Source organism: Bacillus sp. NSP9.1 (assembly GCF_000465465.2).
Classification (GTDB): Bacteria; Bacillota; Bacilli; order Bacillales; family Bacillaceae; genus Bacillus; species Bacillus sonorensis_A.
In genome coordinates, this window is sequence record NZ_CP048273.1 from 230,687 (window position 1) to 346,029 (window position 115,343).

Genomic DNA, 115,343 nt, shown 5'->3' on the forward strand with positions numbered 1-115,343 from the left:
AATCATAAAGCGGCTCATGGCCTTCGCTACATTGTCAATCCGCCTGACGCGAAAGTAACGGTTCACCAGCATTTAGATATTGGTCAAGGCGAGGTCGATTTTGATACGATCTTCAGAAAGCTGAGAGAGATGAAGTTCGACGGAATTGCGACGAACGCCGTTTTTGCTTGGGTCGACGAAAGAGCGGATGAATCAAGCAGATTCATGCTTGAAAAATTGAAACAGGAACTATTAGGATAAGCCCCTGAGTTCGGCGCCAGGCCGAACTCTCTCTTCACAAGAATATCAGATAAGGAGAATCTAATATGAAGCTATGCTTTAATGAAGCAACGACGTTGGAAAATTCAAACCTTGCAAAGGATCTCGAATACTGTGAGAAGCATGGATACGATTATATCGAAATCCGGACGATGGATAAGCTGCCTGAGTATTTAAAAGACCATTCTCTATCAGAATTGGCCGAGTATTTTCAAACACATCATATTAAACCGCTTGCATTAAATGCCTTAGTTTTCTTCAATAACCGTGATGAAGAGGGGTACAAGAGCATCATCACCGAATTCAAAGGCATGATGGAAACGTGCAAGGCGCTTGGCGTGAAATACGTAGTCGCCGTTCCGCTCGTTACAGAAGAGAAAATATTGAAAGAAGACATCAAAAAAAGCTCTGTCAGCGTCTTGACTGAGCTGTCCGATATCGCCGAGCCGTACGGCGTGAAGATTGCTGTTGAATTTGTCGGGCATCCGGAATGTACCGTCAATACGTTCTCACAGGCTTACGATATCTTAAACACGGTCAACCGCGATAATGTCGGGCTTGTGTTTGACAGCTTCCACTTCCATGCTATGGGCTCAAATCTTGAAGACTTGAAGCAGGCGGATGGAAAGAAAATTTTTATTTATCACATTGATGATACGGAAGATTTCCCGATCGGCATTTTAAGAGATGAAGACCGTGTATGGCCGGGACAGGGAGCGATTGACTTGGATGCTCACCTATCCACTTTAAAGGAAATCGGTTTTTCAGACGTTGTGTCTGTTGAATTGTTCAGACCTGAATATTATAAGCTCAGTGCGGAAGAAACGATTAAAAAGGCAAAAGAAACAACGGTTGACGTTGTGTCAAAATACTTCAAGATGTAACACGAGATAGGAGGGGTGAACGTGGCTTTCGTTTCCATGAAGAATCTTCTTCGAGAAGCAAAGAAACAGCATTACGCAATCGGCCAGTTTAATATAAACGGCCTTCAATGGACAAAGGCGATTTTACAAGCGGCGGAAGAAGAGCGGTCACCTGTCATTGCGGCTGCCTCTGACCGGCTCATTGATTATTTGGGCGGATTTAAAACGGTTGCCGCCATGGTGGATGCACTGGTCAAAGAAATGTCAATCACCGTTCCGGTTGTCTTGCACCTCGACCACGGAAGAAGCCCTGAGCGCTGTAAAAAAGCGATTGACGCAGGCTTTAGTTCAGTGATGATTGACGGTTCCCACTCCCCGATTGACGACAATATCGCCATGACAAAAGAGGTCGTAGCTTATGCCCGGGCACACAATGTGTCTGTTGAAGCAGAGGTGGGCACAGTAGGCGGTATGGAAGACGGGCTCGTCGGCGGCGTGAAATACGCCGATATCGAGGAATGTGAACGCCTTGTCAAAGAAGCCGATATTGATGCGCTGGCTGCAGCTCTCGGCTCTGTCCATGGTAAATATCAAGGTGAGCCTAATTTAGGATTTAAAGAAATGGAAGAAATTTCACGGGTGACAGATATTCCGCTTGTTCTTCATGGGGCTTCGGGAATCCCGACTGACCAAATCGAAAGGGCGATCCGGCTCGGTCATGCAAAAATCAACATTAATACCGAATGCATGGTGGCCTGGACTGAGAAAACCCGCAGCATGTTTAAAGAAAATCCGGATCTGTATGAACCGCGCGCCTATATGACGCCTGGGATCGAAGCCGTCAAGGAAACGGTCAAGCTGAAAATGAGAGAGTTTGGGTCCTCCGGAAAAGCCGCATACACCCAAGAAATCAAAGTCTGATTGAGATATAAAAACCTGCCGGCACTCACTTTCGATAGTGAGTGTTTTTTTATTGTAAAGGAATACTAAAAGTTCCAAATTTATATTGACTGTAATTGATATAATAGTTATAATTTCCTTCATAATCCATTTGGGTCAGAAAAGAGTATATTTTCTGACGAATCTGCACAGCAAGACGATAACAAAATAAGGTGAAGTGAATATGCTAGCAAACGTTTTGAAGTTTCGGGTTCACATTTTATTTGGCGTTTTATGTTTAATCGGCGGAACGACCTGGGCTTTTCAAAAGGTCGGGCTGAGCGACAGCCTTCCGTTTTGGTCCGCAGGCATGAGATTTATGATCGCAAGCGTCATCATTGCCATCGTTCTTTTCATGCGCCGACAATTTGTGTTTTCAAAAGAATTGCTTGTGCTCTCGGTTTTCAACGGCATCATGTATTTTTCCATCCCTTTTGGTTCGGTTTACTGGGCTTCTCTTTATTTGCCAAGCGGTTTGGTTTCCATCTTGGCAGCCAGCATCTCCGTTTTTGCCCTGATCATCAATCGTTTAGTCAAAGGAACGCCGGCAACCAAATTGCAAAAATGGGGGATATGCCTCGCTTTGCTCGGCATCACGGTTGTTTTTGGCAATCAGCTGTTGATTCAAGTCGATTTGATTGAAATCATTGCCATGGTCGTGATTTTGTGTGCGATGTTCGGCTCGGCTTTTATTCAAATTAAAGTGCAGCAGAAAATCCAGTCACTGCCGATTTTGAGCTTTAACTCTCTGTCGATGTTAAGCGGCGGAGTCATTTTACTCCTTAGCAGTTTAGTGCTGGAAAGCGGCACAAGGACGTTTTCCGGTGTCAGCCTGATTGCCTTGTTGTATTTGGCGGTTGTCGGTTCGATATTGGGATTTTGGATCAATATTTATTTACTGAAAAAGTGGCACATTTCAAAAGCGACTTCCCACCTGTTTATTTCCCCTGTCATCGCTCTCTATATCGGATTTTTATTTTTGGATGAAAAATTGAATGCCAATATTTATTTAGGGACATTGCTTGTTATATTCGGCGTGATGTTCATTAATCTAAAAAAAGAAGAGAGGATCGCGAAAATTGACGAAACGAAACAAACACTTGGCCATCATCTGTCAAAATAAGCACTTGCCTTTTATTTTTGAAGAAGCGGAAAGCTTAGGTGTCAAGATTACGTTTTTTTACAATGCCGCCGAAGACCATCCGGGAGCTCTTCCGGCTGTTGATCGCTGCATCGCCATTCCGCTGTTTGAAGACGAGCCGGCGGCCATGAGAATCGTTCGGCAGACATATATCGAATCTCCGTTTGACGGTGTGATGACATTGTTTGAGCCGGCATTGCCTTTCACGGCGAAAGCCGCGGCGGCCTTGAATCTGCCGGGCCTCCCATTAGAAGCGGTTGAAAACTGCCGCAACAAAAACCGAACGCGCAGCATCCTGAAGGAGAACGGGCTGAATACGCCGCTCTTCTATGAAGTGGATCAGCTTGACGACCTGGAAGGTGAAAAGCTCTCATACCCTTTAGTCGTCAAACCGATCAACGGCTTTTCCAGCCAGGGCGTCGTCCGGGTCGATGACTGGGAACAGCTCAATGCAGCTGTTCAGAAGGTCGAAGCGATTAACCGGGGGGATCTCAGCAAATTTGTTCGGGAACACAGCGGCATCGTCGTGGAGCAATTTATCGACGGCCCCGAATTCGTTGTGGAAACATTGTCGATTCAAGGAAAGGTGCATGTTTTGTCGATCGGCTATAAAGGGGACGGCAAAGGCCCGTTTTTTGAAGAAGGCGTCTATATCGCCCCGGCCAGACTGGATGAAGAGCAGCGGCTATCGATTATCAAGGAAGTCACGGGCGCCGTATTGGCGCTTGGCATTCACCAAGGTCCGGCCCATACGGAGTTGAGACTGAACGAGGACGGCAAGCCTTATGTCATTGAGGTGGGCGCAAGAATCGGCGGCTCTGGCGTTTCCCATTTTATTGTCAAGGAAAGCACAGGAATCAACTTTATGCAGTTGGTCATACAAAATGCTTTTCAACCGTTAGAACAATTAAAGGACGACATTCACCCGAAAAGGACAGCGGGCAATTACATCATTCCTGTTCAAGGATCGGGCGCTTTTGAGAAAATTGACGGACTTGAAGAGGTGAAAGAAAAACCGGAAGTCAAACGGGTCTTTCAATTTTTCGAATCCGGCGCCGAGGTTCTCCCATATCCGCATTTCTCCGGTTATCCGGGGTTTATTTTAACAAGCCATGACACCTACGGGGACTGTGAGGCATTTTATCGGGAGCTGGATGATGAACTGACCATCATATATCAACCTAATCCAACAGGTACAATAGGAGGCTAAGATGATTCCGAATCAAGTGCAGGAAGAGCAGGCAGTCATGATCGTCCACACACTGGGACCGCAGGGCACGAATTGCGAAAAAGCCGGTCTGCTGTGGCTGAAGAACCAGGGGCTCCGCGGAGAAGTCAGACTGTATGAAACGCTGGAAGAGGCTTTGCTTCAAGTGAAAATGACGGAAAATTCAGTCCTTTTGGGCTGTGCCGTTTATCCGTATTTGCATAACATCGTATTCGAGAATCTAGTGGATTTAAAAATTATCGACAGCTTTGTCATGCCTACATACAACATGGTTTTTGCCGCAAAACAGGGCGCGGAAAAATCGAAGATTCAAACAGTCGCTTCCCATCCTGCGCCGGCTCATCTTGCAAAGCTCTTCAGCGACGATGTCCAATTGGTCACCAGCAACGCCAAAGCCGCGCTGGCCTGTGCCTTAAATGAGGCTGACGGCTGTATCACGACGATAAAAGCAGCTGATGAACACAACTTGCAAGTCATGAAAGATTTCGGCGAAGTGCCGATGTGTTTTACCATACACGGACTTAAAGGAGGAAGCTAATGCTGACTTTGACGCGCGACATTGTAAACCTGGTGAACGAACAAATCGTACCGCAGATTCATGAATTGCAAACATACCAAAATGATAAAGGACAGGTTGTGGAACAGCAAAATAGAGCGGAAGAGCTGCTTTTGCACTTGATGAAGGATGTGAGGGTGATATATGAGGCGGTTCATTTACAAGAAGCCGCGGCCGCTTTTGAACAGGATGTTTTGGACTGGCTCAGCCGCGGATTGGCAGAGACGCCGTATTTTGACCGGTTATTGACGGCTTACCGTGCGCCGGAAAACGGGGATGTCACCTTTTTTGCCGCTCCGATCGTGACACCGAACGGCCCGCATGCCAAAGGCTGTTTTTTTGAAGCCTTTTTAGCTGTTCGAGAAGAGCCGTCTATGATGAAGCCGATCGAAGCAGAGATGCCGCACCCGGAAAACGGCTGCCAATCGCTGAAGCTGCTCGCCGGAACAAAAGGGTTTACAGAAGAGAAGTGCATCGTCTTTTTTCCGGAAAATGTGAAAACGAAAGAAAAAGTCACAACCCAGACATTTGCGATTTTCTACTTTAATAAGTTTTATCAAATCTATCATGAGGACACGCTGAAGAGAGCGCAGGCGATTTTTGAAAACGTTCCTTTTAAGTCTCGCCATCTGCACCCGGATCGGACATATGAGGCGAGGGTCCTTTGGGGTTATTTGCACGACTATTACCACCATTGCGGGAAAAAGCCGTTCCATGAGCACATTCAAGCGAAAATGAATTTTTTTGCGGGCATTCTCGAGGAAGTAAAAGTCGATTGCCAATCGATCCTGGCTCTTGCGGAAAGACAGTACGACTATTGGGAAGAAATTATCGAGTTCGTGCTGTTTGAGCGGCTTTTACGGTATCCGAGCCAGCACAATGCCACACAAAACTTTGATTCGGGAACCGGGTTTTTCCTGTTTAGCTGGATCATTGAAAACGGCCGTTCCCTGCAAAGGGGAAGCGAGAAGCCTGTAGCGCTTGATCTTGCATTGTGCATGGAAGATTTGAAAAAGCTTGTTGCCGAAATCGAAAAACTGGAAGAGATAGAAGACGATTTGGCTTATAAAAAAGCGGCTGAGCATTATGTGAGGCGGTATTTGCCGCCCGGAAGCGAAGGTGAGCGCTTCAGCGTACCTGTTCAATATTTTATTCATGATCTCAACAACGGTATTGAAACATCCTATTTGCGATTTCAACACGATGAGGAGCTGAAACATTGAATCCGAAGCTAAGCAGCATTGGAGAGAAAATGAGTGAGAAGACAGGGGTTAGAGCGGTGATGGGGGACATTCAGGAAGTGCTGGCCGGGGGAAAGCGGCAATACATCAATTTAAGCGCGGGCAATCCTTTGATTCTTCCGGAAGCGGCTGCCATGTGGAAATCCGCTTTAGCAGGCTTATTAGAGGACGAGCGTTTTCCTTCAATCATCAGCCAATACGGGTCAAGCTACGGAACGGACGAACTGATTGAAAGTGTAGTCCGTTTCTTTTCCGAGAGGTATCATTTTGACATTCAAAAAGAAAATGTGCTGATTACGGCGGGAAGCCAGCAGTTATTTTTTCTGGCCGTCAATTCGTTTTGCGGAACCGGAAGCGATTCCGCCAAGAAGAAGGTCTTGATTCCCATGCTTCCGGACTATTCGGGATACAGCGGTGTCGCGCTTGAGAAAGACATCGTCCAAGGGATTCCTCCGATCGTTTCAATATTAGATGAACACACCTTCCGATACGAACTTGACCGGGAGCGATTTTTGCAAAGAATGGAGGCTGATCCGCACATCGGCGCTGTCATCCTCTCGCGCCCAAACAACCCTTGCGGAAATATTCTGTCTGCCGAGAATGTATTATTGATCTCAGACGCCTGCCGCAAAGCCAATGTGCCGCTGCTCATTGATTCCGCCTATGCTCCGCCGTTTCCGGCGATCAACTTCATCGACATGGAGCCTGTTTTCAATGACCAAATCATCCATTGCATGAGCCTTTCAAAAGCCGGGCTGCCCGGTGAAAGAATTGGCATCGCCATCGGCCCGTCCCGCTATATACAGGCAATGGAGGCGTTTCAGTCAAATGCGGCGATCCATTCTTCAAGGCTGGGGCAGTATATGGCGGCATCTGTTTTAAATAGCGGGCGTCTCGTTTCCATATCGGAAACGTGTGTGAGGCCATACTATAAGAGAAAATTTTCACTGTTGAACAGACTCCTTCACGAAAATATGGCGGATGGAATCAAGTGGTATATCCATAAAGGAGAGGGGTCGCTTTTTGGGTGGCTTTGGCTTGAAGACTTCCCGGCGGCCGATCAAGAGCTGTATGAACATTTGAAAGCGAACGGTGTCATCATCGTTCCCGGTTCATCCTTCTTTCACCATGACATACGGCATATGCCTCATGCGCACCAATGTATTCGGATCAGCCTTACGGCAGCGGATGAAGATCTAACAAGGGGAGTCGCTGTTTTGGCCAGCGTTGTGAAAGAATTGTGTCAGCAGAAAGTTCACTAAAAAAAGACAGGGGCTTAAATAACCCCTGTCTTATTCTTCAGCTCTTTCGGCGTCCGTTTTTCTCTTTCTGCGCCTTACCGTTATTAAAATCAGAATGACAGCTGCTGCGATGATCAAGACGAGAATTCCGAGATACAGCGTATTCTGCTGGCTGCTTTTCTTCGTCTCACTTGTTTCTGTTCCGCTCGTTTTGGATGCGAGCTGCTGGTGATTGGTGAACAGCTGCTGACTGTCCGTTTCATTGATCACGGTCGCTGTGTTGTCATTGCTCTCCAAAAAGCTGATCATTTCTTTTGTGACTGCAGTGCCTTTTCCATGAAGCGGAGTGAAAACCGCCATCGAGTAATTTTCATCCCACAGCGATGTCTGGGTAAAAGCGACTCGTTTGCTTGTTTCATTCAGCATTTGAAAAGAAGATACGTCCAGCGAGCTTTTCGTCACCGGTACTTCCAGTTCCGCTGCTTTCTCCTGCAGAAGTGCAAACTGACCTATGCCTCCGATAAAAATGATGTTCCGGCCTTTTGCGTCTTTTGCATTCACTTCAGATGCTTTTCTTACTGTGAATGACTGACCTGCTTCACCGCCGAGGGAATTCGTCACAAGCGACAGTTCTTGAAGCTTCGCCTGATCTGCGCTGTCGGGAAGGATGATCAGTGTTGCTTTGTCCTGGTTTCCCGCGTATGGAAGCGGCCAATCTTGAAAATCGGCAGCGGCTGACGCGCTTCTGACAGGATAAGACAGTGTGCTGCTTTTATCAATAAAAATCCATTTGTCTTCGTCCGTCGCATAGCATGGATTGTTTTCCTTCAAGCCTGATGCGGTAAATTGAATATCGATGTAGCGGTTTTTTTGCAAAAGCTTCGGATCGACTTTTAGTGTGACATGATAAAAGCCGTTTTTGTCTTCTTTTTCTAAAGCATCAACCGTGACAGAATGAGGCTGTCCATTGATCATGATCTTCAGCTCTGCCTTTTTGGCAGACATATCGCTTTGATCGGCGGATTTTTCAATTGTTTTTGATTTTTTCAATACAAGCGACAGCTTTGCAGATTGAGTCTTGTCCAAAATCGCCGGAGCAGGATAATAATAATGCTCTGAAGAGGTTTGATCAGAGCCGATCGTCAAATCCCCCGCCCCGAAATCCTCAAGTGACAGCTTATGGCGATCGCGATTTTGCCGCTGTTGAAGCTTGCCGATGGCCAGTGTTTCACCGCTCAGCTGGCCGGTGTACGTTTTATCGGTGATCACGCTGATTTTCTCTGACAGGATGTCATCCGATTTGGCGGTGACAAACAGTACAGGCTGCTCTCTGTCCTTTGCTTTAAGGACCCGTTCCGCAAGCAATAGCTGATCTTCTTGCGCTTCAAGGTTATCCTGTTTCAAAAGCTTTTTCACCTTGCCGCTCCAATGGTGCTGAACCCCGATCAAAATCGTCGGCTTGTCGATCTGCTTTACGTCGGATTCGTTCAAGTATGAAACGGTTATGCTGTTATCAACCGTCTTAAGATAGCTTTCCGTTTTGACCGCTGCTTCGATTTCCGCAGAACTCGGGTTATCCGGAATAACGATTGCGGTTTCTTCCGAGGTGTTTCCTGCTTGTGCGAAAGGATAAGGGTAATGTTCAAGTGCGGCCCCTTTTGCCAAGCTTTTGCTTCCCAATGTCAGACGGCTGTCCGGATAAATTTTGATCCAGTTGCCGGATGAGTCCTGTCTGACGCAGACGCCTTCTTTCACCACGCCGTAAAACTTCAAAGACAAGCTGTGGAAGCCTTGAGATGACTGGCTTTTGTTCAGCGAAAGCTTCAATTTCTTCCGTTTGGCATCCCCTTCAAGCTTTACCGTTTTAACCGGTTCACCATCAATCTCAACCGTCAGAGAGGAGGGGGCGATTAAAAGGTCTGACGCCTCATATTCAAGCAAAAGCTGCTGAAGGGAAGAAGCGCCTGCAGGGATTTGATATGTCAGCTCTGATGAGTCTTTTGCGCCGTACATTGTGATGAGATCGTTCGTGAGCATTTGCTCTTTGGATTGTTTGCCGCTGTTTTCCCCCAGAATCGAGCCGTCTACTTCGATGTCCTTAGCCAAGGCCGCTTGTCCGGTCATCGCCGCCAGCATGAAACTTAAGAGACATATAAATGCATGTTTCAAAAAAGTCACCCGCTTTTCTTTTGATTATATCGCTCTGTTTTGTACCATTTCACTTCTTGCTTGAACAGACGGTGCTTGATTTCTACGAATAAAGAATAAATCACAAGGACGATCCACGCCTGCGAGTATGTAAAGTACATCAGAAAAACGATGAAAACGTTTTGCTTGTTCATTTCTGTTTTTTCAATGCTCAGTGTAATCATGACTTCTGTCATGAAGAGGAAGAAAGCCAAAATCCACAGGATCATTGACAAAAAACCAACCGAGAGATGCAGATCATAAAATAAATTGATAACAAAAATCGCATTTGACATGATCACGCCGAAGAAAAACAAAAAATACGTAAAGAAGAAATAAAACAGGTCAAAGATAATCCGCTTCCGTTTCAGCTTGAAAAACTGGGCTAAAAACTTCAGGACGACATATTGATTGCCGCGCGCCCATCTTGTCCGCTGGCGCCACCACACCTTCCACGTTTCCGGCTCCTGTTCCCATGTAACGGCGGCCGGAAAGAAACGGATGTGGTAGCCGAGGTTGTATACGCGGATCGTCAGCTCGGTATCTTCGGCCAGCGCATTATCATCCCATCCGCCGAGCTGTTCGATAATGCTCCGGCGGATGGCAAAGTTGGTGCCGGGGATCGTGGCGATTTTGAACCACTTCCATCTTCCGCCCTGCGCCATCCATTGAAAGCAAATGGTCTCAATGTTAATAAACTTTGTCAGCAATGTTTTCGCCGCATTGATGACGCGGAATTTTCCCACCACGGCACCCGCTTTCCGGTCGTTCATCAGACCGAGAACAAGGTAGTAAACAGCCATTTTCTCCGGTGTGTTGTCAGCATCATATACACAAATGACATCCCCGTTCGATTCGGCAAACCCGGAATTGAGCGCGGAGGATTTGCCTTTTCCCGCATACGGCGGTTTGGTGACCACCATTTTAATGAAATCGTATTGTCTGGAAAACTCACCCACGATGTCACCCGTCCGGTCGGTCGAATTGTCGTTGATGACGATGATCTCCAGCCGGTCCTTCGGGTAATAGAGGTTGACCATCGCTTTCAGCGTCTGCCGAATCACGACTTCTTCATTGTGGGCTGGAATCAGAACGCTGACCTTCGGAAGGTCTTTCAAGTTCTCTTTCCACTTCGGGATGTTCAGCTCGTAGGTCATGTAGTGGCGAAATCCGCCCTGCATCAGAAACATGTGGTACAGCAGCATCACCCATATTAAGCTTAATGAGATAAAGAACAGAACATTACCCACGGCTTTTTCTCTCCTTAAAGATGCGTTTTTTTAATGTGGCTCTCAAGTAAAGGGTGTAGCTGAAAAACATGACGACAAATAAGAGCACGACGCTTGAGAGAATCCAAAGCGCCTTTTCCAGCGGGCTTTGCTGATGATGGTCGAAAAACTCTTCCATGGCATTCACCTTGCTATTGACGTGAATGGTGCCGTCTTCGCTCGTGCGAATGGTCACTTTGTCTGTTTGAACCGTTTGCTTTGTTTTCTTTAAATCAAGCCATTCGCTGTTCGGAATGTGTTCCATTTGATCAACCAGCTCGGGCAAATATTCCATGCCGAGATAGGGGTGGTAAAATGCTCCGGCTACTCCGCCTTCAAAATCGATCATTTGCGAGATATGGTCTTCGATATTGCCGAGCGGATTCGCATCTGACGCATCGACATAGCCCAGAGTTTCAGGATACAGCGTCATTCCATGCAGCATGGCTGGCTTCGTCACAAACGGTCCCGTACCGGAGGTTTTCCATGTTTCATCACTAAGCTGGACCTGGCCGATGATGCTTGAGAAATACTGTGAAGTGATCTGGTAACCATGCTCTGACATCGTGTAATGCGGCGCTTCAAATGCCAGCGGGTACAGCCCTTCCGCGGTTAAATCCTCAATAGCGTGCGTCAGCTTTTGTCGCGTATAGGTCTCTTCATTTTCTCTGAACGGCTTCAAATAACGGTTATAAGCCGCTTCATTCGGAAAATCCGCTTCTTTTTTTAAGAGGGACGGGTCATCCTCCGCATTTTGCGATGTGATCGGCTGATCAGCCTTGGCATCCCAAAATTCGAAGCCTTCCCCAGTTTCATCGTAGCGGTAGGCATGGGTATATCCATGAACAACCACACTGCCTCCCATGCTTTGCAGCTTCCGCAAAGATTTGACCAGCTTCGGCTTGTCAGACAGATAGACCTTTTCGCCTGTTTTCGGGTTCAAATAAACCGGAATAACAGCCAAGATAAAAGGGATGTTTCTCTCATACAGATAAGAACCCGCCTGCAGCAGCAATTTTTCATCTGACATCGGGCTGATGTCTTCCAGCCGCAAATATAAGAGTGTGTTCCCCGCCGCTATCCCGAATGCTTGTCTGAGCTGTTTGGCCAAGAGCAGGTTGTTGTTTAACAGGTTGGTTAAGCCGATATACACATTTGTCTTATCGGTTTCCCATACAAAAGGGTGTGCCTTCCCATCATCTGATGTGTATGTATACAATGCTTTCCCCTTCAAACCTGATACGCCGAGGACATTGAGCCCGCTTTTCAATGAGGCCGCACTGTTTTCACTCGTGCTGCGGACTTGGAAGACATTTTCTTCGTTTGTTAAAGAAAGGCCGGAAAATTGGCTGAATTGCCCGGCGTTAAAACCGATCGCAATCACGGGCGTTTCGCAGGCATTGATCTGTGACACAAGCTGCTTATTCAGCTTTCTTTTGGTTTGGCCGTAATAGATAATATGCTTTTTCTCTGCGAGATCCGTTTGCTTTACATCAGCATCTTTTTTGACAGTGACACGGGACGAGAAATGACCTGCGATCAGATCGAGCATTTTCACTTCTGACGATTCTTTTCCATCCAAGGTCGAATAGATGATGAGAATTCCGCCATTCTCCTGCGTCGCTGCCGCCGCGTCCGGGCGATAAAAAACGGCTGAGAGTATGAGTACAGCTGCGTATAGAAGAAAGCTTCGCTTACAGTTCATTCATCATCATCTCATTCTCCAGTTCTTCTAAAAATTGATCCGCCGTCTGCAAATCTTTGCGATATGTTAAGTAACATACGTGAAAGGTTAAGGTGATATATTTGCCATTTTGCAGCTGGTACGTGTCCAGTTGTTTTTTCAGCTTTGCCAGGACAGCGGGCATATGTTCAGCCGGCGTGTGGGTCAGAACAATCCCGAATCGTTCTTCAGAAGGACGGAATTTTTTGTCCGTTTCCCGTACACAGGATCTGATTTGGCTGCTGACAAATTGAAAGAGCCGATCGGTTTCTTTTTCTCCATACAAGGATTTAAACTCTTTGAAATAATGCATCTGCAGCAGCAAGAAAACAAATGAATTACCGTACCGCTCCGCGCGCTTCATTTCTTCTGACAGCTCCAGCTTCATTCTCTCTTTATTATCAAAGCCCGTCACTCTGTCAATCGCGACAAAGCTTTTGATTTCAGACTGAAGTCGTTTGACTGAATGCTGAAGTTCAACTGCAATATCGTGAATTCTTCCTGAGAAAAAGGAAAAGAGCAAGAGGGCCATTCCCCAGACGACGAGCATTTTCATGCCTTCTTCAGGCGGAAAAACCGCGGCCTGGCTCGCTTGCAAAACCATCATTAAGGTTCCGAGAACAAATAAAACGACGATGGTTCCCGCCAGCGCGTAAATCGGTCCAAGCCATATTCCCGCTCCGATGACGGCAAATGAAATACAAATGATCAAAACGGCTTCGGACTGCTCGGCTGAGACATAATAAATAAACAGAGAAAGAGCCGCTGCAAGCCCAGTCATGTAGGCAAACATTTTCTGTAAATCAGTGAATGATATTTTCATCAAAAAGCTTCCTTTCCGCCAGTAAAGGCAGCAGGTTGTCAAAAGAGTGCGTATTATCGCCGCTCATATATCCGCCATAATACGCTTCAGACGAATCAAGAATTTCAAACTCGATCATCTTTTCATAAAGCGCTTTGACCACGGCTTTGTCTTCATCTTGATTTATGAAAAACAAAATGGTCAAAGCGTAAACGGATGGCGACTCGTATTGAACGGCCGGTTTTTTCGTATCCGCCCAATACCGTCCATACAGCTTTCCATTCGCTTGAAACTCCTGTTTGATCCAATCCGCCAAAACAGCGGCTTTTTGATCCCCCTGCTGCAAATGCCATGCCGCATACAGCTGATCGATGAGGTTAATCTCGTTGTCATAGCTGTATTCCTTTGTCTCTGTGTTGTACAATTTCGGCAAAAAACCGTTTTTCAAAGGAGCGGTATAAAGAATATTGACATTCCGCTCTACGGTCTCTTCATCGATGGTTCCATTCTTTTTCAATACGGCTAACGCATCAGGCATAATATACGAAAGGGTGATATCCTTTGACGCCGCTTTGGAAGAAGAGTCATAGAAATCGGTAAAAATCCCGTTGTTCATGTTGTATGTTTTTAAAGCAGCGCCGATTTGTCGTGCCGTTTTCTTATACTTCCGGTTTCCCCACAGATCGGCTGCCTGATCCAGGGTCAGCATGATTCTGAGATCATCTATCAGGGCGTTCGCCCCGCTCGCTTGTCCATTTTCAATTTTCCATGTCACCAGGCCGCTGTTCATGAGAAACGATTCGGTCAAGTGCTGATATTGCTCTTGAAAATGAGTTCCGTCCTTTTTGTCAACTAAAAATTCCATCCACAAGCCGAGTGATTCGGATAAGTAAACAGGCTGATCCGAGAGACTTGTTTTCATAAGCCCCTCATCACTTATTAAATGATGAAAAATGAAATGCTCGGCAGGCTGCCGCGATTCATTGTCCTGCTCCGCGCTATGCTTGTTTCCGGCTTGGATAAAGCCGATGGAAAGACCAATGGTTAAAGCGCATAAGATGAAACCGATCAATACATACCTCACGGGGCGCCCCCCTCCTTTACATCACCTGAATGTCCAGCTTGCTGGGAAAAACCATGACATATTTCATTAATTATAAATGAAAAAATGGAGATTGCTAGGGGTTTTTTAATCTTTTTGAACTATTTTTATAAAGGGCTAAAGACTGCCGTTCGATTTTTTTAGCTATAGATATCATCTCATCATTTCTCTTTCATTTGGGAATGTAAAAATAACCAATTGGAGCGCCAGGGGTGAGGGAAGGAGGGCATCTTCTTTGAAAGACTTTCGAAAAATTAAGGAGATCATCACGAGAGGCAAAAGGAAGGGGGGGTCCCTTTATTTTCCTTGAGTGCATATTATATTTAATTTTTTACAAATATCATAATTTTTATAACAGCCTATTAATCATCTTGATGTTTAATAGGAAAAAAATGAAAAAAAGAAGTGTTTGAGTATGGGGAAATTAAAAAAGTCAGTGGGAACGGTTGCTGTTACGGCGGCAATTCTCTTCTCAGCGCTGCCTGCAAGCGCAGCTGAGTACGTGTGGGTCAGGGATGCATATCCAAACATGTACGATTATGTTTATGACTCAGTACACAAAAGAGTCCAAATTTGGAGAGACTCTAAAAACTACTTTTATGTGGATTGTGATTTAGTTGAATATGGAAAATGTTTTGTGAAAAGATAGTCAAATGTGGCAGAGAAAGTTGGGTGGCCGCCAACTTTCTCTGGTTTTTAACAGTTTGGTGCAATTCGTGGATTAACCGAACCAGCAGTTTTCAGTTGTTTTGAATTCACCTGCTGCAAATTCGGCATCGCCATGCGGAGCAAATTGGAGAGCGCCAGTGATGACAACGCCTGCAATCGCCAGGCCTAAAAGCCATTTCTTCATGGGGCAAGTTCCTCCTTTCTTGTTTGAATGTGGTCGAAGGCAATAATGCCTTCGTCAAAGTACTTTGCCGCTTGATTAAGACAATTCTTGCTTTTGAAGTATCTGGCCGCATTGATGGCCAGGTCTGCCGCGTCTGACCAAAGATTCTTGCTTCTAAGCATATCCAAGCCTTTGTCGAGCAGTGCTTCGTCTTGCTCTTTATAAATGGAATTAATCACCAGAAGCTTGGCTTTATATGTTTTTTCATCCAACTCTGCTGCAAGGCCGGCCGCTTTTTTGTACCATCCTGTTGCTTCTTCGATCAGACCTTTTTTGAATAAAACTCTTGCCAACATGTAGGAAGTTCTGAGTGTGGAGAGTTTGGAGTGAAGCTGTTCTAAGATGCCGAAGGCTGATGCGAACGCTTTTAGGGCCGGATCAAGCTTTTCCTGTCTTTCATAGCAGATTCCAAGGTTATGATATCCAAGGGCCTCTGCATACAGCTGCTTGGTGTCCGCCGCCATGTTGATCGCTTTTTGAAACAGCGCTTCAGCCGATTCATACTTGAATAGATCCAGCTTGTTCGCCGCGATGATCATTTGGGTGGAGGCGGCCCTGTGCTCGTAATGTTCAATCGCCAAAAAGCTTTCCAGCGCTTTTTCCGCGTGATTGATCGAGAAGAAGTTTTGTCTGATTTCATAGTAAGCAATGGACAGTTGATAGTGAAATTCGGCTATTTCGATTTCATCAGGGATTTTGTGGAGCGACTGCTCGGCGATTTTGTAAAAGTTAATGGCAGTGGTGAAATTTTTTTGATAAAACTCGTACATACCGCCGAAAAAGTAGAAATAGTATTGGAGCATATTGTCCGTTCCGATTTCTTCCGGTGTTTTTCTCATGTTTTGCAAAAGCGTCCCGGATTCCTCGTATCGTTCAGTCAACAGCTTAAATCGCGAATCAATGAGATTGAAGTACAAAAGCACATCCTGATTTTCTTCCATCGTTTCCAGCGTTCTTTTGATTTCTTCCCTCATCGCGGCCGCTTCGGCAATATGATTCTGCCTGATCAGCCCATACCATTGATTTAAGCTGTTTCCCACTGCTTCGAATGCAATTTTTGCCGCCACTCTAATACCCTCCGTTCACCAATATCATCCCCGTCCTACAATATCCATTTTATCATAATATTGGTATGTTGATAGTTATAAAGAGTACAAGTTTACTGTAGTCAACAAGTTACAGAAATAAGTTTGCTGGGAAATTATGATCATTCAACTTAAATTTATAATATAATAAAGAATACCAATGAAAGGGAAAGATGGAGGGTTTTATGGAGATATCCACAACAATAATTAAAGACCATCAAGATTGGACAGATCGAATATCAGATTGGAAATTGGTTATACATCAAGAGAATAATGAACTCTACATTAAAGTGACTTTAAAAACAGGAGGATATCAGTACTGGAGTTTAGAAAGGTGCAGAATCAAACCTGTCCGTAAAATAACAATCGGAGAAAACGAACAGGTTTTTTTAAAGCAAGAGATCAAACAGGGAATTGAAAGTATAGTAGTTTACGGTGAAAAGTATGCGATTGTGACTTTTAAAAATAGTAAACGATCTTATAATTATTATTTAAAAGATGTTACAAAGGTTAAAACTGGTAATGAACGATTTAAGAGCTATATAGATTATTTTAGATATGTGGCTGAAGAAAAAGATAAAACGCCAAATGATATTCCTCCTCTAAAACGTCAATTTGAAGCGTTAAATATCAGATTAGATAGCGCTCTTTATGCGTATTTTGAAAAAAAGAGCAAGGTTCTTGGAGAAACTCATAACATTATTTTTCCATTCGGTCTGAATTTAAGTCAAATTCAAGCAATAGAGTCTGCTTTTTCTTCGCAGATTAGTGTCATAGAAGGGCCGCCCGGAACAGGTAAAACACAAACGATCTTAAACCTTATTGCTAACATCATGATGAAAGGTCAAACAGCAGCCGTTGTTTCAAACAATAATGCAGCTGTTTCTAATGTGAAGGAAAAGTTGGAGAAAGCAGGTTTCAGTTTTCTTATGGCTTCCTTAGGAAACAAAGAAAATCAGAAACAATTCTTCAATCAGTTATCTCAAGTCCCCGAGGATATTAATGATTGGTCAATTGAACCAGAAAAGGAAGCTGAGCTATTACATAATATTATTGAAGATACAGCACTTATTAAAGATCTTTTTCATCTTCAAAACCGACAAGCTATTTTAAAACAACAGATAAAAGATCTTAAAACGGAAAGAGTGTACTACAAAGAACACATGAGAACACAAGAACGTTTAGACCCTAAACTGCTCCCGTTCTATAGCTTTGATAATTCAAAGATCTTAAATTTTATGGTGGATGAGGTGATGAATAGTGAGAAGAGAATGACATTTTTTAAAAAGATGAAATATCTACTTTATTATGGTTTATATGATTTCAAACTGATGGGAGATAGTTTGCAAAAGCAGAAAGTACTCACAGAACTACAGTATAAATTCTATAATCAAAAATTAATAGAACTTGAAAGTGAACTTGAGCAAGTGAATAAAACATTGGGGACAAAAAACTTTAAAGAAATCAATAAGCGAATTCAGGATCATTCTGTTTTATATTTTAAGGGTAAAATCCACCAAGCTCAAAAAAGAGATTTTTTGCTTCATTTTGATCAAAAAAATTATAAACGTTCATCAAATTTTAATATCTTCAAAAAGAGGTTTCCAATTGTATTAAGTACTGCTTTTTCTTTAATGGATTCAATTCCAAGAGGTTTTTTATTTGATTATTTAATCATTGACGAAGCATCCCAGTTAGAGCTGGTTCCAGGTATTCTTGCATTAAGCTGTGCTAAAAATGTGATCATTGTCGGAGATACAAAACAGCTCCCACATATTCCAGATCAAAAAATCTCTTCCGGAACGATGGGAATTGAACCTTGCTTTGACTATGCAAAACATAGTATGCTTCACTCGGTTTTAGAAGTATTTAAAAAAAACATTCCTGTTACTTTGTTGAAAGAGCATTATCGATGTCATCCGATGATTATTAAGTTTTGTAACGAGCGGTATTATAATGGTGAGCTGATACCATTAACTAAAACTGATGATAAAAGTGAGCCATCAATTGTTCTTATTAAGACCGCTAAGGGGAATCATATGCGTTTTTATGGGAACGGAGGACGTTATAATGTACGTGAAATAGAGTCATTACAAGAAGAGGCAATAAGAGATTTGACTTTTTCAAACGATTATCAAGACATTGGTTTTATTGCGCCATACAATGGGCAAATCAATGCTGCAAATGAATATATGAAGAAAAAAATTATAAAAAACACCGTACATAAGTTTCAGGGGCGGGAATGTGACGGAATCATCTTTTCAACTGTTCTTGATAAAAAAGCCAGTAAAAAAGATATTGAATTTGTGGACGATGCTGCCTTAATCAATGTAGCTGTTTCTAGAGCAAAAAAGAGATTTGTTTTAGTTTCTAATGTTGATATTTTCAAAAGGAGCAATAAAGAAATTTCTGAGTTAATACGCTATATGGAATATTATACTGAGTTCAGTCTTTATCATGAGAGTCAAGTTATTTCAGTTTTTGATTTATTATACAAAGAGTTTTCTGAAGTCCTTCTTGATAGGGAAAGAAAGCTAAAGGACAGTGATTCTAAATTTAAATCTGAACGGATTATTGCCAGTCTGTTAAGGGACATATTTGACGAGGAAGATAAGTATAAAAAATTTAGTTTTAAAAGAGAGTATCGCTTGAAGGATTTGATCAGGAAGACATCCCATTTAAGTTCGGAAGAGCAAAAGTTTATACAAACTTCGGCACGCTGTGATTTCCTCATTCATTATAAAATGGGGAATGAACCTGCAGGAGTGATTGAAGTAGACGGTTCGGCATATCACAATAGATCGAATAAGGAGCAACTTAGACGAGATTCATTGAAGGATTCAATTCTTAGAAAATCAGATATACCCCTCCTTAGATTAAAAACAATTGAGAGTGACGAAAATAATAAAATTAAAGAGTTTTTAAATTCAATTTTAACAAATGGCTAAAAAACAACTGTTAGTATTCGCGAGTTTTTTGAATTTTAGGCTACAGCAGTTTGGAAAAAGGGGAAGCTTTATTTAAAGTTCATCTGGATGAAAAAGGCCCTCAGCCTATATAATATGGATTAAAACGGTTCTCTAAAGGGGAGGCACGTGATGGACAAGGAAAAACAGCAATTGAGCATTGAAGCGGCCAGGCTTTACTATCAGTCGGATTATAGCCAGCAGCAAATCGCCGAGCAGCTTGAGATTTCAAGGCCGACTGTATCGAGGCTGCTTCAGTATGCAAAGGAAAAGGGGTATGTCCAGATTCGCGTCATGGATCCGTTTGAGGACATGAATGCGCTCGGTGCGATGCTTGAAGAAAAATACGGGCTGCTTGAAGCGCACGTCGTCTTTTCGCCGACCTCCGACTATACGACCATCACGCATTATCTGAGCCGCTTCGGCGCCGAATACATGCATGGAGCCGTCAAGGACGGCGACATCGTCGGCGTCAGCTGGGGAACGACGATGTATCAGATCGCGCAAAATCTCCACGCCAAGCAGGTGAAAGGCGTCGAAGTCGTTCAGCTGAAAGGCGGTATCAGCCACTCGAATGTCAATACCTATTCGTCTGAAACGATTCAGCTGTTTGCCGAGGCCTTTCAGACAATGCCGAGATACCTTCCGCTGCCGGTTGTGTTTGACAACGCCGAGGTCAAGCAGATGGTTGAGCAGGACAGGCATATCAAACGGATCATGGAAATGGGCAGGCAGGCGAACATCGCCATTTTTACGGTCGGGACGGTTCGGGATGAAGCCCTTTTGTTCAGGCTCGGCTACTTTAATGATCAGGAAAAAGAGCTCTTGAAATCATGCGGAGTCGGCGATATTTGCTCGCGCTTTTTTGATGCGGACGGAAAGATCTGCAGCGATGCGATCAATTCCCGGACAATCGGTGTCGAACTTGCTGATCTCAGGCAGAAAGAACGGTCGATTCTTGTTGCCGGCGGCATCCGCAAAACGGCCGCCATCCACGGCGCGCTCAATGGGAAATATGCCAATGTCCTGATTATCGATCAGCATACGGCAAAAGAACTGTTAAAAGATTGAATTGTCCAAGGTGAACAGCCTGGATTTTACTTTATTTTCTAGTGAACAAAAGTTCACATCATAATTTACATTTGTTCAGAAATCGGTTATGCTGAAACTATCTTAAAACAAAGGAAGTGCTTGTATATGGAGATTGCAAAAATCATTGATCATACAGCATTGAAACCGCATACACAAAAAGGAGAAATCAAAAAGCTGATCGAAGAAGCGAAAGCGTACCAATTCGCTTCCGTCTGCGTCAATCCAACATGGGTCGAGTTCGCCGCGAAAGAGCTTGCGGGAACGGAAATTGACGTTTGCACTGTCATCGGTTTCCCGCTTGGCGCCAATACGACGGAAACAAAAGCGTTCGAGACAAAAGACGCGATTGCAAAAGGAGCGACAGAGGTTGACATGGTGATCAACATTGCCGCGTTAAAAGACGGCGACGATGATTTTGTACAAGCCGATATCCGCGGAGTGGTGGAAGCGGCCGAAGGAAAAGCGCTTGTCAAAGTGATTATTGAAACATGTCTGCTCACAGATGAAGAAAAAGAACGCGCATGCCGCTTGGCTGTCGCGGCCGGAGCCGATTTTGTGAAAACCTCAACGGGATTCTCCACAGGCGGTGCGACAGCGGAAGACATTGCTTTAATGCGGAAAACCGTCGGACCTGATATTGGGGTGAAAGCATCCGGAGGTATTCGCACTAAAGAGGATGTAGAAAACATGATCTCAGCCGGAGCAAGCCGAATCGGGGCGAGCGCAGGAGTTTCCATCGTCAGCGGAGCGGAAGGAAAAAGCGGAGACAACTATTAAGTTCGGGATAAGCGGGAAGCTTTAGCTTCCCGTATATTGACGCAAAGATTGTAAGCGAATTCATCCTCGGGAGGATCAACATATGAAGTATCTCATCGGGATCATAGGATTAATTGTTATTTTAGGTATGGCATGGCTGTTCAGCAACGGGAAAAAAGGAGTCAAGTATCGTCCGGTTATCGTCATGATCGTACTGCAATTTGTACTAGGATATATCTTGTTGAACACAGGCGTCGGAAACTACCTTGTCGGCGGATTTGCGAAAGGGTTCAGCTATTTGCTTGAATACGCAGCTGAAGGTGTGAACTTTGTGTTCGGCGGGCTTGTGAATGTGAATGAGTCCACATTCTTCATGAGCGTGCTGCTGCCTATTGTATTTATTTCTGCTTTAATTGGAATTCTGCAATATTGGAGAATCCTTCCGTTTATAATAAAATATATTGGTCTGGCGCTCAGCAAAGTCAACGGGATGGGAAAACTTGAATCCTACAATGCCGTGGCATCGGCGATTTTAGGCCAATCAGAAGTATTCATCTCATTAAAAAAACAATTGGGCATGCTGCCTAAGCACAGACTTTATACACTGTGCGCTTCAGCGATGTCCACCGTATCGATGTCTATCGTCGGCTCCTACATGACGATGCTGAAACCGGAGTATGTCGTCACAGCACTCGTTTTAAACTTGTTCGGCGGGTTTATCATCGCCTCGATCATAAATCCTTATGAGGTGGATCAAGAACATGATATGGTAGAAGTGCAGGAAGAGGAAAAGCAATCCTTTTTCGAGATGCTCGGCGAATATATTATGGACGGCTTTAAAGTTGCGGTTGTCGTGGCGGCCATGTTGATCGGCTTTGTGGCGATCATCGCAATGATCAACGGTATTTTCAATGCCGTACTGGGGATATCTTTCCAAGAACTGCTCGGATATGTGTTTGCGCCGTTTGCTTTCTTGATGGGTATTCCATGGAATGAAGCCGTGAATGCCGGAAGCATCATGGCGACGAAAATGGTATCGAACGAGTTTGTCGCCATGCAGACGCTCGCACAAGGCGGACTCCATTTCAGCGGCCGCACGGAAGCGATTGTTTCCGTATTCCTCGTCTCTTTTGCCAACTTCTCATCCATCGGCATCATTGCCGGCGCTGTGAAAGGGCTGAATGAGAAACAAGGAAATGTCGTTGCCCGCTTCGGGTTGAAGCTTTTGTACGGGGCCACACTCGTCAGTTTCTTAACAGCTACTGTTGTAGGTTTGATCTATTAAACATTGACGTAAAGGAATGGTGATCACAATGAGAATGGTCGATATCATCACTAAAAAACAAAACGGCAAAGAATTGACGACAGAAGAAATTCAATTCTTCGTCAAAGGCTATACAGATGGAAGCATTCCTGACTATCAAGCAAGCGCGCTTGCCATGGCCATTTATTTTCAAGACATGACAGACAGAGAGCGCGCCGATTTAACGATGGCGATGGTCAATTCCGGGGAGACGATCGACCTCTCCGCCATTGAAGGCATCAAGGTCGATAAGCACTCAACAGGAGGCGTCGGCGACACGACAACGCTTGTGCTCGCACCGCTTGTCGCCGCTCTCGGCGTACCGGTAGCCAAAATGTCAGGACGCGGCCTCGGGCATACAGGCGGGACAATTGACAAGCTGGAAGCGGTAGAAGGGTTTCACGTGGAACTTTCAAAAGACGAGTTCATTGATCTTGTCAACCGCGACAAGGTCGCCGTCATCGGACAAAGCGGGAACTTGACGCCTGCGGATAAAAAACTGTATGCTCTCCGCGATGTGACAGGGACGGTCAATTCAATTCCGCTGATCGCAAGCTCGATCATGAGCAAGAAAATTGCCGCCGGGGCAGACGCCATCGTCCTTGACGTCAAAACAGGCGCCGGCGCATTCATGAAGACGGACGAAGACGCCGTCAACCTTGCAAAAGCGATGGTCCGCATCGGAAACAATGTCGGCCGCCAAACGATGGCTGTCATCTCCGATATGTCTCAGCCGCTTGGATTTGCCATCGGAAACGCACTTGAAGTAAAAGAAGCGATCGACACATTAAAGGGAGAAGGACCGGACGACTTAACCGAGCTTGTCTTAACGTTGGGCAGCCAGATGGTCGTTCTCGCCAAAAAAGCCGAAACACTAGACGAAGCCAGAGAGCAGTTGCTGGAAGTGATGAAAAACGGCAAAGCCCTGCAAAAATTTAAAGACTTCCTGCAAAACCAAGGCGGTGACAGCTCGGTTGCAGATGACCCGGCGAAGCTTCCGCAAGCCGCCTACAAAATCGACGTTCCTGCCAAAGAAGCGGGTGTCGTTTCTGAAATCGTCGCCGACCAAATCGGAGTCGCAGCCATGCTCTTAGGAGCGGGACGCGCTACAAAAGAAGACCAAATCGACCTTGCCGTCGGCATCATGCTCCGCAAAAAAGTCGGTGACACGGTCGAAAAAGGAGAACCTTTGGTCACACTTTACGCCAACCGCGAAAATGTTGATGACGTCATCGCCAAGGTGTATGAAAACATTAATATCGCAGCAAAAGCCGAAGCGCCGAAGCTGGTGCATACGGTGATTACCGAATAGAAGAACATGAGGACAGCACAGGCCTTAAGGGGATGTGCTGTTTTTTTATCTATTCAGCCCCCCGCTCTAAAAAATGGATGCAAGATCAACCATTCAAGACAAGCCTTATTTCCTATTTATCTGTTTTGGTACATATTGTATTATGAAAAAGGTCTCGATTTATAGATTGTGCAAGATCGGAATGTAGGGGAAATTTCACGAAAAAGTGGTCTTTCAACCTGAATGTTAAAAATTATGAACGACTTATGGCGGAGGAACAATTTTATGTTAACGGCGGCTTTTGCAAGTTTGATGATATTTATTCTTACAGGTGTCACATCCTTTTTTTTATATGCACTTCTCTCTTATTTTTTGCTCATGTTGTTGGCAACTGGTGATCCTGCAAGAGATGCCGGGCTGGGATTTGGTTATTTAGGCTTGTTGGCGATATCTTTCTTTTTAGCCGTTATGACGGGATTTGTTTTCGCAGTTGTTTATTTTTGCAAACAGGATTTTAAACAATAGTTTAATTCATGAGGAAATCTTCATACCGGGGTGAATGATATGTCCAACCATGCTGCTAAAATCTCCTCTTTAGAAAGCGATATCTCTTCTCTATTTAGGAAAAGAAAAGGATAACGGATTTATGTTTTCCATGAAAAAAAGCTGTATTTTTTTGTTGAGAAGCAATGCTGTACTCCTGTTGTTAGTGGCACTTTTACTGATAAATATTCCATATTGGAATCAAGATGACAGCGGTATTTCGTTATTTTTATTTATATTTATTGCAGAATGTTTTTTGATTTTACTTTCTTTTGTTTATGGTTTTAAAACAAAAAAAATATATATTAGTCCGAGGACAAATATATTTAAAAAATCAAATCTAATAGTAGGCATTACTACATTCATTGTTTTAAGTTTATTTTTAAGTTTTGTTTTAAGAGAACATATTCCATATCCAAGCGCTTTATTGTATGTGTCGTTGACTATCAATTTTATCATGGCAATATTTTCATTGCTATTTCCTACATGGGTAATAAAACAGTATGAAGTTAATATATATGAAGAACCGGGTGGGTGGATAAACGATTTTTTACGATATTTCTTATTTTTTGCTTGGACAATAAATTACGAAGTTCAGGTTGTTTTAGCCCGTCTTCCTTTTCTTTTGCAGCGTTTAATGGGAATTATTTTCATCATAGCATTAATCTTTTCAATAGCTTCAATAGCCTCTATTTTTTAAACAATTATTTTATAGAAATACTTAAAGTTGTCGTCTCTATCGATTAATTTATTTCATGTTTAATTATCTGAAGTAGTTTGTTTAAGTTTGGACTCCACATTGTTGTAGAGCTTATGTTATTGCATTTTTAGGGGTTGTTTTTATCCAGCCTCTTTTTTAATGCCTTTTAAAATCAAGGAGCCTTAGCGTATAATCACATTCATATACATACGCCATCATTCACTGGAAAACATATGACCAAAAGGAGTCCATTTATGAGCAAAACCAGTTTTAAAAGCTTTAGGTTAAGCGGAGATATCGTGAAAGCCCTCGATCATCTAAGGTATAAGCATCCGACCGCGGTGCAGAGCGAAGTGATCCCCGCGGTGCTTAAAAGTCGGGATGTGATCGTGAAAGCACAGACGGGGAGCGGGAAGACGGCTGCGTTTGGAATTCCGGTTTGCGAGTTGTCGGACTGGGGAGAAAACAAGCCTCAAGCCCTGGTTTTGACACCGACGCGCGAGCTGGCCGCTCAGGTAAAAGAGGATTTGATCAACATCGGCCGCTATAAAAGAATAAAAGTAGCAGCTGTTTACGGAAAATCGTCCTTTGAGCGGCAAAAAACGGAGCTGAAACAAAAATGCCATGTGGTTGTCGGGACTCCGGGCCGTTTATTAGAGCACATTGAAAAAGGAACGCTTCCGCTGGAAAAACTGCAATACCTGATCATCGATGAAGCTGATGAAATGCTGAATATGGGATTTATCGACCAGGTTGAAGCGATCATCCGTCATCTGCCTGATGAACGGCTGACCATGCTGTTTTCAGCGACCTTTCCGGAGGATGTGGAGCACCTTGCCGATCAATATATGAAAAACCCTTTGAAAATCGAGATCAAAGCAAGCGGTATGACAACCGCGGACATTGATCATGCACTGATCATTGTAAACGAACATGACAAATTTTCACTTTTGCGGGATGTTTTAATTACTGAGAACCCGGACAGCTGCATCATGTTTTGCCGCACACAGGAACATGTGAACGAATTGCACCGGCGATTGGCCGGTTTAGGTTATCCCTGCATGAAAATCCATGGCGGAATGTCTCAAGAAGAACGTTTTGCCGTGATGAACCGCTTTAGGCGCGGAGCATTCCGCTATTTGATAGCCACCGATGTGGCGGCAAGGGGTATCGACATTGAGAACATGACACATGTGATCAACTATGACCTTCCATTAGATAAAGAAAGCTATGTGCACCGTACCGGAAGAACGGGACGAGCCGGCAGCCGGGGAAAAGCGGTCACCTTTGCCACACCGTCTGAAAAGAACATCGTGGCGGAAATTGAAGACTATATCGGTTTAGCCATTCCTGTCATCGAGGCTCCGTCAAAAAAAGAAGTGGCGCAAGCAAAAGCGGCGTTTCAACAGAATATCAATAAAAAACCCGAGCTTAAAAAAGATAAGAGTGAATCGTTAAATCAAGCAATCATGAAGCTCTATTTTAATGGGGGAAAGAAGAAGAAATTGAGAGCCGTTGATTTCGTCGGAACGATTGCTAAAATCGATGGTGTGTCTGCGGAAGATATCGGTATTATCACGATTCAAGAGCAATGTTCATTTGTTGAGATATTAAACGGAAAAGGCCCGCTCGTGTTAAATGCGATGAAAGAAACAACCGTCAAAGGGAAATTGTTGAAAGTGCATAAAGCAAGGAAGAGCTAATTTCAGGCTGTCGACTTTGTCGAGAGCCTTTTTGTTCGTAATAAACAACGGATAAGCGGCATATGATGGATTGTCAAAAATGAAAGCGTTTCAAAAGAGAGGAGAACAAATGAAGATGAGTAAGCGTTTCTTTCGGATTCTTGCATTGACTTTCATCATCACTGCCTGTTTAGTGCCAGGCACTGCATTTGCAACATTTCAAAAACCGATTTTTTCCGATGTGACCGTTCATGATCCATCCGTCATCAAGGTCGATGATACGTACTATGTATTCGGCTCGCATTTGGCTTCCGCCAAGTCAGACGACCTTATGCAATGGACGCAGATTTCTTCCAGTGTAAACAACAACAATCCCCTGATTCCGAATGTATATGAAGAATTAAAAGAAACCTTTGAATGGGCGGAAAGCGATACATTGTGGGCGCCGGATGTCACACAGCTTGAGGACGGCAAATTTTATATGTATTACAACGCCTGCCGCGGCGATTCGCCGCGATCGGCCCTCGGTCTGGCCGTCGCCGACGACATCGAAGGCCCGTACAAAAACAAAGGCATATTTTTAAAGTCGGGAATGGACGGAATCAGCAATGACGGCACCCTTTATGACGCGACAAAGCATCCGAATGTCGTCGATCCGCACACATTTTTTGACCGGGACGGAAAACTGTGGATGGTGTACGGCTCCTATTCAGGCGGGATTTTCATTTTAGAAATGGACCGGAAAACCGGACTCCCGCTTCCCGGCCAGGGGTACGGGAAAAAGCTGATTGGCGGCAACCACAGCCGGATTGAAGGTGCATACATTCTCTACAATCCTGAAACACAGTATTACTACCTGTACATGTCCTTCGGGGGACTTGCCGCTGACGGCGGGTACAACATCCGTGTCGCCCGCTCCAAACAGCCGGACGGCCCATACTATGATGCAGAAGGCAATGCGATGATCGATGTTCGCGGCAAAGAAGGCACGCTTTTTGATGACCGTTCCATTGAACCTTACGGCGTCAAGCTCATGGGGAACTTTCAGTTTGAAAATAAAAGCGGCTATGTCTCACCAGGGCATAATTCCGCTTTCTATGATGAAAAAAGCGGCCAATCCTACTTGATTTTCCACACCCGTTTCCCGGAAAGAGGCGAGGAGCATGAAGTCCGCGTCCATCAAATGCTGATGAACAAAGAGGGCTGGCCTGTCGTCGCGCCTCACCGCTATGCGGGAGAAAAGCCCGGGAAGGTGAAAAAAGCGGATGTGATTGGCGATTACGAATTGGTGCGGCACGGCAAAGACATCTCCGCAGACATCAAACAATCAACGGACATTCATTTACATCAGAATGGAAAAGTGTCTGGCGCGGCGACGGGAACATGGAAGAAAACAGGACACAACCGAATTGAACTCAAGATCGACGGAAAACAATACGACGGCGTGTTTCTGCGGCAGTGGGATGCGAGCGCCGGGCGGAAAGTAATGACATTTAGCGCGTTGTCTCGTGAAGGGGATGCGGTTTGGGGAAATAAGGATTAAGATTAGATAAAGTGAGGATAACAAAAAAGCATATACCTATTTAAGGTATGTGCTTTTTTAGATCGGCTTTTATATGGAAAAACCAAATGAATTATACGATAATTAAAGATAAAGTCTTTAAAATAAGTTAATTAAGGGGAATTATTTAAAACGTAATACATAGTTATTCTTATTAAATTCAATTTATTTCCGACATATCTAATGCTGTTGCCATGCATATAGACATTGTCTGAAGCAAGAGGAGTTTAGAATCTATGAAGAAAATAATAACTTTCTTGAAATATAATATAAATAAAATTATCAAAATTTCAAGTTTGGGTTTTTTTTATCTGGTTTTTACACCTTTTTTCTGTGTTCAATACTTAGATAGAAAATTAGGTAACTCTTTTATTGAAGAAATAATAAGAGTATCTTCTTACAGTATATTTTTTTTATTTTTTGTGAGTGTACTTTATTTTCGATTTCAATATTTATTTAAATGTTACAATAATAGTAATAAACTTTTTGATTATTATTACATTGATTATAAAAAAGATTACCATAACAGACTAAAAGAGTTTCAAAATGCTATTATTTCAGCAATATTAATGACAATAAGTATACCTATTCTATTTTTTTTTGATAGCAATGATTATATTGCCCAATTTCCTATATTCATTTTAATTATTTACCTGCTAGGTTCCTTTTGCGTTCACCTCAAAAAAACACATAATATATTTGAAATCATTTTCGGTTATTTTTTGGAGTGGGGATTAAAAATTTCTATAATTACTCAAAGCATAAGTTTGATTTTATCCATTCAAGAAAGAGCGAAATATTGGTTATTTCCAACCGGATTATATAGAATAAATGATAAAAAACTATTGAACATACTACATGATTTATGGGGGTTACTTATATTTACCTTTCTATCATGTTGTTTGTTATTGATTTATATCCTTATATTCCAATCAACATTGAACTTAAAACAGTATCTCAATTATCTTAATATTGCAAGCTCAATTATAGTGATCTTTAATTTTTTAAACTTAGGGGTAAGTATGCTGAGCCACAATCATTTTATTTCTGGACAAGTATCTATATACATTGCTTTTATAAGCTTTCCTATTATATCAACAATACTGATAGCAAAACTAATATTAGAACATGTAAGCAAAAAGGTTGAAGAAAAGGCGATGAAGTATTTTTTAAAAGTTCAAAATTGTATATATGAAGATAATATGGTAACTGAATATGAAGATGACATTTTATTAAACATTAAAAAATCTTGTTTTTATGGAGGGGACTCTTATCGTATTTTATTTTACAACAATCAAAAAACTTATGACATAATTAGAAAGTTAGAATATAAAAAAGATAATACTTCTTTTTGACAGCTAGAGGAATATATTTAATTAACTAGCCGAGGTTTTTATCTCGGCTTTTTTCTATTACCCTTTCATTTTGACGAATCTTTTCCAATTCGGTAACATGAACATGAATTGTTCACTAAGTGTAATATCAAACAAAAAGGATGGAGCGCAATGTGTACAAGTATGACGCTGGCGACTGCCAGTCGGGAGCATTTGTTGGCAAGAACAATGGATTTTGCTTTTCAGCTAGATGGAGAAGTGCTGCTGCATCCGCGGCATTACAAATGGAAAAGCGAAGCGGACGGCAAGGAGCATGAGGGAGGCTATGCGTTTATCGGCATGGGCAGGAAACTGAACAATGCTTTATTCGCCGATGGGGTGAATGAAAAAGGCTTGGCTTGTGCAGCACTTTATTTCCCGGGTTATGCCGTCTATGAAAAAGAGGCGCAGGATCAATATCATAACATCGCGCCGCATGAATTTGTGACATGGGTGCTGTCACAGTGCCGTGATGTGGAAGAAGTGAAAAAAGCTGCCGCTTCGCTTGCCATCGTGGAGAGAGAGGTTGCTTTGCTGAAGACGGTCACTCCGCTTCACTGGATATTATCGGACGGTTCCGGTCGCAGCATTGTTGTTGAACCGACGGCAGCCGGCACCCAAATTCATGACAATCCGGTTGGCGTGCTGACGAACAGCCCGGAATTCCCATGGCATTTGACCAATTTGCGAAACTACATCGGGCTCCGCCCGGGCCAGTTTACCGCAAAAAAAGTGGGAAAGCTGACATTGTCGGCTTTTGGCCAAGGTTCGGGATTAGCGGGTCTGCCGGGAGACTTCACACCGCCATCTCGGTTTGTAAGGGCCGCGTATTTGAAGGAACATATTAAACCGGTTTCCGGCGAGACGGAAGGCGTATCGGCAGCATTTCATATTCTTTCCAATATGAATATCCCGAAAGGAATTGTCATCACAGAGCAGGGAGAAGACGACTATACCCAATACACGGCGGTCATGTGCAGTGAAACGTGCAGCTATTATTATCACCACTACCAAAACAGGCAGATTCAAAAGGTTTGCTTATTAGACGAAGACTTGGATCAGCGCGAATTAAAATCGTTTCCGGCAAACCATGAAGAGGCGATACATTCTCTTCAATCATGACAGAAAGAAGGAACGACATGCAAAACAAAGCAGCAAACAGACTCACCTTATTAGGCATCAGCTTACATATCATTTATTGGTTTATCATTTTATTCGCTTTTTTTCATATCAAACATCAGTTTGATTCTTATGCTGTTTGGAATCCAAATGTCACAGACGGATATGTGCAGGCTGCGACTTTCGTCGACATGCTGAAAATGATGGTTTACTCGGGCACTTTCTTTAATTTAGTCCTCCTTTTCATTTTGATCATGCTGATTGTGATATTAGCGCAGTCGCTTCTTTTTATTGCCCTGGAAATCACGGCCTATATAAAAATCAGAAACAACCCATTTTCTGGTTGGGGAGCTTTTATTTTAGCCATGGGGATTAAAAATATCTTCACAAATCTTTCAGGCATCCCTTTTTTAGTCGCGGGATTTATTCTTCAAAAGGAGAAGAAGCCGGAAGAGGATGAAACAAACGAGCAGCATTATAAAAAACGCCAGAGAACATTATATGCTCAAAGAGCGGTTGGTGTTCGGAAAAGATGGAAAAGAAGACATTATAGATAATTTTGAATAGGGGGGGACATGTGCCCCCTATTAGATTTAGTTGAAACTGTTTTCATGGTTAGCAGATAATTGAGGATGATCTTCAGAAACATCGCCTGGTGCAGGCAGTGCCCGTAATTTTGAAGTCAGCAGCCAATACGCTGCAATAAATAAGATTGCAAAACTCCCCAATCCATATATTAATTTAACTTCGATTTGAGTTGATAAAAAGCCTCCCAAAAGGGAACCTATCGGTAAAAACAATGCCGACAGGGAACCGACCAACGCAAATACCCTTCCTGTAAGCTCTTCAGGTACCAATGATTGAATCGTAGAAATTAATATAACGTTATGAATTCCAATGGGAATAAAAGCAAGTCCGAAATTGATTAAAATCATGAGAGGATGGCTTGATAAGTATGAGCAAAACCAAAAGAACGCTGAGAGAAAAAAGCAAGAAATGGTCGTATATCCTAAAGGTAATTTAGTTAGAATCTGGGATAATAGCGAACCCAGCAATAAAGAAATAGACATTGTACACAGAAAATAGCCGTAAAATGCTTCTCCTCCTATATGGCTTGAAAACTCAGGCATAATTGCTGTAATCATACCAAAAATGAAGTTTATAATTGTTAAAGGAATCAACATTTTAAGAATAATTGAGTTTTTAACGAAATCTTTTCCTTCTTTTAATTCACTGAAGTAAGATTTCTTGCTCTCTAATGATGAAGGGTTCGTGTCAGTTAGGGGAAATTTCATGAGCCCAAAGATGAGCGCAGCTAAAACAAATGTCAATACATCAATCAGATATATATTGATGACACCTATGTATACAATTAACATACCGGATAATCCAACCAAAACAATATCTGTTCCCTGATAAGCAAAAGTCATCAAAGAGTTGCCGGCTACAAGATCCTCTTTTTTCAATAGCTTCGGTAAAGCTGCTTGCTGTGCCGGATAGACGATTTGTTCAATAGAAGTAGCTATAAGCATGACAAAAATGACAAGCCATACATTTAAAAAACCGAGAAAGTATGAGAGGGGAACGGCCATGACAACAAAAGCCTGAATCCACTGAGTATAAATCAAGATTGATTTTAAACGCCATCTGTCAATTAAGGGCCCAACTAAAAACTCAAATATTCCCGGAAGCATGATCAGCATTCCCGCGAGACCGGTGTAAAAAGAGCTTCCGGTTAATTTAAATACAAGCCACATAGCCGCGACGCTATAGATGCTGTCCCCCAAATTCGTTAACAATCTGCCACTGAATAATAGAAAGAAATTTTTTATCTTTAGTACACTTATCATTCGAATACCCACCTATTTTTTAGGGTTCATTACAAAACAGTTTGATCGGTGAATCTGTGTTCATATTCTTCATGGATTTTGTATTCGTCCTCATTGCCGATAAAGTACCTGTTGTTGAGAAAGTCAGCTTTAGCAATTTTTGGAGAGTTTATGTTTAATACATGATCAAAAATGATTTTTGAAATCGAAATGGCTGAAAATAAAGAATCAAATATAACACCGCTATTTTCTACAATGACTTCATCCAGTTCGTTTAGCGTTCTGACATTTTGCTTAATCTCTTTTAAAATGGAAGCGTTTGTTTCTCTATCGATTAAATAACAATGCTGCTGGAAAACTGCATAACCGCTAATAATGATTTTGATGTTGGGGAAATCCAAAAATATATTTTCCAAAACATCTATGATTAAAGTGTTGTTATCTGCGCATAATGCCAGATAATCAATTTCTTCAAGAGCGACTGCATGCTTAAGATCTTCATAGTTGCTCAATTGTCGAATAATTGCCGTAATGTTGCTTGTTTTAAACTCATTTTCGTATTTATGTTTTAGAACTTCGACTTTATATCTTCCGACATCCCGAAAAGAGAAATTCTGGGCATATAAATTATTTTCCTCTACTTTATCAGGATCAATCAAAGTGAATCTATTTAATCCTAGCTTAATTAAGCATTCGGGTATATAACTTCCCGCGGTACCGGTACCAATGATACATATATGCGTCTTTTCGATGGAAAGGCTGTAGTCGTTATATGAAACATTTGGGATGCTGTCTACAAAACTGCGGACTCGATTTTCAACTTTCTGAACGTCTCTTTCTTGAACGGCAATATATCCTTTTGATAATAAATAAGAAAGAGTGGCATCTAAATTTTCTTTTTTTTCAAATGGGGCTGCTTCAACCAATTCAGAGTATGTTTTTGGTTCTGATAATATTGTGAGAAGCTGGAACAGCTTTTCATTATCGGAAGAACGAATCCCTTTTCTTAAACTGGAATTTGTGTAATAAACGATGATTTCATTCTCTTTTTTAGTCCAAAACATTCCTTTTTTTAAGTAGTACTTCATTAATTTGGCTCCTTCTTTTCAATAAAAATGATCGACTACAAGAGCCGTACAAAATGTATGGCTCTTGTATATAGTGTCAGCTCCTTCAATCTTTAAGTATTCTCTCTATTACTTATAAATACTAATGACAACTTTTCCATTTAGCTGGATATTTGAAGCGCTAACTTTATATTCTTCAAAATTCATAGTATCACCGCCTTTCACAATAATAGTTGGAAAGATTTGAATTTGCTGACATTTCCATTGTATTACTGAAGAAACCCATTTTCAAGGATAATTTAATATTTTTTGAATAAATATCCTTATTTAACAAAATATCCGGGACTTTTTGATTCGATTATTCCTGATTCTTTCAATCTACCTTTAAGGAAATGCCAATACTTTGGGAACCCTTGAATCTAATATACGGCAGGAAATAAACTGGAGAGCTGCCACACAGTGAGATCAAAGCAGTTAATTACACTTTTTATGAATCATACGTAATGAAAGCGTTGACATAAACAAACCCAGGTGCTAAAGTATAGTTACAAACTAATATCACCAAGTTCCTAAGGATTGTTACTGCTATGCAGGCAAAACCTAAGTTGCGCATCATTTTTGGGATATTGTCCCGAAAATGGCGGCGTAATTTAGGTTTTTTTTGTGCCTGAAATAAGGAGGTGAGGCGAAGCTATTAAAATCTTAAAAAAGAAATGCAATAAAAAAAGCCGGGTGAAGGCGGCCACCTTCAGTCCGGCAGATTCCCCCAAAGAGGAGGTACTCATATGGATTATAATAAAGTATCAAAAGACATTTTACAACTCGTCGGCGGTGAAGAGAACGTCCAGAGCGTGATTCACTGCATGACAAGACTGCGTTTCAACCTTTATGACAACACGAAGGCAGACCGGGCCCAACTGGAAAAAATGCCTGCCGTGATGGGCACGAACATCAGCGGTGAGCAATTTCAGATCATCATTGGAAATGATGTGCCGAACGTGTATAAAGCGATCATTGCCAACAGCGGGCTCAGCGATGAAAAAGCAAGCATGCAGCAAACCGGCAAAAAGAAAAATGTGCTGTCCGCCATCTTTGATGTGATCTCGGGCGTATTTACGCCGATTCTCCCGGCGATCGCCGGAGCGGGTATGATCAAGGGGATCATTGCGATCGCCGTCACGTTCGGCTGGATGAGCGAAAATAGTCAGGTCCACACCATTTTATCTGCCATCGGCGACGGAGCATTTTACTTCCTGCCGATTTTGCTGGCGGTCAGCGCCGCACGAAAATTCGGCAGCAACCCTTATGTTGCGGCCGCGATCGGGGCGGCGATTCTGCATCCCGATCTGACAGCGCTTCTCGGTTCAGGGAAAAGCATTTCCTTTGTCGGATTGCCTGTAACCGCTGCCACTTATTCGTCAACCGTCATTCCGATCCTGCTCGCGATTTGGATTGCATCTTACGTTGAGAAATGGATTGACAAAGTCACCCCGACTTCGTTGAAGATGATTTTTGTACCGACGCTGACGCTGCTGGTTGTCGTGCCTGTCACATTAATTACGGTCGGTCCGCTCGGTGCGATTGCAGGAAACTATCTGTCAATCGGTGTGAACGGTTTATTTGAAAATGCCGGTTTAATCACGATGATTCTTTTAGCCGGAACGTTTTCTTTGATCGTCATGACAGGAATGCACTATGCTTTCATTCCGGTTATGTTCAACAACATTACGCAAAACGGCTACGATTATTTGATACCTGCGATGTTTTTGGCGAATATGGGGCAGGCTGGCGCATCATTTGCCGTCTTCCTGCGGTCCAGAAATAAGAAATTCAAATCATTGTCGCTTACGACAAGCATCACGGCTTTGATGGGAATTACAGAGCCGGCGATGTACGGTGTCAATATGAGGCTGAAAAAGCCGTTTGTTTCCGCGCTTCTTGGCGCCGCTGTCGGTGGTGCTTTCTACGGCGTCACCGGTGTAGCCGCCTATATTATTGGCGGAAACGTCGGTTTGCCGGGAGTTACGACGTTTATCGGCCCGACTTTTATACAGGCGCTGATCGGTATCATCATCGCCTTCTTTGCGGCAACGGCAATCGCTTACTTATTGGGATTTGAAGACGTTCCGTCTGATGAAGCCGACGCTCCGGAAGCCGTTCCATCTGAAGCGGGCGCGGGAGAAATCATTCAAAGCCCGCTGAAAGGAGAAGTCAGAGCGTTAAGCGAAGTAGATGATGCGACATTTTCCGGAGAAGTGATGGGAAAAGGCGTAGCCATCGAGCCTGAAGAAGGCGAAGTCGTATCCCCGGTATCCGGCACGGTTACAACGGTTTTTCAAACAAAGCATGCGCTCGGTATCACGAGTGACAATGGAGCTGAGATTATTATCCATATCGGGATCGACACAGTGAAATTGAACGGTGAACATTTTACCGTACATGTGAATGCCGGAGATGTTGTCGCACCGGGCGACAGGCTTGCCTCATTTGACATGGAGGCGATCGAGAAAAAGGGCTTCCAGCTGATAACCCCCGTCATTGTCACAAATACGGACCGGTATCAATCAATCAAGCCGGTCAAAACAGCGGAAAGCGTGGATCCTTTGGAAGCGCTTATCGAGCTGTCGTAAATATAAAGATCACCCCTCTCCCCATCGGGAGGGGGACAAAAAAATCATTTTGAGGTGAAATCGTATGAGTGAAAATGCCAAAAGATTTCCTGATGGATTCCTATGGGGCGGTGCGGTTGCCGCAAACCAGGTGGAAGGTGCCTACAATGTCGGCGGGAAGGGGCTTTCTACGGCTGATGTGTCGCCGAACGGGGTGATGTATCCTTTTGATGAATCAATGGAGTCATTGAACTTGTATCACGAAGGCATTGATTTCTACCACCGCTACAAAGAAGACATCGCTTTATTCGCCGAAATGGGCTTTAAAGCGTTTCGGACATCGATTGCCTGGACGCGGATTTTTCCAAACGGTGATGAAAGCGAACCGAATGAGGAAGGTCTCAAATTTTACGATCAATTGTTTGATGAGCTGCTCAAATACAATATCGAGCCTGTCGTCACCATCTCCCACTACGAAATGCCGCTCGGTCTGATTAAAAACTACGGCGGCTGGAAAAACCGGAAAGTCATCGCGTTTTATGAGCGTTATGCGAGAACGGTCTTCAACCGCTACAAAGACAAAGTGAAATACTGGATGACCTTCAATGAAATCAACATGGTCCTGCACGCGCCGTTTACAGGCGGAGGCCTCGTGTTTGAAGAGGGTGAAAACAAATTAAATGCGATGTACCAAGCGGCGCATCATTTATTTGTCGCCAGCGCCCTTGCGGTAAAAGCGGGCAGAGAAATGATTCCGGACGCCAAAATCGGCTGCATGATCGCCGCCACGACGACATATCCGATGACACCGAATCCGGAAGATGTGCTTGCTGCAATGGAGAATGAGAGAAAAGCGCTGTTTTTCTCTGACGTTCAGGCGCGAGGGGCATATCCGGGTTATATGAAGCGCTTCTTGAAGGAAAACGGTATTACGATTGAAATGGCCGAAGGTGATGAAGACATTCTAAAAGAAAACACGGTCGATTACATTGGCTTCAGCTATTACATGTCAATGGTCGCCAGCACGGATGAGGAACTTGCCAAAACAGACGGCAACTTGCTCGGCGGCGTCAAAAATCCATACCTAGAGTCATCTGAATGGGGCTGGCAGATTGACCCCAAAGGGCTGCGGATTACCTTGAACACCCTGTATGACCGTTATCAAAAGCCGCTCTTCATTGTTGAAAATGGACTGGGCGCAGTCGATGTCGTCGAAGAGGATGGCTCGATCCAGGATGATTACAGAATCAATTATTTGCGCGATCATCTAAAAGAAGTAAGGGAAGCGATCGCAGACGGCGTCGACCTCATCGGCTACACATCATGGGGTCCGATCGACCTGGTCAGCGCCTCCACTGCGGAAATGAAAAAACGCTACGGCTATATTTATGTCGACCGGGACAATGAAGGAAAAGGGACGCTGAAGAGAACGAAGAAGAAGAGCTTTTACTGGTATAAGAATGTGATTGAAACGAATGGCGGGAGTTTATAAGATTGAGCTGTTCCCTTTGGGGGAGCAGCTTTTTTTGATTCTGTCCCTTCTCTGTAGCATGTGAAAACAATTTGCTATACACTTGACATAAAAAAGAAAAGCGCGGTGAGGTCCATGTTTAAACTGTTGCTGATTGAAGATGATGAATCGCTGTTTCAAGAAATAAAAGAACGCTTATCCGGCTGGTCCTATGATGTGTACGGCATCAGCGATTTCAGCGAAGTGACGCAGGAATTTGCGGCGGTCAAACCAGACTGCGTCATCATCGATATTCAGCTCCCTAAATTTGACGGGTTTCATTGGTGCCGGTTGATCCGTTCCCGTTCAAATGTTCCGATTCTTTTTTTATCCTCGCGCGACCATCCTGCTGATATGGTCATGTCCATGAAGCTGGGAGCGGATGATTTTATACAAAAACCGTTTCATTTTGATGTCCTGATCGCCAAAATCCAAGCGATTTTCCGTCGCGTGTATGACTATAATACAGAGCCTCACATCCTGAAAACGTGGTGTGGAGCGACCATTGACGTTGAACAAAATCGCGTCAGCAATGAAAAAGGAGCGATAGAACTGACGAAGAATGAAATGTTTATATTGAAGCAGCTGATAGACCAAAAAAATAAAATTGTCAGCCGGGAAGAGCTGATCAGAAGCTTGTGGAACGATGAGCGTTTTGTCAGCGATAATACGCTGACGGTCAATGTGAACCGGCTGAGAAAAAAACTGGATGCCTTGAACCTGGGACAATCTATCGAGACGAAAGTCGGCCAAGGCTATATGGCGAAAGAAGAAGGATCACGATGATGCTCAAAGCATTTTTAACTGAAAGGCGAAGCTGGATCGCCATATTTTTATGTCAGCAGCTTCTGATTGTGTTGATCGCTTTTGTCGATACGTCCATCCCATTGACGCCGATCCTTTACATCGTCTATTTATCGCTTTTGATATTGATGATTTTTATCTTTGTCCGCTTTCGGAAGGAAAGCAAATTTTACAAAAGCCTTGATGCATGGGAAAACAATCTTGATGTGACAAATATTCATGAAGCGGAAACACCGTTTGAAATGCTTGTTGAAAGAAATATTACCGGACAGACGGAGAAATTGAAGCAAGAGGCGAAGCGTCACCGCTTGGCGCTTGACAATGAAAAGGATGAACTGATGGCGTGGATCCACGAGGTCAAAACGCCGCTTTCCGCGATGCATTTGATCATTGAGACAATTGAAGACGAACCGCTAAAGTCGAGGCTCTCGTATGAATGGCTGCGCGTTCACCTGCTTCTCGACCGGCAGCTTCATCAAAAAAGGATATCCTTTATCGAAAATGACTTTTCACCGGAAGTCCTTGAACTGAAATCATTGATATTTAAAGAAATAAAAGATTTACAATCCTGGTGCATTCAAAAAGGGATCGGGTTTGAGATACAGCTTGAGGCGGGGGAAGTGCTCAGCGATTCGAAATGGCTGGCTTTTATCATTCGGCAGCTATTGACCAACGCAGTGAAATACAGTGAAGCGTCCGATATTATCGTGAAAAGCTATGAAGTGGACGGACGTGTGCATCTCGAAGTAAAAGACTTTGGGCGGGGCATTGATCCTAAAGATATACCGCGCGTGTTTGACAAAGGGTTTACATCAACAATGGAGCACCATGATCAAGCATCTACCGGAATGGGGCTTTATTTAGCAAAAAAAGCGGCCAAGTCGCTGCTGATCGATATTGAAATCGACTCAAAACCAGGAGCGGGTGCAACCTTTACATTAATTTTTCCGAAACGAAATGAATTTGTGCGTGTCATAGGCATGTGACAATAATGTCACATGCTTTTCTTTTTTGTTAGGTAAATCGAAGGAAAACGGCTGTCCGCCTTTTTATAATGAAAATGATCCAACAAAAAGGAGTTTTGCGACATGATGATATTAGAAGCGAATAAAATTCGAAAAAGCTACGGAAATAAATTCAATAAACAAGAAGTATTAAAGGGAATCGACCTCAATATCGAAAAGGGTGAATTTGTCGGCATTATGGGGCCTTCTGGTTCGGGTAAAACAACATTGCTGAATGTGCTGTCTTCCATTGATCAGGTAAGCGACGGAACGATTGCGATCAACCAGGTTGAGATGACCGGTATGAAGGAAAAACAGCTCGCTGAATTCCGGAAGCAGCATCTCGGATTTATCTTTCAAGAATACAACTTATTAGACACGCTGACGGTGAAAGAAAATATTCTGCTGCCGTTGTCGATTACGAAGATGTCTAAAAAAGAAGCCAATCAAAAGTTTGAGGAAGTGGCGAATGAACTGGGCATCTACGAGCTGAAAAATAAATATCCGAATGAAATTTCCGGCGGCCAAAAACAGCGGACTTCAGCCGCGAGGGCATTTATTCATGAACCGGACATTATTTTCGCAGATGAACCAACAGGTGCGCTTGATTCAAAATCCGCATCAGACTTATTAAACAAGCTGAGCCGATTAAATCAAAAGCGTCATGCTACGATCGTTATGGTCACCCACGACCCCGTCGCCGCCAGCTTCTGCAGCAGGGTTGTTTTTATAAAGGACGGCCAAATGTATTCGCAGCTCAATAAAGGCGGCCAGGACAGGCAGATGTTCTTCGAGGATATCATGAAGACGCAGGGTGTGTTAGGCGGGGTTTTAGCATGAGCATTCATCAGCTGATCTTTCGAAACTTAAGAAAAAACATCAGGAACTATTACCTCTATGTGTTTGCGCTAGTCTTCAGCGTGGCGCTTTATTTCTCATTTGTCACGCTTCAGTATGATCCTTCAATCAATGAAGTGAAATCTTCGATCAAAGGCGCGGCTGCATTAAAAACAGCCTCTATTTTGCTCGTGGCCGTTGTAGCGGTTTTTATTCTCTACGCCAATACGATTTTTATCAAGAGGCGGAGCCAAGAAATCGGCCTGTTTCAATTAATCGGCATGAGGAAGCAAAAAATCTTCCGCATCCTGAGCGCGGAAAATGTCATGCTGTATTTTGGCTCTTTAGTCATCGGTGTATTTGCCGGGTTTTCGATATCAAAACTCGTGCTGATGATTTTGTTCAAAATTGTCGATGTTCAAGCGAAAGCTAAACTGAATTTTTCCTGGGAAGCATTAATCCAAACCATCATTGTCTTCTGCGGAATCTACCTTTTGGTGATGATGATGAACTACGCGTTTATCAAAAAGCAAAGCATTTTATCTTTGTTTAAGGCAGCTTCATCTACAGAGGATCAAGTCAAACGAATATCCGTTTTCCAAATGATCATCGGTTTAATGGGGATCGTGTTCATTTTGTCGGGGTATTACATTTCCACCGAGCTGTTTGGCGGAAAATTCAAGACCATAAACGAATTGTTCTATGCGATGAGCTTGATTCTCGGGTCTGTCATGATCGGCACGTACCTGTTTTATAAAGGTTCAGTCAGCTTTGTCTCCAACATCATTCGCAAAAGCAAGGGAGGCTACTTAAATGTTTACGAAGTGTTATCCTTGTCGTCGATTATGTTTCGAATGAAATCAAACGCGCTGTTATTAACGATTATCACAGCTGTTTCGGCGCTGGCGATCAGTTTATTGTCCCTATGCTATATTGCGTACTATTCCGTAGAGAAAGTGGCTGAACAAAGTGTGGCGGCTGATTTTGCCATGACCAGTCAGAAGGATGCCAAGCGGTTTGCGGGGCTCTTAGACGAAAATGGCATTTCTTATAGCAAAGAAGAAATCCATGTTCTGCAAGCGTCCTTCAATCTGGAACAGGTTTTAGAGGGAGATCCTGAAGATATGGCTGGGGACCCGCGTAACCTCTCCCTTCCTGTTGTCAGCGATCAAGAGATTAACGGGATTGATATACCGAAGGGAGACGTGATTTTATCCGGATATAATGATCTTTTGCAAACCATGATGGTTTTTAAAGATTCCGGCACCATTCAAGTCAAGAGCAGACAGGAGACGGCATCGTTAAACTTTGTAGGGATAAGGAAGGAATTTCTCTTATCCTATGAGTTCACCAGTGGAGGATTGCCTGCTGTGGTTGTCGATGATGCGCTGTTTCAACGTCTAAACGATAATAAAGATCCAAACTTACAGCAAGAACCGAGTTTATTTATCGGGATCAATCTGAAAAATGAAGATCAGCTGCAGCAGGCAAATAAGCTGTTTGCAAAAGTGAATCAAAGCGATCGGCATTTGTCGCTCCTCGATGAACGCACGTCTCAAAAAGCGATTTACGGCCTTTTCATGTTTATCGTCGGCTTTTTAGGACTGACGTTCTTGATCACATCTGGATGCATCCTTTATTTTAAACAAATGGATGAAAGCGAAGATGAGAAACCGAATTACACGATACTGAGAAAACTCGGTTTTACAAGGGGGGACTTGCTGAAGGGCATACAGATCAAGCAAATCTACAACTTCGGCATTCCGTTGGTCATTGGTCTTTTTCACAGCTACTTTGCCGTCAAGTCCGGATGGTTCTTGTTCGGGGCAGAGCTGTGGACGCCGATGATTATCGTGATGGTGTTGTATACCGCTTTGTATTCTATTTTCGGTCTGTTGTCGGTACTTTATTATCGAAAGGTTATTAAGTCGGCGCTGTAGGATGTAAAACAAAAGCCCGCCGGATTCATCCGGCGGGCTTTTTGTTATGTCGACAGCTCCACCTTATAGAGCGTCTGCTGCTGTCCGCCGCCCGGGCCGCCCCTCATGCCCTGTTGTGCGGTGCTGTCCGTGTTTGCGGTGCTGCTGTATTCGTCAGATGAAATGTTCGTGCCGTTTTCTTTGATCCAGGAGACAAGCTCACTGTTTCCTGAGTTGTCGCTTGTGATCAAGAAGTATTTCACTTTTCCTTCTTGGACGAGTTTTTTCAGCTCGCTGACCGAAAGGATCGGATCTGTGCCGTTGAAGCCGCCGAGCGCCATCACGTTTTCGTCGGCATTGATGATATACGGCGCTGCGGTCACTGTCGTCAAGGTAGCGAATAAATACTCTTCGCCCGTGTTATGTTCCCGAAGATATGAGAGCAGCCCTTCATCCACTTCTGAGCTGAACATTCCGCTTCCGCCCATTGAGCTTTGCAGCTGCGGTCCTGATTCAGGAAGGACGCTGTTGCCGCTGTATAGAAGCGGTGTCGCTGACCAATAGACAGGTGTCAGAAGAAGGATCAGCAAACTGATGATCGTCAGCTGCTTGCCGAATGGATGGCTTCGCTTGAGGATGAGAAGGGCGATGGTAAGGCCCAGTCCCAAGATCCCCAGGACATACATCCAGAGGGTGCCGATTTGCTCAGTATAGCCGCTTAAAATATAGACTTGGAATGCGGCCGTCGTCAGAACGGCTGCCGGCAGCAGATAGCTTGCCCAGTCCTTTTGACTTTTGTACAACCCGTACATCGCGTACCATCCGATTCCGGACAGTGCGGCGATCGGCGGTGCCAGCATGATCAAGTAGTAATGGTGGAAGAATCCTGCGATACTGAAAAATCCGGCGACAGGGAAGAGCCATGCTGCCCAGAAAAGGGTTTCCTTCATTTCACCCGCTTTTTCGCGGCGGTCGCGGAACCAGCTGATGAACGCTCCGAGCAGGCCGAACAGTGCGAATGGAAGCATCCAGCTGATCTGCCCGGATAGCGCCGACTGGAACAGTCTGAATGGGCCGGCTGATCCGATGCCGAACATGTTCATGCTCTGTCCTCCGCCATTGCCCCCTCCGGGACCTCCGTTTCCACCGCCAGGCCCGCCTTGTCCTCCGCCGTCGGGCTGCTGCCCGCCGCCCGGCATGTTGCCGTTTTGGCCATTAGAGCTGCCGTTTGCCGTATTTCCATCCTGTGCTTGGGAATTGTCGTCAGAAAAGCTTTTGCCGCCCGGCGGCTGCATGCCGCCATTTGGCCCGCCGTCAGATGAGTTATTTCCATTCTGTGTCGGCTGCTGCAAGCCGTTCATGTCTCCGCGCGCATTACCTGTCGTTTGCCCGAGCAGGCGCTCCGTACCGTTGTAGCCGAATGCCAGTTCAAGAACGGAATTGGTTTGGCTGCTTCCGACATACGGACGGCTGTCAGACGATGTGTAGTCGACGACAAGCGCCCATGAAAGCGAAATGCCTGTGAGCACAATGAGCGACAGTACAGCCGATACCATTTTTTTCTTCCATTTGGCCTTTGCCGCGATGAGATAAAACAATAGAAAGGCCGGGAGCACCATTAAGGCCTGAAGCATTTTCATATTGAATCCGAGACCGATGATTCCGAATGCGGTGAGAAGCCAGATGAGCTTCCCTTGTTTGACCGCCTTCATCAGGCAGCATGTGCCGAGAAGCAATGTGAATACAAGCATGCTGTCGATGTTGTTCGTCCGGCTGACCGCCACGGCGATCGGCGTCAGCGCCATCACAAGAGCTGAGATGCGGGCCGCGCCCTTGCCGAATCTCGGCTTGATGAGCCTGTAAAGCAGATAGACGGAGCCGGCCCCGGCCAGTGCCTGAGGAAGGATGACGCTCCAGGTGTGCACACCGAAAACTTTTGCAAAGATGGTCTGAATCCATAATACTACGGGCGGCTTATCAACTGATACAAAGCCGGAAGAGTCAAATGAAGCAAAGAAGAAATTGTGGAAGCTTTGCGTCATGCTTTTCACCGCCGCCAGGTAATACTGATTGGCGGCATCATCCTGCCAAATGTTATATGTATTCAGAATAAGTGCTGCAAGCAAAATGACTGTAAGTATCCAATCGGGTTTTTTCATTTTCATCATCATGTCACCTCTTTATGATCCCTATTCTAAAAGATAAATATGAACAAGTTATGAATAAAAAGAGAACATTCTTTTTTTATTTAGGCAAAAAAATTTTGGAAAAAGTGTGTACATTTTCATCTTTGCACTGTATACTGTACTACAACAGAAAATAAAAACATAAAACTGTTTTATAAAAGGAGGGAGGCAAATGAGTATGAAAAGTCCGCTGGAATTTTTCCGGACGCTTCCGAAAAAAACGTGTCCTGAATGCGGAGAGCAGGTAGAGGAGCAGGCTGAATCTTATTTCATGGAATGTGAACGCTGTCTTGCCAAAAAGGGCGAATAAACCGCGGCTGTTTTATAACAAATGGGGAAAGGGGTAGGATCAACAAATGAAAACCGAAGAGATCGGGCTTAAAGTGACGGGAACGATGAATCAGCAATACGAAGAATTGTTAACAAAGGAAGCGCTTCAATTTATCGGGCGGCTTGAACGCCATTTTGGCGGGAGAAGGCGGGATTTACTGCATTTGCGGAAAATCGTTCAGGCGGAAATTGATCAAGGAAAGAATCCCGATTTTTTAAAAGAGACGAAATACATCAGGGAAAAGAACTGGACGGTCGCACCGCTGCCGCCGGATTTGGAAGACCGTCGGGTTGAAATCACCGGGCCAGTCGATAGAAAAATGGTGATCAATGCCTTGAATTCCGGAGCTAAGGTGTTTATGGCCGATTTTGAAGATGCCAATTCACCGACTTGGAAAAATTGTATTGAAGGCCAAATCAATTTGAGAGACGCGGTCAGGGGGACGATTTCGTTTACGAATGATGCCGGAAAACACTATCGGCTGAAGGAGAATCCGGCTGTGATCATGGTCAGGCCGCGGGGGTGGCATTTGGAGGAGAAACACGTGTTGGCCGACGGCAAGCCTGTATCAGCGAGCCTGTTCGATTTTGGCCTTTATTTCTTTCATAACGCCAAAGCTTTGATCAAAAAAGGAAGCGGCCCTTATTTCTACCTCCCGAAAATCGAAAACCATCTGGAAGCAAGGCTTTGGAACGACGTGTTTGTCTATGCGCAAAACGACTTGCGCATTCCGCAGGGGACGATTAAAGCGACGGTCTTAATCGAAACGATTTTGGCGGCTTTTGAAATGGATGAAATATTGTACGAATTAAAGGAACACTCGGCAGGTCTCAACTGCGGCCGCTGGGATTACATCTTCAGCTTCATTAAGAAATTCAAGAACCGTGATGAGGTCATTCTTCCGGATCGTTCGGCGGTGACGATGACCGTTCCCAACATGAGAGCCTACTCGCTGCTCGCCATCAAAACGTGCCATAAACGGCGGGTCCACGCCATCGGAGGGATGGCCGCACAGATTCCCGCGAAAGACCAGCCGGAAATCAATGAGGCCGCTTTCGCCAAAATCCGCGAAGACAAGGAGCGTGAAGCAAAAGACGGCCATGACGGTACATGGATCGCACACCCCGGCATGATTCAAACAGCCCTTGATGTATTTAATGAGCATATGCCGACAGCCAACCAGATTCATAGAGAACGGGATGATATCAAGATTAAAGCGACGGATTTGCTTGAAGTGCCGAAGGGTCGGATTACAGAGAAAGGTGTCCGCACCAATATCAGCGCCGGCATCCGCTACATCGCTTCCTGGCTGTCGGGAAGAGGCGCTGCACCGATTGACCACTTAATGGAGGATGCGGCAACAGCGGAAATCTCAAGAGCGCAGCTATGGCAATGGATTCGCCATCCAAAGGGGATTCTTGATGACGGCAGGAAAGTGACGGCTGAGATGGTGAAAGCGATGAAAGAGGAAGAAATGCAGAAAATCATCGGTGAAGTCGGGAAGGAACAATATCAGCGCGACCGCTTCGAAGAGGCCGGACAGGTGTTTGAACAACTGATTTTGGATGATGAATTTGCGGAATTTCTCACGATTCCCGCTTATGAAAAAATATAAATGGGGAGGAATATGAAGATGATGTCAGAAAAGGCAAGGCAAATGGAGGAAAGCTGGGAGAAGGATAAACGCTGGGACGGAATCAATAGGCCGTATAAGGCATCAGACGTAATCCGCCTGAGGGGCTCGCTTGAGGTGGAATATACAATCGCAAGGCGGGGCGCGGAAAAGCTGTGGAAGCTATTGCATACAGAAGACTTCGTCCCGGCGCTCGGGGCTCTAACCGGAAATCAGGCGATGCAGCAAGTAAAGGCTGGGTTGAAAGCGATTTATTTAAGCGGCTGGCAGGTGGCCGCCGATGCCAATCTCTCTGGAAGCATGTATCCCGATCAAAGCCTGTACCCGGCCAACAGTGTTCCGGATGTCGTGAAAAGAATCAATCGCGCTCTTCAGCGTGCCGACCAGATTCATTATATGGAAGGGAAAGAAGATATCGATTGGTATGCGCCGATCGTAGCCGATGCCGAAGCCGGCTTCGGCGGACAGCTCAATGTGTTCGAACTGATGAAAAGCATGATTGAGGCGGGCGCCGCAGGGGTTCATTTTGAAGACCAGCTTTCCTCCGAAAAAAAATGCGGCCATTTGGGGGGCAAAGTTTTGCTGCCGACACAGACGGCGGTTCGCAATCTGATTGCCGCGCGCTTTGCCGCAGACGTCATGGGCGTGCCGACCATTCTGATCGCACGGACGGACGCCAATGCGGCCGATCTCATCACAAGTGATATTGATCCGTATGATGCGCCGTTTTTAACGGGTGAACGCACCTCAGAAGGGTTTTATAAGACGAAATCGGGCCTTGACCAGGCGATTGCCAGAGGCCTGGCCTATGCGCCATACGCCGACTTGATCTGGTGTGAGACATCTGAACCGAACATTGAGGAAGCGCGCAGGTTTAGGCAGGCGATTCATGAAAAATTCCCGGGGAAACTTCTCGCATATAACTGCTCTCCTTCGTTCAACTGGAAGGCCAAACTGGATGATGCCAGCATCTTGAATTTCCAAAAAGAACTCGGTGAAATGGGGTATAAGTTCCAATTTGTAACACTTGCCGGTTTCCATGCATTGAACCACGGCATGTTTGAGCTGGCCCGCCAGTATAAGAACCGCGGAATGGCGGCGTATTCCGAGCTGCAGCAGGCTGAGTTCGCCAGTGAAAAATACGGCTATACTGCGACACGGCACCAGCGTGAGGTCGGAACAAGCTATTTTGATGAGGTGGCACAGGTCGTCTCAGGCGGCACATCCTCTACAACAGCGCTGAAAGGGTCAACCGAAGCGGAGCAGTTTCAGCCGTAACACAACGAAACAGCCGCCTTGCGGGCGGCTGTTTTGATTATTCATGTTCAATTAACAGTTGGCATCATTGGAAGGGGCTGTCAAAGGACGTTCCCGAAGCACAGTCAGTTTAGGCTGCCGAGGTTTTTGTCTTCTTTTGGCCGGCCGGTTGTCTTTGCTGAAAGAGTAAAACAAATATCCGGTCATCGTCAAAATCAAGATCAACATCATCATCAATATCCCCTCCAAATGGTTTTGACTTCTATATATTAGACGGATGACCGCAAGAAAAAGTTTCAGAAAATTAATATTTTTCTATAAATGTTTTAAAATGGTGTTCATCATCTTTACAATTGACGCGGCGCAGGTTGACATCAAGGCCATTGATGTGTAGAGTAAAAGTTAATGTTAATAGGAAGTCCACTAGGGGAGCCACATGCTGGCTGAGACAAGAAGCGATCTTGGACCCTTTGAACCTGATCTAGTTCATACTAGCGTAGGGAAGTGGAGTCGGTTTCTTTTTGATGTGATTATGTCAAAGCCGCTCCATGTCGGGGCGGCTTTTTTGCATAACAGCCGCTCTTACATCCCCCTGTGCCTTCCTTTTAAAACCGATGAAGGAGGCTTTCTGTCATGAGTTTTTCAGCACAACTTCGCCGAGAGGCAGACCCCATTTTTGAAGCGATTTTTCAGCACCCGTTTGTTCAGGGACTGGCTGCAGGCCGCCTGGAAAAGGAACAGCTGATCCATTATGTGAAACAAGATGTCGAGTATTTGAATTCCTTTATCCAAATCTATGGAATCGCCATTTCCAAGTGTGATAACCGCCAAGATATGGAGATGTTTCATCAGCAGATTTCCTTTGTTTTAAACAGCGAAGTACACCCGCATCATAATCTGTGCCGGGCTGCGGGCGCAGACTATGAATCTCTGCAGGGCTATCCATTGGCCCCGTCCGCCCATCATTATATCCGCCACATGCTGACGGCGGCGCACGAAGGGACGCTTGGAGAGATTTTAGCTGTCTTGCTGCCTTGTCCATGGACATATTGGGAAATCGGCAAAAAGCTCCTTGAAGAAGTACAGCCTGATTCGTCACATCCGTTCTATGACTGGATCCATTTTTACGGGGGCAGAACCGTCTCCATCACCACGAAGTTCTGCGCCCGTTTGGATGAATGGGCGAAAGAAGCGGGCGCAGCAGAGAAGAAGAAAATGAAAGAGCTCTTTTTGCAAAGCTGCCAGCTGGAATACGGTTTTTGGGAAATGGCCTATACAGTGGAAGACTGGCCGGTTGAAATGGAGGCGGTGACTCGATGAATTGGAATATAAAAGAAGTCGTGATGATGGTGATTTTGTCCGTTGCGTGCGGTGTCATTTATTTGGGCTGGTCAACGCTGTGGCTGCCGATCTCGGCCATTGTCGGACCTGTCGGCGCCAACTTTATGTTCGGCATTTGGGTGATTGCAAGCCCGATTGTTGCCTATATCATCCGCAAGCCCGGGGCGGCGCTGATTGCCGAAACGGCAGCGGCCTCGGTTGAGCTGTTGACAGGCAGCCATTTCGGCTTGTCCGCATTGCTGATCGGCGTTTTTCAAGGGGCCGGTGCGGAAATCGCGTTTGCGATATTTCGCTATAAGCGCTACAACCTGTTTACCCTGATGCTGTCCGGTGCACTTGCAGCTGTCGGCAGCATGACCTACAGCCTGATCGCGAACGGATTTGCCTACTATACGACAGAAACCCTGATTCTGACTTTTGTCATTCAAGTCATAAGCGGTATGATTCTGGGCGGCTGGCTGGCCAAAGCCGTTGTCGGCGCCCTCGCGAAAACCGGCGTCCTTGACCAGTATGACATCATGAAGGAACACCGGAAAAAGGATGAATCAAATGACTTCATTTCTAGGCTGCAATAATCTTTCCGTGCGCTTTTACAACCGGTCTGACACGATTTTGGACCGTGTGACCTTATCGATTCACAGGGGTGAGAAGGTGTTGATCCTCGGTCCGAGCGGAAGCGGGAAATCGACGCTGATTTCCGCTCTTTCCGGCATCATCCCTCAACATATTGAAGCCGAAATCACAGGCGAGATCGACCGCAGAAGAAGCGCAGGGGTTATGTTTCAAGACCCTGATACACAATTTTGTATGCTTCGTGTTGATGAAGAGATCGCGTTCAGCCTTGAAAATCGCTCCGTTCCCCCGGAGCAGATGAATGAGATCATCGACAATGTCATGGAGCAAGTCGGACTGAATATTGACAGAAAGACGCCGATCGAAGCCCTGTCAGGCGGAATGAAGCAGCGTCTCGCATTAGCGTGTCTTTTGGCACTGGAGCCGGAAGTGCTGTTTTTTGATGAACCGACGGCACAGCTTGATCCGGCGAGCAGGAAGGAAATATTTGCTTTACTGAAAGACCTTTCCGCAAAAAACGGCCAGACGATGGTGTTTGTCGAACATGTCTTGGATGGCTGCATCGAATGGATGGACCGCGTCGTCCTGTTGGACAATAACGGGCGGATTATAGCCGACGGGAAGCCGGAAGACATTCTCGTCCGCTATCGACAGCAAATGAAAGCTGCTGGGATTTGGCAGCCAAAGCTGTATCCGGCGGCATGGCATGAAGTCGTCGAAGACGAACAGCACCCGCTTGCCGTCAAGCTTTCCGCCAGGCTGAAAAGGAAGGAGCTTGCTGAAAAAAGCGACCCGAAGAAGAGCGATGCTTTGATCAGGATCGAAGATGCGGCGATCGGCTACCTGAAAAAAACGGTGGCCGACGGTATCAACCTCCGGATTCCAAAAGGAGGATGGGTATCGGTTATCGGTGCAAACGGCAGCGGAAAAAGCACCTTTTTAAAAAGTTTGATCAGGCTGGAAGCAGTCAAGAAAGGCCGGATTTATCTGGAGGATTGCGAGCTGAAAAAATGGCCTGACCGTCTATTGTACGAAAAAACCGGCTTTGTCTTTCAAAACCCGGAGCTCCAATTTATTCAGGATACGGTATTTGAGGAAATCGCTTTTGGCGCAAGACAGAGAGGTTGGTCAGAAGAACTTGTTCAGCGGAAGACGGCAGAATTGCTGGAGGAATTCGGACTCGTCTCACATGCGCAGGCCCATCCCTTTACACTGAGTCTGGGGCAGAAACGGCGCTTGAGCGTGGCGACGATGCTTTTGTTCGATCAGGATCTGCTGCTGCTTGATGAACCGACATTCGGCCAGGACGAAAAAACGGCGGGGGAACTGATCAGACGGTTAAAAGAGCGGCAGGAACGGGGAACGACGATCGTCATGGTAACTCATGACATGGATATCGTTGATGAGCATTCGGATCAAGTCATCGTCTTCCATCAAGGAAAAGCCGCTTTTCAAGGAACCCCGTCCCGGTTATTCTCCGATCAACGGTTGGTGCGGACATTTTCATTGCTGCCGCCGCTTCACTACCAGCTGCTGCACGCCAGAAAGGAGCAGGTGCCGGTATGAAAAGCAATCAATCGCTTCTGTCAACACTGAACCCCAGTGCAAAGCTCTTTTCCAATCTGCTTGTGATGTGCATCTTAATGGCTGTAACAAATCCGAAAGCAACATTTTTGATTTGGCTGCTCGCGTTATTGATCGGCATCTTTCTCGGCGGCTGGACATTGGCTTATTTGCTGAAACGTTTTTTTCCTTATCTCATGTTTTTCATTCTCGTCTTTTGGATGATGGCCGCTTTCGGAAAAGGCGAAGAAACGCTGTGGCAATGGGCCTGGTTTCATGTGACCAAGGAAAGCGCCAGCCATGGCCTGACGATTGCACTAAGGATGCTCGGGTTTGTTACATACGGCCTGCTGTTTACGTCGACAACCGATTTAACGCGGTTTATCATGAGCTTGATCCATCAATGCAGAATGCCGCCAAAATGGGCGTACGGTCTGTTGGCTGGTTTCCGGTTCATTCCGTTGTTTCAATCAGAGCTGGCGCAGATGAAAGCGGCCCATAAAATCAGGGGCTATAAGCAAAAAAACAGCTGGAAAGCTTTTATCCGCTATGCGCTGCCGCTGTTCTCGCAAGGTATCCGCAAATCTGAAAGAATCGCGGTGGCCATGGAAGCGCGCGGTTTTACGGGTACGAAAAACAGGACATATTATCAAACGACACGGCTTTACGCAAAAGATGCTGTTTATTTGGCAGGGCTGCTCTTGGCCGTGGCGGTCATTTTACGGATAACATAATGGGATAAAATAACATTTTCATGATGTCAGAGCCGAAAACGGCTCTTTTTTTATTAGAAATCAGAAACTTTCAGGGGACGATTGACTGAAAATCATTGACCCAATTTAAAAAGGTTGTACAATCAATGTGTAAAGATAAGAAAAAAGCAACATAAAAAATCCCCTTAGTTTATATGAGATGGGAGTGGCGCGATGTGAAAATTGCCAAAGTGATCAATAATAATGTGATCAGCGTTTGGAATGAACAAGGTCAGGAATTAGTGGTCATGGGCAGGGGAATCGCTTTTCAAAAAAAGCCCGGCGAGCCGGTCGATGAAACGAGGATCGAAAAGATTTTCAGGCTTGACAATAAAGATGTATCAGAACGGTTTAAGACGCTGTTGGACGAAATTCCGATCGAATTTATGGAAATATCGGAAGAGATCATCAGCTATGCGAAAATGAAGCTCGGCAAAAAACTGAATGACAGCATCTATGTATCGCTGACAGACCATATTCATTTTGCGGTCGAAAGGCAGCAAAAGGGTCTTGAGATTAAAAACGCCTTGCTCTGGGAGACAAAGCGGCTTTATAAAGACGAGTTTGCCATTGGCAGAGAGGCCTTGCAGATCATTGAAGATAAGACGGGGATCGCTCTTCCTGAAGACGAAGCCGCTTTTATCGCGCTCCATATTGTGAACGCCGAGCTGAATGAAGAAATGCCGAACATTGTCAACATCACAAAAGTGATGCAGGAAATATTAAGCATCGTCAAATATCATTTTCATATCGATTTTGATGAAGAATCGCTCCATTATTACCGATTCATCACCCATTTAAAGTTTTTTGCGCAGCGGCTGTTCAGCGGCACCTATATGAAAAGCAAAGACGACTTTTTGTTTGATACTGTGAAAAATAAATACCGTGATGCTTATGTATGCACCGAAAAAATCAGGCAGTACATTCAAAAGGAATACGGTCATGAACTAACAAGCGAAGAACTGTTGTATTTAACGATTCACATCGAGAGAGTCGTTCATCAAGGATAGAGGGATTATACGAAAAATGAAAGCGTTGACAACCTGTTGCAGGTATGCTAATTTGGACTTAAATCAAAAAATATCAATCTATTATTTAGGATTGTTACTGGTCATGCAGGCAAAACCTAAATTACTGTGATGCGGGACGTGTGCGCCTGTTTATCATGAGTAATTTAGGTTTTTTTATGTTTATCATACTTCAGCATAAGGATTGTTACTGTTCGGCAGGCAAAACCTAAGCAAAGCCTTTTTTGACGGGCTTTGTTTAGGTTTTTTATTTTTTAAAGATGCGGGAGGGATGGTCACGGATGGATGTGCAAACTTTAGCCAAGAATATTTTAAGACTTGTAGGGGGAGAAAAAAATGTCGCTTCTTTAGTTCATTGTGCAACAAGGCTGCGTTTTACATTAAAGGATCGCTCAAGGGCGGATCAAAAAGCGCTTGAAGAGACCGACGGAGTTGTGACGGTGGTGGAGAGCGGGGGCCAGTTTCAGGTCGTCATCGGCAACCATGTTCCCGAGGTCTACAAAGAGATCGGCCGGATATCGAATATCTTGGCAGAGCCGGCGGCTGATTCCGGTGAAAAAGGGAATCTTGCTGGAAGATTAGTAGATATCGTATCCAGCATCTTCACGCCCCTGCTTGGCGTCATGGCGGGAGCCGGGATTTTAAAAGGGCTGCTTTTGATTTGCACAAACGCCGGCTGGCTGACGGCCGAGGAGACGACTTACACGATTCTGTACGCGGCAGCCGACAGTTTATTTTACTTTCTGCCTCTTCTATTGGCCGTCACGGCAGCCAGAAAATTCGGCGCGAACATTTTTGTGGCGCTGACGATTGCGGGAGCTTTAATTTATCCATCCATCCTTGAATTGAAAAACAGCGGGGCAGATCCGGTGTTTTTCGGAATTCCCGTCGTTTTGATGAATTACACTTCGACGGTGATCCCGATCATTCTTGCCGTCTATGTGATGAGCTGGCTTGAAAAGTACTGCATGCATGTCATTCATGAAAGCGTTAAAAATTTTATCACCCCTTTAATCTGTCTGGTGGTGATGGTGCCGCTGACCTTAATCATTTTCGGACCGCTTGGCGTATATGCGGGAAATGGTATCGCAGCTGCGATTTTATCCGTTTTTGATGTCAGTCCGGTTCTGGCCGGGGCGATCATTGCGGCGCTGTGGCAAATCCTTGTCATCTTCGGGATTCACTGGGGCATCGTTCCGGTGATTCTCAATAACATTGCCGTCCATGGAAAGGATTATATCAAGCCTGCGACGGCCGCCGCCGTGTTTGCCCAAACAGGGGCGGCATTCGGGGTCATGCTCAAGACGAAAAACAAGAAGCTGAAGGCTTTGGCAGGATCAACCGCCATAACGGGGATGTTCGGCATCACTGAGCCGGCTGTCTACGGTGTCACTCTGAGGCTGAAAAAGCCGTTTGTATGCGGTGTCATCAGCGCCGCTGTCGGCGGAGCGATCATCGGCTATTCCCACAGCATTGCCATCGCTTCGGGTGCGCCGGGGTTGCTGACGATTCCGATTTTTTACGGACCGGGGTTTCTCGGCTTTATCACCGGGATATCAGTCTCTTTTGTTTTATCGATTGCACTCACATATATTGTCGGCTTTGATGATCCTGCAGAAGAGAAAAAGCAGCGGCATTCCGGTGAACAGATTTTCAGCCCTTTGCAGGGAGATGTGCTGCCGCTGGCGGAAGTATCCGACAACGTTTTTTCATCGGGAGCGATCGGGGAAGGCATTGCTGTGCTGCCGGCAAAGGGGATCGCTGCTGCCCCGGCGGACGGGGTTGTGACAACCGTTTTTCCGTCAGGGCATGCATACGGCATCACAACCGAACATCAAGCCGAAATCCTCATTCATATCGGTATCGATACTGTCAAACTGGAAGGGAAGCATTTTGATCCAAAAGTCGTTCAAGGGCAAAAAGTGAAACGGGGTGATATTCTCGCGGAATTCGATTTGGAAGCGCTAAAACAGGAGGGCTTTGATGTCACAACACCGGTTGTGGTGACAAATCCGCACCAATACAGTGATATTGAGAAAACCGGCCAAAACCGGGTCGAAACAGGAAAATGGATCATCACATTAAGGTAATCAGGGGAGGAACATAAGATGAAATACAGCAAATTAGCCAAATTTCCAGATCAATTTTTATGGGGAGCTTCAACATCGGCCTATCAGGTGGAAGGCGCTTGGAATGAAGACGGAAAAGGACCTTCTGTCATTGATACGCGCGACAGCTATCCTGAAGGCACGACCGATTTTAAAGTGGGCAGTGACCACTATCACCGCTATCAAGAAGATATCGCACTGTTTGCGGAAATGGGATTTAAAGCTTACCGTTTCTCAATCGCCTGGACGCGGATCATTCCCGACGGCGATGGAAGCGTCAATCCAAAAGGGATCGAGTTTTACAGCCGTTTGATCGACGAACTGCTGAAATATCAGATTGAACCGATTGTGACGATGTATCACTTTGACCTGCCGAACGCTTTGCAGGAAAAGGGGGGCTGGTCGAACAGAGCGACGATCGACGCCTTTGAAAAGTATGCGAACATCCTTTTTGAAAACTACGGAGACCGGGTCAAATACTGGCTGACCATCAATGAACAAAACATGATGATTCTCCACGGATCTGCCTTGGGGACCCTTGACCCGAATTTGGAAAACCCGAAAAAAGAGTTGTACCAGCAAAACCATCACATGCTTGTCGCACAGGCGAAAGCGATTCGCCTTTGCCATGATATGCTGCCGGAAGCAAAAATCGGGCCCGCACCAAATATCGCGCTCATCTATCCGGCTTCATCCAAACCCGAGGATGTCGTAGCGGCCTTTAACTATAACGCGATCAGAAACTGGCTTTACTTGGATATGGCCGTATACGGACGGTACAATACAACGGCATGGGCGTATATGAAAGAAAAAGGCTGCACACCTGCCATTGCTGAAGGGGATATGGACATTTTGAAGTCTGCCAAACCGGACTTCATCGCATTCAACTATTATACGTCGCAAACGGCCGAAGCAAGCAAAGATGACGGCAGCGATACATCCGCACGAGGCGGCGATCAGCATTTACAAACAGGGGAGGAAGGCGTGTACAGAGGAAGCGGCAATCCTTATTTGCAGAAAAATGATTTCGGCTGGGAAATCGATCCTGTCGGCTTCCGTTCGACACTCCGTGAGATTTATGACCGCTACCAGCTGCCGCTTATCATTACGGAAAACGGCCTCGGGGCCTTTGATGAGCTTGAGGACGGAGATGTCGTCAATGATGATTACCGCATCGAGTATTTAAAACAGCATATCAAGCAAATTCAGCTGGCGATTACAGATGGCGTCGATGTGTTCGGCTACTCGCCATGGTCAGCGATCGATTTGATTTCGACCCACCAAGGCTGTTCAAAACGCTACGGATTTATTTATGTGAATCGCGATGAATTTGACTTGAAAGACTTGCGCCGCATTCGCAAAAAAAGCTTTTACTGGTATAAAGACTTGATTGCTTCAAACGGCGAAACACTAGATTAAACAAAGAAAGAGGATGTTCAGATGATCTCTGAATATCCTCTTTTTTAAATAAATGACAGAAAATTTTAAAAATATAAATGTATATATTTTTAAACCGTGTTACATTCGAAACGGAACGAACAACAATGAGGAAAGGAAGAAAGAACCTATGACATTCAAAATCGAAACACTTCCAAACTATCGCATTGCTTATATGCGAAGAGTTGGTCCCTACGGTCCTGCCAATATTGATGTCATGGAGGCGTTAAAAAAATGGGCTAAGAAAAAAGGTCTTCTTGAGTCTGCCATTCTGTTTGCGATTCCACAGGATAACCCGGAAACAACACCTCCTGATCAGTGTAGATTTGATGCTTGTATCGTGATACCGCATGATTATCAAGTCGATGATTCAGTACTTGAAGGGGACATTTCTGGCGGAAAATACCTGATGTACGATGTTAAACATACAGCAGAGGATATTCAAAAAGCATATTCTGATATTTTTTCATCTCTGCAAAACAATGAATTTCAACTGGACAATAGACCAATGATGGAAAAATACATGGGTGATATGGTGAGCAACCCGTATTGCGAAATATGTGTACCTTTAAAATCGGTTTAATTCGTTTTCTTGTGTAGGTGTCACAGGGAGGAGAGGACAAGAAGTTATCAGCAGATCGCTTCTTGTCCAAACTTTGAATGTATTAAAATGACAATTCCCTTTAACGAGCGTTGCGTTTAACTCGCTGGCAGACAGGGTAAATCATAAAATAGCAATCCAGATCAACTACATAGGAAATAAGAATGGGGAGGGATGACAAGTGAATCACAATGATGGCCGCCGTAAAGTCAATGAACACAGCAAGGATCAACAACTTGAACAGTACCGGTCTGACAACCGGGGCAAAAAAATGACGACGAACCAAGGATTGCGCGTGTCTGAAGACGAACACTCCTTAAAAGCAGGCGTGCGCGGTCCGACGCTGATGGAGGATTTTCATTTCCGCGAAAAAATGACCCATTTTGACCATGAACGGATACCGGAACGCGTCGTCCATGCCCGGGGATTCGGCGCGCATGGCTACTTCCAGGTTTACGAACCGATGACAGAGTATACGAAAGCGAAGTTTCTTCAAGATCCGTCGGTGAAAACACCGGTGTTTGTCAGGTTTTCGACTGTAGCCGGTTCGAGGGGATCGGGTGATACGGTCCGGGATGTCAGAGGGTTTGCCACAAAGTTTTACACAGAGGAAGGGAACTATGATCTCGTCGGGAACAACATGCCTGTTTTCTTTATTCAGGATGCCATCAAGTTCCCCGATTTGGTGCACGCGTTTAAACCTGAGCCTCATCACGAGATGCCGCAAGCTTCTACGGCTCACGATACGTTCTGGGACTTTGTTGCCAATAACGAAGAAACAGCCCACATGATCATGTGGATTATGTCAGACAGGGCGATTCCGCGCAGCTACCGGATGATGGAAGGCTTCGGCGTGCATACGTTCAGGTTTGTTAATGAAGAAGGCAAGGCGCGTTTTGTTAAATTTCACTGGAAGCCCGTCCTCGGTGTCCATTCGCTCGTCTGGGACGAAGCGCAGACAATCGCCGGGAAAGACCCCGATTATCACCGCCGCGATCTCTGGGAAGCGATCGAAAGAGGCGATGAAGTGGAGTATGAGCTCGGGGTGCAAATGATTGAGGAAGAAGATGAGTTCAAATTTGATTTCGATATCCTCGACCCGACAAAGCTCTGGCCGGAAGAGGCGGTTCCTGTCAAAATTATCGGCAAAATGACGCTGAATCGAAACCAGGACAACGTGTTTGCGGAGACGGAACAGGCGGCCTTCCATCCGGGCAATGTCGTTCCGGGAATCGACTTTACGAACGATCCGCTACTCCAGGGACGTCTCTTTTCATATACGGATACACAGCTGATCCGGTTAGGCGGTCCGAACTTTCATGAAATTCCGATCAACCGGCCGGTCTGCCCGTTCCATAACAACCAGTATGACGGCTACCACCGGATGACGATCAATCAGGGGCCTGTCGCCTATCATCAAAACTCGCTGCAAAACAACGATCCGGCTCCCGCGTCAGCGGAAGAAGGCGGATATGTCCATTATCAGGAAAAAGTCGAGGGCAAAAAAATCCGCCAGCGCAGCGACAGCTTTCAAGACTTTTACTCACAGGCGAAGCTGTTTTGGAACAGCATGTCCCCGGTCGAAAAAGAACATATCATTGCCGCGTTTCACTTTGAAGTCGGGAAGGTGAAAAGCAAAGACGTCCGCCGCCAGGTCGTTGAAATGTTCAACCGTGTCGACGGTGATTTGGCCAAGCAAATCGCCGCCGGAGTAGGTGTTGAGCCGCCGGAAAAAGACGAAGGTTCTGACGTCACGCTCAAGTCGCCGGCCTTAAGCCAGGAAAATACGGTGAAAACACCGCTGACAAGAACGGTCGCCATTATAGCCGAAGCCGGTTTCGATGAGTCCGAAGTCAGCCGGGCGGTAAAAGCCTTCAGAAAAGCGGGTGTCATCCCGGACATCATCAGCACCGCTTTAGGAGCGGTCAAAGGGGCCGGCGGCCGAGAATTAGAAGCGGTTCACTCATTGCGGACGGTTGATTCGGTTCTGTATGACGCCGTCTATATTCCAAGCGGACAAGAAAGCGTTGAGCGGTTGAAAAAGGAAAAAGCCGCTTTGGATTTTATTCGTGAAGCCTTCGGACATTATAAAACGATCGGAGCTTCAGGTGAGGCAGTCGATCTGCTATTGTCAGCCGCCGGAACAGATGCCGCTCAAGAGCCGGGCATTATCACGGCGTGCGGCGGCAAAACAATCGATGCATTCACGAAAGAGCTGCTTGAAGCAATCGCCCTGGACCGCCATTGGGATCGGACCGTTAAATAGCACCCTGTCTCAAGGGTGCTAATTTAATTGACCACTATAATTTCTTTGATAATACAATCCATGATGAAAATACTGTAATCACCTGTAAAGAAACCAAAATCCGAACAACATCAACTCCCGCTAATGTAATATAGCCGAGCTGCATTCCGAAAATGAGCACAAGCAAGTAAACGGATAAAGCGATCATGGAATACTGCATTCCTTTTTGTCTGATGTGCTGTGACCTTTCATCTTTTTGTTTGAATTGCGGATAGAGGTAGCCTGCTGCAAAACTTAAAAAAGCCAGACCGCCCCACATGAAAAGTTCGATTAAAGATAAAGAATCACCGGCTATGCCGAAGATCATTTTCACAAGAAATATAAAGACAAACAGTCCGCCAATGATATAGTATGCTTTTCGCAATGCCATAAAATCTCCTCCTTGCCAATCTATTCATCATCTAAAAAGAAGATGTTTTCCACCTGTGTATGAAATGTACGGGCAATTTGAAGCGCCAGGGGAAGAGACGGATTATACTTCCCTTTTTCGATTGAGATAATTGTCTGCCGGCTGACGCCAAGAATTTCGGCCAATTTATCCTGTGAATACTTCTTCTGTTTTCGAAATTCAGCTAATTTGTTTTTCAAGGATTCAAATCTCCTTCGCTGTTATTCATATCCATTATAAAGTAAAGTAAGCTTTACGTAAAGCTTACTTTACAAAATAAATAAAAAAAGAGCTTGCCATTAATATGGCAAGCCGATTTACCAGACAAACAGTCCGACAATCCCCGCGCTCAGCAGTGAAACAGCCATACCGCTGACAAGGAGCTTCCAGACGTTTTTGCCGATGATCGCTGACTTTTCTCCATTGAATAAGGAGTTGTACGTTCCATAGATCATGCCGATCGTGCTGAAGTTTGCAAACGATGTTAAAAACGTCGTTGCAACGGCGGCAGTGTGGGGCGAAATCGTTTTTAACTGTGTTTTCAAATCCATCATCGCGACGAACTCATTTGTGGCGAGTTTCATACCCATCAGCTGTGCGACATACATCGTATCATGCGCGGGCAGTCCGAGCAGAAAGGCAAACGGACTGAAGATGTAAGAAAAGATTTTTTGGATGGTCAGCCCGTCCATGATCAGCCCCAGAAGGCCGTTTAAGCATGACGTTAGGGCAACATAGCCGATCACCATGGCCAGAATGACAATCACCATGTTCATTCCGACCAGCATGCTGTTGGAAATCGTTGAGAAAAAATCTTTCTTTTCTTCTTTGGGCGGTACATAAATGATGTCTTCGTCTTTTTTGACATCCACCGGATTTAAGATGCTTGCTAAAATGAGCGCGTTCAAGCAGTTTAACGGGATCGCTGTAAAGACATAGGTTGCGGGAACCATAGTTAAATAGGAGCCGAGGATCGAGCCGCTGATGCTGCTCATGCTCATGATGCCGAATGTCAGCAGGCGGTTGTCCTTTAAAACGGCCAGCTGCTGGCGAATGACAGCGAGCGCTTCTGTATTGCCCAAAAACATCATTTGAATGGAGAAGAAGCTTTCTAATTTGGGCAGACGCGACACTTTTGAAATCACCCAGCCGATCTTATCGATCAACCACGTTAAAATCCCAAAATAAGCAAGAATGTCAAAAAATGTGACGACAAAGATGATCGGCAATAGAGCGCTGAAGAAAAAGTCTACGGTCTCATTGCTCATAACGGAAGGAAATGCAAAGGCGATTCCATCGCTTGCACAGGCGATCAGCCAAGAAAAGAAAGCAGCGATCTGGTTGATGACCCATCCGCCTACTTTCGTGCCAAGCATGAACCATGTCACCAAAAGCTCAACGACAAAAAGCGAAAGAATCGGCCGCCATTTGATTGATTTCTTTTGCGGGGAACAGAGAAAAACGACGGCCATGACAATGAACAGGCCTAAAATATTAATGAGAAAATACATGATTTCAACTCCCGAATGTTTTTTGAAAATAAAAAAGCTCTTATTTTTCATGGGTTCCGATAAAGAAAGCATGAAAAATAAGAGCAAATGAAAAATAGATATATTGTTTGCGCAATACACTTTTTACATGATCAAATCTATTCAAACTTCCTTGTAGTCTGGCGATTTACGGTTGCCAGGTAGAAACAATCAGACCCTATTACTGATTATATACAAGAAGTGAGCTTCTATTATTTTGACTGTATTTTATCTCGAGATTGTTTAAAATTCAAGCTAAAAATATATTTTCACAATAATTTTTCATATGAAATCATGTCTAGGGAAGGGGCAGGGCGCTTGTTTCTTAGTCTTTGAAAGCCGGCTTTCAAGCGGGAAAAATGATAGAAGTGACGCTCCAGAACAAAAGACGAAAAGTGGAAGTTGAATCTGTAAGGTGGCGAAAATGGAGATTACTTCTTCAACTTGATCAAAGGTAAATCTTAAGTTGATTGCGCTTTATATCTTTTTCGAAATCCAAAGCAGCCTATATGGTGGTTTTTTGTCCCCGTAAGGTTGATGAATCTCTCCAGTGACAAACAACATACTAATGACACCGACAAACCCTTTGCAAAGAGCAAACATTAAATCAAAAGTCTCTGGGTATAATTTCACGGTACTTTAGTTTGTTGAATGAAATGAAACTTTTTTGCTATGATTTTCCTATGTTTTTACAACTTGTATATACGTCCAATTTCAGAGAAAAAGAGGGATAATGAATTATGCTGTTAAAAAAGAACTATCTTCCTGTCGGCAGTGTTGTCGGCTTACATAATGATTCAAGACGTCTGCTTGTCATTGGACGGCAAATGTTTTCTGAGACGAACCATGTCATCAGAGATTATGCAGCTGTCGACTATCCAAACTACGGACACGAGTGACTATTTAGATTTTAATGAAGAGAACAGAAACAATGATAATGGAAAAGATTACAGCAATGCTTACACAGATATGGACAGTGAGGCGATGACTGAAGACATTAATCATTTAAAATCCGCCAATCCTGAAGTCTATGAAAAGCTTCAGAAAATGGATATTACCGCTGCGGCAGGAGCAGGCCCTTACACTAAATATAGTGATGATATCGTTTCGGTAGAGAGTCAGAATGGAGAAATACTGGATGATCTCATTGATAATAAGCCTCAGTTTGAAATAGAGGAGTCTGGCCCTTAAACATCTTTATGAAGCTGAAGATTCTGATTTTGTGGATTTGATACAAGATGTTAACAAAAAAGAAGCGGAATAGGAGCAGTTCAATGATGAAATATAGACTTTTAAGTTTAAGTGTATTAATAGTGCTTTTAGTTGTGATCACCGGATGCGGAAAAGATGATTATCAAGAAGTCGTCTATAAAAAAGGCTTACCAAAAGAAAACAGCCCTGCATTTAAAGAATTTATGAGACATGAACTTGATTTAGTGAGTGATGCGACATTGAATTATCAAAATCATACTTATACGATTATGCGCAGTGATGTAGATGGACTACGCTATTATCAATATACGAGTAAAGAGCTTGAGGACTTTTACAATCCTTTATTTTCTGAAAAATATCCCGGAGCAAAACTGTATGATTTACAAACAACTAACTTTCTAACGAAAGAAAAGCTTATTCGCAATAAAATAGAACATCATCTGCCGGAAATGACTTTAGATAAAAAGAATGTTCTCAAGGTGAAAACAAAATTCGGAGAAAAAAAGTATGAGTTACCATCAGCCAGAGGCAAGAAAGTAATTCTGGCTCTTGAAGCTGTTAGCGAAGACAACATGCAGATAAAAGTGGTGGTAAATGGAAAAAAGGGAGACGGACAAACATATTATTTGTTTTTAAAACAAGATCTTTCAAAACATCAGCTAGTGAAAGAAGAAGCATTACATACAACAGTTGAGTCTGGAAAGTTAAATGATTACCTTTCAGTATTTCAAAAAGTAACAGAGGATGGATCATATCTTAAGTTATTCGACAACTATATTTTCGAAAAAAAGACGAACAAAGTCAGAAAAATCAAAGACACTGATATTCTAAGCGAAGATGGTAAGTATGTCTATATTAACGGAGCAAAAGAAGAAGAAAACTTTGTAATTTCCGATGGTGTTCAACAGATACAAACAGTGGACAACTATTTAAAAGGAAATGAAAAATATGAAGCTCAATTTAAGATTGACTTCAAACAAATTGCAAAAGAGATGGATTTTAACGCGGGCGATGCAAGGATAGCCAATATTCATTATTTTAATAAAGATTATGTAGTTTTGTATATTTCCTATCATGGGAAGACAATTGGCACAGCAGGCTCTGTTAATGTACTGATTGACTTACAAAAAAACAAAAAACAGCCAACTGCTTACTTAGTTGATTTAGGAATTGAATCATAGAGGGACTGAAGAGTTTTTATTCATTTGACACAGGTCACAAAGCTGGGATAATCATATAGAATTTTTTGGAAGTTAAATAAATAGGAACATAAAGGATAGAAATATTTCAATGAAAAAAAGATGGTTTATATACTTAGGTATTTTCACAATATGTTTGTTGGCGATCACCAACTGTGGAAAAGACGATGATGCATTCACATATCAAAAAGGATATCCAAAAGAAGACAGTCCGGCATTTAAAGAGTATATACGAATTGAAAGTGGATTAGCGGGCGATGCGACGTTAAGGCATGAAAATCATAAGTATACGATTATGCGCGGTGATAAGGGTGGTCTTCGTTATTATCAATATACAGATAAAGAGCTTCAGGATTCATATGCGTCAATTTTTTCACCTGATCAAATGTTTTACTCTCACCACATAAACAATAGCAAGTTTTTGGATGCCAAAGGCCCCCTTAGCTATATAATAGAACGTCAGCTGCCTGAATTGCGGTTGGATCATAAAAATATGCTGCAAGTGAAAACGGAATTAGGTGAAAAGAAGATAAAACTGCCCATAAAGGCAACAGCTGATTCTGAAGATATTTATCTCTATCTTTATGCTATTGATAAAAAAAACATGCTGATCGGAGTAGAGGATTATACAGGCGATGGAGATACGAAGACATATTATATATTTTTAAAACAAAATCTTTTAAAATACCAGATTGTCAATAAAGATGAATTGCCCGCAACAATCGAGTCAGGAAAACTAAATGATTACCTGTCTGTTTTTCCAAAGGTGACGGAGGATGGATCCTATCTGCACTTATTTGACAAATACATTTTTGAAAAAAAGACAAACCTAGTCAGAAAAATCAGTGACGATGATTATTTAAGCGAAGACGGCAAATATGTATATCTCAACGGGGCTGAAGACAAGGATATCATATCTGAAGGTGTCCAGCGCATTCAAACTGTGGAAAATTATCTAAAAAGAAATCATAAGGATGAAGTGCAATTTAATTTGGATTTTGAAAAGGCTTTTGACGGAGCAGGTTTGAAAGTGAAAAAAGTCAATTCAGCTGAAATTAAATATTTTAATAAAAATTTTGTGGCTATCCAATTTTCATATGATTTCATCTGGTATGGCTCGGGATATATTGATATGCTGATTGATTTGCAGGACAAAAAACACCCGACTGCTTACTTGATAGATTATTAGGATGATTGGGTAGTCGACTAGATTTACAGTAGATATTCATCACGGAGAAAAAAACTGCACCTCCACCGTTAGACACTATCTAACTATAGGGGTGCAGTTCATTTTTCACCCTTGCCCCACCTTCTCCGATGCATATCCATTCGGATTCGCAGAATGCCAGTTCCAGGCGTCGCGGATGATGGCGATCAGGCTGTTGTGTTTCGGGATCCAGCCTAATTCCTTTCTGGCGCGGGAAGAGGAAGCGATCAAGGCATCCGGGGTGTCTGTACTGTCACCGGGTGTGACGGGAATGAGGCCGATGCCTGTGACATATTGGGCGGCCTGGATGACTTGTTCGGCTGAATAGCCTTCGCCATAGCCGAGATTGAATGTCCGGCTCCCCTTGCCTTGCCGTAAATGGTTGATGGCGAGAACGTGGGCTTCGGCGAGATCCTGTACGTGGACATAATCGCGAATTCCTGCTGTGCATGCGGTCCTGTCATGTTTCGTTCCGATAGCAGCACGCAAAACATTTGAAATCAGATGCGCATCATCCGTACGGTCTTCGCCGATCGCTGCGGATGGGTGGGCCCCGCCGACATTGAAGGAGCGGAGAATCACATAGTTGAGACCGCAGGCTTTTTCCGCTTCCATCAGCATATTCTCCATCAGCCATTTGACTTTTCCGTGGGGATGGACAGGCTGCGGTTTTGATTCCTCTGTAATCGGCACATCTTTTGTGCTGCCGTAGACGGCCGCGCTTGAGGCGAAGACGATCTGCTTAACGGCGAATTCTTTCATGACGTCAAGCAGTGTTTCCAATCCTGAGATGTTTTCATTGAAAGAAGAAAACACGCGATTTGACTCGGTTGAAATAGGAGAAGCTGCGAAATGCATCACCGTTTCGATGTCCTCGTTTTCGAATACCTGCCTGAGAAAATGCCGGTCCCGGATGTCTCCTTTGTAAAAAACGGCTTCAGGGTGAACGGCTTCAGCATGTCCGGTTGCCAGGGAGTCGACAACGACGGCTTTTTCATTTTTCTCAATTAATGTGTAAACGGCATGGGAACCGATATAACCGGCTCCCCCGACAACGAGTATACTCATCGAAATCTCTCCTTTTTGGTTCATTTTGGCTACATGATATGACGCTGCGGTGCGACAGCCCGCCTTTGTTCTTCAAATCCGTATTTTTCATCTACAATGTAGAGCGGCCGGTCCTTCACTTCATCATAAATGCGGCCGATATATTCGCCGATGGCTCCGAGGATGATCAGGATGAAGCCGCTGAACAGACATTGCAGAATAATCATCGATGACCAGCCGGTAATGGTGCTTGTCGTAAACAGCTTCAGGCAGACGACGATGAAAGCGTATATAAAGCCGATCGCTGACAGCGCGATTCCTGAGTAGCTTGCCAGCTTCAAAGGCTGAAAGGAAAATGAAGTGATGCCGTCGAGCGACAGCTTCAGCATTTTTTTGAGCGGATACTTCGTTTCCCCTGCAAGCCGTTCGTGGCGCTCGTAATAGACGGCCGTCTGCTTGAAGCCGAGCCAGCTGACAAGCCCGCGGACAAACGGGTTTTTCTCTTTCAGCTTGTTCATTTCATTGACGACTTTGCGGTCCATGAGCCGGAAATCTCCAGTATCGACCGGAATGTCGACATCTGTGAGACGTCTTAGCATGCGGTAAAACATGGAGGCCGTCTGCTTTTTGAAAAATGTCTCTCCCTCGCGCTTCGTTCGGACGGCGTAGACCACGTCAAAGCCTTGGCGCCATTTTTCAGCCATTTCCAAAATCAGTTCAGGAGGATCCTGAAGATCGGCGTCGATGACGACGATCGCCTTGCCGGCAGCATAGTCCGTGCCGGCGGTGATCGCAATCTGGTGGCCGAAGTTTCTTGAGAAATTGATGCATTTGACAGCCGGATCGGCCTGAGCCAGCGACTTCAGCATATGGATGCTGTTATCGCTGGAGCCGTCATTTACAAAAATCAGCTCATATGGTTCTCCGGTTGAATCCATGACGCTTTTCAGTCTTTCATAGGTGCTGTCGAGGACTTCCGCCTCGTTAAAGACGGGAACAACAATTGAAAATGTGACGGGTTCGTTCATATTGATCACCTTTCCTTTCATCAATCCAGCTCCACTTTATAGAGCGTCTGATTTCCACCAGGTCCGCCCGACTGAGAACTGTTATCTGAAGAAGAGCTGCTGTATTCGCTTTTGGAAACCTTCGTGCCGTTTTCTTTAATCCAGTTGGTGAGTTCCGAATGATCTCGGCCTCTGCCATCGCCAATCATGAAGTATTTGACTTCACCGTTTTTGACAAGCTTTTCGAGTTTTTCAACGGTCAAAATCGGGTCGCTTCCTGAGAATCCGCCCATCGCCATCACAGCTTTGCCTGTTTTGATGATGTAAGATTGAGCTGAAGTTGCGCTGGAGACTGCAAATAAATATTTTTCTCCAGTGTTGTTCTTTTCCAGGTAGCTCAACAGTTCTTCATCGACTGATTCGCCGCTTCCAGGTCCGCCGCTGCCCCGTCTGCCTTGCTGAAACTGGCCGGAGCTGTCAGGGCTCATGCCTGCTGGAGCTTCATTGGCGTTTTGGCTGTTTTGCTTGGAGTCGGAATCTGTTGACCCGTTATTATCGTTGTTTTCATTATTGTCTGTTTGGCCATTTTGGCTGCCGAATCCAGGAGGTCCGCCGCTGTTGTTCATCTTGCCGCCTCCCCCGCCGCCAAATGATTGTGCGGATGTAGGTCCGGCTTGCGGGATCATCCCGTTCACCCCGTCAGCGAGGGTCGCGGCAGTCCAGTAGAAAGGACCGATCAGCATGCCGAGAAGCGCTGCAACTGAAACGTAGTAGCTGAACGACTTTCCTTTTTTGACAAAGATGAGCAGACAGCTTGTGACGACTCCGAAAGCGCCGATCGCGATGCTCCAGCCGATTCCGATCTCGCTGAGATAAGGGCTGAAGATATACAATTCAAACGCGGTTGTCAGCAGAACACCGCTCGGAAGAAGCCATTTTTTCCAGCCGTTTTCATCCTGATAGAGGCGGACTAATGCCGTCCATCCCGCACCTGACAAGGCGGCAATCGGTGCTGCCAGCATGATCAGATAGTAGTGGTGGAAGAATCCGGCGACACTGAAGAATCCAGCGACCGGCAACAGCCACATTGTCCAGAAAATCGTTTCATTCGTTGTCTCATTGAATTTTCGTTGACCGCGAATGCCTGTAATTAGTAAACCGATGATGCCGAAGAAGACGAACGGAATCAGCCAGCTTGCCTGTCCGGAAAGCTCAGATTGGAACAATCTCAGTGGCCCGGGTGTTCCTGTGCCGAAAGAACCTGCACCGTTTCCGCCGCCTCCGGGACCGCCGCCGTTTTGGACATCGCCCATTTGGCCGCCAGGTCCGCCTGAAGGCATCTCGCTTCCGCTTGGCGGAGTCATTTGTTCAGTTTCTGAGTCCGAACTGTTATCGGAACTATCGTTTTGTTGCTGTGGTGTTTCCTGCTGCTGGTTCTTTTGCTCTTGATCAGAAGCAGCTCCTCCGCCTGAACCGTTTTGTCCGGTAAGACGCTGGATTCCGTTGTAGCCAAAAGCGAGCTCCAGTACCGAGTTGGTTTGGCTGCTTCCGATATAAGGCCGCGAACTTTCCGGCTGGCTGTCGACGATGACCGCCCAGGAAACGGAAACACCTGCCAGAACGATAACTGCTGTGATAAGGGAAACGATTTTTTTGCGAATCGTCGTCTTTGCTGCCATCAGGTAAAATAGCATGAATGCAGGCAATACCATATAAGCTTGCAGCATTTTGACGTTAAAGCCGACGCCGACCATACAGAAGGCTCCGAGCAGCCATCCGATTTTTCCTTTGCGGACGGCTTTAAACAACATCCATGTTGCGATCATCAAACAAAGGACGAGAATGCTGTCAACGTTGTTTGTATGGCTGACGGCAACGGCAATCGGTGTACATGCCATCACGAGAGCCGCTATTCTTGCCGCCGTTTTTCCGAAGGTCGGTTTTACAATAAAGTACAAGAGTGATACAGAGATCACTTCAGCAATCGCTTCGGGCAGAACGACGCTCCAGCCGTGCACGCCGAATACGAGAGCGAACAGTGTTTGAATCCATAATGCGACAGGCGGTTTATCAACCGTTACAAAGCCTGCCGGGTCAAAAGATGCGTAAAAGAAATTATGAAAGCTTTGGGTCATACTCTCAACGGCCGCCGTATAGTAGGCGTTGTCTGTGTCGTTATTCCAGATGCCGTAAAGGTTTAAACATGCAGATAATGCGAGAATCAATACAAGAAAGATATCAATTTTCCTTTTCTTTTCCATTATTCGGTCACCTCACTTACATGCATTATAGAAGCCAAATATGATCAAACTATGAACAAATCAAGAAGGATTTTTAAATTGTAAAAACGCGGGCAAAAAAAAAGAGACATACCGATTACGGTATGTCTCAAACGCGTGTTTTTATTTCCACACATCTTCTGCAATGTCAATTACATGGCGCAGTTTTTCCCACTGCTGTTCTTCCGTTAAAAGGTTTCCCTCTTCCGTTGAAGCGAAGCCGCACTGCGGACTCAGGCAGAGCTGGCTCAGATCAACATAGCGGGAAGCTTCTTCAATACGGCGCTTGACGGCTGCAGGGTCTTCAAGCTCTCCAAACTTAGAAGTAATTAAGCCGAGGACGATCTGTAAATCTTTCCGTTTGACGTAACGAAGCGGTTCAAACCTGCCGGAGCGTTCATCGTCAAATTCCAGGAAGAGTCCGTCAAGGTTCAGTCCGTCGAAAATCGTTTCCGCGGCCGCGTCGTAGCCGCCTGAGGCCACATATGTCGAACGGAAGTTTCCGCGGCAAATATGCATGGTGACGGTCAAATCATCAGGGCGTCCGTCAAGCGCTTCATTGATCGTTTTGGCGAAGGATTCACGCAGTTCATCAGGCTGGCGTCCGAACGCTTTGATTTGTTCGTGTCCCTTTTCAGAGAAAAATACGGACCAAGCTGTGTCGTCAAGCTGCAGATAGCGGCAGCCTGCATCATAAAACGCGTCGATCGCTTTTTTGTAAGCTTGGGCCACATCATGATGGAACTCATCCAGATCCGCGTACGGGCTTTCATCAAGCTTTCCTCTGAAAAACAGCATATTCGGGCTCGGAATTGTCATTTTCGCCGTATGGTCTCCGGCAATACGATGAAGAAAACGATAATCGTCAAGCATTGGATGATTCGTAAAATCGACTTTGCCGGTCACTTTTATGCCGCGCGGTTTTGTTACTACATTGTGAAATTGAATTCCCTTGTCCGCTGTATAACCCTCTACACCGTCAAGGCCCTCCAGAAAGTCGAAGTGCCACCATGAGCGGCGGAATTCGCCGTCTGTCACGGCTTGAAGCCCAATCTCTTTTTGTTTTTCAACGATGCGCTTGATCTCTTCGTTCTCGACTTCGCGCAATTGTTCAGCGGTGATTTCACCGGACGCTTTTTGAAGGCGCGCTCTTTTCACAGGTTCTGACCGCAAAAGGCTGCCCACTTGATCAGCCCGGTACGGCCCCTTTTTTTGATTTGGCGTTTGTGACAGTTCAGCTGCTGGATTTGTCATGATTGATCCCTCTTTCTGTTTTGGTAACATAAAAAAGCTCTTCCTGATAAGGAAGAGCTTGATAGACAATCTCCTCCTTATCTTCAAGAACGCGAATACGCTCTTAAGGATTTAGCACCATTCTGTCATAGACAGCGGTTGCCGGGTTTCACAGGGCCAGTCCCTCCACCACTCTTGATAAGGAAAACCTTTTTTATGCGATTTTTATAATAATTTTAATATTAATACTTTTTATGAAAATGTCAATGGTATTTGGCAAAAATCTCTCTGTTTAGGTATTTTTCCATACCGTTTGATATTTTTCATTTTCCTCTGCAGCCATTCGTTCCATTCGAGGTTTGCTTGATGTCTTCGGATTGGACAGCATCGTATAAATGTCTATGGCCTTGAATGATATTAAATCGACTCAAGGTGTGATTTTTTCTGAAAAGCAGTTGTGAGAACGTTCAACAAGGTGATGCATCAAAGGCTTCATATTGAAGTGTGTTATCTTTCAATTCCAGGTTTGCAAAATACGTATGAATCAAATGGTCCATTTTAAACATCTTTGATTTATAGATTGTGGGAAAAACACCGGATCAATGGGTTTTCGACAAACTGCCTTCAGGCGGTATTTCTTCAGATATTTATCATATCCCGGAAACAGAAAAAGATGATCACAATCGATATTTGAAAGCGTTTTCTAAATTGTGTTCAACTACCATATTTCCGGTCGCTTTAAAAATATAATAGAACTAAGGTCTCGGGATAGAAGGGGGGATTAGATGAAAAATAAATTAAAAGACGTTGTTCAGCATTTAGTGATGAATCGTTCTTCTACGGTCGATTGGATCGAAAAAGAGATCAGCCAAAATAAAAGTGCAATTTGCAGCCATATTAGACAGCTGAATGACTACATTGGCAAGCAGAAGCTGGATTTGATTCAAATTACCCGAGAAGACGGCCGCATTTTGATCTCTGACAAAACGCGGGAATACCTTTATATCATGCTGAAAAAGGCAACATTTGTTGAACTGGACTACATTCCGCCGGAACTGAGAACGGGCCTGATCGTCATTAAACTCTCCACAAATCCGGCCCGTGATTCTTTAAAAGAGCTGGCTGACTTTGCAGCGGTCAGCAAAAATACGATGCTCCATGATATGAAGGCCGTCAAGGAATCTTTGCGAAACGAATCGCTGGATTTGCAATATTCGAGAAAAGACGGTTATCAGTTGATCGGCTCTGAGTATCGCATTCGCAAAAAGCTGGTCATTGAGACGAAAAAACTGCTGACTCGCGATGCCGGCGCCGCCTTATTGGAGCGGAAAGGGCTGATCGATCAAAATGAGCTGTTCCTTTTAAAAGAACGCTTAATGAAAGCGGAAAAAGAATTGAAGATTTCGCTGACTGACGAACAAATTGAAGATTTACCGATCGTCCTCTACTTGCTGATCAGGCGGATCAAGGAATGCAGGCGGGAGTGGACGCTTGAATTTGAAGAGGCGGACCTCATCCATACAAAGGAATATCAGTGTCTTAAAAATATATTTTGGGGTATGACCGAGCTGAGTGAAAACGATAAATTGTATTTGTCTCTTCAGGTGCTGTCATCCAACAAGCTTGAATCTGCACTTGATCTTTCAAGCGGCGGGGATCTGGTGAATTGCGTCCATGAATTCCTCGATGTGCTTGAAGGACAGCTGGCGACAGATTTAATGAAGAAAGAAGAGCTTAAACATAGGCTGCTTCTCCATTTGCGGCCTGCGGTTTACAGAATAAAGATGGGGCTGAACATCGACAATCCATTAAAGGATCAATTTATCGGCGAATTTCCATCCGTCTATTCCATCGTCAGCAATTCCGTTTTTCCGATCGAAAAGGTTATCGGGCTGCCGCTCTCGCAGGAAGAGGTCGCTTATCTTGCGATGATTGTACAGGCCTGGATTCATCAGACAGAAGGAGAAGCGGATTTTGTCTTTAAAGCTTTGGTTGTATGCCGGAACGGAATTTCTGTATCAAAGCTTCTCCTTGAAACATTAAAAGGAATGTTTCCCCATTTTCAGTTCATTGGCGCATATGCGGAGCGGAATTTTAAAGAACACGAACAAAAGGTGGATTTTATTTTTTCAACCGTCCCTTTAAATACTGTGAAAAAAACGTTTTTAGTCGATCCGATTTTAAATGAGAAAGATCGCTTCTTATTAAAAAAAGAGATTCAAAAATATATAGAACAAGATAGTGAAAAAAAGGCGCGCGAATTATTATTTCATTTGAAAGATTATATCGATCAAAAGGATTATCCGGCTGTGCAAGAGAAACTCATGTCTTTCTTTAATCAATCATCTTCTTCTGCATGTGCAAACGACGATCGCATTAAAGGTGAAAAGCTGTTCCCATTTTCAGAAGACCATATCGGTTTTACTGAAAGGGACATGAGTTGGGAAGAAGCGCTTGAACAAGCGATTAAGCCCATGAAGTTAAGGGGGTCCATCAATGAAAATTATAAGCGGCGGCTGACGGAACTGTTTGCGGAGGAAAGCCGCAGAATGATGATTGGCCCGTTCATCTATCTCCCGCACGCGAAGCCGGACGATGGGGTGGTGCATGAGGATTTCAGCATTTTGATATGCAGGCACCGTGTGGTCATGCCTGACGGAAATGCTGCAAAAGCGATTGTCGTGCTGGCTCCCGAAGATGAACATCATCATGTACCTACTCTTCTGCATTTGAACGATTTGTTTTTGAATGACTCAGCGAAGATATGGAAGGCACAGACAAAAAGAGATGTCCTCGATCGTATCTGCCTGTCTTCTGAGGGAAGGGGGTGGAGAAGGTGAATGAAGCTGATTTATTCAAGGAAGAACTCATTTTTACCGATATCCATGCACAAACGCCGTCTGAACTGCTAACAGAAATCGGTTGTGCATTAGAGCAATTGGGATATGTCGAAAAGTCGTTTACAGGCGCGATCATAGAGAGGGAACGGCAATATCCGACAGGGCTGGCGCTTCCGGAATTTAGCATCGGTCTTCCCCATACCGATGCCAGGCACGTGAAGCAGGCCTTTATCGCGGTTGTGAAAAATGACCAAAAATTGCCGTTCATCCATATGGGGACAGAAGATCAGGAAGTGGATATCGATTGTTTTTTTGTACTGGGGGTGAAAGATCCCTGCAAACAGGTCAAAGTGCTGCAACTTCTGATCGAAAAGTTGAATGACAGCCGCTTTGTCAGACGTTTGAAGACGATGGATGAGAAAAAACAATTGTTCACCTTTCTAAAACAAACTGTGCAGGAGTGATGAAAATGAAAAAAGTGATCGTAGCGTGCGGGTCGGGAGTGGCGACAAGCCAGACTGTTGCTTCAAAAGTAAAAAGGATATTGGAGGAAAACGGCATCCGTGCAAGCGTGGACGCGGTCGATATTAAATCATTGGAGCAGTACATCGGCTCAAGCGATGTTTATATCGCCATTACAAAAACCAAAAAAGAATATGCCATTCCGACATTAAATGGTATCGCTTTTTTAACGGGGATGGGGCTTCAGGAAGAAACGGATAGGCTGATTCAATTATTAACATAAGCGGAGGTGGCCCGGATGGAGCTATTGCAAAGCATTATTCAGTATGTATTGGATCTCGGGGCAGCTGTATTTGTGCCGCTTCTTATGTTTCTTGTCGGCATCGCTTCCAGAATGAAATGGAAGGATGCCGTCAATGCAGCGGTCATACTCGGCGTTGCCTTTGTCGGAATGAACATTGTCATCGGATTTATGCTGGATGCACTGACACCCGCTGCTCAAGCTCTCGTCAAAAGAACGGGTATACAGCTCAATACGATCGATGGGGGCTGGACATCGCTGGCCACCCTGGCCTGGGCATGGCCGCTCGCGTTTCTGATGTTTCCGCTGCAAATGCTGATTAATGCCATCATGCTTTTTTTCAATCAAACGAAGACATTAAACGTTGATTTATGGAATGTGTGGGGGAAGATCTTAACAGCCGTCCTTGTGATCGGTGTCACCGGGAATCTTTATATCGCCTTTTTGGTCGCTGCCGTTCAAATGGTAATTGAGCTGATCCTGGCCGATGTGAACCAAAAACAAATTGAAAGGATAACGGGAATCCCCGGCGTCACCGTCTCGCACAGTATGATGCTGTTTGCTGTGTTTTTGCTTCCGTTCAACTGGGTCATCAGCAAGATACCGTTGTTTGACCGGCATGTTGACGCCGATACATTAAAAGAAAAAATGGGTGTTTTTGCGGAGAATCATGTGATGGGCTTCATCATCGGCCTGCTGCTTGGGATGACAGCCGGCTATTCCGTCCCCGACATGCTGATGCTCGCCGTACAGGCTGCTGCTGCCTTAACATTGTTTCCGATGGTTGCCAAGCTCTTCATGCAAGCGCTCTCTCCATTGTCGGATGCCATTTCTGAGTTTATGAAAAACAAATTTAAAAACCGGAAGCTGTTCATCGGTCTCGATTGGCCGATTTTGGCGGGAAGCAGTGAAGCATGGGTAGCGATGATCTTGATGGTTCCCGTTACGTTAATCTATGCCGTCCTTTTGCCCGGCAATGCGATTTTGCCGTTCGCCGGGATCATTAATATTTCATTAGCCGTGCCGGCACTGATCATTACCGGAGGCAACCTCCTGCGCATGCTGCTTTTGGGCATCATTACGACACCTGTATTTCTGTATATTGCCACCGGTTTTGCACCATCCATCACACAGCTGGCAAAGGATACAAACGCGGTGAAGATCGGTGAAGGCCAGATGCTGTCTTGGAGTACGCTGGAATACCCGGTGTTTCGCTATATTTTTGCAAAAGCGGGTGAATTGTTGCAAGGCCATGTCGCCGGCCTTATTCTCGCCGCCGTATGGCTCCTTTTCTTCGCCTTGTATTGCCGGATGATGAAGAAGCGGACGAAAGAACTGGAAAAGGAAGAAACGGTATAAGGAGGCAACCGCTATGATATATACGATTACACTGAATCCTGCCATTGACCGGCTGATAAAGACAACTGGACGTTTGACTAGGAAAAAAACGAACCGGGTGGCCGAAACGGAATACGACTTGGGAGGCAAAGGGCTCCACGTTTCACATGCCTTATCCAAGTTCGGTGTCGTCAATCAAGCGCTCGGCTTTATCGGATCAGGAAACCGCACATTAATGGAAGCGATTCTGACCGACAAAAAGGTCAGTCACCATCTTTTTGTTGAAGAGGGGGCGTCGACCAGGGAGTGTATCGTTTTGCTTGATGAAACGGATGAAGGCAGTTTGATGATCACCGGAGACGGCTTTCCCGTTTCAGAGGAGAATCACCAAAGGCTCATTCGTTTTATCGATCGGCATGTCACCCCCAACGATTCCGTTGTGATGGCCGGATCTCTGCCTCCCGGCTATACGAATGCAAAGCTGAAGGAAATTCTCGCTGCATTGAAAAGGAAAGGCTGCTTTATTGCCTGTGATCTCTCAGGGGAGGCGCTATGTTTGGCTGTTGAGCTGGGAGTGGATTTTATAAAGCCGAATCAGCATGAGGCTGAGGAATTGTTTAGCGGACAGCGGCTGTCTTTATTGGAGAAGCTGCGCCTTCTGGCCGACAAAATCGATTATGTCGTCATATCGCTCGGACGCGACGGGTGCTATGCCTCCCGCAACGGCCGGATATACCGCGTGACATCGGCGGCCGTTCATGAGCGGAATGATACAGGTGCCGGAGATGTGTTTGTCGGGGCATTCATGGCTCAATTGGTGCAAAAAGCCGATTTCCAAACGATGCTGCGCTATGCTGTGGCTTGTGCAGCATCCAAAGCGGCAAAGCAAAATTGCACAGATTTTGATATGTCTGAAGCCGAAAGCTTGTTTTCGCAAATCATCATTACAGAATTGGGAGATGATCATCGTGTTATATCGTAAAGAACGAGAGGACCTGTGCAAAGTTGTCAAGCTGATGTTTACCCGTTTTGAAACGAACGTCGCAGGCGGAAATGTGAGCGTCAGAATGAACGAGCATCATATCATCATGACACCGACCTTAATGTCCCAGCAAAAGTTTTGCGATCTCAAACCATTTGAAATCCTTGTCGTTGATATGGATGAGCAGAAAATCGAAGGAGAAGGAAACATCACAAGGGAAATCAATATGCACATGGCCTGTTATCAAGAAAGGGAAGACATCGGCTGTGTTCTCCATGCGCATCCGAAGGAATCTTTGGTGTTCGCTTCATTGGGCATGGATCTCCCGAACATCACTGAGGCTACGCAAAAGCTTGGCCGCATTAGGTCGCTCACCTTTGCCCCGGCCACTTCAAAGGAGCTGGCGGAAACGGTCAGAGCCGATGTTAACAGCAAAAAAGAACAGCCTTTGCCCCAGGCCATGCTGCTGAACAAACACGGGATTCTCGTGCTTGACCGAACATTGCACAAGGCGTACGACATGCTGGAGAGAATTGAATACAATGCGTATGCCGCCGCGAAAGCGCTCGTGTTTGATGCGTTAAATATAAGGAAAATGCGAGATGAGAAATTAAGTTTTAATCTGGAGGAATAACATGAAGGCGTCCGTTCAAGCATGGATTTTCATCAGCGCGCTCTGTTTAATGATCGGCCTGCTCAAGGCTTCCTTGTTGATGTCCGCGGCTTCCCTGGTATTTGCCGTTTTCGCCAACAGGCAATATCAAAAAGAGAAAGGAAACGGCAGTCAACCGGCTTCATTAAAAAAATGAAGCCGGTTTTTAATTGGGATATTTTAAAAATATTTAACTTAAAATAGAAACTTTTTTTCGTGATCCTCAGTCTTAAAATGTGTACCTGTTTTAAAAACGGGTAATATAAAAAATGACACTTTTAAGGAGGCTAAATGATGAACAAAAAATCATTTTTTAAAGCGGCAGCCATTCTGCTCACAGGGCTTTTGGTATTGCTGGTGTACGGCGGGTCTGCGATTCCTTCGGCTTATGCTGTGAATGGGCAAAAACCGACGGTGACAAGCCATACATATAAAAATGTCAAGGAGCTTGTCTATCCCCAGGTTCAGAATATAAGCAGCAAATCTCTGCAAAACAAGATCAACAATGACTTTAAGCGTTATATTGAACAGTCTTACAAAGACTATTTGAAAAATAAACAAGACGGTGAACAGCACGGTTATCAAACCGCTTATCAAACGGCGTTCAGCGTGAAATATCTGAACGACAAAAAGCTGAGCATCTTAACGGAGAACTATGTATATTCAGGGGGAGCACACGGCAATACAGCTGTCCGCTCGTTCAACTATGATCTGAAAGCGAAAAAGCGCGTCTATTTGACAGATATTTTGAATACGAAAAAAAAGGTTGATAAAGCAAAAGACCATATCCTCAGCTACATTCGTAAACATCAGGATGTTTTCTTCCCGGACGTGAAGAAGAAAGATATCGTCCTTGATAAACAGACAGCCTTCTATTTTACAAAAGACGGCATTACTATTGTATTCCAACAGTATGACGTTGCACCGTATGTCGCCGGAAACCCTGTCGTACATGTGCCGAAGTCGGTTTACCAATAAAAGTTTGCAAGCCCCTGTCCTCAGGGGTTTTTTGTTGGAAAAAGGCGGGAAAAGCGCTTGGGAAGGGCGGGCAAAAGATCAGCCCGGCGTCAGTTCGCAGATTTTTTCTAGATCGAACAGCTCGCAGACATAGAACATGCACTGCCGGCCGCTGATGATCTGATATTTTTTAAAAGCATATGTCCGATCTGCCGAAACAGGTACAAGGTGTGTGAAATGTTTTCCCAGGCAGTCGCCCGTGCTGAAAATTTCACGCCTTGACTCCAGTTCTGCAATGATTTTCCCGATGGGAAGCCTTTCTTCCTGCAAATCTTGTTTGATGGCGGGCGGCAGTAAATTTGTTTTGACATAGACATAATTATAGGATAAGTAATCATTGCCTGTTTTCAAAGAGGAGGTCCTAAACAAGATTTCATCATCGCGTTGAAACAGTCTCGCTTCTTCAGGTGACAGCTTGTCATAATCAATATCATTTTGCTGAAAAACTTCGATTTCGACTTTGCCGCCGATCAGCGTTTCAATCGCTTTGGTTGTTGAACCATCGGTTTTGGTTAACATGTCTTTTACAAGAGAAACAAGAGTTTCAGGAAAAAAGTGGCTTACATTCAACTAAAGGCACCTCCATACAAAATTAGAATTTTTTGAAAACTTGTCTTTAAATCTATCATGTGGAGGTGAGTTTGTCTAGAAATATAAGTTAAATTTTAGGTTTGTAATGTAAATTTTATCTTTTTTACAATTGGATAGATCAGGATATGTCATGAAGAAAGGAGACATCCATTGTCTCCTTTTTTGTGCCGTGATTTTAAGTCGTCTCGCCTTCTAAAAGCTGTACGGGCAAATAGGTTTCCAGCGGCAAATCATCGAATTCACCTTCAATGGCTTTGGACAAAATCTCGATGGCCGTCTTGGAAATGAGTTCGATCGGCTGCTGGATGGTTGTCAATTCCGGAAGGATGGACTGAACCGCTTCCGTTCCGTCGTAGCCGATCACCTTTAATTGCCCCGGGATGTCTTTTCCGCGTTTTTTCGCTTCGGTGATGACTGTAGCGGCCATGAGATCATCGCTGGCAAAAATGCCGTCAGCTGCAGGCTGTTCATCAAACAGCTTTGAGATGATTTCCCGGTAATTTTGATGAAAGGGAACTTCATATGTAATCGGCTGTCTCCCGTGTTGTTGCATCACATCTTCATATGCTTTTCTTCTAAGATTTGCCGGTGTTTTCAGCTCAATTGGTCCGTTGATATGGATGATGTGCCGGCAGCCTTTTGCAATTAACAGTTCCGTCGCTTTTTTTCCTCCGTTATAGTTGTCGGAGCCGATGACGGGAATCGTTTCCGATAAGTAATGGTCGATGGCGACAATCGGCAGGTTTTGCCGATGATAATTTAAAATGCCCCTGTTGTAAGTCACGGCGATGACGCCGTCCACTTGATTTCGCATCAGCATTTCCAAGTATTTTTCTTCTTTGTCTTTGCGATTTAAGCTGTTGCAAAGCAGCAGTTTGTAGCCCATGGAAGCGCAGATGCTCTCAATATGAAAGGCCAGTTCCCCGAAAAACGGGTTGCTGGAGTTTGGGATGATGAGCCCTATTAAATTGGTTCGTTTACGAAATAAAGAGCGGGCCAAATCGTTTGGAAAGTAATTGATTTCTTCCATCGCTCTGTAGACTTTTTCTTTTGTTTTTTCGCTAATATAGCCGCGGTTATTTAATACCCGCGAAACGGTTGTTGATGAAACTCCCGCTTTTTTTGCAACGTCGTGAATGCTAGGCTTCATTCCCTTGTCCCCCTGCTTTTTACTGAAATGGCTTACAATTCTCGTCACGCACTTATTTTAGAGAATCGGGCCGATATGTGCAAGAAAATACCATGATTCTGAGAAATGTACCGAGAAGAATAAATTGAAAAATATATGTCAACCGGTTGACATATGAAACCGGTTGACATAAAATTCATTTGAAAGCGCTTTTATTTATTGATTGATGATAAATGGGGGGAGTGACAAAGATGAAAAGGTGGCTCTTCGGAGTTTTATCGTTGTTGTTGATGTTTGCGATGTGGGGCTGCAGCAATAGCAAAAATGCAAATAGCCATGATGGGAAAACGCTTACGGTGTGGGTGCACGTATCTGATGATAGTGAAGAAGGAAAGGTCTATCAAAAGCGGGTGGACGCTTTCAACAAAAAGTATGCTTCTGAAAATGTCGAGGCCAAAATTGATTTCATCCCCAGAAGCGGAAACGGCGGCGGATATGAAGACAAAGTGAACGCGGCGCTGACGACGAACACGCTGCCGGATGTGATCACTTTGGACGGACCGAATACGGCGGCTTATGCGAAATCGGGTGTTATTGCGCCATTGGATGAGTATATCAAAGGACAGGATGATTTATTGCCGAGCATTAAGCAGCAGGGAACCTACCAGGGGAAACTGTATGCGATCGGCGTCAGCGAATCGTCGGTCGGCATTTACTATAACAAAAAAATGCTGAAGGACGCCGGCGTTGATTTGAAAACGCTGCCAACAGTTGAGAATCCATGGACATGGGACGAATTTCTTGAGCTTTGCAAAAAGCTGAAAAATCAATATGACAAACCGGCCATCGATATGCAATTACAGTCAAAAGACGAAATGCTGACGTATGCGCTTTTGCCGTTTGTTTGGTCGGCTGGCGGCGATATCCTTTCAAAAGACGGCAAGAAAGCGGAGGGTGTTTTTAACGATAAACCGACCGTTGAAGCGATGACATTTATTCAAACAATGCTGAAGGAGGGCTATACGACCCGGACTCCGGTTAAGCAGGCGTTTGAAACGGAAAAATATCCGCTGAAAATGAGCGGTGTCTGGACGGTAACCGACATGGAAACAAATTTTCCTAATGTCGATTATGGTGTGATGCCGTATCCTGTTTCGCCAAAAACAAAAAAGCTTGTCTCCCCTTCAGGAAGCTGGCAGTTCGCCATGACACAGACGTCTGAAAACAAGGAGTGGGCGGCAAAATTGGTCGATTGGATGACAAACAAAGAATCCAACCTGGAATTGAGCCGTTCAATCGCCGCGCTGCCTGTGCGCTATTCATCAGAGAAAGTGCTGACAAAAGAATTCTCGGATGAAATGAATGTCTTCATGCAGCAGCTGAAAGAAACGGGGCACGCACGACCGGTAACACCGGCTTATCCACAGGTGACACGCGCATTTCAGCAAGCGATCGATGACATCAGCTTCTTTGATCAGAATCAGGATATTCAACAAGTGCTGGATACGCGTGCAAAAGAAATGCAATCAGCCATCGATAAGGCAAATTAGAAGGTGGAGCCATGAATAAAATTCCGTTGAAAGAAGCAAGGCCGGCCTTTCCGCTGAAAAAAGCCGCGGGCAATAAAATAGGGTGGCGGGAGAATGCGTTGGCTTATACATTTTTAGGTCCGGCCTTGCTGATTTTGTCAGTGTTTCTCGTGATTCCTTCGATTATGGCTGTGTACTACGCATTTACAGATTATTATTTGTTAACACCTGACCTGCGCAAGTTTGTCGGTTTTGACAACTTTATTAAATTGTTCAAAGACCCTATTTTCTTGAAAAGTTTGAGCAACACATTGAAATTTGTTGTCCTTGTGATTCCGTTACAGATCGGGGCCGCTCTCGGGCTGGCCCTTTTGTTGAATAAAAAGCGTAAGGCCAATACGTTTTTCAAAGTCGCATACTTTAGCCCCGTCGTCATGTCGCTTGTTGTCATCTCCGTTTTGTGGCTGTACTTGCTGAATCCGAATGAAGGAATGATCAATAACGTTCTGACACATGTCGGTCTGCCGCCACAGCCGTTTTTGACAAGTCCTAAGCAGGCGATCTTTACAATTGTTGTCGTTTCCGCCTGGCAGGGAGCCGGATTTCAGATGCTGATTTTTTTAGCGGGTCTGCAAAACATCCCCGGAGATGTCTACGAGGCGGCGCAATTGGATGGTATGAATAAATGGCAGCGGTTTATTTATATTACATTGCCATTGTTGAAGCCAACGTCGGTTTTTATCTTTATTACGACGCTGATCAGTGCGTTTAAGCTCCTTGTGCAACCCATGGTGATGACCCAGGGGGGACCGGTCAATTCAACGATGACGGTTGTCTATTATATTTATCAAACGGGATTTACCGATCGGATGGTCGGCTATGCAAGTTCGATTGCGCTCTTGTTTGGCACGATGATTGGATTGGTGACGCTGGCACAGCGCAAGTTGGTGAAGGAGGATGAAGGCGAATGAGACGGAAATTCGGACCTTTGACGATACTGGAATATATATGCCTTGTTTTGCTGGCGGTTCTGTTTATATTTCCGCTGATTTGGATGGTCGCTTCATCGATGAAACCGGAAGCCGATATTTACAACAATATCAGCAGCATTAAAGCGTTTCTCCCGTCTTTTCATCCGTCGGAATGGTTTCAATCCTACAGGGAAGTGCTGTCACGGTTTGATTTGCTGATGTATATCGGTAACAGTCTGTTTTACGGTTTGTGTGTGGCAGCGGGAGCTGTCGTCATCAACGGAATGGCGGGCTTCGCATTCGCCAAGCTGCGATTCACAGGCAAAAAAGTGCTGTTTGCCATATTGCTGGCGCTTTTAATCGTGCCGCTGGAAACGATTTTAATCTCTCAGTTTACTATCGTTCATAAGCTCGGACTTGTTGATACGCGCCTTGCCGTGATTTTGCCGGCGCTTGCCGGGGCCTTCAATATTTATTTGTTCCGGAACTTTTTCATGGCGATTCCGGGGGAGATGATTGAGTCGGCTAAGCTAGACGGCGCCAATACATGGCAGATTTTCTGGCGGGTGATGCTGCCGATGTCCAAGCCGGCCGTTGCTACGGTGGGGACATTGGCCTTTATCGGCAGCTGGAATGACTATATTTGGCCGCTGATGGTTTTGACGGATAAGTCGAAATTTCCGATCCAGGTGGCGATTACAGCCATCAACAGCACCGAGCCGGTTTATACGAATCAGGTCATGGCTGTCTTGACGATTTCGACGATTCCGCTGATTCTGATCTACATTGTCGCCCAGCGCTACATTTTAGAAGGCATTGGCGGTTCAGGGACAGGCATCAAATAGATACATCCAAATCGGGTTAAAGGAGCAAATGAAAATGAAAAGCTTAAACAGTTTGTATTGGAAACTAAGCGCTTATTTTTTCTTTTTCTTTTTTACGTGGTCTTCCAGCTACTCTTTATTTGCGATTTGGTTGGGGCAAGAAATCAATTTGAACGGGTCTGCGACGGGCATTATCTTTTCTGTCAATGCGATCTTTACTTTGTGCATGCAGCCTTTGTACGGTTTTATCTCTGATAAGCTCGGGCTGAAGAAAAACATTTTATTTATGATCAGTTTGCTTCTCGTATTTACAGGTCCCTTTTATATTTTCGTTTACGGACCGCTTTTGCAATACAATGTCTTTCTTGGGGCTATCGTCGGGGGAATTTATTTGGGAACTGCTTTTCTCGCTGGAATCGGCGCGATTGAAACTTTTATTGAAAAGGTCAGCCGTAAATATCAATTTGAATATGGGAGAACAAGGATGTGGGGTTCCCTCGGCTGGGCTGCGGCGACATTTTTTGCAGGTCAGCTGTTCAATATCGATCCGAATATCAACTTCTGGGTTGCGTCCGTTTCAGCAGTCATATTGGTGGCCATTATTGTTTCCGTAAAAATTGAGATGACAGATGATGAAAAGGAAAGAGCAGACTCGGTCGGATTAAAAGACGTAGGAGGACTTTTTCTCTTAAAAGATTTCTGGTTTTTGATGTTGTACGTGATCGGCGTAACTTGCGTATACGGCGTCTATGACCAGCAGTTTCCGCTTTACTACGCTTCCTTATTTCCGAATCCGGCCTTGGGGAACCAAATATTTGGATACCTTAATTCATTCCAAGTATTTATTGAAGCGGGCATGATGTTTCTTGCGCCTTTCATCGTCAATAAGCTCGGTCCTAAAAAAAGTTTGATTTTAGCGGGGCTATTAATGGCTTTCCGCATTATCGGTTCCGGACTTGTCAGCGGACCGGTCGGAATTTCATCGATGAAACTCATTCATGCTTTAGAATTGCCGATTATGCTGATTGCGGTGTTTAAATATTTGGCGATTAACTTTGATAATCGTCTTTCATCCGTACTTTATCTTGTCGGCTTTCAATTCGCATCCCAGGTAGGCACGTCGATTTTTTCGCCGCTTGCGGGAGGTTTATACGACAGCATCGGATTTCGCCAGACTTATCTCATCATGGGAGCAATGGTCCTTTGTTTCACCCTTATTTCGATTTTTACCTTGCTAGATTCAAAGAAAGACGTTGAATTTGCTCAAAGTCTACAAAGAAAGCATATATAGAGAGGATGTCACAGATGAACAGAATTCAGCAGGCAGAAGAAGCATTGAAAAAAGCCGGGAAAAAAGTGAATCACCGATACCGAATGGGCTATCACATGATGCCTCGGGCAAACTGGATAAATGATCCAAACGGACTGATTCAATATAAAGGGGAGTATCATGTCTTTTATCAGCACCATCCGTATGATGAGAATTGGGGGCCGATGCATTGGGGCCATTTGAAGAGCAAGGATCTCATTCACTGGGAGCACTTGCCGATCGCTTTAGCGCCTGGCGATGCATTTGATGAGAGCGGCTGTTTCTCAGGAAGCGCAGTCGAATATAACGGCGACCTCGCTTTAATCTATACAGGGCATAATATGATAGATGAAGAGAAAGACGATTTCTACCAAAATCAGAATATAGCAGTCAGCAAAGACGGTATCGTTTTTGAAAAACTGAAAGAAAACCCTGTCATTGCAGAGCCGCCGGAAGACAGCGCACGTCACTTTCGCGATCCGAAAGTATGGAAGCATCGTGAGAACTGGTATATGGTGGTCGGAAACGCCTCAAAAGAAAATGTCGGGCGGGTCATTTTATACCGCTCGCCTAACTTTGTAGATTGGGAGTACGCAGGCGTTCTCGCCCAAAGCGACGGAAATCTCGGCTTTATGTGGGAATGTCCGGATTTCTTTGAACTGTACGGCAAACACATTTTGCTGATTTCCCCTCAGGGTATAGAGGCGGATGGTGATTCATATCAAAATCTGTATCAAACAGGCTATTTGATTGGAGACTATGATGAAGAAACGAATGAGTTTGTACATGGCTCCTTTAAAGAGTTGGATCACGGCCATGACTTTTATGCCGTGCAAACTTTATTGGATGACAAAGGGCGCAGAATTGCGATTGGCTGGATGGATATGTGGGAATCAGAGATGCCGACGAAAGCAGACGGATGGTGCGGGGCATTAACTTTGCCGCGGGAATTGACGTTGAAGGATGATCACAAAATTTTAATGAATCCCGTCGAGGAGACTCAATTACTTCGTGAATCGGAACATCATGAATGTGACAATCAATCGATTTCTAGCAGCTATTTTATAAACACAACTGAAAAGCTTCTTGAAGTGATGGTCGTTTTTGATTTGACAATTTGCAGTGCCGAAACGGTTGGCTTAAAGATCCGGGGAATTGAACAGGAAGAGACAATCATCCAGTACAGCTTGGTTGATCAAAAGCTGACGCTCGACTGTTCAAAGTCCGGCAAAGCGCGGGACGGTGTGAGAAACGTACGGCTTGAAGCGGAGGAGAAGCTCACTTTGCATCTGTTTCTTGACAGATCGTCTATTGAAGTATTTGCAAACCATGGTGAAGCGACAATGACCAGCCGCATATATCCCAAAGAAGAAAGAGCAGGGATTGAGCTGTTTTCTGAGAAAGGCAATGTACGAGTTGACGAGTTCACTTACTGGACGTTGAAAGATATTTGGAAAGGCGATGAAGCGAAATGAGCGGAATTTTTTGCATCGGTGAGACGTTAATCGGCTTTATGCCGAAACATGTTCTTATTTCGGCAAAACACAGATAAAAATTGATCTGGCAAAAAAGCGGCTGTCGTGCCTTGCAGCCGCTTTCCGCTTTTTTTCGTATTACGCCCTATCTTCAAACAGCTTCGCAATTTCCACGATGACATTCGCGGCTTTTACCATATTGTCGGCGGAAATATACTCGTATTTTCCGTGAAAGTTTTCCCCGCCTGTAAAAATGTTTGGACAAGGAAGCCCCATGTATGAGAGCTGGGAGCCGTCTGTACCGCCGCGAATCGGTTTCACAACCGGCTCGATATCCAGGTTTTTCATCGCTTCATAGGCAATGTCGACAATCTCTTTAACCGGTTCGATTTTTTCCCTCATGTTGTAATATTGATCATTCATGTCCACTGTGACGCTGTTTTCGCCGTATTTGGCTGTAAGGTCGTTTGCGATTTTTTGGACGGTTTCTTTTCTCTCGTTAAATCGGTCTCTGTCAAAATCCCTGATAATATAGGAGAGATTCGTTTCAGAGACATCGCCATTGATCGAAAGCAGATGATAGAAGCCTTCATAACCTTCTGTAAATTCAGGAGCTTCGTTTTCCGGCAGTCCGGCGTGAAACTGCATCGCGATTTTGGCGGCATTGACCATTTTCCCTTTTGCTGTGCCCGGGTGGACGTTCGTTCCTTTACAAGTGATTTTCGCTGCTGCGGCATTGAAGCTCTCGTACTGCAGTTCGCCGAGGGGCCCGCCGTCAACCGTATACGCGAATGTGGCGTTAAACGCCTCGACGTCAAACTTGTGCGGCCCTCTGCCAATCTCTTCATCAGGCGTAAAAGCGACTCTGATTTTTCCGTGTTTGATTTCGGGGTGCGCAATTAAATATTCGATTGCCGTCATGATTTCAGAGATCCCCGCTTTATTGTCAGCGCCGAGCAAAGTCGTTCCGTCGGTAGTGATCAATGTATGCCCCGCATAATCTGCAAGCTCTGGAAATTCCTTGGGCGATAAGACGACATTGAGAGATTCATTCAGCACAATGTCCTTTCCCTCGTATTGTTCGATAACCTGCGGATTGACGTTCTTTCCGGTAAAATCTGTTGCTGTATCCACATGAGCCAGGAAGCCGATCGTCGGCACCTCTTTTTCCGTATTCGAAGGAAGCGTCGCCATCACATAGCCGTTTTCATCGATTGTGACGTCCTTCATGCCGATCTCTTCCAGCTCTTCAACAAGCATATTGGCAAGCGTCATCTGCCCGGGAGTGGAAGGCGTCGTCTGACTGTTTTCGTTTGACTGCGTATCCACTTTCGCATAAGAAATGAGACGTTCAATCAGTTTGTTCTTCATGTTTCCTTCATCTCCAATTGTTGGTTTTATGTTTATCTTATCATTCATGGCGGGCGAATCGAAAACTTTTATTCCTGTATAGGAAAATTTAGTATAATATAGTTCTAAAGGATCATCACAATTGTAAGGGAGTATCACAATGGCTAAAGGTTATACAAATGAAGGAACAAAATGGGAGTTTGTACATTCTTTCTGGCTTGTGTTCACATGGGTTCCTTTTGGATTTTTAAGCTGGTTTGCATTTATTTATATCGCAGCGCGAACTAAACAAGGAAAATGGTTATTTGCCGGAATCGGATACGCAGCGGCGGTTTTATTGGCTGCCTTTACAGCCAGAACGTTTCTCTTCGATTTGGCAATGAAAGCATTACTCATTGTTTGGATCATCTCAATCATTCATGCTTTCAAAACAAGAGCCGAATATTTGGTGCGGCTTGAAGCCGTATATCGGATCAAACGATCAAATATGAATGACCTGAGGGAAGAGCTTATACATGAACAGGCCCCGCACGGCCCAACCGGAACTTCTAAAGTGACGCTGACAAAGAAATAAATAGAATCCGCTATTTTCAGTGAAATAGCGGATTTTTTTAATGCAGAGAAAAAATTCCATCCTTTTGAAACTTTTCTCATCAATTTCCCTCTCTAATGTTTGAAGGAGGCGCAGCAGTGAACCAAATCAGATTAGTTAAAAAAGCTGTCGCAGGCAATGCCAAAGCTTTTGAAATGCTGTTTCAAAAGCACAGTGATCAGCTTTACAGAACAGCTTACGTATATGTGCGAAATAAGGAGGATGCGTTAGATATCGTACAGGAGACGGCGTACAAGGCATTTTTATCGATTGCCCAGCTGAGGAATCCCGAATACTTTTTGACATGGCTGACGAAAATCCTCATTCATCATGCATATGCCTTATTGGACAAGAAAAAGAAAGTGGTTTTAATGGGTAGGCCGCTGCAGGACGAAGGACGGGAGCAGGAGATGCATGCGGACGACAGAATGGGGATGCTTGAAGCTGTTCAGCAGTTGCGAAAAGAATATCAAACCGCCATCATTCTATTTTATTACCACGACCTGCCGATTCATGATATCGCCGGGGTAATGAATGCTCCGGAAGGAACCGTTAAGACCTATTTGAAAAGAGCGAAGCTTGAATTAAAACAACTACTGACAGGGGGAGAAGACGCATGGACAAACAATGGTTCAAAAACGAAGTAAACAAGATCGATGTCCCTACAAAAGAAATCTGCGAATCGATCGATAAAGGCATCAAGCGGGCCAAACGGGAAAAAACGTTTCAGCCGAAGCGCGCCGTGAAAAGGACTGTTTTTGTTTCAGGCGCGGCCGCCGTGCTCCTTCTCGGAAGCGGCTTCGTTTCCCCAGCGATGCAAAGCGTATTGGCGGACGTCCCGCTGTTTGGGAAAGCGTATCAACAATTCCACGACTATGTCGGCCAAAACTTGGTGGCAGGCCAGCTTGTCACTGAACTGAACGAGAAAGCGTCCAGCAACAACATAGACGTGACAGCTACAAGTGTTTATTTTGACGGCGGAATCATCGGTATGACGTTTAAGGTGAAAAGCGATACAAGAAAAGACTTAGATGATGGAGCGAGAATGATTCATTTCACATTATTTAATGGCGAGCGCAAATGGGCTATCGCTTCTCAAGGAGACTTGAAGAAAACAGATGACGGCTATACCGGCTACATTCAGATGGGCTATCCAGACAAACATATTCCAGATAAACTGACACTCCCGGTTACGATCACAAGCATCAATGGCATCAGAGGAAAATGGAAATTCGACATTCCGGTTTCAAAGCTGCCGTATAAAACGCTGCACATAACCAAAAACAATGCACAATCGGCTGATGGCCATAAGCTCGCCGTAAAAACGGTAATTCTCGGAAAAGAATCGACTGTCATCGACTATGAAGTATCCAACTCAGAGGAACATCCACACGATCGTACATCGATTATGAAGGTGACCGATGATAAAGGAAACGAAATCCCTCATATAAGCGGAGGGCAGTGGACAACAGACAGCAAAATAGCCGGAAGCAGGGTTCGTCACGAAGAGAGGCTGATCCTTGGAAAGGTGAATAAAGGAGCAAAATACCTCAAGATTGAGGCGAGCAGCAGTATGGGTGATTCCGAAAAAACGCTGCCTCTCACAAAAACACCCGCCGCGCTGAGCGCTGACCGTCATGACTTCCAGATTGCCGTTGATCAGGTGAAACAAAACGGCAGCAAACTGTCTGTCGACTATCATCTGAAACATGTCGATCAATCTAAGATCGATATGGACAGCATGCAAAATTTTTTAGAAACGATGTCACTGGTTGATTCGGCTTATAAAGGCTTTGACGAGGCGCCGATGGGACACAGCGTAAAAGGTAATTTTACAAAAGTGCTTGATCCTAAAAAACTCCGATTCCGATCAGACTTTACGTTAGATGGTGAATTTGGAGCGAAAAACTTCAGTCTTGACCAATATTCGCTTGATGTCGAATTTGGTTATTTAAGCGCATTTTATTCTACACCATTTAAGCCGATCAAAGTGCAATTGCCACAGTAAAATATATGACCCGCTGTTTCAGTGATACGGCGGGTTGTCTGCTTTGATGGTCTCCCAACCTGAAAAAATTTCCTCTCCCAAAGGAAAAAATATGCACAGAAAAGAAAGCGTTTTCAATGTAAAGTAAAAGCAAACCACCAAAAAAGGGGGAGAGTAAATGAGCAGGATGGCGAAGGTGACCGAGACGTTTGAGCGGATCGCTTTTAAAATAACAAGCTTCAAGTATATCATGGCCATTAAATCGGCGTTTGTCACGCTGATGCCAGTCATTATTGCCGGGGCGTTTGCGGTTTTGATGCAGAATATGGTGATGAGTCCTGAGACGGGACTTGCGGTTTTCGGGCCTTTTCGGTTCTTGTCTGCGCTTGAGCCAATTATGGCGTCGATCAATTATGCGACGCTGAACTTTATTACGATCGGCGCGGTGTTTTTGATCGGGATTGAGCTCGGAAAGCTGAATGGGCATGAATCGTTTTTTCCCGGCTTGATGGCGCTGATGTCCTATATCTCTGTCATTCCATCGACGGTGCTGTTGGAAGTGGACGGTTCGATGCAGGAAGTGGTTAACGTGCTGGCCAAGGAATTTACGGATCCGAAGTCGCTTTTTTTGGGGATGTTTATTTCGATTGTGTCTGTTGAAATTTTCAGCAAGCTTTCCAGTACAGACCGGCTCAAGATTAAAATGCCGGATAGCGTGCCGGCCAATGTCGCCGTATCATTCGGCTCCTTATTTCCATCCATTATTACCATTACCATCATCGCCAGCTTTGGGTTTGCTTTTCATCAGCTGACGGGTGTCTATCTGCATGAAGCCGTGTACAATGTCGTGCAAAAACCGCTGGAAGGCGCCGTTCAAGGTCTTCCCGGCATCCTTCTTTTAGTGTTTGTCGCGCAGTTTTTCTGGGTGATCGGCATCCACGGCAACCAAATGGTGAAGCCGATCAGGGAGCCTTTGCTGCTCGCTTCCATCACCGTCAATATGAATGCATATTCAGCGGGAGAATCAATTCCCAATATTATTACGATGCCTTTCTGGGATGTGTATATGAGTATCGGCGGCTCAGGCGTTACAATCGGTCTGTTGATCGCGATTTTGATTGCGGGAAAACGGGAGGATATGCGCAGCATCACAAAGATTTCGTTTGGTCCTAGTGTCTTTAATATCAATGAACCGGTGATTTTCGGAGTTCCTGTTATGCTGAATCCGTTAATGGCGATTCCGTTTATTATAACGCCGCTTGTGACGGGGACGATCGGCTATATTGCGACGGCGGCCGGCTTTGCGGGAAAAGCCGTCGTCATGGTGCCTTGGACGACACCGCCGATTATCAATGCCTGGCTTTCAACAGGCGGCAGTCTCGGCGCTGTCCTGACGCAAATTGTTTGTATCATCGTGTCGGTCATCATTTACCTTCCGTTTGTGATTCTTTTGAATCGCAGCTATAGCATCAGTGCTGAAAAAAATGTTTCCGTATAATACCTTACTTTCATTGCAAAGAAGGAGGCAATTGAAATGAAAAAGCAAACGTGGAAGATTCCCGGCGACTTTATTTTGGGCGCCGCTGCGTCCGCCTGGCAGACGGAAGGATGGGCCGGAAAGAGGCCGTCGCAGAACTCTTATTTGGATATGTGGTACAAGAATGATCCGCATGTATGGCATAACGGATACGGACCGGCTGTGGCAACCGATTTTTATAACCGCTATAAAGAGGATATCCAGCATATGAAAGAGATCGGCTTGACACATTACCGGACATCGATTAACTGGTCCCGTTTTCTGATTGACTATGAAACAGCAGAAGTTGACGAAGTATACGCAGGCTATATCGACGCTGTCATCAATGAGCTGATTACATCAGGTGTGGAGCCGATGATTTGCCTTGAGCATTATGAGATTCCCGCAGTGCTGATGGAGAAATACGGAGGGTGGGGTTCTAAACATGTCATAGATTTATTTGCGGCATACGCGGAAAAAGCGTTTAAACGGTATGGGGATAGGGTGAAATACTGGTTTACCTTTAATGAACCGATCGTGCCGCAAACGCGGATCTACCTTGACGCACTTCGCTATCCATACGAGCAGAACACGAAAAAATGGATGCAGTGGAATTTTAATAAGGCATTGGCGACGGCAAAGTGTGTTCGGCTTTTTCACGCCTGCAAGCCTGAGTGCCGGGAAGGCGCCAAAATCGGCGTTATTTTGAATCCGGAGGTTACTTATGCAAGATCAAGCGCGCCCCATGATCAAAAAGCAGCCCGCATCTATGATTTGTTTTTTAACAGAGTTTTTTTGGATCCGAGCATCAAAGGTGCCTATCCCGATGAATTGATGGAGCTTTTGGTCAAACACGATATTCTGTTTGACCATCATGAGGCGGAGCTTGACATCATCAAGCAGCATACAGTAGATTTTGTCGGCATTAACCTTTATTACCCCCGCCGTGTAAAAGCTCCGTCAAGCCAGTGGAATGAAGCAACGCCATTTCATCCCGTTTATTACTATGAATACTTTGAGCTGCCCGGCAGAAAAATGAACCCATTCAGAGGATGGGAGATCTATCCCCCAATTGTCTATGATATGGCGATGAGAATCAAAAATGAGTATGGCAATAAAGAGTGGCTCATTACGGAAAACGGGATGGGAGTAGAAAATGAGAACCGATTCAAAAATCAAGAGGGGATTATTCAGGACGATTACCGGATCGATTTTATTTCCAAGCATTTGGCCGAAGCCATGAAAGGGATCGCTGATGGCTCGAATTGCAAAGGCTATATGCTTTGGGCTTTTACTGATAATGTCTCTCCGATGAATGCTTTTAAAAATCGCTACGGTCTTGTCGAGATTCAATTAAAGCAAAACCGCAAGCGGGCGCTGAAGAAATCCGCTCATTTTTATCGGGAAATCATTCAAAACAGACAGTTTGAAACAGAACCGGATCTGCTCTATAAGTAAACAAAAAGAGAAATCATCCCGACCAAAAACGGGATGATTTTATATTTAGGTTCAATTTAATAGTATTTATAGTCCATTATAATAACAAACAATCCTTTTTTTCTCTCATAATACTCGAACTAAGTATAGGTTGATAGCGTAGTATAATTTGTTTATTGTAAAAATAGTTAATATTTGTTATTTTCAGTAAAAAGGATTCATGCAAAAAAGGGAAGGAGGAGTTTTGTTGATATGAGAGTTCAAAAGATATACTTTGGAAAACGAAATACCTATCTCTTACTAGATTCTAATGGGGTACCTGTTCAAGCAGTAGCTAAGTATATGAAGCATTTATACAATAAGGATAATAGTAGCAATACAATGCTAACTTACTGTACCGCTTTGAAGCATTTCTTTACATATTTAGAACAGGAAGGATTAAGTTATTATCAAGTCAATTTTGAAGTACTCACCAACTTTGTAGCCTGGCTTAGAAACCCATATCAAGCTAATAAAATTGTTCCGCATAAAGAAACTACTGCTAGACGTAAGGAAAAGACAGTAAATGTCTATTTAAGTGCCGTCACAAGCTTTTATGATTATCTATATCGCACCGACCTAATTGAGAAAAAGACAAATATCTATATTACTCCACATTTATTTCGTCATACCCATGGAACCACTTACTATCTCCAAACTAAAAACATAAAAATGGTACAAGAACGTTTAGGACATTCAGATATACAGACTACTATAAATCTATACCTCCACCCTTCTGATGACGAGATTAGAGAAGATTGGGAAAAAGCAGCAATAGCCTTTAAAATCGCTACATCTCCATATAAAGAGAACCAATAAGTGATCTAAATATTAATATTCTGCACCATATTTAGAATGCTAGCTTTTATTTGAGATTAATCTAAAAGACGGGGGCTCCAAATGTATTAAGATACAAGATGAATTAGATGCCAAGGACGCTAAAATAGTTGCCTTATTAATAATAATAAGCTGCAAGGAGCAAGTTTTAGCTCTATGTCTATTGTCATATTTAAAAAAACCCTTCCTAATTGGAAGGGCTTTTAAGTAATTACAGATCAATTCTGTTGAAGTGTATTTTTGAATTGTTGGTTTTCCTCGGTATTCAACAGTGGTGTAGACATCCACAGATTCTTAATCAATCATTTTTCTCCTGTGTCAGTCCACATGTAATCATCTTTACTCAAATCATACATTGATCCAGCGCCGAAATAGAGAATTTTTTTCTTCATCTTCAAATGCTCAATTGCTTGCAATAGATACATGGTATTCCATTTGCTGGCAGCTCTTTCGATACGCATTTTCATGACAGTCTACATAGGAAATGCTTATTTTGTCCAGGATTCAACCACTTTCACACCATTTCCATCTTCTACAAAGTGCAGGAACTGCATCACATCACCAGCGGTTTTTTTACCTGTTGTTAAGTCCTGATTCGTGATCCTGTAATGAATGGCCGCCCAATCACCACTGATCAGCATATTATCAAAGTAAATCCGCTTCACATCCGTCGATTCAGCAGCATCCTTTACAGCGTCCTTGTATTTTTCCAATGTCATAGTCCCCGCAGATGTATGGTACTGCATATTGCTATCATAATAGGTGTCCGCCCATGTCGTCCAGGCATCATAGCCTTGGTTCCAGTTATCAAAATCGTTCAAGATAGCGCTTTGAATTTTCTTAGCCATCTCGGTATCAATGGGGGTCGGATAAGCAACAGGGTATTTTTCTTCCAGATTCGAGGTATCCGGTATCGACGTATTGATGATTTTCTCTAATGCGGCCTGCTGCGCCGCCTTTTCCTCTTCGGTTTGGAAGCTAGATAATCCGGCAAAATCGGCTCCCTTTGTTCCAGCCCAGCCTTCCACAACCCGGGTACCCAGTTTGTCCCCATAATCCTTAAAGCGGACGAACTCCATCACACTTCCGTCTACTGCTTCACTGGTCTTCCTGTTAATCGTTGAGATATCATAACGGATCGCAGCCCAGTCCCCGCTGACAATCATATTATTAAAGTTGCCCATCTGAATATCGCTGGCTTTCAGCGTCTCATTCATGGAGTCCTGATATTCCTTCAGAGTCAGTTTCACACCGTGAACATTGTAAAGGGAATCCTCCGTATATAGAATATCTCCCCACGCCTTCCAAGCATCATAACCTCTATTCCAATTTTCAAAGCCATTTAGCAGCCGGTTTTGAATGTCTTTTCCCAGTTCTGTGTCGATGGGAGTAGGATTAATCACTGGAAATTTCCTTATAAGCTCTTTTGTATTTTCATAAGAATTGGAGATCTTGGACGGAGCTTTCTCATCCGTAATTCCCGTGTTCTCCGAGGAAGACTCCGAATCAGAAGAGACATGATCATCGCACCCTACTGCCGATCCTAAAATCAACATTGCCACTCCAGTTGCCATTATTTTTTTCATTTTCATCATAATTGGCCTCCTTACTATTATTTAAAACATTCCTTTAAAAGAACTTTTTTTAAATTAATTGTGCATTTATACCTTGCTGTTGTAGATTTTTAACCACTTGCTCTATTAATGAGCCATTCTTCGTAATAAAACTTATCCGAATTTTACTTTTTTGAACAATCTCATTAATTTTCAAATAAATCCTCCATATGAAAAGAATTGAATCGCTTTCTATCTTGTGATTCACTTTACTTATTTGGTCATGACACGTATACATTGCTCCTTTAACGTTTATTTATTTTCACTAATTTTTCTCCAGCGAATAAGAGCTAAAATTGATACACCACATAAAACTACCTATGCACCTTATTTTTCATAATATTTAACCTCCTTGATTTTATTTGCTGCTACGAAAGAAGATGTATGACAAACTAATATCTTTAGGATCACTGCCACTAAATGTCCCTTGCATTAAATCTTCAGCTATATGATATTGTCATGTATCTTCTTTCGACAAAAAAGTGTGTCTTATAATTTAGTTTAAACTATTGGCATATTAAAAAACGTACATAAGTACATGTACGTTAGGGCAAATTCTATTCTTAAATCATCTACGATCTAAAATTGAAGCTCACACTGACAAATCATTCTAACTTGACGAAAATCTTACCTTAGTCGTTCAAGTTCCAAAAAAAGGATTGTACATTTTTGATATGTTTAAAATGTACAATCCTTTTTAATCTAACGTTTTACTAGTCTTACCTAAATATAAAGTTGTCCTTCTTATGATGTGCACCCTTTATTCTCTCTTCGTTGGAAAAATAACCTTAATTTGAGTACCGTGATCAGGTTCGCTGTAAATTTCAATATCACCTTCGTGTGCATAAATGATCTGTCTGGCAATCGTCATGCCCAATCCAGTCCCTGAAGTGTTTGAAGAGGCGTTCGTTCCTCTGTAATAGCGATCAAATAAATGCTCCAATGTTTCTTTTTCCATGCCGATTCCGTTGTCTTCTATTAAAATAGTTAAAGAAAGAGATTCATCTTGCTGAATACTGACCTTTACCTCAGTCCCTGAAGGGTTATGTTTAATACTGTTGGCGATCAGGTTTTCCAAGGCGCGCTGCATGTATTTTTCATCCATATAAAAAGCAATTGCGTCTCGGTCCGTCTGAAATTCGAAATGTTTATCTTTCGATTCCGGCAAGCTTTGTAATGCGGATAAAGTTTCCCTTAACAAGCCTACAATGTCTTTTTCTTCTTTTTGAATCGGAAGGGCATCATTTTTTAAGCGGAAAGTGAGGTTGAATTCTTCTATCAATTCTTCCATATACTCTACCCGCTCGTTCAAGATGTTTGCAAAATCCCGTACTTTTTCCTGGTTCCATTCATGTTTTTCAGATGATAAAAGAATTGTGTATCCTTTAATCACTGACAACGGCGTCTTTAAGTCGTGGGATACGCCTGTCATCCATTCTTCCCGCGTTCTTTCCAGTTTTTCGCTTTCCGCTTTGTTTTTCTGAAGGATCGATGTAAGATTGCTCATTGCATTCATTAGTTCCTGGTACAGCTTATATCCGGGTTTTTTCTTTTTCTTTGGAATGAACGAAGAAAATGCCGGCTCTGCATATTTTCCCTTGGAGAGATTTTCAATCCATGAAACGATATAAAGCAAAGGTGCGCCAAGCTGTTTTCCGAAGTACAGCGCAACAATAATCCCCATCACGATCATGGAAAGGATCCACAGCTGGTTTGTCCAATAGAGAAACGGGTTGTCAGCTTTAAATGGTTCACCCAATATCCACGTCAATGTCCGGGTGTCTTTTGTATCATACCATGTTGAAAGATGGTAGCCTTTTTTAGCGGGATAAACATAATCCGAGACAAGTTCGCCGGGAATATATTGGCTGGGAATATGGCTTGGCTTGTTGGATGAATAAAGTTCGCTTCCCTCTTCATCAAGAATCTGAAGCCACATATGATATTCCTTTAAATGGCTGATCGTATCAGCTTCAACGGATATTTTTCCGTCTTTTATGGTTGTTTGGTGAACTACGCTTGATAAAGAAAGCGGTGATTGATGCGTCTCTCGATCATTGAGAAAAAAAGTAAAAAAAGTGTGCTGATCACAAATAAAGCGATACAAATAACGATCAGGAGAATGATTCGGGATATAAAGTGAAATGCAATGCGGTCTCTTAGCTTCATTGCTTTCCACCTGTCGGCTGAACTTCAAAAATATAGCCAAGCCCCCTTGCCGTCTTAATCCATTTTGGGCGGCTCGGGTCTTTTTCAATTTTTTCTCTAAGCCGGCGAACATGTACCATGACCGTACTGTCGCCATTATAAAACTCTCCCCAAACATCTCTGTAAATCTTTTGTTTGCTTAATATTTGATTGGGGTGGTTGCAAAAATACAGTAGAAGCTTAAACTCTTGAGCCGGACACTCGATTCTTGTTCCATCAACAACCAGTTTCCCCGATGTCTCATCAACTTGAAAATCCCCGAAATCATAAACCGGCTTGGACGATGAAGGAGTGAAATCTTTATATCGTTTTAACTGGGCTTTAACACGGGCAACGATTTCAAGAGGGTTAAAAGGTTTGGTAATGTAGTCGTCTCCCCCAAAACTAAAGCCTTGCAGTTTATCCAAATCAGATGTTTTAGCTGTAAGAAAAAGAACGGGGATATTTGTAAATTGGCGGAATTGATTGCAAAGAGTGAATCCATCTGAATCCGGAAGCATCACATCAAGCAGGACGATATCCGGCTCTTGATGTTTTAAAAGATGGAGCGTTTCCTCTCCGTTCTTGGCGTTTAAGACATCAGAGAACCCTTCGTTTTCAAACACCACGTTTAATAAATCTAAAATATGCTGGTCATCATCAACGATTAACACTTTGCATTGTCCGAAAGAATGATCCATTTTATGACCTCCATTAATATACGCTTTCATTTTCACATGAAATAGCAGGCAAAGAAAGTTATGGCGGCTGAAATTTAAGTGATGTTCAATTTTCTTAAAATTCTAACTTTTATATTCCTTAACATTGCCTGGCGGAGGCGGTGTATGGACAATCATTTCTGAGTGCATTTGCTCATTTCATCATCATTCATATTGCAAGAGGCTGTTTCTTAACAAGAAAAACAGCCTCTTATTTTATATAGCATATATTTGTCGGGTTCCTTTTTTGGCGATGCAGCAGCTGTTTTCCCGTGTTTAGGCAATGTTCAGGAAGAGTTTAAGGCGCATTAATACAAATGAGTCTATGATGAAGGTGAGGTGAGGAACAGTGGAACAAAATATCGTGTTAACAAAAAATTTAACAAAAAAATTCGGAAAACAAACATCGGTCAGCGGGTTGGAGATGAAAATAGAAAAAGGACAAATATACGGGTTCTTAGGGCCGAACGGTGCCGGAAAAACCACAACGATCAGGATGCTGTTAGGCTTGATTAAGCCTACAAATGGAAATATTCAGCTATTTGGCCAGGATATCCGCCAAAACCGTCTGCAAATCTTGCAGAGAATCGGTTCTCTAGTTGAATCGCCATCTTATTACGGAAATTTAACCGGAAGAGAAAATCTCGAGGTGATTCGCAGTGTTCGTGATTTGCCAGAGGGACGGATTGGGGAAGTGCTTGAGATCGTTCGTCTGACAAAAGTGGCGGATCGATTAACGAAAGAGTACTCGCTGGGAATGAAGCAAAGATTAGGGATTGCGGCTGCTTTAATGAGCAAGCCTGATCTCCTGGTGCTGGATGAACCGACGAATGGACTGGACCCTGCCGGTATTCACGAAATCAGAGAATTGATAAAGGAGTTGCCGGATAGATACGGCATGACCGTGCTGGTATCCAGTCATTTATTAAGCGAGATTGATCAGATGGCGACACAAGTGGGCATTATTTTGAATGGGAAGCTGATTTTCCAAGATGATATCGAAGCATTACGGAAAAAACAAAAACCGCTTCTGAAGATTGGAGCGAATAATATTCATGAAGCCCAATCCATTATACAAAACAGGGGGCTGCATGCAAAACTTCAGGAAGGAAACTTGTGGATCAGCGAAACATCGCCAGAATTTGTTTCCGAAATCAACGGAATTCTGGTACAGTCGGGAGTCTCTGTTTACAGACTGGAAGAAGTAAAACGGTCTTTGGAAGATATATTCCTGGAGCTGACTGGTACGGAGGGAAGTTTATGAGGCTGCGGGGTGATCTCCTGAAACTGAAGCGGTCCTCTTTGTTTATCGTCGTCTTCTTGGTTCCCCTTGTTGTTCTGGCATATGAGCTGTTGAATTTAACTTACCGTGGAGAGTATGCCCAAAAGCAAGCTGAAATGTTTAAGGCGTCCTCCATGTGGCAGTATATGCTTTTCGACAACAGCATGCTGTTTGGGCTGGGTTTTCCTTTAGCCGTAACGATTATTGCCTCCATTATTGCAAATATAGAGCATCAGACAAATTCGTGGAAGCAAACGCTGTCTCTGCCGGTATCAAGAGTAGGAATTTACTTAAGCAAATATATTTGGCTATTTAACAGCCTGCTCTTAACTGCAACGATATTTGCAATAGGGATGGTTGTACTGGGCAAGGCTTTGGGATTTGAAGGGCCGATACCGTGGGGGCTTTTGTTTGGGGACAGTTATGTCATGCTGCTGACGGCTTTGCCGATCATGTCTTTTCAATTATGGTTGTCCATCACATTTAAAAACCAGGCGTTTGCTATTCTCATTGGTACGGTAAGTTCAATTGTCGGTCTCTTTTTAGCTGCCGGAATGACGACGCGGTGGTTTCCGCTCGCTTATCCGAGCCAGTCTTCAACCATTATCCTGCAATATGAGGGTCTTGGGATCAATCCGGATCTATCGGCTTTTGTCATCATTAATGTTTTTGTCGGAATGCTGCTTTTGTTCATTGGGGCCTTTCATTTTAAAAAGCGAGATGTGCTGTAGGAGGGTGTATCATGTTAAAAAATATAATAGCTGCTGAAAGATTGAAATTAAAACGTTCGAAAATGTGGGTGTTGTATGTATTGGCCCCTTTTATCAGCGTCCTATTGGCTTACACTAACTTTCGCAATAACTATAAACTATTTGTGCAGCCTGGTGATAACGAGTGGATGGAAGCCTGGACACAGGTGGCCGTTTTTATGGGATCCTTTGTGCTGCCGATTCTTGTAGGTATATATGCTGCATTTGTGTGCAGAGAAGAACATGTGGGCGGAGGGTGGAAGCAATTGTTGGCTCTGCCGGTTTTAAGGTCCCGGGTTTTCTTTTCGAAAAGTGTTATGGTTGTGATGATGGTTGCTGCGACGATGGGCCTCTTATTCATACTTTTTATTCTATTCGGGTTCCTTAATGGTTTAAAAGGAGGTCTGCCGTTTCTCGCAATTTTAGGATATGTCGTCCAAGGGTCCATTGCCTGCCTTCCGCTTATCGTGTTGCAGCTGATCATCTCCATCAGGTATAAGACATTCGGTATACCGCTGGCTGTCAGCATCGGGTTTACATTGCCTTCCATCCTTGCCGCCAATACTCCATTGGGGCAAATCTATCCCTGGACGCTTCCGATGCTGGGGATGTCCCCTCCCGATGAGTCGCCGATTGATTCATATCCCTTGTTTTATGGTGTGTTAATCGTTTTGTTTGTCCTATTAACGGCGCTCGGGGTGAGGGATTTTTCACGGCGGGATATGATGTAGACTTTACATGATACAGTGTTTGAAAGAAACGGAGTATCGAGCGGGTCGACTGTGCTGCTGAAGAATCAGGTTATACATCGAAATCATCCCGTCTATAACCGGGATGATTTGAGGAGCAAAACAATCACATAAAATATTCGGGTCGGTTGATCATAATCTGTTTGTTCATTTGGCTGATAATGCCTTCACAGCGGAGTTTTTTCAGGACGGCGCTTACGGTTTCGCGCGATGTGCCGGAGATTTTCGCGATTTCCGAGGCGGTGATCGGACAGTTGATCACGGTTGAATCGCTTTCTTTTTGGCCGAGGCTTTCGGTCAAATAATAGATGGCCTGTGTCACCCTGTCGTGCGCATGGGAGAGAGTGATTCGTTTGAGCCTTTCTTCGTGAAGGGCAAGGATATCGGATAATTGATTCAGAACATCAAAGAGAAGGTTTTTGTTTTCCCTGACAAGATCTTCAAAAATGTTCATGGGAATATAGTAGAGTTCAATATCGGTTAAGGCTTCAGCGGCATAATGATAACATTCATCGCGAAACAGGCCGCCGAACGGAAAGAGTGTGTGAGGACGTACGTAGTCGGTATAAAACATGGATCCCGTTTCATTGGATTTTTCGAGTTTAATAAAACCGTCGAGAAGAAGATACATGCGTTCCCTGGGGTCTTCCTCCATGAATAAAATCTGGCCTTTATGGTAAGTGCGCCAATAGATAAACTGTTTCATACTTTCAAGCTCTTTTTTATTCAGGGAGGCGAATAGGGAAAACTTTTTCAGCTGATGTACAATGTCTTTGTTCTTCATATGAGCGGATCACCCTTTTCGATTTTGTTAAGACTTGAGGTAATATATCTTAAATTTTACTTGTTTTTGACGATCGGCAAAAGGAAGAACTCTTATAGAGCGCTTCCTTTGCCGCGCTTAGGCTTGTTCGACAATGGTCCCTGCATGGCCTTTGAGCGCTTCTTTCGCCAGTTTCAGGGAGGTAATCACCGTCTTGTTTCCTTTTTTGGCTTCGGCAAACTGAATGGCTGCTTTTACTTTTGGCAGCATGCTGCCCTCTGCAAATTGCTTTTCTTTGATATACCCTTTTAATTCCTCAGCAGTCACATGCCCGAGCGCCCGTTCCGTCGGTTTTAAGTAGTTGACGGCGACATGGTCGACACCTGTTAAGATGATCAGTTCATCCGCATGAACAAGCTCCGCTAACTTACAGGCGGCGAAATCTTTGTCAATGACGGCGTCGATTCCGCGGATGGACTGGCTTTGTTCAAGCACGGGAACACCGCCGCCGCCAGCCGCGATGACGATATGCCCTTTTTCAACCAACTCGTTGATGACGTCATGCTCAAGGATCGACACCGGTGCAGGCGACGGGACGACGCGGCGCCAGCCTCTTCCGGCGTCTTCTTTAAATACGAGGTCACCGTTTTGGTTCATCAGCTTTTTCGCTTCCTCTTCGCTGTAAAACGGTCCGATCGGCTTTGTAGGGTTGCGAAAAGCTTCATCATCACTGCGGACGGCAACACGGGTAATCACAGTTGCCGCATGTCCGTCTTTACCTTTTGCACGCAGCGCTTGGTCGATGGCATTTTGCAGCCAGCAGCCGATCATTCCCTGTGTCATCGATACACACGTCTCAAGCGGCATAGCCGGTGTTTTCGGAGAGTCCGCCTGCTTTTGCTGAATCATCAGATTCCCGACTTGCGGCCCGTTTCCGTGCGTGATGATCAGTTCAGTTCCATTGTCGAGCATATCCGCCAAATACACAGCCGTTTCTTCCAATGCCCGTTTTTGTGCTGCTGCGCTGGCGTCATCTCCCGTTTGAATGGCATTACCGCCAAGCGCGACGACAATTTTTCTTTTTTTCATATGAAACACCTCTGTTTGTTAAATTGAAATGCTGCCCGACATTAATTCCGCGATGGCTACAATCGCCAATATTAGAATGATGACGGCGACGACAAGCTCGGCCTTATTGAATACAGGTTCTTTTTTGCTTTTCCGGACCGCCCGGAATACGAGAATGCCGGGTGCGTATAAAATCATCGTCAACAGCAGGTAGTCAAGGCCTGCCGCATAAATGAGCCAGATGCCGTAAATGCTAGCGATCAGCCCGATTGCGATGTTCTTGATACGGTCGGGTTCCTTGTGCAGCCAGCTGTATTTGAGCTGATAAAACCCGGAAAATAAATACGGGATTAAGATAGCTGAGGAAGCCAAGGAAAAAGCGAACTGATATGCCGTATCCGAAATGATAAATGTCAGCAAAAACAGCTGGATGATAGCGTTTGTCAATGTCAGCGCATTTGTGGGTGCGCCGTTTTTGTTTTCTTTTCCGAACCATTTTGGAAAAACGCCTTCACGTGCGGCGATCAGCGGCAGCTCTCCGGCGAACAATGTCCAGGCCAACCAGGCGCCCAACACTGAAATAATCAGTCCAAAGTTGATCAGAACAGCTCCCCATTTGCCGACGATATGCTCCATGATGGCTGCCATTGAAGGGTTGGGAAGACCGGCCAGGTTTTCCTGGTTCATGACGCCAAACGACAGCATGGTGATCATGATGTAAATCGCCAGCACGCTGATCAGGCCGATGACGGTCGCCTTGCCGACATCGCTCGATTTCTTGGCCCGGCTTGAAAAAAGAACGGCTCCTTCAATTCCGGTAAACACCCAGACGGTGACGAGCATCGTGCTTTTCACTTGCGAACCGATTGATCCAAGCGACAGTCCTTGTCCCCAAAAATCCTGAGTAAATAAATCAAGATGAAAAACAAAGATGACGGCGATGATAAAAGCAAAAATCGGCACCAGTTTTGAAATCGTTGTAATCAAATTAATCATGGCAGCGGACTGGACACCGCGCAGAATCAAAAAGTGTACGCTCCATAAAATCACGCTTGCACCGATAACGGATGCGATGTTTTGGCCGTCTCCAAATACGGGGATAAAATAGCCGACAGCGCTAAACAGCAGGGTTCCATATGCGACATTGCCGAGAAGGGCCGCGAACCAGTATCCCCAGCCGCTGTTAAAGCCCATAAAATGGCCGAATCCCTCCCGTGCATAAGTAAAAATGCCGCCGTCTAAATCAGGTCTTTTCGTCGTCAGATTTTGGAAAGAGAAGGCCAAGGCAATCATACCGACACCGGTAATGACCCAGCCGATTAAGATGGCGCCGGCCCCTGCCCCGGAAGCCATATCGCTGGCCAGATTGAAGGCTCCGCCGCCGATCATTGAACCGATCACAAGCGCGATGAGCGCAAACAGCCCCAGTTTTTTTTCTTCCGCCATTGTTGGTCACCTCATTCGGTTTAGAATGGAAAAGGGGATCTTTCACCCTTTTCCTATCAGTCAAGGTCGCCCAATGTAGCCGCCATGACAGCTTTGATCGTATGCATCCGGTTTTCCGCTTCATCAAATACTTTAGAGTGCTTGCTGCGGAACACTTCATCTGTCACTTCCATTTCTTTGATGCCGTGTTTTTCGTAGACGCTTTGTCCATATGTTGTATGAAGGTCATGGAAGGCAGGCAGACAGTGCAGGAAGATGACATGGTCATTTCCGGTTTTCCTCACGAGCTCCATGTTCACTTGATAAGGTTTTAAAAGCTGAATCCGTTCGGCAAACTTGTCTTCTTCCCCCATGGACACCCAAACATCGGTATACAGCACGTCCGCTCCGGAGACTCCTTTGTCTGTATCGCTTGTGACGGTCACTTTTCCTCCTGATTCTTTTGCGAAAGCTTCCGCCATTTCGACGATTTCCCGATCAGGGAAAAGGTCTTCCGGTGAGCAGATTCTGACGTCCATTCCGACTTTGGCTCCGCCGATGAGCAGGCTGTTGGCGACATTGTTCCGTCCATCGCCGATATAGGTGAGCTTGACCCCCTTCACGCGTCCGATATGTTCTTTTACCGTCATAAAGTCGGCCAGCATTTGTGTCGGATGCCACAAGTCTGTTAAGCCGTTCCAGACCGGCACACCTGAATGCTCGGCAAGCGCCATGACTTTTTCGTGTTCAAAGCCGCGGAACTCGATGCCGTCAAACATGCGGCCGAGGACTTTTGCCGTGTCTTCAATCGATTCCTTTTTGCCGAGCTGAATGTCGTCTTTGCCGAGATATTCCGGATGTGCCCCAAGATCGATGCAAGCCGTAGTGAAAGCACAGCGCGTTCTTGTTGACGGTTTTTCAAACAGTAAAGCGATGTTTTTGCCTTCCAAATAGCGGTGTCTGATTCCCTGTGCTTTTTTGTCTTTTAAATCTTGGGCAAGGTCGAGCAAATATAGGATTTCTTCTTCAGAAAAATCCTTTTCAGCCAAGTAGCTTCTTCCTTTTAAGTCAATTGTTTTTGCCATGTTCTCTCTCTCCTTTTTCTGTTGAATTCGCCTATTTTACATCCTCACGGTAGAGCGGCATGCTCATGCAGCGCGGGCCTCCGCGGCCTCGGGAAAGCTCTCCGCTTGGGATTTCAATGACTTTGATACCCTGCTCTCTCAGGCAGGCGTTGGAAATATAGTTTCGATCATAAGTCACCACTACGCCGGGAGCGATGGCCAGCGTATTGGAGCCGTCGTTCCATTGCTCGCGTGCTGAAGCGATTTCATCTCCGCCTCCGCAGAAAATCAAGTTGACGTCTGAAAGGCCGAGCGTTTTCTTCAGCACTTCCAGCAAGTTGTGCTCTTCTGTAATATGAATGTCGTCTTCCGTTTCTCCCCGCTCAAGAATGAAGATCCGCATTTGTCCTTCAGGTCCTTGGATGGCGGGATGAATCGTGAATTGGTCGCGGTCGACCATCGTAAAGACGGTATCCAGGTGCATAAACGCCCTGCTTTTCGGTATTTCCACGGCAAGGACCCGCCGAATCCGTTTCTGTTGTTTAAACAAATTGCGAACAAGCCGTTCGATCGCCTGTGCGGTTGAACGTTCTGACACACCGATCGCAACCGTTTCTTCATTCAACACAAGCTCATCGCCGCCTTCGATATTGAAGTTGAAATCCCGGTCAAGCCAGACGGGGATGTCGTGTCCTTTAAACCGCGGATGGTGCTGAATAATGTAGCGCATAAACAAGGATTCTCTCCGGCGTGCGGGTTCCTTCATTTTATTGATGGTGAGTCCGCTGCCGATCGCTGCCGCCGGATCTCTTGTGAAATAAAGGTTTGGCATCGGGTCAAGATAAAATGGATAGTGGTCTTCCATCAGCTCGTGCAGGTGAGAGCGAAGCCCCAGTTCGATTTCATTTTTGCGGACGCCGCTCATCACACGTTCGACCATTGCTTCCGCTTCAAAGGAGAGCAAGTATTCTTTCAGTCTGTGATAAGCCCCGTTGATATCGGCTTTGCTCTCAGATAAAAGCTCGCTGATAAATCGTTCACGGACTGAATCGTCTTCCAAAGCTTCAGCGGTCAGCTTCTCTAAATAAAGAACCTCTGCGCCTTGATTTCTAAGGGTCTCTGCGAATTGGTCATGTTCGTTTTGCACGGCCGGTAAAAAAGGAATGTCGTCAAAGAGAAGCTTTCCCAGGTACTCGGGGGTGAGATTTTCCAGTTCCCGCCCGGGCCGCTTCAGCATGACTGTTTGTAAATGGCCGATTTCTGAGTAAACGTTGATCGGTGCTGTCATGTTCATCCCGCCTCCTACACTCTTTTTGTTACATGTAAAGCTTAAAACAGCGGGAGATCACGCGATGTGAAAGCGATAACAGCAAAAATGTGATCTATTTCACGTGTTTTTTGATGACACAAAAACAAAAATGAATAAATATGACATATCGAAAAACATCTCTTGTCAGGGCAAAGTGAAGAACGTATAAAATGTGTATATTTTACAAGGATCATTTTTTAAAATTTTTTTAGGGAAATATAAAAAGCCGATCCGCATGATGGGATCAGCTTGTTCAAACAGGCAATCAGCAAAAATGTTCACAGAATGATTGCGCGTTTTTCGATGATGGGGTAACCACAAGGCAGGTGTCATTTCCGCATATACAGCCCAACATTTCCGGGCGTCCGAGCTTGTCAAGAAGAACGCCGATAGCATGGGCATTTCCAGGCATTGTTTTAATGATGACCAAGTTTTCCGCACGACTCACCTGCAGGACAACGTCCGATATTTTATCCTTCAAAATTTTTGATGGGTTGACGGATAATGATGCGTTCGTGGTATAGACAAGCTTTCCGTTTTCATTTAGCTGTTTGACGAGGTACATCTCTTTAATATCCCGGGAAATGGTCGATTGGGACGCTGCTGCTCCACGGCTTTTCAGCAAGGCCGCCAATTGTTCCTGGGTTTCCACCGGATGTTCAAGAATGATTTGTTTAATAAGCCAGTGCCGTTTCTGTTTCTCCATATGAGGGCCTCCCTATGGCGAGCACGTATATCTACTATTATAGGATGTTTTGTTGGCTGTGCATGGAAGCTATTTTACAAAAAAACAACTATTTTATACTGGAAAAAGGGCTTGCTTGGCACTGAAAATTCACTTATAATGCTTGAAGATGACAAAATGATAGAACTGTAGAAAAAGTGGTTTTCTAGGGTTCCGCAGGTGCACCGCACTTGGTCTGGTCCGAGAGAAAACACATAACGAACAATCGTTATGACACGGTGGGATAAAAGCCCAGGAGTTTTGGCTCTTTCTTCATAAGAAGAGCGTTCTCCTGGGTTTTTATTGTGTTTTAACATACATCACTTCATTTTCGAAAAAGGAGTTGACGATATGAAAAAGAAAGCAATGGACATGATCATGATTACGATAGGAGCCTTTTTCTTTGCTCTGGCCGTGAATCTATTTGCGATTCCGAACGATTTGGGAGAGGGGGGCGTCACGGGGATCACGCTTATTTTATACTACGTGTTTGCATGGTCGCCGGGCATTACTAATTTTATCCTGAACGGGATTCTCCTCATCATCGGATATCGCTTTTTAGATAAAAAAACGACGATTTACACGATCATTGCGGTCGTCGCCAATTCATTCTTTCTGCATGTCACAGAAGACTGGGTGATACCGGCTGATGAAGTGATCATCAGCACGATTTTTGCCGGTGTATTTGCCGGCGTCGGCATCGGCATGATCATCCGCGTCGGCGGAACCACCGCCGGGTCCGCGATTCTCGCCCGGATCGCCAATAAATATTTTGACTGGAACATCAGCTACGCCTTATTGATGATTGACTTGGTGGTCGTATTCAGCTCCTACTTTATCATCGGGGCGGAGAAATTGATGTTTACGGTTGTCATGCTTTACATCGCAACAAAGGTCATGGACTTCATTATTGAAGGGCTTAACACGAAAAAAGCGATCACGATTATTTCCGAGCACAAGCATGAAATTGCCGCACAAGTCAACACGCTGATGGACCGCGGGGTCACGGTACTGTCAGGGAAGGGCCATTACACAGGCCATTCAAAAGAAATTTTATATATTGTGATCAATAAACAGGAGCTGTCCATGCTGAAAAAAATCATCAAAAGCACGGATAAGAAAGCATTTGTCATCATCCATGATGTCAGAGATGTATTTGGTGAAGGATTTGTTGATATCTCGAAATAAAAAAGGGCTGCCGAACAAGATCGGCAGCTTTTTTCGTTCTTTTGACCTGTTATGAATCATGATTCAAAATGCCTATTATGAATTTCAACCACAAACTTTTCCGCTTTTGTGAATTCCCTTCAAACCGCTTCGTTTAGGCAAGTTGTTCCATACATTTCATGTTTAAGCAAAAATTAAGATAAAAGGAATCCTAAACAATACTTTAGTATGATTTGGCAGATGTGCAAGTTTATTATAATTAAATAAAAAGACCTGGTTTTAAGGAGTGAAAATAGTTGGATTCAAGCAGGGTAATAGCGCTGGCGGAAAAGTATAAATCGGCCGCTGATGAAGTGAAAAAGTCGGAATTGCACTTGAAGACCCGACTGTCCGCCAATTCCGCTTCATGGAAGGGAAAGACCCGGGAACAGTTTGACAGTGAATTTGAGCAGACAACGGCGGCTTATCAGCAATTTGAAGCTGATTTAATCGAAATCAGCCGCGAGTTAATGACCGCGGCGGCAAAAATTGAACAGACGAAAGCGGAAATATTGAGAATGGAAGAGCTTGAAAGAAAAAAGAGAGAGAAATTGAAATAACAGCGGGAGAGGAGCGAGCGTATGGGGAAGGAAATCTTGGTCGATCCGGATAAGCTTGAAGGCTTGGCAAATGATTTTGTTAAAGAGCTGACTGACATGGAGAGATTATACAAAGACCTTCATCTAGAATTAACGACGATGATTTTAGGGTGTGACCCGCGCTACAGCCATTGCTTTTCAGGAGTAGGTGATGCCTGGTCGAGCGGCAATGACCTTGTCGGCAAGCTTGATGCCAATGAGCGATACATACGAAAAACGGCTGATAAGTTCGCCGAGCAGGACGACATTTTAAGAAAGCTGTATAACCTATATGATCAATACGGGACACTCACGGCGATGGCCGGCGTCACCATGAATCAATTTAAATATTACGGACTCGGGATTACAAAGTTTGTTAAGGATGGTTCAGGGCTGTATTCCGTCAGGCATACGAAGCTGCTGATGGACCTTTCGGGTATCATCGATGAGTCAAAATACAGCAGAGCCGCGAGAATTTTGCTGAGTCCAAAATATTTGTTCAAGAATCCTAATCTGCCATTTGCCGATTTGGTGCATAAGAAATTCACGAAATTTTATCCGCAGGATACGGTCGATTTTACCAATAAAATCAAAAGCTTTACGGCCGGTATGATCGATGAAGCGGGAAATAAGACAGCATTTAAAGATGTGTTGAAAGCCGGCGGCAAGTTTGCCAAGGGAAATGCGATTACAGCCGCTTTGATCACAGGCGCCACAGAGACTGTGGGAATGGGTTTGAAAATTTCGGAGAACTACAGTAAATACGGCAATAACCGCGAAGTATTAAAACGGGAAAATGCGAAAGCGGTCGGAAACGCCGTCAATAATACGGCCTGGATTACAGGCGGGTCTGTGGCCGGTGCGGTCATCGGCGGAGCGCTGGGCAGTGCTTTGGGTCCTGTTGGTACTGTTGTTGGAGGTGCAGCCGGTTCGTTTATCGGAGGAATTGTAGGAGAGCAAGCTGCTAAACTTACAGCGGGCATTGCCGAGAAAACAGCCCTTTTGCTGAAAAATCCGATCCAAGCCGGAATCGATAAAGCCAAAAAAGGATTCGAGCTGGCGGGTAAAGGCGTTCAAGCTTTTAATAAAGGCGTCGACACCGTCAATGAAGGCATTAAAAAAGGCGCCGAAACAGTCGGGAAAGGTTTTCAAAAAGCGAAAGAAACAGCCGGTTCTTTAATCAATGGCGCAAAACAATTCTTTGCGGGCAAGCTGTCGTTCGGTTAAGGGGGATATCAATGAAAAATTTGCAATTAAGCATTGAAGAGCTGATCTTCTGTTTTTACAGTGAAGGATTATTCGAGCAGGGCATGTCATTGAAACAAGCGTACTTTCCTGAAATGACAGAGGAGCAGCTTGAATTGATGTTTGAATTCTCATGCCGGTCTCTTCTGGCGAAAGACGTACTGGAATACAAAGAGCATCAATATAAATTAAAAGAACCTTGCAAACCGTTTATTCAAGCGTTGAATGATGCCGCTTTTACAATTAAAGTTGCAAAATTCGCCGGAGATGCAGAAGCAAGCGTTTCTTACCATGCTGCAGCCGATGGATTTTTTGCCCATGAGCTGAAACATGAGCAGCAGGTTCATCAAATCCGTTCTCTCGCTTCGAAAGAAGAAGTTCTCGAGCAAGCCGTTCAGTTTTTGAATATAAAGGAGAAGCAGGGGGAAAAAGGAGCAGCCCTCACTTTACAAAATGATGAATTTGAACAATTATTAAAGGGAGCCAGTGAAGAAAGGTCATTGGCCGATGAATATCTGGACAAATACGCCAATCATCCTCAGGCCGCAAGCTTTATGAAAGACTTGGTGATCCGGCAAGGAAAAATGGACAGTGTCATGTATATAGAATACGATCTGCACAATGCTCCTGATGTGAAAGACCTGATGTTTGTCATTCCCGGTACGGAGCATACATGGTTTGCCGCGGGGAGCGCAAGAAATGAATTCTCCGTTATGGCGGCCGAAAAAGAGATGATCCGCGACATGATATTTGGGGAGAGTCGTTTGCTGAAATAAAGAAGGTCCATGGTTTTTGGAACAGGTCGAAGTGGAAAGCCGGATGTTCTTCAGAATATGGGCGTTTGCAGGAACTGCGGGTATCGGTATAGTCGGAATATGGCTCGTTTTTGAGGCGATAAAATTCGAATCGACATATTCATTATTATATTTAGGCGCCGGCCTGCTCGGGATGATTTATGGTTTGCTCACGTTTTCCATGATTTTTCCCGCCTTCACGAAAAAGGCAGCGTCATCTTCAGCATTGTCAAAGGAGAAGACGGGCGGCTGTTTTCCGGAAAAACATCCGTCCATATCAAGGATATCAAAAGCATGAAAATGGGACGGCACCGCTACAGCCCGAAAGGCATTTTCTTCATGGACATCCTGATTCAGACGGGGAAGAATGGCATGGTGCGAATTCCAACTTACAACATTCTGCCCGAGCCGGAGTTCTACAAAGAGGTGGAGCTGCACATCCTGCCGTATATGACGGAGGAAGCGCGCGCGGACTGGATCGGCCAGTTTACAGAAGCGCAAAGAAAAGCATTTTTAAATGAGTTTCATAAGGATATTTAGTTTTTGGGGGGACTTATGATCACAAATCAAAAATCGCCGATAAACGTAAAAAGTAAAATGTTTTTCAGATGTTGGCTTTTTCTAGGCTCCTTTGGTTTAGGCGCCGCGAGTTTGTGGGTGTTTTATATGGGGGCCACTTTTCAAACCAAGTTCTATCTATTGGCTATACCGGCCGGAATATTATTTAGCTTCTTTTTCTTTACTTTATTCGCTATCGCTTTTCCCGCCTTCACGAAAAAAGGCGGCGTTATCTTCAGCATTATCGAAGGAGAAGACGGGCGGCTGTTTTCCGGCAAAACATCTGTCAATATCAAGGATATCAAAAGCATGAAAATGGGGCGGCACCGCTACAGCCCGAAAGGTATTTTCTTCATGGACATCCTGATTCAGACGGGAAATCATGGTATGGTGCGGATCCCGACCTACAACACGCTGCCCGAGCCGGAGTTTTACAAAGCGGTGGAGCTGCACATCCTGCCGTATATGACGGAGGAAGCGCGCGCGGACTGGATCGGTCAGTTTACAGAAGCGCAAAGAAAAGCATACTTGAATCAATTTCATAAAGATATTTAACAGATTCTGAGAATCAGCGCCATCAGGCTATTTTAGTCTATGGCGCTTTGTTTCATTCCCTAGTCTGAGAGATTTCCTCTTTTCATTCGGGAATCCCCGATGCAGCAGGGCCTGTGCCCGCATCTGCCCTCCTTATGATAAGCGAATTGGAAAAGGTGTGAAACCTTTGGGACGGAATATCCGTCATAATTTAGAGGCAATGCAATTGGTTTGACAGGCTGGTAGCTGTAGTTAAGATTTAGAGAAAAGCGTTTTCGTTTTTCCTATTTTATGTTATTGTTAAATTTGTTTATTTTGAATCAGAAAAACTTTAAAAGGTAGAGGTTATCATGAAGAAAATATTTTCTCATAAGCTAAGCTTTTTTCTGTTAGCTGTTATTTTTGTATGGGCTAAAACCTATGCTTCTTACTTTTTAGAATTTAATCTAGGTGTGAAAGGGACCACTCAGCAGGCTCTCTTATTTATTAATCCATTCAGCTTTACGATCGTTGCGCTCGGTTTGGCTTTATTTGCAAAAGGCCGGCGGGCGGCGGTTTGGATCATTATCATTGATGCTGTGATGACGTTCGCTTTATATGCGAATATCATGTTTTACCGTTTCTTTGATGACTTTTTGACTTTTGCAAACTTGAAACAAGCCGGAAACCTCGGCAATATGTCAGACGGAATTTTTGGTGTCATGGCTGCTCATGACGCGATCTATTTCATTGACCTCGTCATTCTGATTGCATTGTGTGTCCGCAGGCCTGAACTCAAGGCTTCCAAGCTGAAAAAAAGATGGGCTGCAGCCATCGTGTTGAGCGGTGTGGCGTTGTTCTTCATCAATCTCTCGATTGCCGAAGAAGACCGTCCCGAGCTTTTGACAAGAACATTTGACCGAAATTATATCGTCAAATATTTGGGGCCGTACAATTACATGATTTATGATGGCGTACAGGCCGCTCAGACCGCAAGCCAAAAAGCGTATGCAAGCAGCGATGATTTGACGAGCGTTGTCAATTATACAAGCTCGCATTATGCGAAGCCGAATGATGAGTACTTCGGCGCTGCAAAAGGAAAGAACATCATCAAAATTCATCTGGAAAGCTTCCAGACGTTTTTGATCGATTACAAACTGAACGGAAAAGAAGTAACACCGTTTCTGAATAAGCTGGCTCACGGCCAGGAGAACACGATCTATTTTGATAACTTTTTCCATCAGACCGGGCAGGGGAAAACCGCGGATGCCGAATTGATGATGGACAATAGCCTTTACGGACTGCCTGAAGGCAGTGCGTTTGTGACAAAAGGACAAAATACGTATCAATCCCTTCCGGCGATTTTAAACCAAAAAGAAGGGTATACAAGTGCCGTCATGCACGGGGACTACAAGTCATTCTGGAACCGCGACCAGGTATACAAACAGATTGGCTATGACAAATTCTTTGATGCCAGCACATACGACATGTCTGAAGACAACCTTGTCAACCTTGGCTTGAAGGATAAGCCGTTTTTTGAAGAGTCGATTCCGAAGCTGAAATCGCTCAAACAGCCGTTTTACGCCCATTTGCTGACACTGACAAACCATTATCCATTCATCCTCGATGATAAGGATGCGACCCTTGAGAAGGGAACGACAGGCGACAAAACGGTAGACGGATACTTCCAGACGGCCCGTTATCTTGATGAAGCCCTCGAACAGTTCTTTAAGGATCTGAAAAAATCGGGATTATATGATGATTCCGTGATCATCATCTACGGAGATCACAACGGAATTTCAGAAAATCATAACCGGGCGATGAAAGAGGTATTAGGCAAAGAGATTACACCGTATCAAAACGCGATGAATCAGCGCGTACCGCTGATGATCCGCATTCCGGGCAAAGAAGGCGGAGTCAACCATACGTATGGCGGGGAAATGGATGTCATGCCGACGATTCTTCATCTCGAAGGAATCGACAGCAATAAATATATCAATTTCGGGACAGATCTCTTCTCGAAAGAACATGACCAAACCGTCCCTTTCCGAAACGGCAACTTTGTCACACCAAAATACACGGTGATCGACACGACGGTTTATGATACAAAGACCGGAAAAGAGATCAAATCGAATAAAGAAGTCGAAAATATTAAATCACAGGTGTCAGAAGAGCTTGAACTGTCTGACCAGGTCCTTTATAAAGACCTGCTGAGATTCCATGAACTTCCTGACTTTACCCCTGTTGATCCGTCAAAATATCATTACGGGAAAGAAAAAGACGGTGAATAAAACAAAAAACCGCTTGGCGCGCCTTAGCCGCCAGGCGGTTTTTTTCTGCAAAAAAGAGCCGATTTTCCTATTCATCTCTGCTACTTTCAGCCTTATAATTTAAATTATGGAAAAAGACCTACAAACACATTTTTGCCAAAATTCAAAAATATGAGTCTCTCATTTTAATACAGAGGTGACGATTTAATGAGCTATTCGGATATGCTGGATCGCATCCATGCGGCGATCTCCAGCCAATCAGCCGATCTTGAAGAAAAAATATCGAGACTGAAACGGGCTAAAAGCAAAATAGAAGCAGAACAAAATACGTCTTTAAAAGAAATCAAAAAGATCCAAAGTCCCAATCTGGGCTCATCGTGGAATGGCAGCCGTTCAGAAAAATTTTCGGAGGCAAGAGATGAAGCGTACAATGAAATGCAAAACATCACCATGAATGATTATGAAAGCTATAAGGCAAGGATCCAATCCAAGATCGTGTTGCTGGAAATCGAGCAGGGTGCTTTATCCGCTGCAAGGGGGCTGGCTCATACGGCAGATGAGCTTCTTTCAAAAGGGGAGGAAGCCCTCGAAGAACTGGGCAGCACCATCGGTGATTTAACAAGGCGTCTGTTCTAGGACCGA

The 115,343-nt window shown here is 44.5% G+C and carries 101 protein-coding genes, 2 pseudogenes and 4 riboswitches (1 of these 107 cut by a window edge); of the genes and pseudogenes, 72 read left to right on the plus strand and 31 right to left on the minus strand.

The window, feature by feature from the left end:
- The 8 genes from M654_RS01210 to M654_RS01245 all read left to right on the plus strand — a co-directional run.
- Nucleotides 1-240 carry the end of a sugar phosphate isomerase/epimerase family protein gene (locus M654_RS01210; RefSeq protein ID WP_026589371.1) on the plus strand. It extends 627 nt beyond the left edge of the window, so only the last 240 of its 867 coding nucleotides appear in the window; its start codon lies off the left edge, out of view; its stop codon occupies nucleotides 238-240.
- A gap of 65 nt (nucleotides 241-305) precedes the next feature.
- A complete protein-coding gene (gene iolI / locus M654_RS01215; RefSeq protein ID WP_026589370.1) occupies nucleotides 306-1,142 on the plus strand; it encodes a 2-keto-myo-inositol isomerase in 837 nt (278 codons plus the stop codon).
- Between the two features lie 21 nt (nucleotides 1,143-1,163).
- Nucleotides 1,164-2,042, plus strand: a complete 879-nt coding sequence (gene fba / locus M654_RS01220; protein WP_026589369.1) for a class II fructose-1,6-bisphosphate aldolase — start codon at nucleotides 1,164-1,166, stop codon at nucleotides 2,040-2,042.
- Nucleotides 2,043-2,244: 202 nt separating this feature from the next.
- Nucleotides 2,245-3,183 carry a DMT family transporter gene (locus tag M654_RS01225; RefSeq protein ID WP_026589368.1) on the plus strand — a complete coding sequence of 313 codons (939 nt, stop codon included), beginning with the start codon at nucleotides 2,245-2,247 and terminating at the stop codon, nucleotides 3,181-3,183.
- Nucleotides 3,140-4,411: an ATP-grasp domain-containing protein gene (locus tag M654_RS01230; RefSeq protein WP_026589367.1), complete on the plus strand. Its 1,272-nt coding sequence runs from the start codon at nucleotides 3,140-3,142 to the stop codon at nucleotides 4,409-4,411. Before M654_RS01225 ends, M654_RS01230 begins: the two co-directional genes overlap by 44 nt.
- A gap of 1 nt (nucleotide 4,412) precedes the next feature.
- Entirely contained in the window at nucleotides 4,413-4,967 is a 555-nt protein-coding gene (locus M654_RS01235) for a type 2 periplasmic-binding domain-containing protein (protein ID WP_026589366.1), read from the plus strand.
- Nucleotides 4,967-6,208 (plus strand): DUF6421 family protein, encoded by a 1,242-nt coding sequence (locus M654_RS01240; protein WP_026589365.1) that lies wholly within the window; start codon nucleotides 4,967-4,969, stop codon nucleotides 6,206-6,208. Before M654_RS01235 ends, M654_RS01240 begins: the two co-directional genes overlap by 1 nt.
- A complete protein-coding gene (locus tag M654_RS01245) occupies nucleotides 6,205-7,488 on the plus strand; it encodes a valine--pyruvate transaminase (RefSeq protein ID WP_026589364.1) in 1,284 nt (427 codons plus the stop codon). Before M654_RS01240 ends, M654_RS01245 begins: the two co-directional genes overlap by 4 nt.
- Before the next feature lie 30 nt (nucleotides 7,489-7,518).
- Here M654_RS01245 and M654_RS01250 read toward each other — a convergent pair whose 3' ends face one another.
- From M654_RS01250 to M654_RS01280, 7 genes are all read right to left on the minus strand, one after another.
- The gene (locus M654_RS01250) at nucleotides 7,519-9,636 is read right to left on the minus strand and encodes a cellulose biosynthesis cyclic di-GMP-binding regulatory protein BcsB (protein ID WP_026589363.1); all 2,118 of its coding nucleotides are present in this window, start codon (nucleotides 9,634-9,636) and stop codon (nucleotides 7,519-7,521) included.
- A 5-nt stretch (nucleotides 9,637-9,641) separates the two neighbouring features.
- Nucleotides 9,642-10,904: a glycosyltransferase family 2 protein gene (locus tag M654_RS01255; protein WP_026589362.1), complete on the minus strand. Its 1,263-nt coding sequence runs from the start codon at nucleotides 10,902-10,904 to the stop codon at nucleotides 9,642-9,644.
- A complete protein-coding gene (locus M654_RS01260; RefSeq protein WP_026589361.1) occupies nucleotides 10,897-12,627 on the minus strand; it encodes a DUF2334 domain-containing protein in 1,731 nt (576 codons plus the stop codon). The genes M654_RS01255 and M654_RS01260 overlap by 8 nt, the downstream gene beginning before the upstream one ends.
- Nucleotides 12,617-13,468 (minus strand): diguanylate cyclase domain-containing protein, encoded by an 852-nt coding sequence (locus M654_RS01265; protein WP_026589360.1) that lies wholly within the window; start codon nucleotides 13,466-13,468, stop codon nucleotides 12,617-12,619. The genes M654_RS01260 and M654_RS01265 overlap by 11 nt, the downstream gene beginning before the upstream one ends.
- Nucleotides 13,449-14,531 (minus strand): hypothetical protein, encoded by a 1,083-nt coding sequence (locus M654_RS01270; protein WP_026589359.1) that lies wholly within the window; start codon nucleotides 14,529-14,531, stop codon nucleotides 13,449-13,451. Before M654_RS01270 ends, M654_RS01265 begins: the two co-directional genes overlap by 20 nt.
- Nucleotides 14,532-15,270: 739 nt before the next feature.
- On the minus strand, nucleotides 15,271-15,402 hold the full coding sequence (locus M654_RS01275; protein WP_142246065.1) for a Phr family secreted Rap phosphatase inhibitor: 132 nt from the start codon (nucleotides 15,400-15,402) through the stop codon (nucleotides 15,271-15,273).
- Nucleotides 15,399-16,508 carry a Rap family tetratricopeptide repeat protein gene (locus M654_RS01280; protein ID WP_026589357.1) on the minus strand — a complete coding sequence of 370 codons (1,110 nt, stop codon included), beginning with the start codon at nucleotides 16,506-16,508 and terminating at the stop codon, nucleotides 15,399-15,401. Before M654_RS01280 ends, M654_RS01275 begins: the two co-directional genes overlap by 4 nt.
- A 203-nt stretch (nucleotides 16,509-16,711) precedes the next feature.
- Between M654_RS01280 and M654_RS01285 the strand changes: the two genes are divergently transcribed.
- From M654_RS01285 to M654_RS01340, 12 genes are all read left to right on the plus strand, one after another.
- A complete protein-coding gene (locus M654_RS01285; RefSeq protein ID WP_051290446.1) occupies nucleotides 16,712-19,474 on the plus strand; it encodes an AAA domain-containing protein in 2,763 nt (920 codons plus the stop codon).
- Between the two features lie 150 nt (nucleotides 19,475-19,624).
- The gene (locus M654_RS01290; protein ID WP_026589355.1) at nucleotides 19,625-20,563 is read left to right on the plus strand and encodes a DNA-binding transcriptional repressor DeoR; all 939 of its coding nucleotides are present in this window, start codon (nucleotides 19,625-19,627) and stop codon (nucleotides 20,561-20,563) included.
- Between the two features lie 126 nt (nucleotides 20,564-20,689).
- Nucleotides 20,690-21,361, plus strand: coding sequence for a deoxyribose-phosphate aldolase (gene deoC / locus M654_RS01295; RefSeq protein WP_026589354.1), 672 nt, complete (start codon nucleotides 20,690-20,692; stop codon nucleotides 21,359-21,361).
- Nucleotides 21,362-21,443: 82 nt separating this feature from the next.
- Nucleotides 21,444-22,625 carry a NupC/NupG family nucleoside CNT transporter gene (locus M654_RS01300; RefSeq protein WP_026589353.1) on the plus strand — a complete coding sequence of 394 codons (1,182 nt, stop codon included), beginning with the start codon at nucleotides 21,444-21,446 and terminating at the stop codon, nucleotides 22,623-22,625.
- Between the two features lie 28 nt (nucleotides 22,626-22,653).
- On the plus strand, nucleotides 22,654-23,955 hold the full coding sequence (locus tag M654_RS01305) for a pyrimidine-nucleoside phosphorylase (RefSeq protein ID WP_026589352.1): 1,302 nt from the start codon (nucleotides 22,654-22,656) through the stop codon (nucleotides 23,953-23,955).
- A 264-nt stretch (nucleotides 23,956-24,219) separates the two neighbouring features.
- Nucleotides 24,220-24,459 carry a hypothetical protein gene (locus M654_RS01310; RefSeq protein ID WP_026589351.1) on the plus strand — a complete coding sequence of 80 codons (240 nt, stop codon included), beginning with the start codon at nucleotides 24,220-24,222 and terminating at the stop codon, nucleotides 24,457-24,459.
- A gap of 121 nt (nucleotides 24,460-24,580) precedes the next feature.
- Entirely contained in the window at nucleotides 24,581-25,177 is a 597-nt protein-coding gene (locus tag M654_RS01315; protein ID WP_026589350.1) for a hypothetical protein, read from the plus strand.
- 254 nt (nucleotides 25,178-25,431) lie between these two features.
- Nucleotides 25,432-26,880, plus strand: coding sequence for a DEAD/DEAH box helicase (locus M654_RS01320; RefSeq protein WP_026589349.1), 1,449 nt, complete (start codon nucleotides 25,432-25,434; stop codon nucleotides 26,878-26,880).
- A gap of 115 nt (nucleotides 26,881-26,995) precedes the next feature.
- On the plus strand, nucleotides 26,996-28,402 hold the full coding sequence (locus tag M654_RS01325; protein ID WP_026589348.1) for an arabinan endo-1,5-alpha-L-arabinosidase AbnB: 1,407 nt from the start codon (nucleotides 26,996-26,998) through the stop codon (nucleotides 28,400-28,402).
- 254 nt (nucleotides 28,403-28,656) lie between these two features.
- Nucleotides 28,657-29,775, plus strand: a complete 1,119-nt coding sequence (locus tag M654_RS01330; protein WP_026589347.1) for a hypothetical protein — start codon at nucleotides 28,657-28,659, stop codon at nucleotides 29,773-29,775.
- Nucleotides 29,776-29,925: 150 nt separating this feature from the next.
- A complete protein-coding gene (locus M654_RS01335) occupies nucleotides 29,926-30,915 on the plus strand; it encodes a choloylglycine hydrolase family protein (protein WP_026589346.1) in 990 nt (329 codons plus the stop codon).
- 17 nt (nucleotides 30,916-30,932) lie between these two features.
- The gene (locus tag M654_RS01340) at nucleotides 30,933-31,469 is read left to right on the plus strand and encodes a hypothetical protein (protein WP_026589345.1); all 537 of its coding nucleotides are present in this window, start codon (nucleotides 30,933-30,935) and stop codon (nucleotides 31,467-31,469) included.
- Nucleotides 31,470-31,505: 36 nt separating this feature from the next.
- Here the strand turns inward: M654_RS01340 and M654_RS01345 are convergent, their stop codons facing one another.
- The gene (locus tag M654_RS01345) at nucleotides 31,506-32,762 is read right to left on the minus strand and encodes an MFS transporter (RefSeq protein ID WP_077735945.1); all 1,257 of its coding nucleotides are present in this window, start codon (nucleotides 32,760-32,762) and stop codon (nucleotides 31,506-31,508) included.
- A 29-nt stretch (nucleotides 32,763-32,791) separates the two neighbouring features.
- Nucleotides 32,792-33,829 (minus strand): ThiF family adenylyltransferase, encoded by a 1,038-nt coding sequence (locus M654_RS01350; protein WP_026589343.1) that lies wholly within the window; start codon nucleotides 33,827-33,829, stop codon nucleotides 32,792-32,794.
- 764 nt (nucleotides 33,830-34,593) lie between these two features.
- Between M654_RS01350 and M654_RS01355 the strand changes: the two genes are divergently transcribed.
- The 6 genes and pseudogenes from M654_RS01355 (at nucleotide 34,594) to M654_RS01380 (ending at nucleotide 42,512) form a co-directional block, all read left to right on the plus strand.
- A complete protein-coding gene (locus M654_RS01355; RefSeq protein WP_026589342.1) occupies nucleotides 34,594-36,438 on the plus strand; it encodes a beta-glucoside-specific PTS transporter subunit IIABC in 1,845 nt (614 codons plus the stop codon).
- A gap of 64 nt (nucleotides 36,439-36,502) precedes the next feature.
- Entirely contained in the window at nucleotides 36,503-37,909 is a 1,407-nt protein-coding gene (locus M654_RS01360; RefSeq protein ID WP_026589341.1) for an aryl-phospho-beta-d-glucosidase, read from the plus strand.
- Between the two features lie 114 nt (nucleotides 37,910-38,023).
- Nucleotides 38,024-38,713 carry a response regulator transcription factor gene (locus tag M654_RS01365; protein WP_026589340.1) on the plus strand — a complete coding sequence of 230 codons (690 nt, stop codon included), beginning with the start codon at nucleotides 38,024-38,026 and terminating at the stop codon, nucleotides 38,711-38,713.
- The gene (locus M654_RS01370; RefSeq protein WP_026589339.1) at nucleotides 38,713-39,717 is read left to right on the plus strand and encodes a sensor histidine kinase; all 1,005 of its coding nucleotides are present in this window, start codon (nucleotides 38,713-38,715) and stop codon (nucleotides 39,715-39,717) included. Before M654_RS01365 ends, M654_RS01370 begins: the two co-directional genes overlap by 1 nt.
- Nucleotides 39,718-39,819: 102 nt before the next feature.
- Nucleotides 39,820-40,579: pseudogene (locus tag M654_RS01375) on the plus strand (ABC transporter ATP-binding protein); the annotation flags it as partial.
- A complete protein-coding gene (locus M654_RS01380; protein ID WP_026589337.1) occupies nucleotides 40,572-42,512 on the plus strand; it encodes an FtsX-like permease family protein in 1,941 nt (646 codons plus the stop codon). The pseudogene M654_RS01375 and the gene M654_RS01380, both read left to right, overlap by 8 nt.
- 44 nt (nucleotides 42,513-42,556) lie before the next feature.
- Here M654_RS01380 and M654_RS01385 read toward each other — a convergent pair whose 3' ends face one another.
- Nucleotides 42,557-44,656: an ArnT family glycosyltransferase gene (locus M654_RS01385; protein ID WP_026589336.1), complete on the minus strand. Its 2,100-nt coding sequence runs from the start codon at nucleotides 44,654-44,656 to the stop codon at nucleotides 42,557-42,559.
- A gap of 193 nt (nucleotides 44,657-44,849) precedes the next feature.
- Between M654_RS01385 and yhfH the strand changes: the two genes are divergently transcribed.
- Genes yhfH through aceA form a run of 3 tightly spaced genes read left to right on the plus strand, consistent with a single transcriptional unit; the run spans nucleotide 44,850 to nucleotide 47,919 of the window.
- Nucleotides 44,850-44,987: a protein YhfH gene (gene yhfH, locus M654_RS01390; protein ID WP_077735948.1), complete on the plus strand. Its 138-nt coding sequence runs from the start codon at nucleotides 44,850-44,852 to the stop codon at nucleotides 44,985-44,987.
- A 46-nt stretch (nucleotides 44,988-45,033) separates the two neighbouring features.
- Complete coding sequence (aceB, locus tag M654_RS01395) at nucleotides 45,034-46,623, plus strand: malate synthase A (RefSeq protein WP_026589335.1); 1,590 nt, start codon at nucleotides 45,034-45,036, stop codon at nucleotides 46,621-46,623.
- Nucleotides 46,624-46,641: 18 nt separating this feature from the next.
- Nucleotides 46,642-47,919: an isocitrate lyase gene (gene aceA, locus M654_RS01400; RefSeq protein WP_026589334.1), complete on the plus strand. Its 1,278-nt coding sequence runs from the start codon at nucleotides 46,642-46,644 to the stop codon at nucleotides 47,917-47,919.
- Between the two features lie 51 nt (nucleotides 47,920-47,970).
- Here aceA and M654_RS23445 read toward each other — a convergent pair whose 3' ends face one another.
- Nucleotides 47,971-48,132 carry a hypothetical protein gene (locus M654_RS23445; protein WP_201278487.1) on the minus strand — a complete coding sequence of 54 codons (162 nt, stop codon included), beginning with the start codon at nucleotides 48,130-48,132 and terminating at the stop codon, nucleotides 47,971-47,973.
- Between the two features lie 181 nt (nucleotides 48,133-48,313).
- Nucleotides 48,314-48,418, plus strand: a riboswitch (TPP riboswitch).
- A 113-nt stretch (nucleotides 48,419-48,531) separates the two neighbouring features.
- Between M654_RS23445 and tenA the strand changes: the two genes are divergently transcribed.
- The 9 genes from tenA to M654_RS01445 all read left to right on the plus strand — a co-directional run bounded on the left by tenA (nucleotide 48,532) and on the right by M654_RS01445 (nucleotide 59,567).
- Entirely contained in the window at nucleotides 48,532-49,218 is a 687-nt protein-coding gene (tenA, locus tag M654_RS01405) for a thiaminase II (RefSeq protein WP_026589332.1), read from the plus strand.
- A complete protein-coding gene (locus tag M654_RS01410; RefSeq protein WP_026589331.1) occupies nucleotides 49,215-49,814 on the plus strand; it encodes an ECF transporter S component in 600 nt (199 codons plus the stop codon). Before tenA ends, M654_RS01410 begins: the two co-directional genes overlap by 4 nt.
- Complete coding sequence (locus M654_RS01415) at nucleotides 49,789-51,378, plus strand: ABC transporter ATP-binding protein (protein ID WP_026589330.1); 1,590 nt, start codon at nucleotides 49,789-49,791, stop codon at nucleotides 51,376-51,378. The genes M654_RS01410 and M654_RS01415 overlap by 26 nt, the downstream gene beginning before the upstream one ends.
- The gene (locus M654_RS01420; protein WP_026589329.1) at nucleotides 51,375-52,109 is read left to right on the plus strand and encodes an energy-coupling factor transporter transmembrane component T family protein; all 735 of its coding nucleotides are present in this window, start codon (nucleotides 51,375-51,377) and stop codon (nucleotides 52,107-52,109) included. The genes M654_RS01415 and M654_RS01420 overlap by 4 nt, the downstream gene beginning before the upstream one ends.
- 194 nt (nucleotides 52,110-52,303) lie before the next feature.
- Nucleotides 52,304-53,137, plus strand: a complete 834-nt coding sequence (licT, locus tag M654_RS01425) for a BglG family transcription antiterminator LicT (protein ID WP_026589328.1) — start codon at nucleotides 52,304-52,306, stop codon at nucleotides 53,135-53,137.
- Nucleotides 53,138-53,436: 299 nt separating this feature from the next.
- Nucleotides 53,437-55,245 (plus strand): beta-glucoside-specific PTS transporter subunit IIABC, encoded by a 1,809-nt coding sequence (locus M654_RS01430; protein ID WP_026589327.1) that lies wholly within the window; start codon nucleotides 53,437-53,439, stop codon nucleotides 55,243-55,245.
- A gap of 18 nt (nucleotides 55,246-55,263) precedes the next feature.
- Nucleotides 55,264-56,682, plus strand: coding sequence for a glycoside hydrolase family 1 protein (locus M654_RS01435; protein ID WP_026589326.1), 1,419 nt, complete (start codon nucleotides 55,264-55,266; stop codon nucleotides 56,680-56,682).
- A gap of 148 nt (nucleotides 56,683-56,830) precedes the next feature.
- Entirely contained in the window at nucleotides 56,831-57,283 is a 453-nt protein-coding gene (locus tag M654_RS01440) for an AraC family transcriptional regulator (protein ID WP_026589325.1), read from the plus strand.
- Between the two features lie 199 nt (nucleotides 57,284-57,482).
- Nucleotides 57,483-59,567 (plus strand): catalase, encoded by a 2,085-nt coding sequence (locus M654_RS01445; protein ID WP_026589324.1) that lies wholly within the window; start codon nucleotides 57,483-57,485, stop codon nucleotides 59,565-59,567.
- A 34-nt stretch (nucleotides 59,568-59,601) separates the two neighbouring features.
- Here the strand turns inward: M654_RS01445 and M654_RS01450 are convergent, their stop codons facing one another.
- The 3 genes from M654_RS01450 to M654_RS01460 form a co-directional block, all read right to left on the minus strand.
- Nucleotides 59,602-59,976 carry a hypothetical protein gene (locus M654_RS01450; protein WP_026589323.1) on the minus strand — a complete coding sequence of 125 codons (375 nt, stop codon included), beginning with the start codon at nucleotides 59,974-59,976 and terminating at the stop codon, nucleotides 59,602-59,604.
- Nucleotides 59,977-59,996: 20 nt separating this feature from the next.
- Complete coding sequence (locus tag M654_RS01455) at nucleotides 59,997-60,194, minus strand: helix-turn-helix transcriptional regulator (RefSeq protein WP_026589322.1); 198 nt, start codon at nucleotides 60,192-60,194, stop codon at nucleotides 59,997-59,999.
- A gap of 117 nt (nucleotides 60,195-60,311) precedes the next feature.
- Entirely contained in the window at nucleotides 60,312-61,505 is a 1,194-nt protein-coding gene (locus tag M654_RS01460; RefSeq protein WP_026589321.1) for a NupC/NupG family nucleoside CNT transporter, read from the minus strand.
- Between the two features lie 134 nt (nucleotides 61,506-61,639).
- Nucleotides 61,640-61,741: riboswitch (purine riboswitch) on the minus strand.
- A gap of 522 nt (nucleotides 61,742-62,263) precedes the next feature.
- Here M654_RS01460 and M654_RS01465 point away from each other — a divergent pair.
- From M654_RS01465 to M654_RS01480, 4 genes are all read left to right on the plus strand, one after another.
- The gene (locus tag M654_RS01465; protein WP_236251186.1) at nucleotides 62,264-62,422 is read left to right on the plus strand and encodes a DUF4176 domain-containing protein; all 159 of its coding nucleotides are present in this window, start codon (nucleotides 62,264-62,266) and stop codon (nucleotides 62,420-62,422) included.
- Complete coding sequence (locus M654_RS01470) at nucleotides 62,370-62,714, plus strand: hypothetical protein (RefSeq protein WP_236251187.1); 345 nt, start codon at nucleotides 62,370-62,372, stop codon at nucleotides 62,712-62,714. The genes M654_RS01465 and M654_RS01470 overlap by 53 nt, the downstream gene beginning before the upstream one ends.
- Nucleotides 62,715-62,797: 83 nt before the next feature.
- Nucleotides 62,798-63,916 carry a hypothetical protein gene (locus M654_RS01475; RefSeq protein ID WP_026589320.1) on the plus strand — a complete coding sequence of 373 codons (1,119 nt, stop codon included), beginning with the start codon at nucleotides 62,798-62,800 and terminating at the stop codon, nucleotides 63,914-63,916.
- 109 nt (nucleotides 63,917-64,025) lie between these two features.
- Nucleotides 64,026-65,123 carry a hypothetical protein gene (locus M654_RS01480; protein ID WP_026589319.1) on the plus strand — a complete coding sequence of 366 codons (1,098 nt, stop codon included), beginning with the start codon at nucleotides 64,026-64,028 and terminating at the stop codon, nucleotides 65,121-65,123.
- A 105-nt stretch (nucleotides 65,124-65,228) separates the two neighbouring features.
- On the opposite strand, the gene galE is transcribed toward M654_RS01480, so the two are convergent.
- The 4 genes from galE to M654_RS01500 all read right to left on the minus strand — a co-directional run bounded on the left by galE (nucleotide 65,229) and on the right by M654_RS01500 (nucleotide 70,758).
- The gene (galE, locus tag M654_RS01485) at nucleotides 65,229-66,209 is read right to left on the minus strand and encodes a UDP-glucose 4-epimerase GalE (protein WP_026589318.1); all 981 of its coding nucleotides are present in this window, start codon (nucleotides 66,207-66,209) and stop codon (nucleotides 65,229-65,231) included.
- 29 nt (nucleotides 66,210-66,238) lie between these two features.
- Nucleotides 66,239-67,237: a glycosyltransferase family 2 protein gene (locus M654_RS01490; RefSeq protein ID WP_077735956.1), complete on the minus strand. Its 999-nt coding sequence runs from the start codon at nucleotides 67,235-67,237 to the stop codon at nucleotides 66,239-66,241.
- On the minus strand, nucleotides 67,237-69,456 hold the full coding sequence (locus tag M654_RS01495; RefSeq protein ID WP_026589316.1) for a glycosyltransferase family 39 protein: 2,220 nt from the start codon (nucleotides 69,454-69,456) through the stop codon (nucleotides 67,237-67,239). Before M654_RS01495 ends, M654_RS01490 begins: the two co-directional genes overlap by 1 nt.
- A gap of 141 nt (nucleotides 69,457-69,597) precedes the next feature.
- Nucleotides 69,598-70,758 (minus strand): 5-methyltetrahydropteroyltriglutamate--homocysteine S-methyltransferase, encoded by a 1,161-nt coding sequence (locus M654_RS01500; protein WP_442858856.1) that lies wholly within the window; start codon nucleotides 70,756-70,758, stop codon nucleotides 69,598-69,600.
- Nucleotides 70,759-70,802: 44 nt separating this feature from the next.
- A riboswitch (SAM riboswitch) is annotated at nucleotides 70,803-70,912 on the minus strand.
- A gap of 580 nt (nucleotides 70,913-71,492) precedes the next feature.
- On the opposite strand from M654_RS01500, the gene M654_RS01505 reads away from it, so the two are divergent.
- From M654_RS01505 to M654_RS01540, 8 genes are all read left to right on the plus strand, one after another.
- Nucleotides 71,493-73,547, plus strand: coding sequence for a BglG family transcription antiterminator (locus tag M654_RS01505; RefSeq protein ID WP_051290444.1), 2,055 nt, complete (start codon nucleotides 71,493-71,495; stop codon nucleotides 73,545-73,547).
- Nucleotides 73,544-74,011 carry a PTS sugar transporter subunit IIA gene (locus M654_RS01510; protein ID WP_051290443.1) on the plus strand — a complete coding sequence of 156 codons (468 nt, stop codon included), beginning with the start codon at nucleotides 73,544-73,546 and terminating at the stop codon, nucleotides 74,009-74,011. Before M654_RS01505 ends, M654_RS01510 begins: the two co-directional genes overlap by 4 nt.
- Nucleotides 74,012-74,016: 5 nt before the next feature.
- Entirely contained in the window at nucleotides 74,017-74,292 is a 276-nt protein-coding gene (locus tag M654_RS01515) for a PTS sugar transporter subunit IIB (RefSeq protein WP_026589314.1), read from the plus strand.
- Nucleotides 74,293-74,307: 15 nt separating this feature from the next.
- The gene (locus M654_RS01520; protein WP_026589313.1) at nucleotides 74,308-75,669 is read left to right on the plus strand and encodes a PTS galactitol transporter subunit IIC; all 1,362 of its coding nucleotides are present in this window, start codon (nucleotides 74,308-74,310) and stop codon (nucleotides 75,667-75,669) included.
- Between the two features lie 13 nt (nucleotides 75,670-75,682).
- Nucleotides 75,683-76,630: a 1-phosphofructokinase family hexose kinase gene (locus M654_RS01525; protein ID WP_026589312.1), complete on the plus strand. Its 948-nt coding sequence runs from the start codon at nucleotides 75,683-75,685 to the stop codon at nucleotides 76,628-76,630.
- Nucleotides 76,617-77,264, plus strand: coding sequence for a class II aldolase/adducin family protein (locus tag M654_RS01530; protein WP_026589311.1), 648 nt, complete (start codon nucleotides 76,617-76,619; stop codon nucleotides 77,262-77,264). Before M654_RS01525 ends, M654_RS01530 begins: the two co-directional genes overlap by 14 nt.
- Nucleotide 77,265: 1 nt before the next feature.
- The gene (locus tag M654_RS01535; protein WP_163170542.1) at nucleotides 77,266-77,439 is read left to right on the plus strand and encodes a hypothetical protein; all 174 of its coding nucleotides are present in this window, start codon (nucleotides 77,266-77,268) and stop codon (nucleotides 77,437-77,439) included.
- Between the two features lie 137 nt (nucleotides 77,440-77,576).
- Nucleotides 77,577-78,260 carry a DUF3298 and DUF4163 domain-containing protein gene (locus tag M654_RS01540; protein ID WP_026589310.1) on the plus strand — a complete coding sequence of 228 codons (684 nt, stop codon included), beginning with the start codon at nucleotides 77,577-77,579 and terminating at the stop codon, nucleotides 78,258-78,260.
- Between the two features lie 78 nt (nucleotides 78,261-78,338).
- On the opposite strand, the gene M654_RS01545 is transcribed toward M654_RS01540, so the two are convergent.
- Both M654_RS01545 and M654_RS01550 read right to left on the minus strand, forming a co-directional pair.
- Entirely contained in the window at nucleotides 78,339-78,869 is a 531-nt protein-coding gene (locus tag M654_RS01545; RefSeq protein WP_026589309.1) for a chorismate--pyruvate lyase family protein, read from the minus strand.
- A gap of 196 nt (nucleotides 78,870-79,065) precedes the next feature.
- Complete coding sequence (locus M654_RS01550; protein WP_026589308.1) at nucleotides 79,066-80,040, minus strand: LacI family DNA-binding transcriptional regulator; 975 nt, start codon at nucleotides 80,038-80,040, stop codon at nucleotides 79,066-79,068.
- 230 nt (nucleotides 80,041-80,270) lie between these two features.
- Between M654_RS01550 and M654_RS01555 the strand changes: the two genes are divergently transcribed.
- From M654_RS01555 to M654_RS01575, 5 genes are read left to right on the plus strand one after another with little or no spacing between them, the layout of a single operon-like run.
- Nucleotides 80,271-81,569, plus strand: a complete 1,299-nt coding sequence (locus M654_RS01555) for an ABC transporter substrate-binding protein (protein WP_026589307.1) — start codon at nucleotides 80,271-80,273, stop codon at nucleotides 81,567-81,569.
- A gap of 11 nt (nucleotides 81,570-81,580) precedes the next feature.
- Nucleotides 81,581-82,519 (plus strand): carbohydrate ABC transporter permease, encoded by a 939-nt coding sequence (locus tag M654_RS01560; protein WP_035428566.1) that lies wholly within the window; start codon nucleotides 81,581-81,583, stop codon nucleotides 82,517-82,519.
- Nucleotides 82,516-83,364 (plus strand): carbohydrate ABC transporter permease, encoded by an 849-nt coding sequence (locus M654_RS01565; protein ID WP_026589305.1) that lies wholly within the window; start codon nucleotides 82,516-82,518, stop codon nucleotides 83,362-83,364. Before M654_RS01560 ends, M654_RS01565 begins: the two co-directional genes overlap by 4 nt.
- A gap of 34 nt (nucleotides 83,365-83,398) precedes the next feature.
- Nucleotides 83,399-84,634, plus strand: coding sequence for an MFS transporter (locus M654_RS01570; RefSeq protein ID WP_026589304.1), 1,236 nt, complete (start codon nucleotides 83,399-83,401; stop codon nucleotides 84,632-84,634).
- Between the two features lie 14 nt (nucleotides 84,635-84,648).
- Complete coding sequence (locus tag M654_RS01575; RefSeq protein WP_026589303.1) at nucleotides 84,649-86,127, plus strand: glycoside hydrolase family 32 protein; 1,479 nt, start codon at nucleotides 84,649-84,651, stop codon at nucleotides 86,125-86,127.
- Between the two features lie 138 nt (nucleotides 86,128-86,265).
- On the opposite strand, the gene pepT is transcribed toward M654_RS01575, so the two are convergent.
- A complete protein-coding gene (gene pepT / locus M654_RS01580; RefSeq protein ID WP_026589302.1) occupies nucleotides 86,266-87,498 on the minus strand; it encodes a peptidase T in 1,233 nt (410 codons plus the stop codon).
- A gap of 139 nt (nucleotides 87,499-87,637) precedes the next feature.
- On the opposite strand from pepT, the gene M654_RS01585 reads away from it, so the two are divergent.
- The 6 genes from M654_RS01585 to M654_RS01610 all read left to right on the plus strand — a co-directional run bounded on the left by M654_RS01585 (nucleotide 87,638) and on the right by M654_RS01610 (nucleotide 93,867).
- Nucleotides 87,638-88,051 carry a hypothetical protein gene (locus M654_RS01585; RefSeq protein ID WP_035428687.1) on the plus strand — a complete coding sequence of 138 codons (414 nt, stop codon included), beginning with the start codon at nucleotides 87,638-87,640 and terminating at the stop codon, nucleotides 88,049-88,051.
- Between the two features lie 95 nt (nucleotides 88,052-88,146).
- Nucleotides 88,147-88,716, plus strand: coding sequence for a sigma-70 family RNA polymerase sigma factor (locus M654_RS01590; RefSeq protein WP_035428563.1), 570 nt, complete (start codon nucleotides 88,147-88,149; stop codon nucleotides 88,714-88,716).
- Nucleotides 88,686-90,077: a DUF4179 domain-containing protein gene (locus M654_RS01595; protein WP_026589300.1), complete on the plus strand. Its 1,392-nt coding sequence runs from the start codon at nucleotides 88,686-88,688 to the stop codon at nucleotides 90,075-90,077. The genes M654_RS01590 and M654_RS01595 overlap by 31 nt, the downstream gene beginning before the upstream one ends.
- Before the next feature lie 157 nt (nucleotides 90,078-90,234).
- The gene (locus M654_RS01600; RefSeq protein ID WP_026589299.1) at nucleotides 90,235-91,554 is read left to right on the plus strand and encodes a PTS sugar transporter subunit IIC; all 1,320 of its coding nucleotides are present in this window, start codon (nucleotides 90,235-90,237) and stop codon (nucleotides 91,552-91,554) included.
- Between the two features lie 36 nt (nucleotides 91,555-91,590).
- Nucleotides 91,591-93,030: a glycoside hydrolase family 1 protein gene (locus tag M654_RS01605; RefSeq protein WP_026589298.1), complete on the plus strand. Its 1,440-nt coding sequence runs from the start codon at nucleotides 91,591-91,593 to the stop codon at nucleotides 93,028-93,030.
- A gap of 231 nt (nucleotides 93,031-93,261) precedes the next feature.
- The gene (locus M654_RS01610) at nucleotides 93,262-93,867 is read left to right on the plus strand and encodes a site-specific integrase (RefSeq protein WP_026589297.1); all 606 of its coding nucleotides are present in this window, start codon (nucleotides 93,262-93,264) and stop codon (nucleotides 93,865-93,867) included.
- A gap of 320 nt (nucleotides 93,868-94,187) precedes the next feature.
- On the opposite strand, the gene M654_RS01615 is transcribed toward M654_RS01610, so the two are convergent.
- The 4 genes from M654_RS01615 to M654_RS01630 form a co-directional block, all read right to left on the minus strand.
- Nucleotides 94,188-94,352 (minus strand): hypothetical protein, encoded by a 165-nt coding sequence (locus M654_RS01615; RefSeq protein ID WP_163170543.1) that lies wholly within the window; start codon nucleotides 94,350-94,352, stop codon nucleotides 94,188-94,190.
- Nucleotides 94,353-94,373: 21 nt separating this feature from the next.
- A complete protein-coding gene (locus M654_RS01620) occupies nucleotides 94,374-95,477 on the minus strand; it encodes a nuclear transport factor 2 family protein (protein WP_236251188.1) in 1,104 nt (367 codons plus the stop codon).
- A gap of 781 nt (nucleotides 95,478-96,258) precedes the next feature.
- Nucleotides 96,259-97,695 carry a sensor histidine kinase gene (locus M654_RS01625; protein WP_236251189.1) on the minus strand — a complete coding sequence of 479 codons (1,437 nt, stop codon included), beginning with the start codon at nucleotides 97,693-97,695 and terminating at the stop codon, nucleotides 96,259-96,261.
- Nucleotides 97,664-98,386, minus strand: coding sequence for a response regulator transcription factor (locus M654_RS01630; protein ID WP_026589295.1), 723 nt, complete (start codon nucleotides 98,384-98,386; stop codon nucleotides 97,664-97,666). Before M654_RS01630 ends, M654_RS01625 begins: the two co-directional genes overlap by 32 nt.
- Nucleotides 98,387-98,753: 367 nt before the next feature.
- On the opposite strand from M654_RS01630, the gene M654_RS01635 reads away from it, so the two are divergent.
- The 3 genes from M654_RS01635 to M654_RS01645 are packed head-to-tail and all read left to right on the plus strand — an operon-like array spanning nucleotide 98,754 to nucleotide 101,166.
- A complete protein-coding gene (locus M654_RS01635) occupies nucleotides 98,754-99,668 on the plus strand; it encodes an ABC transporter ATP-binding protein (RefSeq protein WP_026589294.1) in 915 nt (304 codons plus the stop codon).
- Complete coding sequence (locus M654_RS01640; RefSeq protein ID WP_026589293.1) at nucleotides 99,665-100,417, plus strand: ABC transporter permease; 753 nt, start codon at nucleotides 99,665-99,667, stop codon at nucleotides 100,415-100,417. Before M654_RS01635 ends, M654_RS01640 begins: the two co-directional genes overlap by 4 nt.
- A gap of 11 nt (nucleotides 100,418-100,428) precedes the next feature.
- Nucleotides 100,429-101,166 carry an ABC transporter permease gene (locus tag M654_RS01645; RefSeq protein ID WP_026589292.1) on the plus strand — a complete coding sequence of 246 codons (738 nt, stop codon included), beginning with the start codon at nucleotides 100,429-100,431 and terminating at the stop codon, nucleotides 101,164-101,166.
- Between the two features lie 124 nt (nucleotides 101,167-101,290).
- On the opposite strand, the gene M654_RS01650 is transcribed toward M654_RS01645, so the two are convergent.
- The 6 genes from M654_RS01650 to argR all read right to left on the minus strand — a co-directional run bounded on the left by M654_RS01650 (nucleotide 101,291) and on the right by argR (nucleotide 107,519).
- Nucleotides 101,291-101,968: a Crp/Fnr family transcriptional regulator gene (locus M654_RS01650; protein ID WP_026589291.1), complete on the minus strand. Its 678-nt coding sequence runs from the start codon at nucleotides 101,966-101,968 to the stop codon at nucleotides 101,291-101,293.
- A 117-nt stretch (nucleotides 101,969-102,085) separates the two neighbouring features.
- A complete protein-coding gene (arcC, locus tag M654_RS01655) occupies nucleotides 102,086-103,036 on the minus strand; it encodes a carbamate kinase (protein WP_026589290.1) in 951 nt (316 codons plus the stop codon).
- Nucleotides 103,037-103,054: 18 nt separating this feature from the next.
- Nucleotides 103,055-104,461, minus strand: coding sequence for an arginine-ornithine antiporter (gene arcD / locus M654_RS01660; protein WP_026589289.1), 1,407 nt, complete (start codon nucleotides 104,459-104,461; stop codon nucleotides 103,055-103,057).
- A 56-nt stretch (nucleotides 104,462-104,517) separates the two neighbouring features.
- Nucleotides 104,518-105,525 carry an ornithine carbamoyltransferase gene (gene argF / locus M654_RS01665; RefSeq protein ID WP_026589288.1) on the minus strand — a complete coding sequence of 336 codons (1,008 nt, stop codon included), beginning with the start codon at nucleotides 105,523-105,525 and terminating at the stop codon, nucleotides 104,518-104,520.
- A 31-nt stretch (nucleotides 105,526-105,556) separates the two neighbouring features.
- Nucleotides 105,557-106,792 carry an arginine deiminase gene (gene arcA / locus M654_RS01670; protein WP_026589287.1) on the minus strand — a complete coding sequence of 412 codons (1,236 nt, stop codon included), beginning with the start codon at nucleotides 106,790-106,792 and terminating at the stop codon, nucleotides 105,557-105,559.
- A gap of 286 nt (nucleotides 106,793-107,078) precedes the next feature.
- On the minus strand, nucleotides 107,079-107,519 hold the full coding sequence (argR, locus tag M654_RS01675; RefSeq protein ID WP_026589286.1) for an arginine repressor: 441 nt from the start codon (nucleotides 107,517-107,519) through the stop codon (nucleotides 107,079-107,081).
- A gap of 173 nt (nucleotides 107,520-107,692) precedes the next feature.
- A riboswitch (guanidine-I (ykkC/yxkD leader) is annotated at nucleotides 107,693-107,798 on the plus strand.
- Between the two features lie 90 nt (nucleotides 107,799-107,888).
- Between argR and M654_RS01680 the strand changes: the two genes are divergently transcribed.
- From M654_RS01680 to M654_RS01715, 8 genes and pseudogenes are all read left to right on the plus strand, one after another.
- Nucleotides 107,889-108,725, plus strand: coding sequence for a YitT family protein (locus tag M654_RS01680; RefSeq protein WP_026589285.1), 837 nt, complete (start codon nucleotides 107,889-107,891; stop codon nucleotides 108,723-108,725).
- 275 nt (nucleotides 108,726-109,000) lie between these two features.
- Complete coding sequence (locus M654_RS01685) at nucleotides 109,001-109,303, plus strand: WXG100 family type VII secretion target (RefSeq protein WP_026589284.1); 303 nt, start codon at nucleotides 109,001-109,003, stop codon at nucleotides 109,301-109,303.
- A 21-nt stretch (nucleotides 109,304-109,324) separates the two neighbouring features.
- Nucleotides 109,325-110,548: a tape measure protein gene (locus M654_RS01690; protein ID WP_026589283.1), complete on the plus strand. Its 1,224-nt coding sequence runs from the start codon at nucleotides 109,325-109,327 to the stop codon at nucleotides 110,546-110,548.
- An 11-nt stretch (nucleotides 110,549-110,559) separates the two neighbouring features.
- Nucleotides 110,560-111,342, plus strand: coding sequence for a hypothetical protein (locus M654_RS01695; protein ID WP_026589282.1), 783 nt, complete (start codon nucleotides 110,560-110,562; stop codon nucleotides 111,340-111,342).
- 43 nt (nucleotides 111,343-111,385) lie between these two features.
- A pseudogene (locus M654_RS01700) lies at nucleotides 111,386-111,900 on the plus strand (YfjD family protein).
- 15 nt (nucleotides 111,901-111,915) lie between these two features.
- Nucleotides 111,916-112,473 (plus strand): YfjD family protein, encoded by a 558-nt coding sequence (locus M654_RS01705; protein WP_035428559.1) that lies wholly within the window; start codon nucleotides 111,916-111,918, stop codon nucleotides 112,471-112,473.
- Nucleotides 112,474-112,802: 329 nt separating this feature from the next.
- A complete protein-coding gene (locus M654_RS01710; RefSeq protein ID WP_026589280.1) occupies nucleotides 112,803-114,722 on the plus strand; it encodes a lipoteichoic acid synthase in 1,920 nt (639 codons plus the stop codon).
- Between the two features lie 186 nt (nucleotides 114,723-114,908).
- On the plus strand, nucleotides 114,909-115,337 hold the full coding sequence (locus tag M654_RS01715) for a YwqH-like family protein (protein WP_026589279.1): 429 nt from the start codon (nucleotides 114,909-114,911) through the stop codon (nucleotides 115,335-115,337).
- Nucleotides 115,338-115,343 lie beyond the last annotated feature (6 nt).

Excerpts from the sequence above, each read along its gene's own strand:
- iolI (WP_026589370.1), top strand. The coding sequence starts at position 306 with ATGAAGCTATGCTTTAATGAAGCAACGACGTTGGAAAATTCAAACCTT.
- M654_RS01225 (WP_026589368.1), top strand. The coding sequence starts at position 2,245 with ATGCTAGCAAACGTTTTGAAGTTTCGGGTTCACATTTTATTTGGCGTT.
- M654_RS01235 (WP_026589366.1), top strand. The coding sequence starts at position 4,413 with ATGATTCCGAATCAAGTGCAGGAAGAGCAGGCAGTCATGATCGTCCAC.
- M654_RS01240 (WP_026589365.1), top strand. The coding sequence starts at position 4,967 with ATGCTGACTTTGACGCGCGACATTGTAAACCTGGTGAACGAACAAATC.
- M654_RS01260 (WP_026589361.1), bottom strand. The coding sequence starts at position 12,627 with ATGAACTGTAAGCGAAGCTTTCTTCTATACGCAGCTGTACTCATACTC.
- M654_RS01265 (WP_026589360.1), bottom strand. The coding sequence starts at position 13,468 with ATGAAAATATCATTCACTGATTTACAGAAAATGTTTGCCTACATGACT.
- M654_RS01275 (WP_142246065.1), bottom strand. The coding sequence starts at position 15,402 with ATGAAGAAATGGCTTTTAGGCCTGGCGATTGCAGGCGTTGTCATCACT.
- M654_RS01285 (WP_051290446.1), top strand. The coding sequence starts at position 16,712 with ATGGAGATATCCACAACAATAATTAAAGACCATCAAGATTGGACAGAT.
- M654_RS01290 (WP_026589355.1), top strand. The coding sequence starts at position 19,625 with ATGGACAAGGAAAAACAGCAATTGAGCATTGAAGCGGCCAGGCTTTAC.
- deoC (WP_026589354.1), top strand. The coding sequence starts at position 20,690 with ATGGAGATTGCAAAAATCATTGATCATACAGCATTGAAACCGCATACA.
- M654_RS01300 (WP_026589353.1), top strand. The coding sequence starts at position 21,444 with ATGAAGTATCTCATCGGGATCATAGGATTAATTGTTATTTTAGGTATG.
- M654_RS01305 (WP_026589352.1), top strand. The coding sequence starts at position 22,654 with ATGAGAATGGTCGATATCATCACTAAAAAACAAAACGGCAAAGAATTG.
- M654_RS01310 (WP_026589351.1), top strand. The coding sequence starts at position 24,220 with ATGTTAACGGCGGCTTTTGCAAGTTTGATGATATTTATTCTTACAGGT.
- M654_RS01315 (WP_026589350.1), top strand. The coding sequence starts at position 24,581 with ATGTTTTCCATGAAAAAAAGCTGTATTTTTTTGTTGAGAAGCAATGCT.
- M654_RS01320 (WP_026589349.1), top strand. The coding sequence starts at position 25,432 with ATGAGCAAAACCAGTTTTAAAAGCTTTAGGTTAAGCGGAGATATCGTG.
- M654_RS01325 (WP_026589348.1), top strand. The coding sequence starts at position 26,996 with ATGAGTAAGCGTTTCTTTCGGATTCTTGCATTGACTTTCATCATCACT.
- M654_RS01330 (WP_026589347.1), top strand. The coding sequence starts at position 28,657 with ATGAAGAAAATAATAACTTTCTTGAAATATAATATAAATAAAATTATC.
- M654_RS01335 (WP_026589346.1), top strand. The coding sequence starts at position 29,926 with ATGTGTACAAGTATGACGCTGGCGACTGCCAGTCGGGAGCATTTGTTG.
- M654_RS01340 (WP_026589345.1), top strand. The coding sequence starts at position 30,933 with ATGCAAAACAAAGCAGCAAACAGACTCACCTTATTAGGCATCAGCTTA.
- M654_RS01345 (WP_077735945.1), bottom strand. The coding sequence starts at position 32,762 with ATGATAAGTGTACTAAAGATAAAAAATTTCTTTCTATTATTCAGTGGC.
- M654_RS01350 (WP_026589343.1), bottom strand. The coding sequence starts at position 33,829 with ATGAAGTACTACTTAAAAAAAGGAATGTTTTGGACTAAAAAAGAGAAT.
- M654_RS01355 (WP_026589342.1), top strand. The coding sequence starts at position 34,594 with ATGGATTATAATAAAGTATCAAAAGACATTTTACAACTCGTCGGCGGT.
- M654_RS01360 (WP_026589341.1), top strand. The coding sequence starts at position 36,503 with ATGAGTGAAAATGCCAAAAGATTTCCTGATGGATTCCTATGGGGCGGT.
- M654_RS01365 (WP_026589340.1), top strand. The coding sequence starts at position 38,024 with ATGTTTAAACTGTTGCTGATTGAAGATGATGAATCGCTGTTTCAAGAA.
- M654_RS01370 (WP_026589339.1), top strand. The coding sequence starts at position 38,713 with ATGCTCAAAGCATTTTTAACTGAAAGGCGAAGCTGGATCGCCATATTT.
- M654_RS01380 (WP_026589337.1), top strand. The coding sequence starts at position 40,572 with ATGAGCATTCATCAGCTGATCTTTCGAAACTTAAGAAAAAACATCAGG.
- M654_RS01385 (WP_026589336.1), bottom strand. The coding sequence starts at position 44,656 with ATGAAAATGAAAAAACCCGATTGGATACTTACAGTCATTTTGCTTGCA.
- yhfH (WP_077735948.1), top strand. The coding sequence starts at position 44,850 with ATGAGTATGAAAAGTCCGCTGGAATTTTTCCGGACGCTTCCGAAAAAA.
- aceB (WP_026589335.1), top strand. The coding sequence starts at position 45,034 with ATGAAAACCGAAGAGATCGGGCTTAAAGTGACGGGAACGATGAATCAG.
- aceA (WP_026589334.1), top strand. The coding sequence starts at position 46,642 with ATGATGTCAGAAAAGGCAAGGCAAATGGAGGAAAGCTGGGAGAAGGAT.
- M654_RS23445 (WP_201278487.1), bottom strand. The coding sequence starts at position 48,132 with ATGATGATGTTGATCTTGATTTTGACGATGACCGGATATTTGTTTTAC.
- tenA (WP_026589332.1), top strand. The coding sequence starts at position 48,532 with ATGAGTTTTTCAGCACAACTTCGCCGAGAGGCAGACCCCATTTTTGAA.
- M654_RS01410 (WP_026589331.1), top strand. The coding sequence starts at position 49,215 with ATGAATTGGAATATAAAAGAAGTCGTGATGATGGTGATTTTGTCCGTT.
- M654_RS01415 (WP_026589330.1), top strand. The coding sequence starts at position 49,789 with ATGACTTCATTTCTAGGCTGCAATAATCTTTCCGTGCGCTTTTACAAC.
- M654_RS01420 (WP_026589329.1), top strand. The coding sequence starts at position 51,375 with ATGAAAAGCAATCAATCGCTTCTGTCAACACTGAACCCCAGTGCAAAG.
- M654_RS01430 (WP_026589327.1), top strand. The coding sequence starts at position 53,437 with ATGGATGTGCAAACTTTAGCCAAGAATATTTTAAGACTTGTAGGGGGA.
- M654_RS01435 (WP_026589326.1), top strand. The coding sequence starts at position 55,264 with ATGAAATACAGCAAATTAGCCAAATTTCCAGATCAATTTTTATGGGGA.
- M654_RS01440 (WP_026589325.1), top strand. The coding sequence starts at position 56,831 with ATGACATTCAAAATCGAAACACTTCCAAACTATCGCATTGCTTATATG.
- M654_RS01450 (WP_026589323.1), bottom strand. The coding sequence starts at position 59,976 with ATGGCATTGCGAAAAGCATACTATATCATTGGCGGACTGTTTGTCTTT.
- M654_RS01460 (WP_026589321.1), bottom strand. The coding sequence starts at position 61,505 with ATGTATTTTCTCATTAATATTTTAGGCCTGTTCATTGTCATGGCCGTC.
- M654_RS01465 (WP_236251186.1), top strand. The coding sequence starts at position 62,264 with ATGCTGTTAAAAAAGAACTATCTTCCTGTCGGCAGTGTTGTCGGCTTA.
- M654_RS01470 (WP_236251187.1), top strand. The coding sequence starts at position 62,370 with ATGTCATCAGAGATTATGCAGCTGTCGACTATCCAAACTACGGACACG.
- M654_RS01475 (WP_026589320.1), top strand. The coding sequence starts at position 62,798 with ATGATGAAATATAGACTTTTAAGTTTAAGTGTATTAATAGTGCTTTTA.
- M654_RS01480 (WP_026589319.1), top strand. The coding sequence starts at position 64,026 with ATGAAAAAAAGATGGTTTATATACTTAGGTATTTTCACAATATGTTTG.
- galE (WP_026589318.1), bottom strand. The coding sequence starts at position 66,209 with ATGAGTATACTCGTTGTCGGGGGAGCCGGTTATATCGGTTCCCATGCC.
- M654_RS01490 (WP_077735956.1), bottom strand. The coding sequence starts at position 67,237 with ATGAAAGGAAAGGTGATCAATATGAACGAACCCGTCACATTTTCAATT.
- M654_RS01495 (WP_026589316.1), bottom strand. The coding sequence starts at position 69,456 with ATGGAAAAGAAAAGGAAAATTGATATCTTTCTTGTATTGATTCTCGCA.
- M654_RS01500 (WP_442858856.1), bottom strand. The coding sequence starts at position 70,758 with ATGTTACCAAAACAGAAAGAGGGATCAATCATGACAAATCCAGCAGCT.
- M654_RS01505 (WP_051290444.1), top strand. The coding sequence starts at position 71,493 with ATGAAAAATAAATTAAAAGACGTTGTTCAGCATTTAGTGATGAATCGT.
- M654_RS01515 (WP_026589314.1), top strand. The coding sequence starts at position 74,017 with ATGAAAAAAGTGATCGTAGCGTGCGGGTCGGGAGTGGCGACAAGCCAG.
- M654_RS01520 (WP_026589313.1), top strand. The coding sequence starts at position 74,308 with ATGGAGCTATTGCAAAGCATTATTCAGTATGTATTGGATCTCGGGGCA.
- M654_RS01525 (WP_026589312.1), top strand. The coding sequence starts at position 75,683 with ATGATATATACGATTACACTGAATCCTGCCATTGACCGGCTGATAAAG.
- M654_RS01535 (WP_163170542.1), top strand. The coding sequence starts at position 77,266 with ATGAAGGCGTCCGTTCAAGCATGGATTTTCATCAGCGCGCTCTGTTTA.
- M654_RS01540 (WP_026589310.1), top strand. The coding sequence starts at position 77,577 with ATGAACAAAAAATCATTTTTTAAAGCGGCAGCCATTCTGCTCACAGGG.
- M654_RS01550 (WP_026589308.1), bottom strand. The coding sequence starts at position 80,040 with ATGAAGCCTAGCATTCACGACGTTGCAAAAAAAGCGGGAGTTTCATCA.
- M654_RS01555 (WP_026589307.1), top strand. The coding sequence starts at position 80,271 with ATGAAAAGGTGGCTCTTCGGAGTTTTATCGTTGTTGTTGATGTTTGCG.
- M654_RS01560 (WP_035428566.1), top strand. The coding sequence starts at position 81,581 with ATGAATAAAATTCCGTTGAAAGAAGCAAGGCCGGCCTTTCCGCTGAAA.
- M654_RS01565 (WP_026589305.1), top strand. The coding sequence starts at position 82,516 with ATGAGACGGAAATTCGGACCTTTGACGATACTGGAATATATATGCCTT.
- M654_RS01570 (WP_026589304.1), top strand. The coding sequence starts at position 83,399 with ATGAAAAGCTTAAACAGTTTGTATTGGAAACTAAGCGCTTATTTTTTC.
- M654_RS01575 (WP_026589303.1), top strand. The coding sequence starts at position 84,649 with ATGAACAGAATTCAGCAGGCAGAAGAAGCATTGAAAAAAGCCGGGAAA.
- pepT (WP_026589302.1), bottom strand. The coding sequence starts at position 87,498 with ATGAAGAACAAACTGATTGAACGTCTCATTTCTTATGCGAAAGTGGAT.
- M654_RS01585 (WP_035428687.1), top strand. The coding sequence starts at position 87,638 with ATGGCTAAAGGTTATACAAATGAAGGAACAAAATGGGAGTTTGTACAT.
- M654_RS01590 (WP_035428563.1), top strand. The coding sequence starts at position 88,147 with ATGTTTGAAGGAGGCGCAGCAGTGAACCAAATCAGATTAGTTAAAAAA.
- M654_RS01595 (WP_026589300.1), top strand. The coding sequence starts at position 88,686 with ATGGACAAACAATGGTTCAAAAACGAAGTAAACAAGATCGATGTCCCT.
- M654_RS01600 (WP_026589299.1), top strand. The coding sequence starts at position 90,235 with ATGAGCAGGATGGCGAAGGTGACCGAGACGTTTGAGCGGATCGCTTTT.
- M654_RS01605 (WP_026589298.1), top strand. The coding sequence starts at position 91,591 with ATGAAAAAGCAAACGTGGAAGATTCCCGGCGACTTTATTTTGGGCGCC.
- M654_RS01610 (WP_026589297.1), top strand. The coding sequence starts at position 93,262 with ATGAGAGTTCAAAAGATATACTTTGGAAAACGAAATACCTATCTCTTA.
- M654_RS01615 (WP_163170543.1), bottom strand. The coding sequence starts at position 94,352 with ATGAAAATGCGTATCGAAAGAGCTGCCAGCAAATGGAATACCATGTAT.
- M654_RS01620 (WP_236251188.1), bottom strand. The coding sequence starts at position 95,477 with ATGAAAATGAAAAAAATAATGGCAACTGGAGTGGCAATGTTGATTTTA.
- M654_RS01630 (WP_026589295.1), bottom strand. The coding sequence starts at position 98,386 with ATGGATCATTCTTTCGGACAATGCAAAGTGTTAATCGTTGATGATGAC.
- M654_RS01640 (WP_026589293.1), top strand. The coding sequence starts at position 99,665 with ATGAGGCTGCGGGGTGATCTCCTGAAACTGAAGCGGTCCTCTTTGTTT.
- M654_RS01645 (WP_026589292.1), top strand. The coding sequence starts at position 100,429 with ATGTTAAAAAATATAATAGCTGCTGAAAGATTGAAATTAAAACGTTCG.
- M654_RS01650 (WP_026589291.1), bottom strand. The coding sequence starts at position 101,968 with ATGAAGAACAAAGACATTGTACATCAGCTGAAAAAGTTTTCCCTATTC.
- arcC (WP_026589290.1), bottom strand. The coding sequence starts at position 103,036 with ATGAAAAAAAGAAAAATTGTCGTCGCGCTTGGCGGTAATGCCATTCAA.
- arcD (WP_026589289.1), bottom strand. The coding sequence starts at position 104,461 with ATGGCGGAAGAAAAAAAACTGGGGCTGTTTGCGCTCATCGCGCTTGTG.
- argF (WP_026589288.1), bottom strand. The coding sequence starts at position 105,525 with ATGGCAAAAACAATTGACTTAAAAGGAAGAAGCTACTTGGCTGAAAAG.
- arcA (WP_026589287.1), bottom strand. The coding sequence starts at position 106,792 with ATGACAGCACCGATCAACGTTTACTCAGAAATCGGCCATTTACAAACA.
- argR (WP_026589286.1), bottom strand. The coding sequence starts at position 107,519 with ATGGAGAAACAGAAACGGCACTGGCTTATTAAACAAATCATTCTTGAA.
- M654_RS01680 (WP_026589285.1), top strand. The coding sequence starts at position 107,889 with ATGAAAAAGAAAGCAATGGACATGATCATGATTACGATAGGAGCCTTT.
- M654_RS01690 (WP_026589283.1), top strand. The coding sequence starts at position 109,325 with ATGGGGAAGGAAATCTTGGTCGATCCGGATAAGCTTGAAGGCTTGGCA.
- M654_RS01695 (WP_026589282.1), top strand. The coding sequence starts at position 110,560 with ATGAAAAATTTGCAATTAAGCATTGAAGAGCTGATCTTCTGTTTTTAC.
- M654_RS01705 (WP_035428559.1), top strand. The coding sequence starts at position 111,916 with ATGATCACAAATCAAAAATCGCCGATAAACGTAAAAAGTAAAATGTTT.
- M654_RS01710 (WP_026589280.1), top strand. The coding sequence starts at position 112,803 with ATGAAGAAAATATTTTCTCATAAGCTAAGCTTTTTTCTGTTAGCTGTT.
- M654_RS01715 (WP_026589279.1), top strand. The coding sequence starts at position 114,909 with ATGAGCTATTCGGATATGCTGGATCGCATCCATGCGGCGATCTCCAGC.